The 115343-nt window shown below is 44.8% G+C and carries 100 protein-coding genes, 1 pseudogene, 1 CRISPR repeat array and 2 riboswitches (1 of these 104 running past the window's edge); of the genes and pseudogenes, 40 read left to right on the top strand and 61 right to left on the bottom strand.

Going from position 1 to position 115343, the window contains the following annotated elements:
- The 6 genes from H6G17_RS15820 to H6G17_RS15795 form a co-directional block, all read right to left on the bottom strand.
- Positions 1–77, bottom strand: partial view of an acyl-CoA dehydrogenase gene (locus H6G17_RS15820; protein WP_192158762.1) — the start only. 2386 nt of this gene lie to the left of the window's left edge; only the first 77 of its 2463 coding nucleotides appear in the window; the start codon lies at positions 75–77; the stop codon falls past the left edge of the window.
- A 72-nt stretch (positions 78–149) separates the two neighbouring features.
- Complete coding sequence (locus tag H6G17_RS15815) at positions 150–1334, bottom strand: acetyl-CoA C-acyltransferase (protein ID WP_192158730.1); 1185 nt, start codon at positions 1332–1334, stop codon at positions 150–152.
- Positions 1335–1537: 203 nt separating this feature from the next.
- The gene (locus H6G17_RS15810) at positions 1538–3802 is read right to left on the bottom strand and encodes a 3-hydroxyacyl-CoA dehydrogenase/enoyl-CoA hydratase family protein (RefSeq protein ID WP_192158728.1); all 2265 of its coding nucleotides are present in this window, start codon (positions 3800–3802) and stop codon (positions 1538–1540) included.
- 69 nt (positions 3803–3871) lie between these two features.
- The gene (locus H6G17_RS15805) at positions 3872–6061 is read right to left on the bottom strand and encodes a long-chain fatty acid--CoA ligase (RefSeq protein ID WP_192158726.1); all 2190 of its coding nucleotides are present in this window, start codon (positions 6059–6061) and stop codon (positions 3872–3874) included.
- A 585-nt stretch (positions 6062–6646) separates the two neighbouring features.
- Positions 6647–7504 carry an alpha/beta hydrolase gene (locus H6G17_RS15800; protein ID WP_192158724.1) on the bottom strand — a complete coding sequence of 286 codons (858 nt, stop codon included), beginning with the start codon at positions 7502–7504 and terminating at the stop codon, positions 6647–6649.
- A 105-nt stretch (positions 7505–7609) separates the two neighbouring features.
- The gene (locus H6G17_RS15795) at positions 7610–8776 is read right to left on the bottom strand and encodes a pyridoxal phosphate-dependent aminotransferase (RefSeq protein ID WP_192158722.1); all 1167 of its coding nucleotides are present in this window, start codon (positions 8774–8776) and stop codon (positions 7610–7612) included.
- 436 nt (positions 8777–9212) lie between these two features.
- Between H6G17_RS15795 and H6G17_RS15790 the strand changes: the two genes are divergently transcribed.
- The 4 genes from H6G17_RS15790 to H6G17_RS15775 all read left to right on the top strand — a co-directional run bounded on the left by H6G17_RS15790 (position 9213) and on the right by H6G17_RS15775 (position 13777).
- Complete coding sequence (locus H6G17_RS15790; protein ID WP_192158720.1) at positions 9213–9938, top strand: 2OG-Fe dioxygenase family protein; 726 nt, start codon at positions 9213–9215, stop codon at positions 9936–9938.
- Between the two features lie 104 nt (positions 9939–10042).
- Complete coding sequence (locus tag H6G17_RS15785) at positions 10043–11152, top strand: NAD-dependent epimerase/dehydratase family protein (protein WP_192158718.1); 1110 nt, start codon at positions 10043–10045, stop codon at positions 11150–11152.
- Positions 11153–11154: 2 nt separating this feature from the next.
- Complete coding sequence (gene kbl / locus H6G17_RS15780; protein WP_192158716.1) at positions 11155–12345, top strand: glycine C-acetyltransferase; 1191 nt, start codon at positions 11155–11157, stop codon at positions 12343–12345.
- A gap of 121 nt (positions 12346–12466) precedes the next feature.
- Positions 12467–13777 (top strand): hypothetical protein, encoded by a 1311-nt coding sequence (locus H6G17_RS15775; protein WP_192158714.1) that lies wholly within the window; start codon positions 12467–12469, stop codon positions 13775–13777.
- A 9-nt stretch (positions 13778–13786) separates the two neighbouring features.
- Here H6G17_RS15775 and H6G17_RS15770 read toward each other — a convergent pair whose 3' ends face one another.
- A complete protein-coding gene (locus H6G17_RS15770; protein WP_192158712.1) occupies positions 13787–14464 on the bottom strand; it encodes a hypothetical protein in 678 nt (225 codons plus the stop codon).
- Between the two features lie 326 nt (positions 14465–14790).
- Positions 14791–14916: a hypothetical protein gene (locus H6G17_RS34150; RefSeq protein ID WP_277876017.1), complete on the bottom strand. Its 126-nt coding sequence runs from the start codon at positions 14914–14916 to the stop codon at positions 14791–14793.
- 53 nt (positions 14917–14969) lie between these two features.
- Here H6G17_RS34150 and H6G17_RS15765 point away from each other — a divergent pair, with 53 nt between their 5' ends.
- On the top strand, positions 14970–15440 hold the full coding sequence (locus H6G17_RS15765) for a GNAT family N-acetyltransferase (RefSeq protein ID WP_192158710.1): 471 nt from the start codon (positions 14970–14972) through the stop codon (positions 15438–15440).
- A gap of 79 nt (positions 15441–15519) precedes the next feature.
- Here the strand turns inward: H6G17_RS15765 and H6G17_RS15760 are convergent, their stop codons facing one another.
- The 4 genes from H6G17_RS15760 to H6G17_RS15745 all read right to left on the bottom strand — a co-directional run bounded on the left by H6G17_RS15760 (position 15520) and on the right by H6G17_RS15745 (position 18983).
- Positions 15520–16293 carry a hypothetical protein gene (locus tag H6G17_RS15760; protein ID WP_192158708.1) on the bottom strand — a complete coding sequence of 258 codons (774 nt, stop codon included), beginning with the start codon at positions 16291–16293 and terminating at the stop codon, positions 15520–15522.
- A gap of 79 nt (positions 16294–16372) precedes the next feature.
- Positions 16373–17026 (bottom strand): methylthioribulose 1-phosphate dehydratase, encoded by a 654-nt coding sequence (gene mtnB, locus H6G17_RS15755; protein WP_192158706.1) that lies wholly within the window; start codon positions 17024–17026, stop codon positions 16373–16375.
- Positions 17027–17052: 26 nt separating this feature from the next.
- On the bottom strand, positions 17053–17607 hold the full coding sequence (locus tag H6G17_RS15750) for a cupin domain-containing protein (protein WP_192158704.1): 555 nt from the start codon (positions 17605–17607) through the stop codon (positions 17053–17055).
- 20 nt (positions 17608–17627) lie between these two features.
- Positions 17628–18983, bottom strand: coding sequence for a selenium-binding family protein (locus H6G17_RS15745; RefSeq protein ID WP_192158702.1), 1356 nt, complete (start codon positions 18981–18983; stop codon positions 17628–17630).
- A 369-nt stretch (positions 18984–19352) separates the two neighbouring features.
- Positions 19353–19488: riboswitch (cyclic di-AMP (ydaO/yuaA leader) on the top strand.
- 139 nt (positions 19489–19627) lie between these two features.
- Between H6G17_RS15745 and H6G17_RS15740 the strand changes: the two genes are divergently transcribed.
- Positions 19628–19840, top strand: a complete 213-nt coding sequence (locus H6G17_RS15740) for a hypothetical protein (RefSeq protein WP_192158700.1) — start codon at positions 19628–19630, stop codon at positions 19838–19840.
- A gap of 110 nt (positions 19841–19950) precedes the next feature.
- Here the strand turns inward: H6G17_RS15740 and H6G17_RS15735 are convergent, their stop codons facing one another.
- The 3 genes from H6G17_RS15735 to hemE form a co-directional block, all read right to left on the bottom strand.
- Positions 19951–20397: a VOC family protein gene (locus H6G17_RS15735; RefSeq protein ID WP_192158698.1), complete on the bottom strand. Its 447-nt coding sequence runs from the start codon at positions 20395–20397 to the stop codon at positions 19951–19953.
- A gap of 218 nt (positions 20398–20615) precedes the next feature.
- Positions 20616–21677 carry an NAD(P)-dependent oxidoreductase gene (locus H6G17_RS15730; RefSeq protein WP_192158696.1) on the bottom strand — a complete coding sequence of 354 codons (1062 nt, stop codon included), beginning with the start codon at positions 21675–21677 and terminating at the stop codon, positions 20616–20618.
- The gene (hemE, locus tag H6G17_RS15725; RefSeq protein WP_192158694.1) at positions 21678–22724 is read right to left on the bottom strand and encodes a uroporphyrinogen decarboxylase; all 1047 of its coding nucleotides are present in this window, start codon (positions 22722–22724) and stop codon (positions 21678–21680) included.
- 862 nt (positions 22725–23586) lie between these two features.
- On the opposite strand from hemE, the gene H6G17_RS15720 reads away from it, so the two are divergent.
- Positions 23587–23979: a hypothetical protein gene (locus H6G17_RS15720; RefSeq protein WP_192158692.1), complete on the top strand. Its 393-nt coding sequence runs from the start codon at positions 23587–23589 to the stop codon at positions 23977–23979.
- A gap of 58 nt (positions 23980–24037) precedes the next feature.
- On the opposite strand, the gene H6G17_RS15715 is transcribed toward H6G17_RS15720, so the two are convergent.
- Complete coding sequence (locus H6G17_RS15715) at positions 24038–24421, bottom strand: hypothetical protein (protein WP_206757162.1); 384 nt, start codon at positions 24419–24421, stop codon at positions 24038–24040.
- Between the two features lie 129 nt (positions 24422–24550).
- Between H6G17_RS15715 and H6G17_RS15710 the strand changes: the two genes are divergently transcribed.
- Both H6G17_RS15710 and H6G17_RS15705 read left to right on the top strand, forming a co-directional pair.
- Positions 24551–25843, top strand: coding sequence for an MFS transporter (locus H6G17_RS15710; RefSeq protein WP_192158688.1), 1293 nt, complete (start codon positions 24551–24553; stop codon positions 25841–25843).
- Positions 25844–26086: 243 nt separating this feature from the next.
- Entirely contained in the window at positions 26087–27361 is a 1275-nt protein-coding gene (locus H6G17_RS15705) for an MFS transporter (protein ID WP_192158686.1), read from the top strand.
- Here H6G17_RS15705 and H6G17_RS34145 read toward each other — a convergent pair.
- Entirely contained in the window at positions 27348–27476 is a 129-nt protein-coding gene (locus H6G17_RS34145; protein WP_277876016.1) for a hypothetical protein, read from the bottom strand. The two genes, H6G17_RS15705 and H6G17_RS34145, sit on opposite strands and share 14 nt — an antisense overlap.
- Here H6G17_RS34145 and H6G17_RS15700 point away from each other — a divergent pair.
- On the top strand, positions 27454–28110 hold the full coding sequence (locus H6G17_RS15700) for a ComF family protein (RefSeq protein WP_192158684.1): 657 nt from the start codon (positions 27454–27456) through the stop codon (positions 28108–28110). The genes H6G17_RS34145 and H6G17_RS15700 overlap by 23 nt on opposite strands.
- A gap of 12 nt (positions 28111–28122) precedes the next feature.
- On the opposite strand, the gene tatC is transcribed toward H6G17_RS15700, so the two are convergent.
- Positions 28123–28923, bottom strand: coding sequence for a twin-arginine translocase subunit TatC (tatC, locus tag H6G17_RS15695; protein WP_106168443.1), 801 nt, complete (start codon positions 28921–28923; stop codon positions 28123–28125).
- 206 nt (positions 28924–29129) lie between these two features.
- On the opposite strand from tatC, the gene H6G17_RS15690 reads away from it, so the two are divergent.
- A complete protein-coding gene (locus H6G17_RS15690; protein WP_192158682.1) occupies positions 29130–29579 on the top strand; it encodes a thioesterase family protein in 450 nt (149 codons plus the stop codon).
- A gap of 2 nt (positions 29580–29581) precedes the next feature.
- On the opposite strand, the gene H6G17_RS15685 is transcribed toward H6G17_RS15690, so the two are convergent.
- The 9 genes from H6G17_RS15685 to H6G17_RS15645 form a co-directional block, all read right to left on the bottom strand.
- A complete protein-coding gene (locus H6G17_RS15685; RefSeq protein ID WP_192158680.1) occupies positions 29582–31462 on the bottom strand; it encodes a choice-of-anchor X domain-containing protein in 1881 nt (626 codons plus the stop codon).
- A gap of 240 nt (positions 31463–31702) precedes the next feature.
- Positions 31703–33895, bottom strand: a complete 2193-nt coding sequence (locus H6G17_RS15680) for a transglycosylase SLT domain-containing protein (RefSeq protein WP_192158678.1) — start codon at positions 33893–33895, stop codon at positions 31703–31705.
- Positions 33896–33982: 87 nt separating this feature from the next.
- The gene (locus H6G17_RS15675; protein WP_192158676.1) at positions 33983–34177 is read right to left on the bottom strand and encodes a hypothetical protein; all 195 of its coding nucleotides are present in this window, start codon (positions 34175–34177) and stop codon (positions 33983–33985) included.
- 3 nt (positions 34178–34180) lie between these two features.
- Positions 34181–34915 carry a 2-phosphosulfolactate phosphatase family protein gene (locus tag H6G17_RS15670; protein WP_192158674.1) on the bottom strand — a complete coding sequence of 245 codons (735 nt, stop codon included), beginning with the start codon at positions 34913–34915 and terminating at the stop codon, positions 34181–34183.
- A gap of 222 nt (positions 34916–35137) precedes the next feature.
- Entirely contained in the window at positions 35138–35491 is a 354-nt protein-coding gene (locus H6G17_RS15665) for an MGMT family protein (RefSeq protein ID WP_192158672.1), read from the bottom strand.
- A 31-nt stretch (positions 35492–35522) separates the two neighbouring features.
- Complete coding sequence (locus H6G17_RS15660) at positions 35523–36890, bottom strand: cellulase family glycosylhydrolase (protein WP_192158670.1); 1368 nt, start codon at positions 36888–36890, stop codon at positions 35523–35525.
- Positions 36891–36972: 82 nt separating this feature from the next.
- Complete coding sequence (locus H6G17_RS15655; protein ID WP_192158668.1) at positions 36973–37797, bottom strand: hypothetical protein; 825 nt, start codon at positions 37795–37797, stop codon at positions 36973–36975.
- Positions 37782–38867, bottom strand: a complete 1086-nt coding sequence (locus H6G17_RS15650) for a hypothetical protein (protein ID WP_192158666.1) — start codon at positions 38865–38867, stop codon at positions 37782–37784. The genes H6G17_RS15655 and H6G17_RS15650 overlap by 16 nt, the downstream gene beginning before the upstream one ends.
- The gene (locus H6G17_RS15645; RefSeq protein WP_192158664.1) at positions 38864–40360 is read right to left on the bottom strand and encodes a hypothetical protein; all 1497 of its coding nucleotides are present in this window, start codon (positions 40358–40360) and stop codon (positions 38864–38866) included. Before H6G17_RS15645 ends, H6G17_RS15650 begins: the two co-directional genes overlap by 4 nt.
- 1127 nt (positions 40361–41487) lie before the next feature.
- Here H6G17_RS15645 and H6G17_RS15640 point away from each other — a divergent pair.
- The 5 genes from H6G17_RS15640 to folP all read left to right on the top strand — a co-directional run bounded on the left by H6G17_RS15640 (position 41488) and on the right by folP (position 49201).
- Positions 41488–43497, top strand: coding sequence for a cellulose biosynthesis cyclic di-GMP-binding regulatory protein BcsB (locus H6G17_RS15640; RefSeq protein ID WP_192158662.1), 2010 nt, complete (start codon positions 41488–41490; stop codon positions 43495–43497).
- Positions 43494–45791, top strand: a complete 2298-nt coding sequence (locus H6G17_RS15635) for a glycosyltransferase family 2 protein (protein ID WP_192158660.1) — start codon at positions 43494–43496, stop codon at positions 45789–45791. Before H6G17_RS15640 ends, H6G17_RS15635 begins: the two co-directional genes overlap by 4 nt.
- 54 nt (positions 45792–45845) lie before the next feature.
- Entirely contained in the window at positions 45846–47219 is a 1374-nt protein-coding gene (locus H6G17_RS15630; protein ID WP_192158657.1) for a hypothetical protein, read from the top strand.
- Between the two features lie 189 nt (positions 47220–47408).
- Positions 47409–48134 carry a triose-phosphate isomerase gene (tpiA, locus tag H6G17_RS15625; protein ID WP_192158654.1) on the top strand — a complete coding sequence of 242 codons (726 nt, stop codon included), beginning with the start codon at positions 47409–47411 and terminating at the stop codon, positions 48132–48134.
- A 194-nt stretch (positions 48135–48328) separates the two neighbouring features.
- Positions 48329–49201 carry a dihydropteroate synthase gene (gene folP / locus H6G17_RS15620; protein ID WP_192158652.1) on the top strand — a complete coding sequence of 291 codons (873 nt, stop codon included), beginning with the start codon at positions 48329–48331 and terminating at the stop codon, positions 49199–49201.
- A 148-nt stretch (positions 49202–49349) separates the two neighbouring features.
- Here the strand turns inward: folP and H6G17_RS15615 are convergent, their stop codons facing one another.
- Together H6G17_RS15615 and H6G17_RS15610 are read right to left on the bottom strand one after the other, a co-directional pair.
- Entirely contained in the window at positions 49350–50516 is a 1167-nt protein-coding gene (locus tag H6G17_RS15615; protein WP_192158649.1) for an extracellular solute-binding protein, read from the bottom strand.
- A 4-nt stretch (positions 50517–50520) separates the two neighbouring features.
- Entirely contained in the window at positions 50521–51156 is a 636-nt protein-coding gene (locus tag H6G17_RS15610) for a phycobiliprotein lyase (RefSeq protein WP_192158646.1), read from the bottom strand.
- Positions 51157–51784: 628 nt separating this feature from the next.
- Between H6G17_RS15610 and H6G17_RS15605 the strand changes: the two genes are divergently transcribed.
- Positions 51785–52156, top strand: coding sequence for a hypothetical protein (locus H6G17_RS15605; RefSeq protein WP_192158643.1), 372 nt, complete (start codon positions 51785–51787; stop codon positions 52154–52156).
- Positions 52157–52208: 52 nt separating this feature from the next.
- Here H6G17_RS15605 and cobT read toward each other — a convergent pair whose 3' ends face one another.
- The 3 genes from cobT to surE all read right to left on the bottom strand — a co-directional run bounded on the left by cobT (position 52209) and on the right by surE (position 54868).
- A complete protein-coding gene (gene cobT / locus H6G17_RS15600) occupies positions 52209–53342 on the bottom strand; it encodes a nicotinate mononucleotide-dependent phosphoribosyltransferase CobT (RefSeq protein WP_242038420.1) in 1134 nt (377 codons plus the stop codon).
- A 21-nt stretch (positions 53343–53363) separates the two neighbouring features.
- A complete protein-coding gene (locus H6G17_RS15595) occupies positions 53364–54125 on the bottom strand; it encodes a DUF2232 domain-containing protein (protein WP_199316749.1) in 762 nt (253 codons plus the stop codon).
- A gap of 62 nt (positions 54126–54187) precedes the next feature.
- On the bottom strand, positions 54188–54868 hold the full coding sequence (gene surE, locus H6G17_RS15590) for a 5'/3'-nucleotidase SurE (RefSeq protein WP_192158641.1): 681 nt from the start codon (positions 54866–54868) through the stop codon (positions 54188–54190).
- A 193-nt stretch (positions 54869–55061) separates the two neighbouring features.
- Here surE and H6G17_RS15585 point away from each other — a divergent pair, with 193 nt between their 5' ends.
- Complete coding sequence (locus H6G17_RS15585; protein WP_192158758.1) at positions 55062–56585, top strand: SagB/ThcOx family dehydrogenase; 1524 nt, start codon at positions 55062–55064, stop codon at positions 56583–56585.
- A 49-nt stretch (positions 56586–56634) separates the two neighbouring features.
- Here H6G17_RS15585 and mnmE read toward each other — a convergent pair whose 3' ends face one another.
- The 4 genes from mnmE to H6G17_RS15565 form a co-directional block, all read right to left on the bottom strand.
- A complete protein-coding gene (gene mnmE, locus H6G17_RS15580) occupies positions 56635–58014 on the bottom strand; it encodes a tRNA uridine-5-carboxymethylaminomethyl(34) synthesis GTPase MnmE (protein ID WP_192158639.1) in 1380 nt (459 codons plus the stop codon).
- Positions 58015–58110: 96 nt separating this feature from the next.
- Positions 58111–60390, bottom strand: a complete 2280-nt coding sequence (locus tag H6G17_RS15575; RefSeq protein WP_192158637.1) for an AAA family ATPase — start codon at positions 60388–60390, stop codon at positions 58111–58113.
- Between the two features lie 556 nt (positions 60391–60946).
- A complete protein-coding gene (locus tag H6G17_RS15570) occupies positions 60947–61123 on the bottom strand; it encodes a hypothetical protein (RefSeq protein ID WP_165587757.1) in 177 nt (58 codons plus the stop codon).
- Positions 61124–61280: 157 nt separating this feature from the next.
- Positions 61281–62738 (bottom strand): ATP-binding protein, encoded by a 1458-nt coding sequence (locus tag H6G17_RS15565; protein WP_192158635.1) that lies wholly within the window; start codon positions 62736–62738, stop codon positions 61281–61283.
- A 293-nt stretch (positions 62739–63031) separates the two neighbouring features.
- On the opposite strand from H6G17_RS15565, the gene H6G17_RS15560 reads away from it, so the two are divergent.
- From H6G17_RS15560 to H6G17_RS15545, 4 genes are all read left to right on the top strand, one after another.
- A complete protein-coding gene (locus H6G17_RS15560; protein ID WP_192158633.1) occupies positions 63032–64231 on the top strand; it encodes an HlyD family efflux transporter periplasmic adaptor subunit in 1200 nt (399 codons plus the stop codon).
- An 83-nt stretch (positions 64232–64314) separates the two neighbouring features.
- Positions 64315–65469 (top strand): ABC transporter permease DevC, encoded by a 1155-nt coding sequence (devC, locus tag H6G17_RS15555; protein ID WP_192158631.1) that lies wholly within the window; start codon positions 64315–64317, stop codon positions 65467–65469.
- 110 nt (positions 65470–65579) lie between these two features.
- Entirely contained in the window at positions 65580–66752 is a 1173-nt protein-coding gene (gene devC, locus H6G17_RS15550) for an ABC transporter permease DevC (protein WP_192158628.1), read from the top strand.
- Positions 66749–67495, top strand: a complete 747-nt coding sequence (locus H6G17_RS15545) for an ATP-binding cassette domain-containing protein (RefSeq protein ID WP_192158626.1) — start codon at positions 66749–66751, stop codon at positions 67493–67495. Before devC (H6G17_RS15550) ends, H6G17_RS15545 begins: the two co-directional genes overlap by 4 nt.
- A 44-nt stretch (positions 67496–67539) precedes the next feature.
- Here H6G17_RS15545 and acs read toward each other — a convergent pair whose 3' ends face one another.
- A complete protein-coding gene (gene acs, locus H6G17_RS15540; protein WP_192158624.1) occupies positions 67540–69510 on the bottom strand; it encodes an acetate--CoA ligase in 1971 nt (656 codons plus the stop codon).
- Between the two features lie 315 nt (positions 69511–69825).
- Here acs and H6G17_RS15535 point away from each other — a divergent pair, with 315 nt between their 5' ends.
- On the top strand, positions 69826–70560 hold the full coding sequence (locus H6G17_RS15535) for a TerC family protein (RefSeq protein ID WP_192158622.1): 735 nt from the start codon (positions 69826–69828) through the stop codon (positions 70558–70560).
- Positions 70561–70604: 44 nt separating this feature from the next.
- Here H6G17_RS15535 and ndk read toward each other — a convergent pair whose 3' ends face one another.
- Complete coding sequence (gene ndk, locus H6G17_RS15530) at positions 70605–71054, bottom strand: nucleoside-diphosphate kinase (RefSeq protein WP_039716236.1); 450 nt, start codon at positions 71052–71054, stop codon at positions 70605–70607.
- A 257-nt stretch (positions 71055–71311) separates the two neighbouring features.
- Here ndk and speA point away from each other — a divergent pair, with 257 nt between their 5' ends.
- Positions 71312–73321 (top strand): biosynthetic arginine decarboxylase, encoded by a 2010-nt coding sequence (gene speA, locus H6G17_RS15525; RefSeq protein WP_192158620.1) that lies wholly within the window; start codon positions 71312–71314, stop codon positions 73319–73321.
- 56 nt (positions 73322–73377) lie between these two features.
- On the opposite strand, the gene H6G17_RS15520 is transcribed toward speA, so the two are convergent.
- The 3 genes from H6G17_RS15520 to H6G17_RS15510 form a co-directional block, all read right to left on the bottom strand.
- Positions 73378–74544 carry an NDP-sugar synthase gene (locus H6G17_RS15520; protein WP_015154994.1) on the bottom strand — a complete coding sequence of 389 codons (1167 nt, stop codon included), beginning with the start codon at positions 74542–74544 and terminating at the stop codon, positions 73378–73380.
- A gap of 201 nt (positions 74545–74745) precedes the next feature.
- Complete coding sequence (locus H6G17_RS15515; protein ID WP_192158618.1) at positions 74746–75645, bottom strand: ScpA family protein; 900 nt, start codon at positions 75643–75645, stop codon at positions 74746–74748.
- Positions 75646–75831: 186 nt separating this feature from the next.
- Positions 75832–77388, bottom strand: a complete 1557-nt coding sequence (locus H6G17_RS15510) for a GTP-binding protein (RefSeq protein ID WP_192158615.1) — start codon at positions 77386–77388, stop codon at positions 75832–75834.
- 193 nt (positions 77389–77581) lie between these two features.
- Here H6G17_RS15510 and H6G17_RS15505 point away from each other — a divergent pair, with 193 nt between their 5' ends.
- The 3 genes from H6G17_RS15505 to coaBC all read left to right on the top strand — a co-directional run bounded on the left by H6G17_RS15505 (position 77582) and on the right by coaBC (position 79978).
- Positions 77582–78196 carry an alpha/beta hydrolase gene (locus H6G17_RS15505; RefSeq protein WP_106548269.1) on the top strand — a complete coding sequence of 205 codons (615 nt, stop codon included), beginning with the start codon at positions 77582–77584 and terminating at the stop codon, positions 78194–78196.
- A 242-nt stretch (positions 78197–78438) separates the two neighbouring features.
- Positions 78439–78651: a DUF2555 domain-containing protein gene (locus tag H6G17_RS15500; protein ID WP_041462484.1), complete on the top strand. Its 213-nt coding sequence runs from the start codon at positions 78439–78441 to the stop codon at positions 78649–78651.
- Between the two features lie 115 nt (positions 78652–78766).
- The gene (coaBC, locus tag H6G17_RS15495; RefSeq protein ID WP_192158613.1) at positions 78767–79978 is read left to right on the top strand and encodes a bifunctional phosphopantothenoylcysteine decarboxylase/phosphopantothenate--cysteine ligase CoaBC; all 1212 of its coding nucleotides are present in this window, start codon (positions 78767–78769) and stop codon (positions 79976–79978) included.
- 30 nt (positions 79979–80008) lie between these two features.
- On the opposite strand, the gene H6G17_RS15490 is transcribed toward coaBC, so the two are convergent.
- From H6G17_RS15490 to H6G17_RS15470, 5 genes are all read right to left on the bottom strand, one after another.
- Complete coding sequence (locus tag H6G17_RS15490; RefSeq protein ID WP_192158610.1) at positions 80009–80740, bottom strand: alpha/beta hydrolase; 732 nt, start codon at positions 80738–80740, stop codon at positions 80009–80011.
- 78 nt (positions 80741–80818) lie between these two features.
- A complete protein-coding gene (gene fldA, locus H6G17_RS15485; protein WP_192158608.1) occupies positions 80819–81328 on the bottom strand; it encodes a flavodoxin FldA in 510 nt (169 codons plus the stop codon).
- Positions 81329–81449: 121 nt separating this feature from the next.
- Entirely contained in the window at positions 81450–82973 is a 1524-nt protein-coding gene (locus H6G17_RS15480) for a chlorophyll a/b binding light-harvesting protein (RefSeq protein ID WP_192158606.1), read from the bottom strand.
- An 81-nt stretch (positions 82974–83054) separates the two neighbouring features.
- Positions 83055–84116 carry a chlorophyll a/b binding light-harvesting protein gene (locus H6G17_RS15475; RefSeq protein WP_192158604.1) on the bottom strand — a complete coding sequence of 354 codons (1062 nt, stop codon included), beginning with the start codon at positions 84114–84116 and terminating at the stop codon, positions 83055–83057.
- A 212-nt stretch (positions 84117–84328) separates the two neighbouring features.
- Positions 84329–85027: a phosphoribosyltransferase family protein gene (locus H6G17_RS15470; protein WP_192158603.1), complete on the bottom strand. Its 699-nt coding sequence runs from the start codon at positions 85025–85027 to the stop codon at positions 84329–84331.
- Between the two features lie 334 nt (positions 85028–85361).
- On the opposite strand from H6G17_RS15470, the gene H6G17_RS15465 reads away from it, so the two are divergent.
- Complete coding sequence (locus H6G17_RS15465) at positions 85362–86051, top strand: uracil-DNA glycosylase (protein WP_192158602.1); 690 nt, start codon at positions 85362–85364, stop codon at positions 86049–86051.
- 23 nt (positions 86052–86074) lie between these two features.
- Here H6G17_RS15465 and H6G17_RS15460 read toward each other — a convergent pair whose 3' ends face one another.
- The 3 genes from H6G17_RS15460 to tyrS all read right to left on the bottom strand — a co-directional run bounded on the left by H6G17_RS15460 (position 86075) and on the right by tyrS (position 88963).
- Positions 86075–86932 (bottom strand): hypothetical protein, encoded by an 858-nt coding sequence (locus H6G17_RS15460; RefSeq protein WP_206757161.1) that lies wholly within the window; start codon positions 86930–86932, stop codon positions 86075–86077.
- Entirely contained in the window at positions 86911–87621 is a 711-nt protein-coding gene (gene pyrF / locus H6G17_RS15455) for an orotidine-5'-phosphate decarboxylase (RefSeq protein WP_192158598.1), read from the bottom strand. Before pyrF ends, H6G17_RS15460 begins: the two co-directional genes overlap by 22 nt.
- 70 nt (positions 87622–87691) lie before the next feature.
- Positions 87692–88963, bottom strand: coding sequence for a tyrosine--tRNA ligase (tyrS, locus tag H6G17_RS15450; RefSeq protein ID WP_192158596.1), 1272 nt, complete (start codon positions 88961–88963; stop codon positions 87692–87694).
- 119 nt (positions 88964–89082) lie between these two features.
- Here tyrS and H6G17_RS15445 point away from each other — a divergent pair, with 119 nt between their 5' ends.
- The 3 genes from H6G17_RS15445 to H6G17_RS15435 are packed head-to-tail and all read left to right on the top strand — an operon-like array spanning position 89083 to position 91929.
- Complete coding sequence (locus H6G17_RS15445) at positions 89083–90993, top strand: PBP1A family penicillin-binding protein (RefSeq protein ID WP_192158594.1); 1911 nt, start codon at positions 89083–89085, stop codon at positions 90991–90993.
- Positions 90950–91171: a hypothetical protein gene (locus H6G17_RS15440; RefSeq protein ID WP_192158592.1), complete on the top strand. Its 222-nt coding sequence runs from the start codon at positions 90950–90952 to the stop codon at positions 91169–91171. Before H6G17_RS15445 ends, H6G17_RS15440 begins: the two co-directional genes overlap by 44 nt.
- Before the next feature lie 59 nt (positions 91172–91230).
- Positions 91231–91929, top strand: a complete 699-nt coding sequence (locus H6G17_RS15435; protein ID WP_192158590.1) for a pirin family protein — start codon at positions 91231–91233, stop codon at positions 91927–91929.
- A 120-nt stretch (positions 91930–92049) separates the two neighbouring features.
- Here H6G17_RS15435 and H6G17_RS15430 read toward each other — a convergent pair whose 3' ends face one another.
- Positions 92050–93417 (bottom strand): phosphatidylserine/phosphatidylglycerophosphate/cardiolipin synthase family protein, encoded by a 1368-nt coding sequence (locus H6G17_RS15430; RefSeq protein WP_192158588.1) that lies wholly within the window; start codon positions 93415–93417, stop codon positions 92050–92052.
- A 470-nt stretch (positions 93418–93887) separates the two neighbouring features.
- Here H6G17_RS15430 and H6G17_RS15425 point away from each other — a divergent pair, with 470 nt between their 5' ends.
- On the top strand, positions 93888–95138 hold the full coding sequence (locus tag H6G17_RS15425) for a VWA domain-containing protein (protein WP_192158586.1): 1251 nt from the start codon (positions 93888–93890) through the stop codon (positions 95136–95138).
- Between the two features lie 45 nt (positions 95139–95183).
- Here H6G17_RS15425 and H6G17_RS34660 read toward each other — a convergent pair.
- A pseudogene (locus H6G17_RS34660) lies at positions 95184–95547 on the bottom strand (3D domain-containing protein); the annotation flags it as partial.
- Between the two features lie 324 nt (positions 95548–95871).
- On the opposite strand from H6G17_RS34660, the gene H6G17_RS15415 reads away from it, so the two are divergent.
- Positions 95872–96537: a hypothetical protein gene (locus tag H6G17_RS15415; RefSeq protein ID WP_192158583.1), complete on the top strand. Its 666-nt coding sequence runs from the start codon at positions 95872–95874 to the stop codon at positions 96535–96537.
- A 254-nt stretch (positions 96538–96791) separates the two neighbouring features.
- On the opposite strand, the gene H6G17_RS15410 is transcribed toward H6G17_RS15415, so the two are convergent.
- The 3 genes from H6G17_RS15410 to H6G17_RS15400 form a co-directional block, all read right to left on the bottom strand.
- Entirely contained in the window at positions 96792–97463 is a 672-nt protein-coding gene (locus tag H6G17_RS15410) for a 2OG-Fe dioxygenase family protein (protein ID WP_192158581.1), read from the bottom strand.
- A 455-nt stretch (positions 97464–97918) separates the two neighbouring features.
- Entirely contained in the window at positions 97919–101527 is a 3609-nt protein-coding gene (gene mfd, locus H6G17_RS15405) for a transcription-repair coupling factor (protein ID WP_192158577.1), read from the bottom strand.
- Between the two features lie 44 nt (positions 101528–101571).
- Positions 101572–101835: a hypothetical protein gene (locus H6G17_RS15400; protein WP_192158575.1), complete on the bottom strand. Its 264-nt coding sequence runs from the start codon at positions 101833–101835 to the stop codon at positions 101572–101574.
- A gap of 208 nt (positions 101836–102043) precedes the next feature.
- Here H6G17_RS15400 and H6G17_RS15395 point away from each other — a divergent pair, with 208 nt between their 5' ends.
- Entirely contained in the window at positions 102044–103372 is a 1329-nt protein-coding gene (locus H6G17_RS15395; protein ID WP_192158573.1) for a hemolysin family protein, read from the top strand.
- A 231-nt stretch (positions 103373–103603) separates the two neighbouring features.
- Here the strand turns inward: H6G17_RS15395 and glgA are convergent, their stop codons facing one another.
- On the bottom strand, positions 103604–105028 hold the full coding sequence (gene glgA / locus H6G17_RS15390) for a glycogen synthase GlgA (protein WP_192158571.1): 1425 nt from the start codon (positions 105026–105028) through the stop codon (positions 103604–103606).
- A gap of 71 nt (positions 105029–105099) precedes the next feature.
- The gene (gene hemC / locus H6G17_RS15385; RefSeq protein WP_192158569.1) at positions 105100–106089 is read right to left on the bottom strand and encodes a hydroxymethylbilane synthase; all 990 of its coding nucleotides are present in this window, start codon (positions 106087–106089) and stop codon (positions 105100–105102) included.
- Between the two features lie 150 nt (positions 106090–106239).
- On the opposite strand from hemC, the gene H6G17_RS34140 reads away from it, so the two are divergent.
- The 6 genes from H6G17_RS34140 to H6G17_RS15360 all read left to right on the top strand — a co-directional run bounded on the left by H6G17_RS34140 (position 106240) and on the right by H6G17_RS15360 (position 109771).
- Complete coding sequence (locus tag H6G17_RS34140) at positions 106240–106371, top strand: hypothetical protein (RefSeq protein WP_277876015.1); 132 nt, start codon at positions 106240–106242, stop codon at positions 106369–106371.
- Positions 106346–106825, top strand: coding sequence for a Spy/CpxP family protein refolding chaperone (locus H6G17_RS15380; protein WP_192158567.1), 480 nt, complete (start codon positions 106346–106348; stop codon positions 106823–106825). The genes H6G17_RS34140 and H6G17_RS15380 overlap by 26 nt, the downstream gene beginning before the upstream one ends.
- Before the next feature lie 86 nt (positions 106826–106911).
- Positions 106912–107114, top strand: a riboswitch (cobalamin riboswitch).
- Between the two features lie 37 nt (positions 107115–107151).
- The gene (locus H6G17_RS15375; RefSeq protein ID WP_192158565.1) at positions 107152–108141 is read left to right on the top strand and encodes a sirohydrochlorin chelatase; all 990 of its coding nucleotides are present in this window, start codon (positions 107152–107154) and stop codon (positions 108139–108141) included.
- A 211-nt stretch (positions 108142–108352) separates the two neighbouring features.
- Positions 108353–108643 (top strand): regulatory protein SipA, encoded by a 291-nt coding sequence (gene sipA, locus H6G17_RS15370; RefSeq protein ID WP_192158563.1) that lies wholly within the window; start codon positions 108353–108355, stop codon positions 108641–108643.
- Between the two features lie 36 nt (positions 108644–108679).
- On the top strand, positions 108680–109237 hold the full coding sequence (locus tag H6G17_RS15365) for a peroxiredoxin (RefSeq protein WP_192158756.1): 558 nt from the start codon (positions 108680–108682) through the stop codon (positions 109235–109237).
- A 57-nt stretch (positions 109238–109294) separates the two neighbouring features.
- Complete coding sequence (locus H6G17_RS15360; RefSeq protein WP_192158560.1) at positions 109295–109771, top strand: hypothetical protein; 477 nt, start codon at positions 109295–109297, stop codon at positions 109769–109771.
- Between the two features lie 89 nt (positions 109772–109860).
- Here H6G17_RS15360 and H6G17_RS15355 read toward each other — a convergent pair whose 3' ends face one another.
- The 5 genes from H6G17_RS15355 to H6G17_RS15335 all read right to left on the bottom strand — a co-directional run bounded on the left by H6G17_RS15355 (position 109861) and on the right by H6G17_RS15335 (position 114199).
- Entirely contained in the window at positions 109861–110421 is a 561-nt protein-coding gene (locus H6G17_RS15355; protein WP_192158557.1) for a hypothetical protein, read from the bottom strand.
- Positions 110422–110647: 226 nt separating this feature from the next.
- Positions 110648–111346 (bottom strand): HpsJ family protein, encoded by a 699-nt coding sequence (locus tag H6G17_RS15350; protein ID WP_192158555.1) that lies wholly within the window; start codon positions 111344–111346, stop codon positions 110648–110650.
- Between the two features lie 141 nt (positions 111347–111487).
- Positions 111488–112171: a cyanoexosortase A system-associated protein gene (locus H6G17_RS15345; RefSeq protein ID WP_192158553.1), complete on the bottom strand. Its 684-nt coding sequence runs from the start codon at positions 112169–112171 to the stop codon at positions 111488–111490.
- On the bottom strand, positions 112168–113043 hold the full coding sequence (gene crtA / locus H6G17_RS15340; RefSeq protein ID WP_192158551.1) for a cyanoexosortase A: 876 nt from the start codon (positions 113041–113043) through the stop codon (positions 112168–112170). Before crtA ends, H6G17_RS15345 begins: the two co-directional genes overlap by 4 nt.
- Before the next feature lie 25 nt (positions 113044–113068).
- Positions 113069–114199: an aldo/keto reductase gene (locus H6G17_RS15335; protein WP_192158549.1), complete on the bottom strand. Its 1131-nt coding sequence runs from the start codon at positions 114197–114199 to the stop codon at positions 113069–113071.
- 16 nt (positions 114200–114215) lie between these two features.
- A CRISPR array of direct repeats spans positions 114216–115270; the repeat unit is 37 nt; unit sequence GTTTCAATCCCTAATAGGGTGTTAATTAAATTTCAAC.
- Between the last annotated feature and the right edge of the window lie 73 nt (positions 115271–115343).

Here is a 115343-nt window from a genome sequence, read left to right as displayed (position 1 = left end):
GGAACGCCAATGTAACCCAGTGCTAAAAATAGGAAAATTAGCGCGGGAATGACAACGACTGGATCGAGCAGGTTCATCATCATAATTCGTAATTCGTAATTCGTAATTAAAAGTGGGTTGAAGAATCTGACCTCTCAGGCGATCCTGATTCAGGAGGTTGCCAAATTCTCAAACACTGCCGCTGCTCCCATACCACCACCAACGCACATCGTCACCAGACCGTAACGAATGTTACGCCGTTTCATTTCGTGCAGCAGGGTGGCTGTCAGCTTCGCACCCGTGCAACCTAGAGGATGACCGAGAGCGATCGCGCCGCCGTTGACATTGACAATTTCCTCATTCAAACCGAGCTTGCGAATTACCGCTAAGCTTTGAGCGGCAAAGGCTTCATTCAACTCGATTAACCCGATATCTTCCAAGCTTAAACCCACTTGCTTCAGCACTTTCGGCACAGCCTCAACTGGTCCAATCCCCATAATTTCTGGGGGAACTCCGGCGACTGCAAACCCTAACATCCGTCCTAGAGGTTTTACACCGAGTTTGTTGACCCAGCGCTGACTCATTAACACCGTCGCTGCTGCTCCATCCGAAGTTTGGGATGAGTTCCCAGCTGTAACCGCTCCACCGTGGCGAAAAACAGGTTGCAATCGCGCCAATGCTTCCAGACTGGTATCGGCGCGAGGACCTTCATCAAGCTGAAAAACTTGCTCCACGACCTGTGGCTTGCCATCAATATAAAGAGTTTCGCGCACCGGAAGCGGGATAATTTCTTCAGCAAAACGACCTTGCCTAATTGCAACTAAAGCTTTCTGATGCGATCGCAGCGCAAAAACATCTTGTTCCTGGCGAGAAACTCCGTACTGCTGGGCTACGTTCTCAGCCGTAATCCCCATCGTACAGTATGCTTGTGGAGTCTCCGCCAACACTTCTGGGTTGGGAGCTAGATAGTGTCCCCCCATCGGAATCAAACTCATCGATTCGGCTCCACCAGCCACCATAATTTCCGCTTGTCCTGTGGCGATCGCTTGAGCTGCCATCGCGATCGTCTGGAGTCCAGAAGCACAAAAACGATTGACAGTACAACCTGCCACTGAATCGGGCAAACCCGCCCGCCGAGCAATAACTCGACCCAAATTGAATCCCTGTTCCGCTTCTGGAAACGCACAGCCAATAATGATGTCGTCAATATATTCTGGTGCCAGTCCTTCGACACGAGCGATCGCGCCTTTGACTGCGACCGCGCCCATGTCATCGGGGCGAACGTGGCGTAACGTACCGCGTGGCGCTTTTCCCACCGCAGTCCGAACGCTGCTGACAATATAGGCTTCTTTCATAGTTGGTAGTTGGTAATTGGTAATTGGTAGTTGGTAGTTGGTAGTTGGTAATGGGTAATGGGTAATGGGTAGTTGGTAAGAAAGTGGTGTGTGGTGCGTGAAGAAGGGGTGTAGGGTGTGTAGGATGTGGGGTGAATTCTCCCTTGTCCCCCTTGTCCCCCTTGTCCCCCTTGTCCCCCTTGTCCCCCTTGTCCCCCTTGTCCTTAATTTCTTAGCGGCTTTTTATGTTTCAACGTGTAGGCAATCCGCTCTTGGGTTTTGGGCTGGCTGAGTAGGGGTAAAAATGCTTCCCGTTCTAATTGCAGTAAGTAGTTTTCATCAACTAAAGCAGGTGCAGAAAGTTCTCCGCCAGCCATGACGTAGGCTAAACGGTTGGCTAAATAGCGATCGTATTCGCTGATGAAGCCGCCTCGGTAAAGGGTATCGGCAGCATAATCCAACATTGCTCTCCCTGGACGACCTAGCACCATAATGGCGTTGCGTTTGGGGGGTGGGGCGTAACCTGCGCGATCGCTACATAAGACTTCTTCTTTCGCAACTTCTAAACGGCGATCGCCATTCATTAAAATTCTGGCTGTCGGTGGTAGAAATCCCAGTTCTTGGGCTTCCGCAGCACTATTGGAGACTTTCGCCATGCCAATTGTTTCAAACACTCGCCGCAGAAACGGTTGGATGTGATGGGGCGCTTCTGTGGCAGCGCGATCGGCTGCCCATGTCACCGATCGCATAATGCCACCAGCCCCAGGAATTAGACCTACACTCAGTTCCACCAAGCCGATATAAGTTTCTGCTGCTGCCACGACTTGCGGACACGCCATGACTAACTCACAGCCACCACCCAACACGCGCCCCTGAATTGCCGCAACAATTGGTTTGGGAAAGTAATGAATCCGTTGTAGCAGAGTTTGAAATTTGACAATCAGATCGGCGATCGCTCCTAATCCCGACTGTGCCATCATTGCCATTTCTGCCAGATTTGCTCCACCTGAGAAATGAGCGCTGCTGTTACCAATGACCAATCCTCGGTAATCGCCATTTTCGATGAGATCCAGCATCTCAGCTAAACCGTCAACCACTTGCAAACTCAAAGTATTGCCCTTCGAGCGAAACTCATACAAAACCACCCCATCGCCCATGTCCAGCAATGCGGCTTCGGGATTTTGCCATATTAGCGGGAGTCGGGAGTCGGAAATCAAATTTTCACTTTTGACTTTTGACTTTTGACTTTTGACTTCTGCCCATTCCGGCACGGGCATTCTAGCCGCTTTCATATCTGCCAGTACGGTTTCAAATCCCAATACATCCCAAATTTCAAAAGGACCGAGTTCCCAGCCAAAGCCCCATCGCATTGCTTTGTCAATGTCGGTAGGACTGTCGGCAATTTCGAGAATGCGGCAGGCAGCATAACTTAATGTTTTAAGGATAGACTCGCGGAAGAAAGCACCCGTACGATCGCGATCTCGATACAATGCTCGCAGGCGATCGCCTAAATTGGGAATCTTACCAATTGCCTCAATATCACCCAAATTTAGAGGTTTAGCTGGTTCGTAAGCGAGTGTTTCTGGATTTAATGACAGAATTTGTCGGTCTTGCTTTTTGTAAAAGCCTTGACCTGTTTTCGCCCCTAACGTTCCCGTCTCTACGAGTTTGCGTAATAGTTCCGGCACGCGGAAGACTGCTCTGCTTTCATCATGGGGAATAGCTGGATAGAGATTGCTGGCGACATACATCAACGTATCTAGTCCGACTAAATCCGCCGTGCGGAATGTGGCTGATTTTGGTCTACCTGCAATTGTTCCCGTTAGAGTATCGATTTCCTCAATCGTGTATCCCTGCGTTAATGCCTGCAACCCGAGCATGGTGACATACATCCCAATTCGGTTAGCAATAAAGTTAGGAGTATCCTTTGCGACTACAACTCCTTTACCTAAATGCACTTCTCCGAACCACTTCATCCTTTCTAGTACTTGTAGATCGGTGTCAGTTGTCGGAATGACTTCGAGTAATTTGAGATAGCGGGGCGGATTGAAAAAATGACTACCTAAAAACCTTTGACGAAAGGATTCAGAACGTCCTTGGGCGATCGCGTCGATTGGTAAACCGCTGGTATTGGTGGATACGATTGTATCCGAGCGAATTACGCTCTCTAGGCGTTCCATCAGCTTTTGCTTAATATCTAGATTTTCTACCACTGCCTCAATAACCCAATCGACTGTGGCAACTGAGTCAAAATGCTCGTCAAAATTACCCAAAATGACACGACGGGCTGTCTTTTCTGTAAAAAATATAGGTGGAGATAGCTTCAGAGCTTTTTTAAATGATGTTTCAACTAATTCATTTTTATTGCTCCCCTTGCCAGGAATATCTAATAAATATACGGTTAAACCTGCATTGGCGAGGTGAGCGGCAATCTGGCTTCCCATCACTCCCGCACCAAGAACGGCGGCGGTTCGGAACGGCTTAAACATAGTTTTAAAACCTCAGTTATCAGTTATCAGTGGTAATTGGTAATGAAGTGATGCGTAGTGTGCGATCGATTAATTCCGAATTCCGAATTCCGAATTCCGAATTCTCTCTACTCCCTGGCTTAAGGATTGAGCATATGCAGGACAGGTGGATGAAGGTACGGGGGGACATGGGTTGAGTTGTTCGTGACGCTGTGTCTCTCGTCGTTTGGAATCTTCTTGACCATATAAAGCATTAATTTCTTGAGCAAACATTTCAGCGATCCTGGCGCGTTTTACTTCTCCACTGGGGGTCAGCATTCCGTTCTCGACGCTGAGTGTAGCGTTGATGAGCTGAAAGCGTTTAACTAAAGACCAGTAAGGCAAATGGCAATTAGCTTCATCTACTAAAGCCTGGTAGAGGGCGAGAATACAGGGATGGTTCAATAATTCTGCATCTGGTAGGTCGAGTCCCAAGATTTGAGCTTGTTGGCGCAGGTTGTTGAAATCGGGAAAAATTAGCATGACACAGAATTTACGTTCTGCCCCCACTGCAACGGCTTTTGCTACCAGAGAAGATTGTTCTAACTTGTGTTCTAATGGCTGTGGCGTGACATATTTACCTGTTGAAAGCTTGAAGTGGCTTTTCTTTAATCCAACGATTTTCAGAAAACCATCGGCAGTAAACTCTCCTATGTCGCCTGTATGAAACCAACCCTCAGAGTCGATCGCCTGCTGGGTAGCTTCGGGGTTTTTATAGTAGCCTTGCGTCACGTAAGGTCCCCTGACTAAAATTTCACCATCAGAGGCGATCGCAATTTCTATCCCTGGCAGCGGTACTCCTACTGTTCCAGCTCGGTTGAAGCTACCCCGATTGCAAGCAACTGCCGAACTCGTTTCTGTCAATCCATAGCCTTGTAGAATCGTGACTCTGGCAGCAGCAAACAGGTTGGCAATCTCGGCTTTCAAAGCTGCACCACCGCAGATCGCATATTTGAGATGACCGCCAAACACCGAGCGCCATCTAGCAAATACTAGTCGGTCTGCTAGTTTCAGCATCCAGTCGTATTTGCCGCTCGGTGAGTGTCCCAATTTGTACTGTTGGGCAAGGGCGATCGCCCAATCGATCAGACGTTGAGTTTGTTCTGTTTGTAATGATTTCCAAGCGCTGAGAGAGGCTTGCCAACGCGGTAACTTGAATTGAGTTGGGGGAAGCCATCGCAGAGAGGATAAACGGAATTTTTGCTGGGGAGTCTCTTGTTTCTTCTGAAACATCTGTGCGGCAAAAGTCCGAAAGCGGGGCAGCAAGTCGTATTTGACACTCTTCACTGTCTCTGGTTGTGGAGTCTGACTACCTGTTTCTAAAATTCGCTGATAAATTTTTTCCAGCAACAGAGGCACGGTAGCAAATATTGTTGGTTGTATCTCTTTAAGATGTTTCATCACTCGGTTAGAAGTGGTGAAGTAAACGCTATGTCCGTAATTCATGTGACCGTAGAAAAAGACACGGGCAAAAACATGAGTCAAGGGTAGAAATGAAAGTACGACCTCCTTTGCACCCAGTTCTAAATCGGGAATTCCACTGAACATTGCTAGGGCATTAGCTGAGAGGTTTTCGTGAGTCAGCATCACTCCTTGAGGCTTACCAGTGGCTCCAGGGATATAAATGATGGTGGCTAAGTCGTTGGCTGTTAGCGATGCGCGTAGCTGTTGTTGCCTCTCATCTGACATCTGAGCTTGTCCTCGCTGCCGTATCTCTGCTAAGGAAAAGATTTGGATTGCTTGAGGATGCTTGAATTGTCCTTGCCAATCGAGGGGAACATCGGCAACGATCGCGATTTGTAGATCGGGCGTGCTGCTTAAGTAAGGTATGATGTGGTCGAGTAAGTCGAGGTTAGAAACAATTAGTCCTTTGGCTTCGCTGTGTTGCGTAATAAAAACAATATTTTCTAACGTTTGGGTGAGATCGATCGGTACGTCAATCAGTTGAGCTAGCAAGCAGCCCATGTCAACTATGCAAAAGTTAACATCGCTATGCGTCAGGAGGGCAACGCGATCGCCCTTCTCTAACCCTAAGTTCGACAAACCGAGTGCTACTTCTTCAGCCGCAGTCCGAAAGGCTCGCTCGGATAAGGACTGCCAACCTTGTTCCGTCCACCAATTTAAAGCATGGAAATTGGGAGCGCGATCGCAGGCTTCATCTAATAATGAAGGCAATGTGCGTCCCAACAACACATTCCCAGAGTTGGGAGGGGCTGTGTAAATTTTGTTAGACCACAACATTTTCGCCAAGAAGAGCTGAAATCTCTTCCCCTCGATAAAGTTTTTCTGTTTTTTTTATTAATTGGCTTTTACAGTAAGATGGGCATTGCCCACCCTACACTTACTGAAGCCCACCGCTGCGATCGCTAACAATATTTGCGATCGAGCGCCCGAGCTAATAGTTTTTTTTATTGAGTTTTGTTTTTAGAAAACAGAGTCAGATGCAGTATTTGTTTTGGATGCCGAATTCTCACACCTGAGTTAGATATTTTCCCTGTTTCTCCTTTCTAATTAATATGAATTAACGACACAACACGTAACTAAAGATGTTAAACCATCATATCTAACCCTTCAGGGATCGAACGATATGTCAAAAGAATTGCTCGATCTCAGTTTAACTCATTACTTCACGAAGCTGCTATTTTATCTATCTTTAGTAACAAATCAAACTAACAACAGGAATTTTTACTCACTAATCATTGAGTTCCAAGCCTCTGAATTCATTTTAAAAGAGCCAAATATACACTTCACTGTCCATTGTTAATTTATTGAAATAAAGAAAAACTGGTAACATTATTTAATCCTTTTACGCACCACTCTCTTACCTCACGCTGCTTGACTGTCATCAATTTCCTGCAAATGCTGCTCCAACCAGTTACCGATGTCTACAAGTACTTCTTGATAATTCGTATCGGCATAAAGATCGTGATAACTGCCAGGATACTCGTAGCATTTCTTGTCGGGATAAGTGACCCGTTCGCAGAACAGCCAACTACTTTCAGGATGAGTTACTTGGTCTGCACTGCCATGTAGCAGCAGTAAAGGAATTTGCAGCTCAGAGGCATGATTTTCGATCCAATCCACGGCAGCAAAGAATTCTGTTGCAAGTCTGGCACTACCGTATTCGTGACGTAAGGGGTCTTGACTATAAGCAGAAATAACATTTGGATTGCGCGAACTAGCATGATGATTCAAGCCAACCTTAAGACTCAAGCGTGGATAGACGCGGGAAAAGACTCGCCCGATCGCCAGTTTGAGGCGCGAAACTCCAACTTTTCCCAAAGCTGGTGCAGTGACGATCGCACCCCGCAGTCCCTGCGGCGATCGCAAAGCATAATCCAAAATAATCGCACCTCCCAAGCTATGCCCCCAGACAAAACAAGAGCAATTGGGTTCTTGCTGCCAAATTTGCTGCAAAAAGGCGCTTAAATCTTCTCGAAATTCAGTCCATCGATTAATATGTCCCCTTTGTCCTGGCGAGTGTCCGTGACCTCGTAAATCAAAGGCATAGATTACATAACCTAGAGACACTAAGTACTCTACAGCAGGTAAAAATAGACCGCTATGCGCTCCCAAGCCATGCACGATCGCCACCACAGCCCGCGATCGATCTTGGGGATGCCAGCTTTGGTAATAGAGCCTTAATCCACCAGCGCCCTTGAAGGTTCCTGCAATGTTTTTCATCCTGATTCTCCCCAAATGTTTTTCTACAACAGGGTGAACTCAGAAGTCAGAAATTACCGTGCATCCATTTTAATTGTATACAACTGACGAAGAAGACTGAATGCCTCACTTGAGCTGAGCGATCGCTGTTTGGATACGGTTGAGAGCTTCGCGAATATTTTCCAATGAGTTAGCGTAGGATAACCTTAAATATCCCTCACCAAATCTGCCAAAAGCAGAACCAGAAAGTACGGCAACTCCGGCTTCTGCTAGTAAGTAATCTGCGAGTGCATCACAGTTGAGAGGAAGTTGTTTGACATTAGGAAATACGTAGAATGCTCCTGTAGGTTTAACGCACTGAATACCCGCGATCGCATTCAAACCATCGACAATAAAATCTCTTCGCTGTCTGAATTCGTCCACCATCTGTTCTACAAACTCTTGCGTCCCTGTCAATGCTTCAATTCCAGCAATTTGAGTAAACGAACAGGTGCAGGAATTAGAATTGATCGTTAATTGCTCCAGCTTTTGAGCTAATAGTTGGGGAGCCACACCATAACCCAAGCGCCACCCCGTCATCGCGTAAGTCTTAGAGTAACCATCTAGCAGAATCGTCCGCTCTTTCATTCCAGGCAAACTCATAATGCTGTGGTGTGTTTGTTCGTAAAGGATGCGCGAATAGATTTCGTCCGAGAGGATATAAAAATTATGTCTTTCTGCTAAATTGGCGATCGCCTGTAAATCTTCAAGTTGCAGCACTCCTCCGGTAGGATTTTGGGGAGAATTGAGAATTAATAGTCGCGTACGCGGAGAAATTGCTTGTTCTAAATCCTCAATCCGAAAGCGAAAGCCAACTTCTTCGCGTAAGGCTAGAGGAATTGCCTTTCCTCCGACGAAGTTAATCACTGATTCGTAAACGGGAAAACCTGGATCGGGATATATGACCTCATCACCTGCATTCACCAGCGCCAGAATAGTGAAAAAAATTATCGGCTTAGCGCCTGGTGTCACTACCACTTCATCGGGATGCACCTTAACGCCTCTTGTATGTGTCACATATTGAGCGATCGCTTGCCGTAACTGAGGTAATCCAGCAGCAGGAGCATAGCCAGTGTAGCCATCTTGCATGGCTTGAAATGCAGCCTGACAGATATTCATCGGTGTCTGAAAGTCTGGCTGTCCGATTTCTAGATGAATTACGTTACGTCCTTGAGCTTCCAACCGTTGTGCTTTGGCAAGGACTTCAAAAGCAGATTCCGTCCCCAGGCGGCTCATTCGTTCGGCAAAATTCATATTAATTCATTTTCCAAATCACAACTGACAACTGACATTCTTGTATAAATTTTTATTAAAAAAATACTTATTAAGAATGTTAGATATCAACCAAAAGTTATAGGGATCGACAATAGCCGAAAAATATAACTACAATTAAATTAGTAGACTCGATCGAACGCTAGGGGTCTTCCCTAACAATAGAATGAAACCTTAACTTCCATTTTATAGAGTCTCTTTGCTAATACATACTCTGTCATAGATGTATTAATGAAGCTTCTATAAAGGAATGAAAAGGCTAGATCGAGTTTACATGATAAACCTATAAATTTATTGTTAATTTTTGCTGCTATTGGTAGCAAAATTTGATGTGGCACAACCCAATGCTAACTACTAAATTTAGATGTAGCAGATTGAATAATCCTGCTATCCTCAATTGAATGTGAGGAAGTTTACTATGCTGAATTTATCAAAACCACAAGAATTTAATTGTCTAGCCAGCTACGTTTTAGAAATGGTGAACGCTGTTAAGCTAGAGCAATTAAAACCATTTTTCGATTTTTTACCAGCCGATCCATATTTAGCAGGCAACTATCGTTTTAGAAACCTTTCTCACTTTCAAATAGCTGGCGATCGCCTGATAAAATTACCCCACAGGCAGCTATTTCAATCGAAAGCATATAACCCAATTTTGGGAGATGTAATTAGAGAGTATCCAGAACTTGACGATCGCCTAGTTGCGTCAGTAGATTTTCAAAAAATTGTGTGGGAATTTTTCCAGTTTTGCCAGCTCTGTACTAACTTCAATGAAGTTGCAGTGCATCAAATTAGAACGACAGCTTCTTCCCAGCAACTCGGCAATCCTGCGCCTGAAGGAATTCATCGCGATGGAGTCGAACTCGTCGGCATTTTCTCTGTCAATAGAACCGGAATTGAAGGGGGAGAAACGCACCTTTATCCAGAGAAAGATGGTCGTCCCGCTTTCAGTAAAATTCTCAATCCTGGCGAATTCTTAGTCTTTAGAGATAGTCAATACTTCCACTACACCTCGCCAGTCAAAGCGACTACATCTGAACTGGGAGTGAGAGATGTTTTCGTCCTCACATGTCCTGGGTTATTTCCTCCTGAGCAGGGAGTAGGGGAGAAGAGAGTTGAGGGAGCTGAGGGAGCGCAAGGTTGCTGAGGGAGCGCAAGGTTGCTGAGGGAGAGTCGCAAAGAGACCTCTCGCCTCTCGCAAGAGCGCCTTTCACCAATTACCAATTACCAATTACCACTGGTAACTGTCATATGATGAACAATATTTTAGTCACTGGCTCTAGAGGTCAACTGGGAAGCGACCTTGTTGTTGCCCTACAAAGACGCTATGGGACAACACACGTCATGGAAAGCGGGCGATCGCCACGCTCAGAGGAAAGCAAGTTATTTCCTTATAAAGTGTTAGATGTCACAGATGCTCGGCGGTTGGAAAAAATTATCAAGCGGCATCAAATCGATACAATCTACCACTTGGCAGGACTACTATCAGCAAAGGGCGAACAGGAACCCGATCTCTGTTGGGACGTTAATATTAACGGGCTAAAAAATGTTCTGGAAGTAGCAAAATCCGCTCGACTCAGAGTTTTTTATCCTAGTTCTATTGCCGTATTTGGAGCGCATACGCCGAAGTTAGACACGCCTCAGATTACGGTGACAGAGCCATCTACAATGTACGGAATTACCAAGGTGACGGGCGAACTACTTTGTCAGTACTACGCGCAACGGTTTCGCGTGGACGTGCGATCTTTACGTTTACCGGGCATTATTAGCTACAATGCCCCACCAGGAGGCGGGACAACAGACTTTGCCGTAGAAATCTTCCATGCTGCCCTCCAGCAGAAAACTTACACCTGTTTCCTTCGCCCAGAGACTCGCTTGCCCATGATGTATGCTTTAGATGCGGTCAGAGCGATTCTGGAACTGATGGAAGCAGATTTATCAGCCATCAAAGTTCGTACTAGCTACAATGTGGCAGCAGTCAGCTTCTCGGTAGCAGAACTCGTAGCTGAAATTCAAAAGCACTTACCTGAGTTTACCTGCGAATACAAACCCGATTTTCGGCAGGCGATCGCTGATTCTTGGGTTTGTACAGTTGACGACTCCAAAGCACGAGCCGATTGGGGTTGGCAGCATACCTATGACTTACCTGCAATCGTCAGCGATATGTTGGCGAAGCTGGAGTCATTAAAAAGGGAGCAGGGAGCAGGGAGCAGAGGAGCAGGGGGGCAGAGGGGCAGGGGAGCAGGGGAGCAGGGGAGCAGAGGAGAATCAAAAACTCACGAATCACGTACCACGCACTACGCACCACTTATTCCCGACTCCCGACTCCCAACTCCCAACTCCCTACATTCGGTGATGTAGCTATGTTGACCACAGCGGCGGCTTCTGTTTTTCAATCCCTGCTCGATGAAATTCATCAATCCGGTCTGCGCAAAGAAGAACGAGCGATCGCATCCCCTCAAGATGCTAAAATCCAACTTCAAGATGGTCGGATGGTACTGAACTTCTGCGCTAATAATTACCTGGGATTAGCTAACCATCCTGACATTATTGCCGCAGCCCAGGAAGGAATTGCTAAATATGGTTTTGGCTTGTCATCGGTGCGCTTTATCTGTGGCACACAAACCATACATAAAGAGCTGGAAGCAAAGATTTCTGCATTTCTCGGTACTGAAGATACGATTTTGTACGGTTCCTGTTTTGATGCCAATGCCGGACTATTTGAAACACTACTTGATGAAGAGTGTGCGGTCATTAGCGATGCGCTCAACCACGCTAGTATTATTGACGGAGTTCGGCTGTGTAAAGCTAAACGCTATCGGTTTGCCCATAGCAATATGGAAGAATTAGAGCAAACGCTGCGAGCTACCCAATCGCTGAAAATCCGCTTAATTGCCACGGATGGGGTCTTCAGCATGGATGGCGATATCGCTAAGCTAGACCAAATCTGCAATTTAGCCGAACAGTATGATGCGCTGGTCATGGTAGATGATAGTCATGCTACTGGGATTTTGGGAGCAACAGGACGCGGCTCGATCGAACATCGTGGTGTCATAGGTCGTACAGATATCATCACCAGTACGTTAGGAAAAGCCCTGGGTGGAGCTTCTGGAGGCTTTACATCAGGTCGTAAAGTCATTATCGACTTGCTTAGGCAGCGATCGCGCCCCTATTTATTTTCCAACACCCTTGCTCCGGCGATCGCCTACACCAGCATTAAGGTATTGGATTTACTCAACCAAACCTCAGAATTACGCGAAAGACTGCTGGAGAATGCCAGCTACTTTCGGACTTCCATCGGCGATCGCGGTTTTGAAATTAAACCTGGGATTCACCCGATCGTACCAATTATGCTGTACGACGCGAAACTCGCACAAGCTGTGGCGCGAGATCTGCTTGATGAGGGGATTTATGTCATTAGCTTTAGCTATCCTGTAGTTCCCCAAGGTCATGCTCGAATTCGGGTTCAAGTTTCCGCCACTCACACGCAAGAACAATTAGAGCAATGTGTAGAGGCGTTTGCTCGCGTGGGGAAAAAGTATGGGGTTGTTTAACAGTAACCAGTGACCAGCGACCAGTTCCAGTAGGATTTATTTTCAAAACTCACCTTGCAAATCTATGTTAGTGTTTTGACTTTTGACTTCTGACTTCTGCCTATTGAAGAGGAAAATTACTATGATTGAGGATATCCAAAAAAGATTAAAAATTCCAACTGCACGACTAGAAGCAATTAATGATATTTTATTGAATCCAAATATGGAGGCGATCGCCAATTTCCTCAATATCGTGTCTAAATATGGGACTCCAGAAGAGATTAATGCTAAGGCAAAACAAGCTGCGTCTCTGACCGCATTGCTAGAGCGCGTTCGACAAACTCGACTCGAATATTTGACCGATCTACAATGGCTGCAACAGCAAGCAGATGAGGGCGCATTTGTCAGCATTGTCGATTATCGACAGAATGTGATAGGAAACAAGGCAAAGAATTTGACTTTTGACGACAAATATGCGGTGACATTAGAAATTAGTGCCTGTCAATATTTTCCTTGGATAATTGCCGCAGCTCGACGCGCGATCGCCCAACAATCCCTCATGCCGGGACGTTTCATTCAAGTCCGCCAGATGAAGGAACAAGAAACCGATGGTGACTTGCCCGCCATTGCCGCAGCTATGCAAATTATTGGCGCGAGTTTTGTCGTCACTCTCGATACTAAAGGAACTGATGGCTCGAACGTCCATCTCGGTGGAGCGGAAACGATCGCGGGTTACTTTGGTGGTGTTGGACAGCCCAACGATCGCGCTTTGCTATGGCTGGATGAGTACTTGTATTACTACACTAACTATGGCATTCGCCAAGTTCTCAATCTCAATCCTGGGACAGTGCTACTAGGCTATCTTTTGCATCGACTTGGGGTTGATATCGAGTTCAAGATCTCTGTATTTATGGGCAATGACAATCCCTATGCAGCTTTGTGGACTTTACTTGGAGCCAAGTTATTTTCTAGAGATGATGGCAGCTCTCCATTAATTGGATTTAATTGGAGTAACTCAGTCAACAACGAAACAATTGAAATTACCAGCCAGTTGCGTCATGCTTTGGACTTCGAGCAATTGATTCGCTTCGAGCATCACATCACTGAAACTTGGAAAGGCATCGTGCGACAGCCTTACAACCGCACAGATGAGTTGATGGAGCTGGCTTCGTGCGTGCCGAATATTTCCGCCAAGCATGAGGGAGGCGATCCAGACATTGAGCGGATGCGGCAGCACCCATCGGATATTTTCGATTATTTCCGTGACAAGCAGGAGATTATTGCCTCTGGAGATTGGGAACATCTTACCCTGAATTTTTTGGACAAGTTTGATGCCTTGAATAAAACGGCACAAGCTCTTACAGAACAGGGTCTATCCGTTCTAGCAGCTGGAAATCTCCACCTGCTAGAACGCAAACATTTGTCAACTTTACAAGTTACGACTTACGACTAATAACTCCCATTACCGATTTCGAGACAAGACAAAATCCTCATCTAGCGTCAGGTCTAAATCTCGGTTGGGATTGACAACAACCACTTCCACTTCTTTACGCTTGCGACCTCTAAGGAGCGTTTCTCCCAACACTCCAGCTCCCGCACCTCCTAAGATTGCACCTAAATCGATATCTCCAAAAATTTCAGATGCTACGGCTCCGACTGCTGCGCCAACAACCGCACCGCGAACGAAGTCAGGATTGGTTTTGCGATCGATTGTCTGCTTTCTTCTCACGACAGCTGATGTTGCCTCAATCGGATATTTTCGTTTTTGACTACCAATGACGACTGATTCAGCTACGAATTGCGAACCACCATCAGCAGGTCTGAGTCTACCGTTAATTTGGCTGCCTGCGGGAATCACGACATTTCCGCGCTCCGAGCGAACGCTTGTTGCTGTAGTTAGCGTCAGTCTGACTGATTCTTTAGGCGTAACCAGCACTCTATCTGACTTTTTGTATCGCACTGGAATGACCGTGCCAACTGGCACGATTGACTGAGATGATTGCGCAATTAAGAGTTTACTAGAGTTCGATTGGGGTGCTGCAACCGGAGTCGCAGCGATCGCAGGTACTATTGTGGCAGAAGCCATTCCCAGTGCCATCAGTGCCGCAACTTTGGCTTGCCAGGAATTAGAAATGAACATATAAAGTCTTTCTCCTAATTTATCGAATTAGAGATTTTACATCTTAATGACGTAAAACCAAATAAATTGTTCTTTAAGTTTATGCTCCTTAGTGGTGAAAACATGGAACTTGCAGACACAGCTCTTAATTTTACGCTTTGATGCTTCTGTTTTAATTTTATTCAAGCTTTGATTCAAGTGAATTTCAGTCCGGTATTTCACCAGCACGAGTTTTATCGAATTCTACCTTAGTGTAGAAGTCAATTTCTGATAGATTTACTAGCTCGTTTCCTTAATTTCTAAGCGTTAGCAATACTTCTCAATCCAAAAATAGTAAGGATTACTTGTTAATTCATTTGGTCTAAAATTGCTAAACAAGAACTAGTAAATAGTACAGACTGAGTGCGATCGCGTAAATGTAATTGATTCAAAACACTCGTGATGCGATCTTTCATCGTGCGCTTGGAAATCAACAGCGCTTGAGCGTCCCTGTTACAATGAAGCGTACAGATGGGGTAGTTTCATCATGACAGTTACTCTTGATAGTAGCGGTGTTAATATTCGCCCAGCTACTACGCAAGATGTTGAGGCGATCGCGATTTTGTCTCACCAACTTGGCTATCTTGTTTCGACTATTGCCATAGAGCAGCGCCTGTACCAAATTTTATCAGATAGCAATCATATTATCTACGTAGCCACAGGTTTAGACGATCGAGCGATCGCCTGGATTCACGCTTACACTTATCACTCGCTGCTGACAGATTTTCATGCTAAAATTGGCGGTTTAGTTGTAGCGCCAAGCGATCGCGGTGCTGGTATTGGGAGAAAATTGCTAGATCGAGTTGAAAGCTGGGCAAAGACACGCGGATGTCAAAGTATATTAGTTCGATCTAATATTGTCCGTTCAGCAGCTCATCATTTCTACCAAAAATGCGGCTACAGCCAAGTCAAAACGTCTTTGGTATTCCACAAAGTTTTGTTATATGACGATCTGTAGGGGTGGGTTCGCCCAAAGTCTCTATTTTCACACCGAGATCTTGCTAAACCCACCCTTGCCAAAACGTACAGCAGCAAGTTTAATTATCTTCACGCCTGCGATAATCAGAGTCCCTATTGCGACGATAATCAGAATCGCGGTAATCATCATTTCCAGAACGCGAGGCAACAAAGTCTTCCTCTAATCTCAAATCTAAATCTGTATCTGGTCTGATGACAACAACTTCAACTTCTTTTTGTTTGCGACCTCTCAATAAGACTTCTCCCAATACACCTACACCTGCACCAGCTAAGACTTCACCTAGATCGATTCCACCAAAAATTTCACCCAAAACCGCACCAGCAGCAGCCCCAATCACCGCGCCTCTAAGGATATCGGGATTTGATTTTTCATCAATGATTTCCGTGTCGGTAATCTCCCGCGACGTTGCTTCAATTGGATAACCGCGATCGCGACCTTCTAAAACTAAATTTTGCGCAACAAATTGAGTTCCGCGATCGGCAGGTCTGAGTTCGCCTTCAATCCGACTACCAGCGGGAATTGCGATTCTACCGCTTTCAGACTCGACATCTTCAGCCACAGTCAATGTTATGTCCGCTGTTTCTTCTGGAGAGACAATAATTTTTTTTCCTCTATCATAAGTTACCGGAATTATCGTTCCTCTAGGGACAACACCACCAGAAGATCCGCGATACTCATCGTCGCGAGAGTCAGGAAAGAGTTGGGCAATTTCAAAAGAGGGAGAATTGGCGATCGCTGGAGTAGAAATCAAAAGCGGTACAAACGCTGTTACGGTCATTCCCATCGCCATTAAAAAAGCAGTTTTTGACTGCCAGCGATTGAACAATAGCATTGACTTTCTCCTATAAAGTAGACTCAGGTTATAAGTTATGAAGAAAAGAGCGCTCTATTGTTCCCGTGACCTCCCATTTTCAAAAAATTCCAGCTTGGCGCGCTGCTACCATGTATCGAAAAATGTATTCTATCAACTCAACATAATTACGCGCTGAGGTGAGGGAATCTGCCCAGACAGTCACGCCATGATTGCGGATTAACAAAGCTGAGATTTGCGGTAATTGAGTGCTGAAGCGATCGCTAATTTCTGCGGCAATTTGAGGAACTTCTAAATAATTTTCAAATATGGGAATTGCCACCTGGGGGTTTTCTTCCCATACACCCAAGCCTTTAACCATTTCCAGGGGTGGTAGTGGCAAATTATCTTTCTCAGTAAAATGAGAAACTAAATTTGCTTCAATTGAGTGGACGTGATAGCAAGCTTGAGCCGCTGGAAACAAGCTATAAATTACTTGATGAATTATCGTTTCTGCCGAGGGTTTAATATTAGCAGATGCTCTTTCTAAGATTGTACCATCGAGGGCAACGCGAACGAAATCGCTAGTTGATAGCTCTCCTTTTGCCTTCCCACTTGCTGTAATCCAAAAACTATCGTCAGCATGACGAGCGGAAAGATTTCCTGCCGTTCCTACCATCCAATCTTGACGGTAGAAATAACGAGCAGCATCGATCAATTCAAATTGCGGAGCGGTAGTTTTGCTATTAGTTACTGAAGGTTGATAATTAAGCATGAATCAGATGTATTAAATATGATAAATTACGCGATCGCACTTTGACGAAACCGAATCTCTTTGCCCGTATATTGAGGAATCCAACCTGTTGTATCGATAAAATATCGTACTGCTTTGACTCGCCGGGCTGGTGTTAAATAAAACCAATGCTCGGTTCCGGCGGGGACGTTAATATACTCTTCTGGTTGTACTGTGAGTTCTACTTGGCTACCATCAGGACGCACGAAACCAAATATCCCTTCACCATCGACAATATACCTAACTTCATCATCGGCGTGAGTGTGAATGAGATCGAATTTTGCTAGCATCTCATCTAAGTTTGGAATTCCAGGATGTAATGCAATTAAATCGCGAGATTGATAACCATCTGTCTGTTTGAGTTGCTCAAAATAAGTATCTAAAGCCGCGAGAACACGTTCTTTTTCCTCCGAATTTAAGCTTTCTTGGACTAACAATTGCCGCAATTGTGAATCTTCTCCCACACTCCAGTAATTGAGTTGAATATTTAGGGAAGCTAACTCGCGGCTAATATCACCAAGTTGAGTGTATATCGTACCGTCTTCTAATTTGAGGATTGCCATAGTCAGTTATCAGTTTAATGCTAAATCCAAATATCTGAAGTACAATCTCCGCCAGGATATCGCATTTCATGGGCGCGGGCTGCACCGTTTGGTTCTTGACCGAAATCTATGTAAAAGTTTTCATTAATTTTCAATCCTCCATTTTCCGTGTCGCAATCAATTTGCAACATATAAGACCCCTGTTTAGCCAAATCTGGATAGAATTGATTATCCCAAGTACTGAATAGAGAGTTAGTGACGTACAACCGCTTGCCATCTAAACTTAATTGCAGCATTTGGGGACCACCTTGCAATTTCTGCTCCTGGACTTCGCTACCTTTTCCTAATAAACCACCATACCAAACTTGCCCAGTCAATTGAGGCTGATAAGGATTGCTAATGTCATACTGACGAATATCTCCATGCAACCAGTTGGAAAAATAGAGATAGCGATCGTCCATTGACAGCAAAATATCGGTAATCAAAGAAGGCACGGGAATTTCCCAGTCTTGAACCTCTACGGATGGAACATCAATAACTTTCTCAACTGTCCATTGTCCATTCGATTTGTGCCAGTGCCAAATATTACTACTTAAGGCTGCACCAACATAGCCGTGTGTACTATCTGGGTTGTGATGAAAACGGACTTCTAAAGGAATTAAACCTTCTACACCTAAGTCAAAACTTTGAATAATTTCGTGTTTTTTCCAGTCCCAAAAATGCAATTGCTGACCGTAATTTCCGGCTGCGACATCGTTGAGGTCAAAACTAGGATAATACGTTTTAGGCGCGCCCCATTCGCTACTTACCATAATGTTATGGCGCGGCTGATACCAAAAGTCATAATTAAACTTCATCGTCGTGGCTTGTTGTTCCCAGCGTCCGACAATATCAAAGTTTTCATCGAGTAGCAAAAAGCCGCCAGGTGCATTCCCTTGACTATCACCTAGCATTGAAATCATGACATGTCCATCTGCTAAACAGTGGACTGTATGAGGGGCTGTTAAATTTGTTTTCGCTTTGATTTCTTCTGCTTCAATGACTTTATAAATTTGAGGCGATCGCGCCTCTTTTGTATCTACAATATAAATCCGGCTCGATCGCTGTCCAGGTACGATCGTAAAGCGACGAGATTTACTCGCGTCACCGTGACACGAACTACATGCATTCCAACCAAAATGATGTAACTCATCGCCTAAATAAGGCATGGGTAAGCGATGAATTACCTGAGAATATGTCGGAGAGTCAGGATCGACATCAATCGTCGCTAAATAATCTGGTGCTTCAATTCCCGTACCCGTATAAAGGGCGATCGCATACAATATCTTTTCTCTCTCTGCTTGCATCGCCACTTGGGGAGATGCATAGCCAGGACCGCAGCAAGCATGATTGGTCATTAGTCATTCGTCATTGGTGAGTGGCTGGTGACTAGTGACTAGTGGCTGGCGACTGGTGGCTAGCTTCTGAATATCTAGTTACTACTCACGCGATGTGCATTTTAATCTATCGCCCCCGATTTGGCGGGGGTTGGGCGATCGCAAGACTATACTACCTTGCACGAGATCCCCTCTAGCTCCCCAATCAAAGGAGAGAAACTGTTAGATACTAATTAAACTAGCATTAACTGCTAGGAATACCGTAATATTTTGGATTTTTTACAAATAGTTAATATACAATTCTTGATAATCTAGCTAGAAATACTTCACGGTTTGTAACTTTTATTGACAGAACGTAGGGAGCGTGGTTTAGGATGTAGTTAACCAGATTAAATAAGTCAGCCTAATCCAATCATAATTGGAGCGGAGGAACCGAATTCTGGGGCTTATCTCTGAGACAAACAGAGAGGGACATCTCTCAGTCCTAGCCCGTCAGCTAACTTCGTAGGCGTTGAGAGGAGACTGTAAAGATCGAAGATTTTCTAGATCGCATTCAGTGTCCTTGGCTGGTTTAAACCCGCTACGTTCTACCTGTACTTGGCGCTGAGGAAGCTTTTCCTATGGTAGCCAGAAGCAGGGAAGCTAGCCTACTAAGGAGAAATACCATGTTAAGAATTGGGGATTTTGTGCAACACAAGCAAACAGATCTAACTGGTGTTGTCATCGGTTACGGACATCAGATAATTGATGACATTTATTTGCCAACATTAGTGGTACATTTAGATCGAAGCAAAAGTTTCAGCCGCAAAGGTATTATGGAAGATCTATCTTCCAAGTGGTTGCCTGTGGAAACAAGAATGCATACTCATGCCGCATAGAGCTGAAAACTAGATTTTTGTTTCTGAGATTTTCGTGTCTGTTGTATTTTCCTGAGTTGTGAAGTGTAGGACTACCTGAGTCTGAATTGTCAGATTCAGGTTTTTTTTGCTCATACTGGATCGCACCGGATTTCTACCATAAATCCATCTGGATCGTAGCAGTAAACACCTCTACCTGTAGGGCGGCTGACGGGACCGTGGGCGATCGCAATTTGATTATCTTTCAATACTTCCACGGCGCGATCGAACAATTGCGGATCGATATCGAAGGCAAGATGATAGGCACGGGTAAAACTCCGTTCGGGATCGGGATCTGGTGGTGTTAACTCCGGTTCCCAGAACAAATCTAAAACCGTTCCATCTGGGGTGACGAAGTTAGCAACTTTGCCTTGCGCTACCAAATCGAGTAGAGTAGAGGGGATTTCATCGCCTGTCAGTTCGTGCAATCCCAGAATATGACAGTAAAAGTGGCGCGATGCTTGCATGTCTTTGACATTTAAGGCGATGTGGTGGACTCGCCGCAGGTTACCAGGTGCAAGGGTGCTGGGAGTAGTCATGATGAAGTCAGTCCTCGTAGGGGCGGGTTTTTGAAGATTCCTATACTAGGATAAATAGTTTTGCGGTTAAACCCGCCCGTACAGAAATGATGAAATCAGTCATCGTAGAGGCGGGTTTTTAGTAGGGTGCGTTGATTAACGCACCCTACAGGCTTACTTCGTTTTTTGTAGAGAGTTAGCAGAGTTCAAAGCCAAAGCAGAAACAATCAGTAACATACCTACAGATTCCGTAAGTCCCGGTTGTCTAGATTTTTACCACGAACCCCATGAATTCTTAAAGCATCGCTGAGAGTGGGACAATAATTAGGTAAGCCAAAGCTGCTAGGATTAATGACATTTTGATGAGTAAAATGGCGATATTGCAAACAAAATCTATCCCACTCTGCCATTTGAATGCGGAATAAAACTATAAATAAATTGGTCAAAGATGAATACAGAGGAATGCGGAAATAAATCTTTTTATTGAGATAAGTACAAATTTCTTCAATGGCTTGGTTAGCAGTTAATAGCTCTTGTCCGAGAACGTAGTGAATTGGTAGTTGGTAATTGGTAATTGATAATTGGTAATTGGTAGCTGCTTCCTTGTCCCTTTGTCCTTCTTCCCTACTCCCTGCTCCCCGCTCCCTGCTCCCTTTAATCAAATATTTGACGACTTGGGCAACATCTCGTCCGTGAATAAAATGGAAGCTGCCTTCTGTTTTGAAGAAACGGGCGATGTTAATCCACTTGACAACATCGGGTAAGCCAGCAGATAGGTGAGAGTATGGTTTCTGAGCGTCACCCCCTAGAACTAAGGTAGGAAATAGAACGGTAATTTTAGGGGCGATCGCTAATTCTGGTAATCTACTTAAAGTTTCGTATTTAGAACGGATATAATCTATGCCAAGTGACCCTGCTTCTTTTAACAAGTTATTTTGACGATCCAAAACGCTAGCTGTAGAAAAGTAAATGACCTGCTGACATTTTTCTGGATCGAGTAAATTTAATAGTTGAATTGTTTTATTAACGTTAATTTCAAAAGTATCTTTGCCACCCCAAACAGTAGCTACTAATACAGCAATATCAATTGTTTTCAGTAGATCGGCAAACTGTTCGATGTTAGCTAAATCGCCCTGTAATACTTTTACACCAGGGCGAGTAGTAATATCTATTTGTAATTTCTGAGGATTTCTAACTAGTAAATACAGTTCGAGATCGGTTTTCTGAACCAGGATTTCAGATAAATAGTGACCGATACATCCACTTGCACCAGTCACCAAAACTCGTTTTGAGGTTGTCATTTAATATTTAAGATTTTTAGCAGTTTCAAAGAAGAATCTGACATTATCTTCTGGAGTGTCGGGTAAGACACCGTGACCCAGATTGAGAATATGTCCTCTCGTACCTGCTTTTTTCACCGTATCGTAAATGCGATCGCGGATAAATTCATGAGAACCAAATAACACCCCAGGATCGAGATTTCCTTGCACGCCAATTTGATTCCCCAGTCTCGCCCGTGCGTCTGCCATATCTACAGTCCAGTCTACGCTGATTAGATCTGCTTTAGCTAGCGCCATTCTTTCTAATAAACCTGCACTTTCAGCTACCAAAAGAATCAGGGGTGTATCGGGATGGGTTTGTTTAACTTGTTGAAATACTCGCTGTTGATAGGGTAAAGCGAAAGTTTCGTAATCTTGAGGTGAAAGTTGACCTGCCCAAGAATCAAACATTTGTATGACTTGAGCGCCGCAGTCAATTTGGTAGCGAACGTAAATGGCGATCGCATCTGCTAGTTTTTCTAGTAGCTGGTGCAATACTGTCGGGTTAGAAAATGCCATACCCTTAATAATGGAATAGGTTTTAGAACCTTTTCCTTCAACTGCATAGGCTGCAAGCGTCCATGGCGCACCGACAAAGCCTAAAACTGTAGCTTTATTCCCGACTTCGGCTCGAAGTGCCTGTAATATCTCTTTAATAAAAGGTAAGGATTCTGCTGGTTCTAACTGACGCAAAGATTCAATTTGCGCTTGAGTCCGAATCGGCGAGTGAATGATTGGTCCCTTGCCTTCCGCAATGTCCATATCAATTCCCAAACCAGGCAACGGCGTGACAATATCGGAAAATAAAATTACGCCATCTGGTTGAAAAGCTCTCCAGGGTTGCAAAGAAACCTCAATCGCTACTTCGGGAATTTCAGAACGCTCCCGAAATGATGGGTACTTCTCGCGTAAATCTCGATACGCCTTCATATAGCGACCTGCCTGCCGCATCATCCATACTGGCGGGCGGTCTACTTCTTCTCCACGAGCAGCCCGTAGCAAGTGGGGAACCTGGGTTGCAACAACCATTCTTGCGCCTTGTAATCTTTCTGCAATTCTTTAGCGTATCATTTCACCATGCCATATTTACACCGGATTCTCGCGTAATACTATATGACAGTGGAATGTAAACTAATCACCATGCCATATTTACACCGGATTCTCGCGTAATCCAGTGGAATCTAAACTAGAGACTCTTAACCGCTGTCGAGCGCCATGCCATTTCTACCCGAGTAACGCACCAAAAACTGAGAGTGATGCGTTACGCAATCGTGCCTACGTAGATTTCAAAAATTAAATATGAGTCCTATAGATGACACGGTATAGCGTCGAGGTACTTTTTCGTAGAGTAGCATTAACCGCCAGACGCAGTACAAGTTAATAGCAGATTGGATGCGATCGCTATCCAAAAACCTTGTTAGAATTTACAAAAATATAATTTGTTTAATTTAAGTTAAACGATTTAATTAATCTTGATGTTGTCGATATTGTCGAGCTTTTGTAACATAGAAGATGAGCTATCTTTAGTTAGTTAGATAAGTATTTTTTGTTACCGTCGATCGCACAAACACAATTATATATTTGTATTTGCTGGATATATTGAGTAAAAATTAATGCAATCCAGTTAATAAGATCTGGCGATGGGCAAAATAAATAATTTGCTAGCGTCATAAAATTAGTTGACAAGCAAAAAGCAAGAACCAGTAATTAAGAATCAAAAGAATTGCCCTACCTCCGAAAATATACTTCTTTAGATAGATCGGACAAATAGACAAGCAAAACTCTCAGTAGAGATACTGAACTCTATTATTCGCTATACCTGTAAATATAGTATCCGTGGTCTTGCTACTAAAGAAGACAGTATTTTTGAATGCCGATCGAGGGAAGAAATATGTATAATAAGGCTGACTTTTTAAAACAGTACGTAGCGCAAACACAAATTGTACGGGAAGTAAAGCTGAGCGAACAAACTGTAAATGAAACAAAATCACCTCAGTTTAATACTTCCGATCTGCTCATGCTTTTAGGTCCGATTGGCTTTATTATGGGCTGGACAATTTTGTTTTTAATGCTATCTAAAATTGGAGTTGCGGCGCGAGATGAACTCTTGTTTACAATCAAGCGCTTTCAAAAAGTACCCTGTCGAAACTGTCAATATTTTACCAACAATCCTTATCTCAAGTGTGCTGTCAATCCTTGTGCCGTTTTAACAGAAGAAGCACTGAAATGCTCTGACTATAGACCAGCGGAAAAGGTTGAAGAATTAGACGACGAAGACTATTAGAAAAAGGCAAAAGACAGAGGACATAGGATTAACTTTTAGCTTTTGACTTTTAATTTAGTTAATATTTGCCATAATCGCGTTGCAAATCGAACAGAACTTTCTCGGCATACCACTGAATAGTTCTACCAGGATTCCGGTCTTTCGCTGCACTGAGGAGTCTATTTGCGGCTTGGCGATCGCCATGTAACAGTAGCAAGAGTTTTTTTTGTAGCGGGCGGGAAACCTGTTCTATCCTAATGGCAGTATCGCGATCTCCACTTCCTTCGCTATCATATGGTTTTTGGCGGCGAGGTGATGAAAATGGGGTAGTTCTGCCATGCTTTTTTGGCTGTATCCATCTGAGTCGGCGGCGAGATTGTTGAGAACGATAATAAGCAAACATTAATCCGAATATGATTGCAAATACAATTACTACACCTAGTAATACAAAAAGTTTCTGCATAGATATGACGGTAATAGCGAGTAAACTGAATTCGTGCTGCGAGTAGACAGCTATGAATATTCTGTATTGATAGTTCCCAATTTGTTACAAAATTTACTTCTATATGTCGTATCAATACTTAAAGCTTCAATGAATTTTTTTCAGAAAAATAACTTTTCGTCTCTGTTGCCGTCGCTGAACTCTCAAGTTTGGATTTTGGCAAGCGGTCGTTTCCTCTCAAATGTAGGTACGGGGTTTACCCTGTTTTACGCGCCAATTTTTTTCGTCAACCAAGTCGGCTTATCTGCCATTGCAGTCGGTTGGGCGTTGGGTAGTGCTTCTATTTCTGGAGTTGTGGGACGAATTTTGGGGGGAGCATTTTCAGATTCGCAGTTTTGGGGTCGTCGTCGCACTCTCTTACTATCAGCAGCGATCGCGGCGATCGCCTGTTTTGTCCTCGCCATTACTCCAGATTTCACCACTTTAGTTATCGGCAACTTACTATTGGGACTGGGACAAGGCTTGTATTGGCCCGCAACTGAAGCTGTTGTTGCCGATGTCACATCCACCGACCAACGCCGCGAAGCTTACGCCGTGACTCGCTTAGCCGACAATCTCGGGTTAGGGATGGGAATTGTATTTGGTGGAGTTTTGATTGGGACGACAGGAGCTTATCGAGCGCTATTTATTTTAGATGGGTTATCGTTTCTAATTTTCTTAGCCGTTGTCTATTTTGCAATCGCCGAAACTCGACCGCAGGAGAATCAAACTGGAACGTTTGCGCCTGGGAGTTGGCAAATAGCCTTGAGCGATCGCAGTTTGTTAGTGTTTGCGATCGTCAATATTATTTTTACAACTTACATCGCCCAGCTACACAGCACTCTACCCCTTTATCTGAAAAATTTTGTTCCAGTTGGCAGTAGAGGTCAAGGATTTACTGAAACTACAATCAGCATTTTATTCGGCTGGCATATGGCTATGGCGATCGTGACTCAGTTACCTGTGGCACGCGCTTTAAAACGTTTTACTCATCCTCAAGCTTTAACAATCTCTGCCTTGATGTGGACTTTAGGCTTTTTCTGTATTTGGATAACAGGAACAGTTGCTAGTGGTCAAATCACTTGGGCAATTTTAGCTTTAAGTCTACTGGCGATCGCCACTGTTGCTTACACTCCCTCTGCTTCCGCATTGATTACAGAACTCGCACCTCCAGCTCAAATTGGGATCTACTTTTCCATCAACTCTCTATGCTGGGCAGGCGGGTATTTCATCGGACCACCCTTGGGTGGATGGGCATTAGACCAGTCAGCCGCGATCGCAGATAGTTTTTGGTTAGGTTCAGCCCTTAGCGTGGCGATCGTCGTGGGAATTTTACAGTATTTACGCCGCTTATTAGGGAGCAGGGAGCAGGGACGAGCAGGGAGCAGGGGAGCAGAGGGGTAAAGGGAGTAACTACCAATTATCAATTACCTATTCCCACTGATAACAGATAATTACAATCAGGGGAAATACGCAAGGCAAAAGTTAATTTGGAAGAATAAAATTAATTGCCTTCCAGTTAAGTCTTGAAGAGGCTGCGATCGCAGCCGATTGATGTATTTGTGAAAGACAAATGCAAAAATTTTTCATGCCTAGATCGGTAGGTATTTGTTTACCTGTCCGCAGCTTTGCTGTTTTTCGTCAGAAATGAAGTTTATAATTAAGTATCAATTTACTTCCTGGTTGCCACAGCTTAATTCACAAGTTTGGATACTAGGAATCGGTCGTTGTATTTCCCAATTAGGTATTGGTTTTACCTTATTTTATACAACCATATTTTTTGTCAATCAGTTAGGATTTTCTGCCACTAGTGTTGGTTTAGCTTTAGGAGGCGCATCAGTTGCAGGCATATTGGGTCGGTTGGTGGCAAGTTCTTTATGCGACTCGTCTGTGTGTGGTCGCCGTCGAACTCTATTACTTTCTGCCACGTTAAGTGCGATCGCCGCAGCCATCTTAGCAGCAACCAATAGCTTTGCACTCTTAGTTATCGGGAATTTACTGTTGGGGTTTGGACAGGGTTTGTACTGGCCCACTATTGATACTGTCATCACCGATTTAATTTCTCCCTCACAATGCCAAGATACTTTTGCCGTGATGCGAGTCATGGACTATGTAGGTTTAGGTGTAGGAATTCTTCTAGGTGGGGAGATAGTCGGTTTAACAGGCGCATATAGAGCGTTGTTTTTGTGCAACGCTGTAGGATTTGTTGTTTTCTTCATGCTGGTCTATACAAAAGTTACAGAAACTTACCAACCGCAGAAATCAAGTTCTCGAATTAAAGGCAATTGGTCAGCAGCATTGAGCGATCGCTGTCTTTTGGTCTACGCGATCGCTAATACGATGGCGGTTGTATATGCCTCGCAGTTTCAAGCCGTGCTACCTCTATACTGGAAAAACTTCGCCGTCGCAGATAGTACGGTCGAGCAAGGATTTTCAGTCACCACAATTAGCATCCTGTTTGGCTGGCACGTTCTTTTAGCGATTGTGTGTCAATTGCCAATTACCCGTGCTTTGAAGCGCTGGAGTCCCCCTCATGCAATGATCTTTTCTACCTTAATGTGGGCATTAGGTTTTGTTGTCATTTGGGTGACAGGTATTGCTCCATCGGTTCGCCTTGGCTGGGCGATCTTAGCAACAGAAATTTTTGCGATCGCTGCCGTGTCTTTAACTCCCGCTGCGGTATCAATCGTAAACAGCTTAGCTCCCTCCTCACAACGCAGCGTTTATTTCGCGATCAACTCCCTCTGTGGTTCGCTCGGGTACATCATCGGTCCTCCTTTAGGAACGTGGGTATTAGATCGATCGCCTCAGATGGCAGATAGATATTGGTTGTTTTTAGCTGCGAGTACAGTATTCACGATCGGCATTTTGCAATACCTGCATCGTTTGTTGCAACAGCGAACAGTTGTCAATTATCAGTAACTAGTAGCTGGTGGCTGGTGGAACCAGAATTGCTCCCCCTGCTCCTCTGCTTCGTTCCTTGCACCGAAACGCTCCCTACTCCCTGCTCCCTCATGTGGACTGATGTAATTAGCATATTTCTCAAGTCAAATTGCCCTTTATGTCAGCGTCCGACTGGGAAAGTATTCTGTGTTGATTGCACGAGACAACTACAACGCTGTCAACTAAGCGATCGCCATGTCCGTTCTACAACAGAAATCCCAGTATTTGCTTGGGGAATCTATGGAGGAGCGCTCAAACGGGCGATCGCGGCTCTAAAGTACGAGAAAAAATCTCAAATCGCTCAACCGTTGGGGTTCTGGCTGGCTGATGCTTGGTTAAATCTTCCATCGACTTCAAGCCAGCTAATTGTCGTTCCGATTCCACTGCACGCAACTAAGTTAAGCGATCGCGGTTTCAACCAAGCAGAGTTATTAGCGCGGAGTTTTTGTCAGATGACGGGGCTAAAATTGCGATCGCAGGGATTGGAGCGCACGCGCCAAACTGTACGCCAGTTTGAATTACCTGGAAAAGAGCGAGAGCAAAATGTAGCTGGAGCTTTTCAATTAGGAGTGGATTTTCGCCGCCGTCCTGTCAGTCCGGTTTTGATCTTAGACGATATCTATACTACTGGTGCGACAGCTCTCTCAGCCGCACAGACTTTGCGCCAAGAAGGGATTAAAGTTTTTGGAGTCGTGGCGATCGCTGCTACCTTGAAAGGAAAGGGCTAAAAATCACAAATCTTATTTGCCCAAAACTTTAACTATACCAATACCACCAAAGTAGAGCGCCAGCACCGCACCCGCGAGCAGAGATTGAGTTATCGGATCGGTAGAGGGTGTTAATACTGCTCCCAAGACTACCGCACCTAGCAAGACAAAGCGCCATCCCGACAGCATTTTGGCAGAAGATACAATACCCAATATACCGAGTAAGGCTTGGATAATGGGAATTTGAAACGCTAAACCGATGCTGAACATGAACAGCAAGACAAATTCAAAGTAGCGATCGATCGACCATAGTTGTTCTACTACATCTGCTCCGTAGCTGATGAAGAAATTTAATGCAGCTGGAATTAGTACCAGGTAAGCAAAGGCTAATCCGGCTCCAAACAGCACGGTAGAACCTAAAACAATTGGTGCAATTAAGCGGCGTTCGCGGCGTGTCAATCCTGGTAAAACAAACTGGACGATCTGGTAGAGGATGAATGGACTGGCTACCAGTAAACCGCTGTAGCCTGCGACTTTGATCGAAACAAAAAAGTATTCGCCTGGAGCCAGTTGTAGAAACTTAACTCCCTGTGCTGGCACTTCTAATAATCTAACAATCGGTTTGACGGCTATGAAACAGCCAATAACCCCTACGACTACAGCAATTAGGGCATAGAAAATCCGCTGCCGCAACTCCTCTAGATGCTCGAACAGGGACATTTCCACTTCGTCAGGCAGTTCGTTCAGATAAGAATCTTGCTCTTGAACCGCTGGCTCGATGTCATTATTTACATCTGCCTGAGATGCAGTGTCAACTTCAGAGGGTGGTGTCATTACTCAAGCCATTTCCATATCTGATGAATATTGTATCTGTAATGAAGGGAGCAGGGAGTAGGGAGATCTAGCTTTTGCCTCCTCTTTATCTTGCCTCATCGAAAAATTGTCCTGTTGTCACTGGCTGGTGACTACGATATCTTGTCACTAGTGAGTTAAGAAGATTTTGGTCGCGCAAAGACGCAGAGGCGCAAAGAATAAAAGAAATGAAGAAGATTTATTTGGATTTAGAGATTTACACTTATCAGATCGATTTTGTCGGTCATGTGAATAATTCTGTTTATCAGCAGTGGATGGAAATTGGAAGGACTAAGTTGTTAGAAGCGGTAGGAATGCCAATTCACGCGATCGCAGAACGTGGTTTTGTGCCAATCTTAGTTCAAACCAATATTACTTATAAAAATCCTCTTTATTTGGGCGATCGCGTGCGCTTAGAGTTATGGCTTTCCGAACTCAGAGCTGCATCTGCTACACTAGATTTTCGCTTTTTTAATGGTGATAATACGCTGGTAGCAGAAGCACAGCAAAAAGGACTATTCATCGATCGAGAAACTAAGCGTCCGCGTCGATTGCAAACTGAGGAACGAGAATTATTTAGTCCTTATGTAGTTTCTGAATTTAGCGCTAATTCTAATCGAGAAACAGCAAGAGTTTAGCTCTATTTATCTTCTGGCGAAACCTTGACTTCTGCACTAGTTTGAGTTAGGTTGCCAGCACTGTCTCTAGCAGCATAGGTAATCGTATAAATTTTCGGTTGTCCGTTTTTAGATTTTGCTCTTAGAAAAACTCGTCCATCTGGCTTAATTTCAATGTCTTCTGAAATTAAGCGATCGCCTCTGACAATTTGTCCATCGTTGGTTGTAATTGAGCCGATTCTATGTGATGGATTCGGATCGATATTGTCGCTTACCTGTGCGTTAACTTTTATTTCTACTAGGCGATCGTCTGCTGATTTAAGAATAGTAGGTTCTACGCTAAAACTAATTTTCGGTGGTTCTCGATCTGGGATAAATCCTTCAAATTGAGCTGCTGTAAAGTTAGGAATAGGAAAATCGTCATCGGTATTTAAAGACTTACCGCCACCGTACACGATAAAACCTTGAATAATGTATGGTGAAGGAAGTTTTTTGTCGCCAATGGCTGCACCATTAAATCTGAGTTTTAGTAGCGCATCTCCAGCAGCAAACGAACCTTCTCCTGCTGCCAGATCGATAACAGTACGATCTTTTGTTGCGAGTGAGGCACTCCACTTATAAAAACCACTATAAAGAAAATCTACAGGTATTGTAACGTCAAGATAATCGAATTTACCGTTATTATTAATATCTATTCCTACAGGTTTAGCACTACCATTTAAGACAATTGCTCCCCGTTGGAATTGTACTATTTTGTAAGCTTTAGTTTTACCTAAGTTGACAACTCGATCTTTGAGAGCGTAGGCATCTCCTTCTAAAAATACTTCACTCACCTGGTAAGGGGCATCAACTTGCAAATATTTCTTAATATCTTCGGTATCAAATTCGATTTCAGGACTGACATTACCAATTGGTAACTTAACTCTAGTATTTTGAAAGAATGATTCGCCATTGTTAGCCTTGAGAGTCACTTTAATAAAGTATTCTCCAGCTTCTAAAACTCGAATAGCAGGGGATATAATAATGCGATCGAAGAATCCATCGCCATTAATATCGATACCGCGATCGCTAAACGATTTCAACAGTCTAGCAGTTCTACGAATAACTTTAAAATCTGTAGAAACGTAGCGCTGAAATAAATTACCTTTTGAGGTTTTACCTTCTACAATTGCACTTACTTGAAACTCTCCAGGTTCCCTAGCTTTGAGGGATGTGGTAAATATACCATCATTAGCAGCGCGATCGCCGTTTAAGCCATCGTCGCGGAATTGAAGAAGTTGCTTTTGTAGCGTTCGATCTCCCAGTCTTTGAATTACAGCATTAATTGCAATCTTTTGAATCGGATTTCTATTTTCTAAAGTAGCTAATTCTAATTTAATATTGTTATTTAACCAATTTTTTTCTCTAGCACCTTGTATACCCGCAAAAATAGTACTATCTGTTAATAAGGTAAATGTAATATCTTGTTGTGCGTCGGTAGAAACTTTTTGTTGAATGATATATTTCCATTTCCCAGGTAGAGGGTTAAAGAGTTTAAATATTTGTAAGATTGCCGATTCTGAATTTGGAGAAAATGAAAAAAAGATACTTTGAAATTTTGAACTATTCTGAGTACGCTTAGAAAAGCGATCGCTGTTGGGAGAAATCAATTCAATTTCAGTATTTTTCGAGATGTTGCCAAACAGCAAATTTATTTCACGCGCATCGTCTACAATTACAGTACCTTCAATACTATGAGTTGGAGCTTTCAGAATGTAATTTTTTCGTTCTTGCTCTTGCATTCTGCTAAAATCAATAAGCTGCTGCGGATTTTCAGTTTGCGCGCTAGCAGGCAAAGAGATAATTACAGTAAATACTAGTAATGCACCAATAAATTGAGATGTCTTTTTCGTAAGTTTACTCATGCCAAAATTAGCCTAGATTTGCGATCGCCTAGAGCAAACTTATCCTCGAACCTATTTTCACTCCAACAGTAATTTCACTAGATTACTTTCTGGTGTGCGATCGCAATCGGCATACCCTAGATAAGACTAATGTTTTATTAAACTGCGTAAAAATGTATATCTATTATCAAATATTTTGAAAAGTTAAATTTAAGATTTAAGCTCGGTAAGTCCTCTTTTTTAAGGAGGATTTAGGAGGATTTAATTACTTGCTACATCAATTGACATCGACGGATGCACGTCAGAATATTTAGTAACTAATTGAGAAACTTGCGGATTATATAATCTTAGATAATTCCAATAGTTACCAAAGACTTGTCGCACGTATCCTTGAGTTTCTCCAAAGGGAATCAATTCGACAAATTCATCGGGATCTTGAGTGTTGAAACGCTTCAGCCATTTTTCTACATTGTTCCAGCCAGCATTATAACTTGCGATCGCCAACAGCGAGGAATTATCAAATCGATTGTGGGTGTAATCCATATACCAGGTTCCTAGTTGGATGTTATCCTGGGGATTTTCTAAATCATACTTAGGTACGTTAATCTTTTCTGCTATATATTGAGCCGTACCAGGCATTACTTGCATTAATCCTACTGCTCCAGCTACAGAACGAATTGTCGGTTCAAAACGTGATTCTTGACGAATTAAAGCCGTGACTAAAAGCGGATTGAGCTGATGTTGTTGCGCCCAAGTTTGAATTAATGGTAAGTAAGGAAAAGGATAACGTGCTTGCCAATAGCCTAGCTGTTTACTCAAATTTTGATATTCTGCTTTTTCTAAGGGAATATCTCTGTCTTCTAAAGTGGAAATTTCATTAATACCAATTAAGTTTTCTCCCTTCGCCAAATACATTAAACCATTAGTAAATTGTTCGGCTATGGTTGGTTTTTCGGGATTGCTATATTCAACTTGCCATAATGCTAAAGCCTCAGCATCTTGTCCTAATTGATAGAGTTCTTTCAAAGCAGGAGAACCAGCAGGTGGAATAACACGTTGAGGTGATGAAAATTCGGGATTCATCTGACGCACGGTGTTAAAATTACCCACATCTAAACCTAAAAGTGTAGCCGATCGCCACGCATAATAAGATTGAGGAAACTTACTCAAAACGGACTCAAAAGCAGTTTTGGCATTTTCGCTTTTACCTAATTTCTGCGCCCATTTTCCTACCCAAAAACCCGCTCTAGGTGCGAGAATACTTTCGGGGTTCCGTAGGGGAATAACTTCCGCCCATCGCGTGGCTGCTTGATAATCTTTTTTAGCAGCTTTTTCTTGGGCAACTTGCCAGCGATATTCGGCGGCGGCTTTCGAGTCACCGTATTTATCTAATAAGAATTGTCGAACTTTGGCAGCAGATTGTTTGCTATTCAGGTTGTCGAGTAAATTCGCTTTTGCTACTAGTGCTTCTCCTGCTTGTTTGGGAAAACGATTGACAATTCGATCCAAATAAGCAATTGCTTCTGCTGGTTTGGATATCCGCGCCAATCGCATCAGCGCCATTCCAGATTCTTCTGCGTTGGGATAAGCAGCTACTAGTTGTTTGTAAACAGAAATAGCTTCTGTTTGTTTGGTACTCAATTGCAATCCTCTGCCCCAGCGATAAACATTGCGGGGGATACGAGGCGATTTAGCGTAGGCGACAGCAGCTTTACCATATTCTCGATTCTCCCAGTAAGCTTGGGCGACTATTTGCCAATGTTGGGGTTTGAGTTGCGTCGCCGACTGACTAACTAAGCGATCTAAAACAGGGACGATCTCCGGCTTCTGGTAGTCATATTGTGCCAAAAGTAACTGCAATCGCGGCTGCTGGGGGTTTTGTTGCAGTAGCAAACGGGCAATTTCTAAACTGCGGGGATGGCTGGGAAATAAGGCGATCGCTTCTTGCCAATATTGCGGTTCGTTTTTTCCTAGTACGAACAAGGCTTCTGCCGCTACCGGACTTTTAGAATGGCGCTGGAGTAAGTCTTGCCAAGCGGCTTGAGTTCTTACCTTATCTCCCGTCAAAGAATACGCTTGGGCGCGTTTGAGGGCGATATGAGCCGCTAGTTCGGGATAATCTTTTTCTAAATCTTGCAAAATCGCGATCGCTTTGTCCCCTTGCCGTTGTATGATAAAGTCGCTCGCTAGGAGGTAACGGGCGCGGCTGCGATCGCGAGAGGTAGATTGTTGAGCAATTTCTTGTAATTGAGCTGCCCTCTGGCTGGGAGAAAGAGAAACCAGGGATAAAACTCCTGATTTGGGAAGATCTAAGCCGTTTTTTCCTTGCGGTTTCAGCAGAGCAATTCCGTTTTCTCGATAGTTATTGTAGTTAGCAACTATTAGCGGTACGCCCAGTAGAGCAATAAATAAGCATACCCCAGCGGCAAAAGCATAAGATCGTCGCTGCAACATAAAGATTAAGTTTAGTTAGCCTGAACTTTAGATTAAATCTCTGCCAATCTAGCATTCCTAATTGGCAACTGGCTGCTGCGATCGCTTTTAATTTTTCTGAAAAACAGGGAGTCGGGAGTCGGGAGTCGGGAGTTGGGGGAACAAATATGTTGCAGTACCTCGCAAATCTTCAGAAACTCGCCAATTCGTCAAGCATTCAACTTGCCAACCAAAATGATTAGCCGCCCGCCACAAAGCCTGTGTGTCTGCTGTGTGACGTGGAGATAGAATCAGCGTTGGCATCAATTACAACTTGACTAAAACCCCAGGTTCCTTTTGGATCGGAACCACGTTTAATATATCGGTCTGAGAGCAGTATTTCAGATCTTCGTGACAGTCTAGGCGTAACAATCGCCTACCGTGGCTGGCGTGGTGCATTAGCTCTAATAACTTATCTTGCCATTGGGTAAATAGCGCAGTCGCGCAGATGACTTCATCGTTACCCGCTATTTCTTCGATTGGCAAGCTAGTCTTCTCCCATAAACTATGAGCGATCGCTCCCGCACAAACTGTATCCTCTAATGAAAAACTGCCTTCCCAACCAGAACCGACAATCCAGACTGTTTCTGGTCGTTTTTCTAATACGTACTTTACTACTGCTGCCCGATTGATCAAAGCTGCTGCCATTACAGTTGGAGCATTCTCGATCTTTTGTAGGGCGCGAGTCCCATTTGTTGTACTAATAAATAATCGTCTACCTTCAACTTTTTCTGGGGTGCAGTCGAGGGGAGAATTGCCCATGTCAAAGCCTGCAACTTTTCCCCCGCCTCGTTCTCCTGCCCGCAGTCGTTTTTCTGGCGACCATTTATCGCTGACGTGCATGAGTTGTTCTAGATCGCTAAATACTTGAACGGCTTCGCCACCAGCGGCTAGGACTGTTGCTATGGTAGACGTGGCTCTGAGTACGTCTACGGCGATCGCACAATCTGGGTTGCAGTCTCCAGGTACTAGTTCTGGAGTGTGATAGACGTATAGCTTCACGGGGGAGCGCCCTATAACTTTAAATTTAATTCAAACTTCCGCAATCTTACCAAAGATTGTTTAACAATTATCTTTGATTTTGGTGCTTGCTAAGTTTGAATGAGAAAGGCGATCGCGAACGGTTTATGCTGCACAAGTACTATTTCTAGCTTTTCCTTTCAATTGCAATACGTGGTGTCTTTTGTACTATTCAAAAATTCAAATACTTACGATTATAAATTTCTATAGATCGAGGGAATTTAAGATAGTTCCATGCAACATGTCTCTAGAAGGATGCCACAGATATTCTTTGAGATTGATTTTTCCAGCTGAGTTGAATTTTACTCCTTCTTGCTCTAGCAACGATTTTTGCAAGTAGTCTGCACCATGTCGCAGAGGTGAATAGGAGATTTCGCCTTTTGCATTAATCACTCGCTGCCAGGGAATATCAGAGTTTTTATCTACGCGATAAAGAGCATAGCCGACTAAACGAGCTTTACCATAGCGATTTGCTAAGTCTGCTATTTGTCCGTAGGTGGCTACTTTTCCTCTAGGAATTTGGCGCACTATGTTGTAGATGGTATTGTAGGTAGACACTAATAGCAATCCGTGATGAGCGTCAACTGTTCTATCGTGGAAATACGTCAATAATTTGATTCAGGTTCATGGCGTAAAATTCATCACGATGTGTTATTCCTACTAATTCCCACAAAAACACACCTTTTGCGCCCAATGTAAAAGCCTGTTCTGCCCAATTTCGATATATTTGAATTCTTTCTTTTTGTAATGCTGTAGCTGGGAGAGGAGAACGATCTGTCTCTGACTGACAGCGACACCAGCCCATTTCTCCCAAATACCAAGGTTTATTACCAAATACAGTAGCGCGAGATTTTATCCATTCTTCTCCCATTTTTACGTAACTTTCGGGAGTCTGGGGGCGATCTGGTTGTAGTAAATAATCCCAACCACGGCGATCGCGGAATTGTCTACCACACTCGTTAGGCTGATTAAATTCTACTGCTTCATGGGTATACATGTGGATGCTTCCCATTGTCAAAGTACTATTTGGCGCAAACAGATTAGTTTTTAGATCGATTCCTTCATAATACTGGCTTTCGTTTTTGAGATAAATTAATTCCAAGTCTATAGGAGAATTCAACCAACCCTCTTCACCTGTAGTAATATTAACTTTTGGCAAACTTCTTTTCACAAAACTAGCTTGGCGATTCAACCACTGAGCCACTATTTGATGAGAATATAAATTGTTTTCAATCTTTTGATTCCCCATGCTGTAGCGATTCTTGCCCCGTGGTTCATTCATAATATCGAGAATTGCCACTTGAGAATATTTCTGACAAACTTGAAGTACGGGTTGAATGTGAGTTTGGAATAATTTTTCAATTACTGGACTCGTATAAAAATCAAGGCTGTATTTCAAATAATATTCTTCATCTTTGCGATTGCAATAAGCGTCAAACCATTCTTCTCGATCTATTTTGTTTACCCATTCTAAATATCTCAGAATACCACCGTATTCGATCCAATAGTTAGCCAAAACAGGTACGAGATAAAATTCCATTTCGGCTAATGACTGCATCATCGCGTCTAAAACCTCTAGCACTCGACGATCCATTTGTTGAGCTGTCGTCCACAACATGGCATCAAAATGAAACGGTCGATTGACTCCCTTTTTTACAGTTTGTCTTTTGTCTGAGGGATAGTTATTACCAGCAAGAAACCGAATTGCATTAATTTTACTGCGATCGCGTAATCTAGCTAATCCCAGTTCGTCTTGGAGGTATTTGCGGATAGTTTGACGTAGATTAGCTTGAGGATTTTCCTTTACTTTCCGATAGCTTTCTGTCAAGAGATAGAAAGCATTAATTCCATAGAAAGGTTCGGAAACTGCACTGTTAGCAGGTAGTAAATGAGTGGCGATCGCTCCCATCGCTGCATACGATCCAGCTTGAATTAATTGCCTTCTAGTTAGATTCATATGAAAGTGAGTAGTGGTAATTGGTAATTGGTAATTGGTTGCGCACCACGCACCACTCTTCTCTGCTCCCTGCTCCCTTTCTTCATGGTGATTTTGGTTCTGTAGGGGGCGCAGGTGTTTCTGATTCTGCCTTTTTTCCAGCTCCGAATGTATACCAAATTTGAGCTTCAAAACTGCCACCAAATTCAGTTAGGTTTTTAAAACCACCTACAGACAAAGTTAAATTGTCATTCGCACCCCAACGCATCTGTCCGCCAATTTTGGAAAAATCTTCGTTATCTGATTCTCGCAAGCGATAAATTCCGTAAAATTGCGTTGCGAGGGCGAACCGCCGCAATACATCGACGCTGAGTTCTCCAGTGAGACGCAACTCATCGCTAGACGAGCCGAAATAATCGCGATAGCCGACTTCTACAGTTCCATAACCAAAACGCTGTTTGCCAACTTGAAAACCTCGGCTGACGGGTAAACTCACTTCTACGCCAACATCTTGATTCCCCGCACCGGAGGGATCGTCGTCAGCATCATAACCTAAAGGTAGGATGATATTAGCTTGTAAGGCTGTTGCCCAGTAGGGATCGCGATTGAAGCGCCAGCGAATACCAGTTTCTTGAGGTGCAAAGCCTGAGTTTTCATCTCCACCTCTGTCGTCATTTTTCGACCAAGCAAAGGGTGATTTGAAAATAAAGGTCAAATTGTCTTGTAAACCATGTTCTAGATAAAACTGAATTTCTTGTTTGTGAAAAGTGTCGGTATCGAAATTGCTATAGCTGAGGGAAGTGAAGTTGAAGTTTTTTGGTTGAGTAAATCCCCCTGCTAAACTTGGCAATGATTCTGCGATCGCCCATACTCCGCTGAGTAACACTATAGCGATCGCTCCTTTGAGGTGCTTTACCCTAAAGCCCATTCTCCCTCCTGTATGACTCCTTTAAAAGTCTTAGCGGCATCTAGGGCATTATAGGGATTATTCTTGTACAAACCGTAGTGCATTAAAGAAAACTTATCTAGTCCCATGTTAGAAACTGTTTTTAACCAACTCGGTTGTGCCATGATCGCAAAGTCTCGCGTCACCGTATCGGCACGACCCCCATTTGGATGAAATTCTTTGATTGAAGGCTCGTAGTGCGACACCATCAAGGATTTGCGGTATTTGGAAAAAATTTCGCAACACTGGCGAATTTGTTCGGGGTTGCCTGGGTCGGGACGCTGAATTTCTGGGTTAAATTCCCCTGCTGGTCTGGGTCGCATCGATTGAAAAGCAACACCATCCATTTGCTGCATCATCTGGGCAAAAGGGGGAATCATGCTTCTACCGCTACCCTTGTTAGGAAAATCAAACGTCACAATCCATCCACCCCAACTGGGAGCTACCCAAGCACTAGGCAACTGACGCTTAATAATTGCCCTCGCCTGCAAAAGATTTTGCATCAGTTTTTGGTAGTATTTTTCGGTTTGGGCGTTATACGTATCTGCGGGTACGCGCCAGTAGGAAAATTCAGTTGCTAGCGTCCAGTAGGTTTGTCTGCCTTTAGGATTGGCTTTGCGAATGTATCCAGCCAATTCTTCCAAGTCTTCTAAGTATTGCTGGGAAATGTGATAGTCTCCCGTAGGTAGTTTAGTATCATCTTCCCAGGTAATGACTTGCAAGCTGTAACCAGCAGAAAACCAAGCTGATAGCAACCCTTGACGATGCCAAATTCGCCAGAAACTCAAATCGCCTTGTTTACGGTTAACACAGTTGAGCCATCCAGTGAGAAAATCAGGCGACCAAGCTTGAACTAATTCTCGCACGGCGGGGTTTGCTTTAATCTCTCCTATGAGTTGAGCTGGATCTGCTCCAACACCAAGATGCCAGCGGCTAGCGTTGCCTGCTTGCAATACTGGTTCTTTGCCAGCAAAACGGCGATCGCAAAATGTGAGCAGCATCGAAGTGGCAAACAAACCTTGCAAATATTGACGACGAGAATAGCGGTTCATGGTGGGCTAAGGCGTTGCAGAAGCTTATAATGTGGGTTGCCAAATACCTCCTGAAAACCTGGCAGTGTAGTTTCAGTTAGTTGAGGCCAATAAGATAAAATCCGGTCTTGCTCGCTACCGCGAGTCTGCGCCCCTGGAATCAAAATATAATCTGTCAGCAAATCTGGCTGTTGTAAAGCCAAGAAAAACTCGTTTTGATAGGGCAAAATAAAGTAGCTAGCATCATTGAGCATGTAAATAACTGGAAAGTTAACTGCATCGTCAAGTAATACCTTTTGACCTGGTAAAAGTTTTTCGTATAACACCTGAGCAATTTGTCTTTGTGCCTGTTTTTGTTGCAGCCATTGTTGTACTGGAATTGTGGTCAAATGTTCTTGACGAAAGATCTGTCGCCAGAAAATAGCTTCTTCTGGTATGACCCGATCTTGTTGTAAGAAAGACACACCGATCGCTAAATTGGCAGCTAAAGCTGCTGTCAGCAAGGAACGCTGCCAGAATTGAGTTGGGGTTTGGAGTTGGACGATCGCTGGTAGAATTCCTAAAAAAACTCCAAAGCGGCTGACCTCTGCCATAAAGGTTCCCTGAAAAAATCCAGCTACTAAAAGCATGACTGGCAATAGTAAAATTGCTGCAAATAACAGCTTTTGTTTCGATTTCCAGATCGTCCAACCCGCGATCGCTAAATATACAGGCACGACTTGTACCAGCCAAGCGAAGCTTTGCCACCAACTATTCAAAAAATCTTCTTGTTGCAAGAAGATTTTAGTTTCTGCTAATCTCATCCCGCTGTAATGGCTGTTGAGAAAATAGTAGGCATCTTCAGTAAACATCCAGTTCATATACAACCATGTCGCAATCAGGACGAGGCTCATGAATAGGGTGACTAAGATTGCTGTTACTTTAAAATCCCAAGCTTCGGTAGGAAATAACAGCAGAACGATTAAGGCGACTGCGGGTAAAATTAGCCACGCTTCGTAACGCAGTAGCATTAGGGGCGCTAATCCCAGTCCTAACAGAACTAAGAGTAAGGTAGTCGGTAGCGATGGTATTTCTTGCCCTTTCGCCAACATCCACAGCACTGCCATCAGCAGCATCAAGAAAATCGTTACGGCAACCCAAACTGGACTTCGCAGTAGCATTAAGCTAAAAGCGGGGTTCAAGACAATTAAGACAGTCCAAACGCTACGCCAAATCGAAGGAACAGCAATATTGCCCATCTGCCACACAATTAACCCAACTGCGATCGCCCCTAGCAAGGCTTGCAAGGTAATCGCCGAGCCAACAATCAACGTGGAATAGACCAGTAACGGCGGAAAAATGGACACGATCGCCCGATATCGGGGTTCAGCTCCATTGAGGGCTTGCAGTGCTTTTGCTCCCAGAAACTCTGTGTCGTAGTTAGAAAAGCCACTCATATCTAGCCAAGCCAAAATCAGACCCAGCCCGATCAGAGCGATTGCCCCTGCACTTAGCCCTTTCAAAAGATTAGGCATGTCGGAATTGACCAAAGATAGTTCATTTATTTACGTTAATCGGTCGCGGCTATCTCGCGTCCAATTCATTCGATCGTGCTAATGAAACTATTGGTTCTTGTTGCAACTCGTGCAGCAAGCGGAGAGCAGGGAGATACAATCGGAGCGGGCTTCTACTTACCTTGAATTCCCAGCTATCAGATTGGAAATTCTGGTGGCAGGACTCAGACCTTCCCTTCTCATGATTTCTCTGTTCGTGCAGGAGGCAGCAGGATCGATCCCTCTGCTATTGACTTGCCACCTACTTTTTTCTCGATATACTCGATCTAACTGTTGCCATTTGCTCCAGCTTGCATGTATTAAGTAGTTATGTTTTTTCATCTGCTGCACGTTCATGCATATACTCTACGTATATATGGACTCAGGCAAAGTTTCTAACTAGAAATACGACATAGTTTGTTGCCCATATCTTGGAGTCACTGTTTTTATTTATACCATACCTTGAGTAGTTATTTATACTTTGTTGAGCGAATATTTATAGCTCGATCTAGGCTAAAGGTGAAGCGGTCGCTCGGTCTTAAAACTGGAAAACTGGAAACAAAATCGGAACTATAATTGTCAGTGATGTTTTTACGATCGACCAATTAAAAGTTATATAGCAATCTACCTTGTTATCTCATATCTATGTTGCCTGTTAGATTTTGACAAGCAGGAGTCAGGAGTCAGAAGAATTAATTGAAGACTTTGTTAGGCAAACCCACAGATAGACAAACCCACATTTATGCAGACCCATAGCCTACGCTCAGACTATTATGCGTACCCTGTCGTACAGATTCAAGGAAGGCGATCGCTCGGTCGAGGCAAACGCCGTGAGATTGTTATATTTGGGTAGTTGCTTTGACTGCCTATTTATTATTTAATAGCTGAATTGCTTGTTACTCGGTTGCAAACCCGTATTATAAGCCACTTGTCCAACTTATTAGAATTATTTTTATATAACTTTATGTCGATTGAGACAAGCCATTATGAGTAGTGTTTCTTAACTGGTAAAACATACAAAAAATCAACAGGCGATCGTGCCAACCGATCGAAAATTAGCGAAAATTAAAAATTTTGTGAGAGATTGTGCGACCGATAGGAGAAAAGTCTTGAATAGGAAAAATAGCCGCACTGCGATCGAATTAGGGCTAAGCGCGATCGCTTCTTTGTGCTTGTGTATAGGAGTTTCTCCTGCCGTGCTAGCCCAATCAGCAGAAGTCATTTCCCTAAAAACGCTCGGTTATAATCGTTCCATCGTCCTGAGCGGAGTAAATCCAGAAGTTGAAATTAGCGTTCCCGCGCCCAGGGGTGGACTTGACCCTAGTAAGAGTTTCATGGAGCTAAAGCTGGAACCCTCATCGGTACTCAATGAGAATTCGTCCGTGCGGTTGCTCGTCTATGGCGAACCGATGAAGGTCGTTTCTGTCAAATCGCTGCTAGCAAATCCAGTTGTCAAGCTACCTATACCACCCCTGCCTGCAGGAGAATCGTATATTAATGTATCGATCCAGCCCTATTTATTCATCACCAACGATACTCGCCGAGATATACCTACAGGTAATCTATTTTTAAAAGTCAACAAAGATAGCTTTTTTCAAATTACGCCACAGTATACCGATAATAGTATTGATGGCTTCTTCAAGTCTTTTTACAAACAAATCGATCTCGTCGTTCCCAACCAGCTGAATCGCGATCGCGCCGAAGTTGCCTTGTGGCTGTACAGCGTTTTAGCCTACCAGTTTCGCGAATATCAAATTCCGATCTTTTGGCGTTGGGGTACAGCTCCCGCTACACCTAGTTCAGCGCAAGTCGTGTTACACAACGATCCAAACGGTCCTGATGTCGAGCGGCGGGGTTCTGTATTGCGGGTGCGGGCAAATCCCAGAGCCGTACAGTCTCTAGCCGCAGATTTCTATCAGCCAGCTTTAGTAGGGCGGGGTTTAACGCTAGAGAGCGTCGATACCTTTAGACCGAGAACCAATATCCAAAGCCGTTCGTTTCAAGAACTTGGCGTTCGCAACAGCGTTATCCGCATGTCTGCGGGAACGCAATCATTGCCCCTACAATTCGACTTAGCTCAACTGGGGGGAAGACCGCAAAACCTAGATCTCGTCCTGAATGCCACTTTTACCCCTACCTACGGACAGCAGGGAGAGCGCCTCACCGCGCAAGTTTACCTTAACAATACCTTAATCCAGTCTTACAATCTTCAAGATAAGACCGTTCTAAAAACAACTCTGGCTTTGCCGACTAACCTACTACAGCGGACGAATAATCTAGAGGTGATGTTTGCCTACGCTCCCAACGAAGGCGGTGGAGCAAACAAACCCACGGGCGAAGCGATCGTTCAACTCGATCGGGAATCGTTTTTGAGTTGGAGCGGCTACCAAGGTCCAACGGGGACTTTGAGCGATCTGCCCCATGTGTTTTTGCAACCAGGGCAGTTAGTTATCGATACTTCTAGACCCTCATTACTAGCCGCAACAGCTTATATGTTGGGAGCGATTAGTCGCTTGGGACAGCAACCAGTGTTTCCCCAACTAGTAGATGCGGCATCTGTTCGAGATTGGTCGAATTTACCCAAAGATCAACTCGACAGACCCCCAACCTGGAGACTCATGGCGATCGCGCCTCAAACACACGCTCTCCCAGCACCAGTACGGTTAAATGAAGGCACGTTTGAAATTTTCAACCCCGTCAATCAAAAGCTGTTACTGCAAGCTCAACCTACAGATCCGTTTGGCATTCTGCAATATTTTAACTATCAAAATACACCGACCCTGTGGTTGAGTTGGTGGGGGCTAGAACCAGCAATGGCGGAACAGTTAGGGCAAGCTTTGGGCGACCCGCGCACTTTGTTAGCCAGCCAGTTAGATGGTAACGTCGTCACCGCTACCGACTCGCGACGAGTCCAAATTTGGGATTTGGGCGATCGCACTCTGCAAGTTAACTACCCAGGGGCGAGAAGCTGGCAAATTTTCTGGCAGCGTTACGTTAACCCTTTAATTGTAGTCGGTTTGATCTTGGGGGGATTCGTTGCTTGGCGAATTTATCAGCGTGTCGGACGATCGCCTAGTGCTACAGCCGCTAATCCAGTTGAAAAAGCTAAAAAACTATGAGGGATTTTCAACCCCAAATTGAGGCTAAACTTCTAGAGTCGGGTTGTCTGACCTCGGAACAATTACAAGAGGCGATCGATTTACAAGCAAAAATTTCTTGTTCTTTAGGTAAAGCCTTATGGAGCTTGAATTTCCTGACACAGGCAGAGTTTTTGCACTCGATCGGCACTGTGAGCGGACACATTTTACTAACAGATTGGTTAGTCGTCTCTGGCAGCGTCCTAGACTTTAGCATTGCCAAAACTTTTGAGCCAGCGTACTTACGGGAGTTAGGTTTTTTTCCCTGCGCTTGGCAGGACAGCAATACCCTAGTAGTAGCCGTAGAAGAACCAAATAATATCGCGATTAGCCAAGCGCTTCGCAGCCATTGGTCGCGAGTTAAAATTTACGAAGTTCTCGCCACCGAAAACCAAATTTTCAGCTTGGTATTTGAGGAAAACCTTGCGGCGGAACTGCTTGACAAGGGTAGATTGACGGTAGCGCAATGGCAAGAAGCCCAAGCGATTCAACAGCGTACCGGATCGCCATTAGGGGAAATTCTGCCGCGCTTGAATTATTTGCGACCGATTGACTATGTAGAAGTCCTTTCTCAACTCACGGGTTTGAGCATTTTTTCTCGCTTAGCTGGGGCGGGAATTAGGCAAATCGACTTAAAACTCATGCAACGCTTTGATCCGCAAGTGATGATGGGCGATCGCTTCATCCCCTTGGCTTGGGTGAAGCCACACGCCCTCATGGTTTTGGTGCATGACCCCTTCGATTTAGTTGTAGAAGCTGCGATCTACGCTCAATTTCCCGGGGTGGAACTGGTTAAAGTGTTGGGGACGGAAAACGATATCACGCGAATGCTCGATACCTGTTATCGTCAAGAATTCAGCCGCCGTGCCATTTACCAACTCATGGCGCGATCGCCTAAAGACTCTGCGGCAAGGGTTTTTACCCCCGCTCAAATTGCTGTTGGCTATATCTTATTTGCCATAGTTTTATGGGGTTTGGCGTTTGACTGGTGGCATACGCTAGCATTTTTAATCGCCGCCTTGAATATTTTCTTTGGCGGTGCGGTGATGTTCAAATTGATTTTGAGTTTAATTGGAGCCGCCGATCGCACTCACCAAATTACTAAAGTAGAAGTGAATTCGCTCGACGAGCAAACTTTGCCAACCTATACTGTTTTAGTTCCAGTTTATAACGAACCAGAGGTGACACCAATTTTAATTGATGCCCTCAGTAAACTCGACTATCCGCATGAAAAGCTCGATGTTCTACTCTTGTTAGAAGAAAAGGATTTAGCCACAATTAACGCCGCCCAAGCTGCTAACCCGCCACGCTATATTCGTTTTATTTACATTCCCGATAGCCATCCAAAAACCAAGCCGAAAGCTTGTAACTACGGTCTTTCCTTTGCCAGAGGAGAATATTTAACTATTTACGATGCTGAAGATATTCCCGATCCCGACCAACTAAAAAAAGCAATTTATGCCTTTAGAAATGGTTCGCCGGATTTAGTTTGCGTCCAAGCTGCACTCAATTACTATAACCGCGATGAAAATTTTTTGACGCGGATGTTTACCTTGGAATATTCCTATTGGTTTGACTATCTATTACCAGGATTAGAAACTTTAGGGCTACCGATCCCCCTGGGAGGAACGAGCAATCATTTTCGTACCGATCGCCTGCGTGAATTAGGCGGTTGGGACCCTTTCAACGTCACCGAAGATGCAGATCTCGGAATTCGTGCCAGCAAGCGGGGATATACGGTAGGGGTGATTAACTCCACGACTTATGAGGAAGCCAACTGCGAATTTAAAAACTGGATTCGGCAGCGATCGCGCTGGATTAAAGGCTACATGCAAACATGGTTAGTCCACAATCGCGCCCCCCTTAAATCGCTACGGAAACTAGGCTTAAAAAGCTGGCTTGCCTACCAATTTTTAATTGGAGGCACGGTGCTGATTTTTCTAATTAGTCCGATCTTGTGGGTATTGTTGATTTACTGGCTTGCCACCCGTGCTTATTGGTTAGAAAATTTAATTCCTGGGTGGGTTTTATATATTTCTTTATTTAATCTTAGTATTAGCAATGCTTTAGGTATATATTTGAATATGATTGCAGTATTTCGGCGACGCTACTATAAACTTTTATTGTATGCGTTGCTCAATCCTTTATATTGGCAGTTCCATTCCATAGCCGCTTATCTGGCTTTATGGCAATTGTTCGCCAAACCTTATTATTGGGAAAAAACTATTCATGGACTTAGTAAATTTACCAAAACATATTTACAATTCTCCGAGTAATCGGCTCGCCCAATCTTTGCCAAAATCAGAGGAAGGCGATCGCGCTAGCTGACTATGATAAAACATAAAAAGGTTAATAAAATTGGTTTAAATAAGGTTTGGAAATCGGGAGTTGGAAGTCGGGAGTCGGGAGTCGAAAATAATTTTTCTGCCTCAGCTTCCTCAGCTCTCTTCTCCGCATTGTCTCCTTGTCGTCCCCTCTTGACGGGGATAATTGGATCTTTGCTAACAATACTTTCAGGTTGTGCTTTCCAGTCGCCTGAAGTCGTTATCAACAATACAAAAACAGTAGAAGACATCACTCAAACTGCTACGTCAACCACTGCTGCTATCCCCAGAACGGTAAAGACAACTCCAGTAGATAGGCAAGTCCTCCAACAGCTAGAAGGGCGACTTTACCAACAGTTGCAAGTGCTGATGGCAAAAGCACAAGGAGCAAGACCTGATGGCTATGTCTATACAGTAGACTTGAGCCAAATCCTCTACTATGCAGCTGGAAAAAAAGACTCTAGACTGTATCTTCCCTTGCGGGATTTTGCAACTCGTAACTTGATAATCGATAAAAAATCAGACCCTTACACGAAAGGGTTTGTGCTTTGGCGTTATCGCGATGGTGCGCCTGCTGATGCATCGGGAACGACAGAAGCTTTACGCCTGGCAGAAAGTTTGTGGCTGGGTAGCCAAACATTAGGAGATGAAACAGATCGCCAACTGGCAATGTCGATTTTGCAAGGATATACCCGTCACGCTCAAATAGACCACGATAAATGGTTAATCCGCAACTATTTTAACTTGCAAACCCGCGCCTTTGCCAATAACTCCTTTCTCGTCGGCTACGACCCAGATTTATTGAAAATTGTCGCTCAAGTGACGGGCGATCGCGAGTTAAAGTCAGTGGCGCAAAAATCCTACGCTACAATTCGCGAAGCAGCAACCCCTTCAGGATTGTTGTATGACATCATTCAACCAGAAGTGTTGACCCTAGTACCAGAACTCAAACAACTAGCGATTTTCTCTCCCAATGATGTCGTGAAGCTAGCGAATACTTGTACTGTAGCAGAGAGAGCCGTGGAGGAAGCGCCAGAAGTCGGACAGCGAGTCATCCGCTTTGCCTTAGCACGAATGCCCAACCTCAATACATATTATTACGGGCGCAATGGAGAACCAGTTATTCCACAAAAAGCGGAAATTCCTACATATGCTTGCTTGGTTAGGTTATCGGCAAAATTGAAGGAAGAAAAAGCCATGTATGCCTTCCTCAACCCTTTTGTCAACCATGCAGAGTTTATGGCACAAAACATCAACCAGTTTAGCCTTTACACCGTAGGTGAAGCGCTATTGGCTCTCCAGTCAGTCTCTCAGTTTAATCCACCTGGAAGTCGCGATCGGCTCCAAAGTTCGAGCGTTTCTATGAGAGATAGGGTATAGGGGAGGAAAAGGGAGACAAGGAAGACAAGGGGGACAAGGGGGACAAGGAAGCAGGGGAGCAGAGGGGCAACTACCAACTACCAATTCTCCATACCCTACACCCTGTCCGCTGAGAACTGGTCACTGGTCACTGGTCACTGTAAACTGGTGTAAACGATTTGTAGTGTCATTAGGAAAGATCGATCGCCCGTGCGGAAAATAGTTATTGCTGGCAACTGGAAAATGTTCAAGACCCAGGCAGAATCCCAAGAGTTTTTACTAGGATTTTTGCCGTACCTGGTGGAAACTCCTCCAGAAAGAGAAGTGGTGTTGTGCGTTCCTTTTACGGACTTAAGCATCATGTCGAAGAATATGCACGGTACGAGAGTACAGCTAGGAGCGCAAAACGTCCATTGGGAAGCGTCAGGGGCTTATACGGGTGAAATCTCTGCTCCCATGCTGCTAGAAGTTGGCGTGCGTTATGTTGTTATCGGACATAGCGAACGACGGCAATTTTTTGGCGAAACCGATGAAACGGTAAATTTACGGCTGAAAGCAGCTCAAAGTTTCGGTCTGAACCCAATTTTATGTGTAGGTGAATCGAAGCAACAACGGGATGCGGGAGAAACTGAATCCCTGATTTCTATGCAGCTGCAAAAAGATTTAGTGGATATCGACCAGCACAACTTGATCGTTGCCTACGAACCAATTTGGGCAATTGGTACGGGAGATACTTGTGAAGCCAAGGAAGCCAATCGCGTTATTGGTTTAATTCGCAGTCAGTTGAGCAATCCTGATGTACCGATTCAATACGGTGGTTCTGTGAAACCCAACAACATCGACGAAATTATGGCACAGCCAGAAATTGATGGTGCGTTGGTTGGGGGTGCGAGTCTGGAACCTGATGGTTTTGCGCGGATTGTCAATTACAAATAGTGTCGTACCGTAGGGGCGGGTTTTTTGAGGATGACTGTACCATACAAACATTTTTGCGGTTAAACCCGCCCTGACCTAACGTTTGGGTTGTAATTGACCAGATTAATGTCGCGCAAAGACGCAAAGGCGCAAAGATTTAAGAAGGATTTTTGCAGTTTGTAGGGGGGATCCTTCTCAAAAATTTTTAAGTGAAAATGGTTGTCCAAAGTTCTTTGGTTATTCGCGATCGCTCTTTTGCGTGGGGCAAACGTACCTATATTATGGGGGTGCTGAATGTCACGCCTGACAGTTTTAGCGATGGGGGTGAGTTCGATCGCCCTAGCGCCGCTTTAGAACAAGCGCAGCGCCTCGTAGCAGCGGGTGCAGATATTATTGATATTGGCGGGCAGTCAACCCGACCAGGGGCGATAGAAGTTTCTGTAGCAGAAGAATTAGAGCGGGTACTATCGGTGGTGCAATTGTTGCGTCCTGCAATTTCCGTGCCGATCTCTGTAGACACGACTAGAGCGGCTGTGGCTAGGGCGGCGATCGCCTCTGGAGCGGATATAGTGAATGATATTTCTGGGGGAGTGTTTGACCCAGAAATGCTGGCTACGGTGGCAAAACTGGGCGTACCAATTGTACTTATGCACATGCGCGGTACGCCGCAAACAATGCAACAACTGACGGATTATGAGGATTTAATTAGGGAAATCTATCAGGTTCTTGAAAGTCGCGTTGCAAAGGCGATCGCCTCTGGGATCGATCCAGATCGAATTATTATCGATCCCGGGATTGGTTTTGCCAAGAAATACCATCAAAGTATCGAAATTCTGCGTCGTTTGTCAGAATTTCGCGCTCTGAATTGTCCCATATTAGTTGGAGCATCGCGGAAAAGTTTCATCGGTCATATTTTAGAGCAACCCGACCCGAAAGCACGAGTCTGGGGAACGGCAGCAGCTTGTTGCGGGGCGATCGCTAACGGTGCAGATATTGTGCGCGTCCACGATGTCAAAGAAATGCATGATGTTTGTCGTGTGGCTGATGTTTTGTTTAGGAGTGAGGAGTGGCTAGTGGCTAGTGGCTAGTGGCTAGAACTGCTCCCCTGCACCTGAAGCTCTCTTCTCCGACTCCCGACTCCTGTACGGGCGGGTTTAGCAAACATTTTGACTGCTAGAACTAGACATTTCGGGTCAAAACCCGCCCCTACCGACTCCCGACTTTTGATTTTTGACTTTACAACTTCTCTCTCATTCCCTTCCACAAAGCTTGATACTGCTGAATTGCATCTGGAGTTAGGAGGCGCAAAAATTCGCTTTTGTCCAGAATCTTCTCATTTAGTACTAGGAGAGGGCGTAGTTCTGCTTGAATGTTGTCGGGATCGATCTGGAGGGGAATTGGTGAATTTGTCCTACCGAAGAGGAGAATTTGTCGAGCAATCTGGGGTTGCCAGCAAAAATCAATCCATTGATATTCTAAAGCGCGATCGCTGTTTGCCTGTATCGGATTTGCCCAGAGATCTGCCCACAGTGAAGTTCCAGACTGCGGAATTATCGCCGCAATCTGACGGTGGCGTTGCATCACAGGTATGATGTCGTTTGACCAGCCTACAGCTAACCACGTATCTCCCAAAATTAATGGCTGCAAATAGGTATCCGAACTATAAAGTTTGACCTGCGGCTGGAGGCGATTCAACTGGACGGTTAAATCTGGGACTTGGCTCGGGTTTTCCGTGTTATACGATTTGCCGAGGTATTTCAGGGTTAAGCCGATAACTTCCCGGGGATGGTTCGGTAGGGAAATGCGATCGCGCAGTTCTTCTCGCCATAAGTCTCCCCAGTCTTGCGGTTTCCAGTTTAAAGACTGGAATTTATCTCGATTGTAAGCAATGACGGTATAACCCCAACGGTAGGGAGCAGCCCAAACATTGCCTTTTGCGTCAAATTGTCCTGCTTTGTTACGCCTAACTAATTCTTGCCATCGATTCGGTAGCTGCGACCATTGAGATAGTTGTGTCGGATCTAAAGGTTGAATTAGATTTTGCCTAATTGCTGCTGCAAGCCAGTAGTCGCCCACAGTTACTAAGTTAGCAGGGTTGGGATTTTGAGGTTTAAGCCATGAAGGTAGGGGAAGTTGCGATCGCCAATCTTCCTCTATTGGCTTTTGATTGTTTTGCTGCCAAGATTGCAGGCGATCGAATAAGCTACTCAGTTGTTCCACTGAGGCGAATTCTAGACTAGCAGTCTGCTGCATCTTTGTCCGAAATTTCTGCAAAACTTGATTGGGAAGCGAACCTTTGAGTAATTGCACGCGCAGTTTGGCTCGTTCTTGGGTATTACACCCTGCGAGTAACTGACCGAGCAATAGCGTTCCCGTACCGAATAAAAACGACCTACGATCCATTTCCTTAAGCTGGTTGCTTCCGTTCCACCCCGAAACCAACCAAATCGATAATACTAGGTGGTTCTTCTATATTGGCAGGGCGTTGGTAGGTAATGATGGTTCGCAAGCGTAAATCGGGGGTGACAATACGCATCTGATCCACTGCTACAGAACGCTTGTAGTAGGTTGTCATTTCTAGAGTTTGGCGCGTGGGTTGGTAAGTGAAACGTCCGGCGATCGCGCCTGCTTCGGAATAGCCTTCATCTCGTAAATAAAAACCCCGAATCGTTTCTGTTGTCGAATCAACTGCGGCGGCTGTTGGTGGAGGAATTTCCTGGATTACCGTATCTGAGGTAACGCAGGTATCGGGTACGAATAAAGCTTGCAGGCTCATTGATAGAGTTTCCCCAGTTTCCGAACGAGTGTTAAAGGCGATCGCAAATCCTGGTAATGAACTATTTGCGTCAACTCTTGCTAGATCGACTTTAATTCCATTTAAGGCAGAAATAGAGAGAATTTGCTGTTTTTGCGCTAATTCTAGGGTAGATACATCATATTCGGTATACGACTTTTCTACCTGCCCTGCTAGTAGATAATGATAAGTTCGTTCGATTTTCCATTTGCCCACGCAAACAGTAAAAAACTCTTGAAAATTTAGCATTTTTTTCTCGGTATGATGCGTGACCTTCTCAATCTCTTCCCTTGGATAGAAGATTTATGCTTGTGACTAAACTAGTGCTTCTAAGTTAATACATTGAGTACAGTGAGTGCTGGCTCTAGATGAATTGTGAATTTTTTCTTGGTCGATTATATAGATCGCTACGCCAACAAAAGCCTGAAATATTGTAGTTTATAAGTAATGTTACTGAGTGGAGCGGTTAAGATCGCGCGATCGCCAATCTAGTTCAAGCGGGCAGGAAACAGAGGTAGAAGGAAAAAATACTTACGTTAACTGTAGATTTACTTCGCTCGCGCTGCACTAATCTTTCTACCCAGAGAAAACCTCGAACTTTTAGCTCTCTAGAATATTGACAAATTGAGGCTGAAATTGAGAAAAATTTAGCATTACAGCGATCGCCCTCCCTAAATCCTCTTTTATGCTTAAACTAAATACATACTAGCGAGAATAACACTGCGAATTAGTATTTATTTTTGTGTAAATATTCTGAGAAAGCTATCGCTTTAAAAGCAATTTTGTCAAAAGTTAAATGATTGATAAGTAGAGTAAACTTTGTCCAATTGTTGCATAGCATATAAGAATCAGTAAAGGCAGGCATAGAGGGTAGTCAATGGAACCACTTCAAAAGCAAGTCTCGATCTTGAGTAATAAAGTCGATACCCTTTATCAGGTAGTCGATCGACTCAACAGTCAAGTCTCTTCCGCTCTCACAGAGTGTCGTTTAACTCCAGCATCAGCGCCAACAGATGTGATGGGAGAAGCTAATGGACGCTATGGAAATAACAGCTATAGCGCTTCCAAATTAGTGATGGAACACAAAGACGTGCTATTAGATAGCAACGAGTTAGATACCCATCTCCACAGTGGCGAAAAGGAGTTAGCGCCCGAAATTCAAATTCAGCGGCTCACAGCACAACTAACCGCAGCCTACAATCGGATAGCTGCCTTAGAGGAACAATTGCTAGCACGGAGAATTCACTAATTGAGTCAATAGTAAGTAGTGAGTAGTGACTTACAACTGAACTACTTACGACTTAGTAATTCATTCTTGCCATTAATGCTTCGATCGCTTGTAGGAGTTGAGTCTGACTCCAGCCAGCTGTGAGAGAGGAGGCGATCGCGCAACCACCTGCGCCCATACCTTCTTTTACGTAACCTTGCTCGTAAGCGCGAAGTTGAGTATATCTGGAAGTTACAAAACTCAGCTCAGTTGACAAAAGCGTTACAGTATCTATACTGGCAGCGAGTTCAACTGTTTTCCCTGTCGGATCTTCCGCTACCCAGCGAGTCGTTCCTACAACAATAGCTTCAGAATGCCACTTGAGATGATATGCCTTGACTACAGATTGCATTAAGGCATAAACAGCTAGCATTTGCGTACCACCAGCTAAGATAACTCCTTTTGTGCGACTAGCAGCGATCGCCATTCCAGCGACAACAATTTGCATCGGGTCTCCCACCGCTGCTATGAGTACGCCAGGATCTGCTACAGGTAGCCGTTCCCACAGTCCAGCACGCTGCAACCCTGCTTGGACTAACTCCCATTTTTGGTTATGGTTGCAAATCGGATGACTGCTATTTACCTTACCAGCAGCATCAACACCCAAACCAGTTAAAATAGCGAGTGCCGTCGTGGTTCCACCCACGACACACTCGCCAATAATTAGGTAGTTGTGGGAACTTCTACCAAGACGTTCTCCCCAAACTAAACCTTGTTCCAGTAAATGTTTTACCGTTGCTAGTGGCAATGCGTTCCCTTGACTCAAACACTTAGCAGGAGTCCCGCCCAAATCGATTGTCGGTACGGTTGGCGGTTTGGGTAGCCCAGCATTAAATAAATAGAGAGGAATATTCAATTTCTCCACAACAGCACGAGAGATTGCCACAGGAGAAGCCCCCGCAGGCAAGGGAGGTAAGGCGTTTTGCGGCTGCGGCTGGGGACCGCGGGCTAAAAATTCAGCATCCGCGATCGCTGTATATTGTCGATCTTCAGGAGTCAGACCAGCTGCCGAGATCCCGGGGATTAAGCCTGTTGCTGTAAACCCCAAAACACAAGCAAAGGCGGGAGAACCACCCCGATACCGTTCTATCCACGCCTGTCCCCGTGCTATTTGAGTATAAATTCGGATTGTCACATTCTTTTCCATGCATATGTAGAGACGTTCCATGGAACGTCTCTACATTATCGATTACTCATAGTCCATTAAAACCTGTACCCAACGGGGCGGACGGGGAATTGGATTGCCAAGGCGATCGAGGAGTAACCAAGCAACGAGGTGAACGACAAATAAATAAACTAAATTGCTGACTAAAACCAGTGCTAGCGCTAAGACTTGAATCACCAGCATACTCGGTTGTAGCAACAGTCCTAGCTTGTCAAAAATCCACTCTGCCAACTCCGTGACTTCTACAATTAGATAAACCCAGAGATCGCGACCAGACCAAATCGACATTAACCAAAAGCGAAAGAAGAAACCGATCGCGCCTAAAAGAGTTCCTAAAGCAACTGAGACGATCCAGGGCGATCGCCGCCGCCAAGCAGCGCCTAATAATACTCCCATCACCCCATAGGGCATAACATACAGCAAACTGGGAATTGGACCCATCAACACTGCTAGCAGCAACCCAGAAACTCCAGCCGCCATCCATCCCGCCCTCGCACTCCATCGTAAATAGACGATCGCTACAGGGATCGCAAAGAAAATCCGCAGCAGGGGACCGAGGGGAAAATAAAAATTAATGAAATAGATCAAGCTGGCTGTACTCGCAAGAAAAGCTGTTTCCACCATTGCCAGTGGTGGGGCAGATTTCCCAGGCGATCGCTCCGATTGCTGTGAAGTCGTAAGATCGCTAGATGGGTTTTCCTGAAATGAATGGGGATCGCTCATGTACGTGTCTGAAACTTCTTCCAGTCTAATCGAATGGGTAATGGGTTCAGTCTTAAGTGTCACGCAAAGACGCAAAGGCGCTAAGAATGCTTTGCGTCTTTGCGTCTTTGCGCGAGATCAAACTCTTAGAGCCTCAATAGGGTTACGGCGATTTTGCCGGAAAAACAAACATCGACATCTGTACCAGGAGCGCGATCGCGTTGGGCATATTCCCCTGCATAATAAAAGCGATCGCCTTCAATCCGATAATTGACTGGGAGCGGTTGAGTTGAAGGTTCGCAAAACACCACTTCTGGATCGGGATCTCCTGGTAGTAAGTGCGGCAAATTTACGTTCCAAAACGTGCCTGGTTCTGGCGGACGATCGAGTAGCTCGGCTAAGACTTTCGCCGTCCACCTTGCCGCAGTATCCCAATCTACACTGCGTTTGCCTTTGCGGTAGTGGGAAACTGCCACCCCAGGAATTCCTTGAAATGCTGCTTCTCTGACGGCTGCAACAGTTCCAGAAATGTAGACATCAGCCCCCATGTTACCCCCAGCATTGATCCCAGAAAGCACGAACTTGACATCTTGACAGATATATGTAGTAGCTATGCGGGTACAATCGGCTGGAGTTCCGGCGATCGCATACTCGTTTTCGCTGCGACGATGAACGTGGATTGCTTGAGTTGTGGTGACTTGATGTCCGCAGCCAGATAAATGATCTCTGGGTGCAGCGACGATGACTTTGTACCCAGCCACGGCTTTTTGCAATGCCCGAATTCCTGGCGCGTCAATTCCATCGTCGTTAGTTAAAATTAAAGTCATAGCCTAAAGTTATAATTTATACTTATGTTTGCGAATAATAGCCAGCGATCGCCTAGTATAGCTGCATCATAGCTATGTTAGATGAAAGCGATCGCTACGATTTTGAGCAGTCACTAAACTAAAATGCAGGAATGAATGCGATCGCCTCTTGGAGTGCAAAGATTGAAAAAAGGAAAACTTCTGCCAGATGGCTATGCCAGAACAGTACGGATCGATCGCCCAATACTACCACGAACGCACGAAATACGACCCTGAGACGATTGCTGCTAAAGGTCAGGGGTTAGATTGGTCGAAGCAACCGTCGCCATTTAAAGAGTATAAGATCGGTACGGTTTTCGATCTCAAACCATACTTACAAGCAGAGGCAGAGGCTTCAGCAGTCATTCCAGGGATTGCTTGGTGGCAGCGATTGTCTCATTTTTTACTATATAGCTACGGGATAACCGCCAAAGTTCCAACTATGATGGGGCAGCCGCTCTATCTCCGCTCTGCCCCCTCTGCTGGTGGGTTATATCCAGCCGAAGTTTATCTGATTTCTCGCGGTACGTCACTCATTCCAGCCGGACTTTACAACTATCACCCGCTGACTCATTCTCTCACTCAGTTTTGGGAAAGTGACGTTTGGGGCGACCTGCAAGCAGCCTGTTTTCAACATCCAGCTCTAGAAAGTAGCGAAATTGCATTGATTGCCACAGCTATATTCTACCGTTCGGCTTGGCGCTACCAAGATCGCGCCTATCGTCGCATATTTTTAGATACAGGACACCTGCTAGGTAATATTGAACTGGCTGGTGCTTTGACTAACTTCCGTCCCTACTTAGTTGGTGGATTTATTGATGCATCTGTCAACCAAATATTATATCTTGACCCAGAACAAGAAGGAGCGATCGCAGTCGTTCCATTAATAGATTTGGCAGTACAACAATTACCTCTCAGTTGCACGGCTTTACCATCTGCTACCCAAGTTGAGTATCCCGAAATTCCCGATGGCGAACTACTGGCTTACTGCCATCGAGCAACGCAAATAGACGAAGCACCAGTAGTGAAAAGCCAGGAACAACAGGAAGTCGCCAATTTAGAAGATAAATATAACTTTCCTTTTTGTCTGAAAGTTTCAACTAGAACTAACCCGATAGATTGGGGAATAAATTTAGTCGGGTTGGAGACGACAATACTCGAACGTCGCTCCACTCGTGCTTATACTGGTGCTGAACTCACAATAGATGAGTTAAGGGTCTTATTGGATTTCACCTATCAACCTCAGCATTATGTCGATCGAGGATTTGATGGCGATCCAGACTATTTCGACTTAAGCTTAATTGAAACATTTATTGCCGTATCTGGAGTCACGGGCTTAGAAGAAGGTTGCTACTACTACGCACCAAAAGCCCAAGAATTGCGGCAAATTCGATTTAAAAACTTTCGACGCGAATTGCACTTCCTCTGCTTAGGACAAGAACTCGGTCGGGATGCAGCCGCCGTCCTCTTTCACACCGCAGATCTGAAAAAAGCTGTAGCACGCTATGGCGATCGCGTTTATCGCTACCTACACATGGATGCAGGACATTTAGGACAAAAACTGAATTTAGCCGCTATTCGTCTCAACTTAGGTGTAAGCGGTATCGGTGGCTTTTTTGACGATCGCGTTAACGAAGTTCTTGGGATTCCGACTGACGAAGCCGTACTTTACATTACGACGCTGGGAAGACCGAGATGAAAAAGTCAAAAGTTAAAAGTTAAAAGTCAAAAATGAAGAATTCTTATATTCATTTTCCAATACAAAATCGACTGAAAATTCGATCTAGGACTGACTCCGTGACTTCTTCTCCAGTAATTTCTCCTAGTGCTTGAATTGCGCCGCGTAAGTCAATCGTCCAAAAATCGAGGGGTAACTGCTGTTCGATCGCCTCTCGTACTTGTTCTAAGCAAGTTTGCGCTCTGATTAGCGCGGCGGCTTGGCGCTGGTTAATTGCTAAATCTAGATTGGCAGAATCTACCTTTCCCGATCGTACCTTTGCCAAAATTGCTTGCTCTAAAGCATCTATCCCGCGATCGCAAGCAGCAGCCGTTGTCACTACTTGACTAATTTCGGCTGGATAATTCACTGTTTCAACCGCCGCCAGATCGATTTTGTTAATAACTAAAATTAACGGACGGTGTTTTACCTGAAGGTAAATTTCCTCATCCGCCTGAGTCCATCCCGCCGCCGCATCAATTGTCAATAAAACTAAATCGGCGGCTTGAGCGCTAGAAAGCGATCGCTCGACTCCCATTTTCTCGACTCGATCTTCTGTGGCGCGAATTCCTGCCGTATCTAATACCTGAATCGGAATTCCTCCCACGACGAGTTGAGACTCGACCACATCGCGAGTCGTACCGGGTAAATCGGTGACAATAGCGCGATCGCTACGACTCCAAGCATTCAACAAACTCGATTTTCCCACATTCGGACGACCGACAATCGCCACTTTTAATCCCGTGCGTAATAATTCGCCTTGATGGGCTGTAGCCAGAATTTTGCTGACTTCTACCCCAATTTGGGCTAGTTCTGCTCGAACTAGTGTTTCATCTAATGGTGGTAGATCCTCCTCAAAGTCAATTCTTGCCTCAATTTCTGCTAAGACATCTAAACATTTCGTTCGTAATTGGCGAATTGGGTGAGCTAATTTTCCCTGTATACCTGCTAAAGCTGTCTGCGCTGCTTGCGGCGATCGCGCCCCGACCAAATCGGCTATACTTTCGGCTTGGGTTAAGTCTAAGCGTCCGTTTAAAAATGCTCTAAGTGTAAATTCTCCTGGCTGCGCTAGTTTAGCGCCTCCTACCAAACACAACTGCAATACCTGCTGTACTGCCATAATTCCACCATGACAGTGAAACTCGACGACATCCTCTCGGGTATAGGAACGTGGAGCCTGCATGATTAGCAATAACGCCTCATCCACGAGTTGCTGTGTTTGGGGATGGCGAATGTAGCCGTAGAGAATGCGGTGGCTTTCCCAGGCTTGTTTTCCAGGGGCGTAAAATAGATGATGAGCGATCGCGATCGCTTCATTTCCCGAGACCCTGACAATGCCTACACTACCTTGTTGCGGTACTACCGCAGTGGCAATGGCAGCAATAGTAGACGATGCGATCGAATCAGACATTTATCGCCGTAACACGCAACAGACAACATATGTAGGGGCGCACAGCTATGCGCCCCTACAAATTTATTGTAATCAAACGACTTCTGATTTCGCGCACTAATAGTAGGCGCTCTTGTAGGTCGTTGTCACTCCGTTAGCAACCGCACCAATGACAGGGCTACCGACAATTTTTAAGCTTTCTAATGCCTTTGCCAGCGCCGAACGGTGTGCTTTGCCCATACCTACGACTAAAATACTCGCATCTATATGGGCAGAGAGGAGATTGCTATCTGCTAGTCCTAAGAGTGGCGACGTATCGTATACGATCAGATCGAAAGCAGATTCAAATTGTTTTGCTAAGCTTTGCATCTTGTGAGATGAGAGCAAATGGGCAGGATTGGGTGGAATTTGTCCGGCTGTCAAAACATACAAACTCTCGACTTCTAACGATGTCTTGCTGACTGATAATTCGGCGCGATCGCTATTTTTGATTGCGACTGGTTCGCAATTGACTCGATGCAACACATCTTGGAAATTGATGTCATTCACGATTACATTACTTAAGCCAACGGTGTTACTTAAACCCAAGCGTTTGTGAATGTTAGGATTTCGTAGATCTGCATCTACTAGTAGCACTCTCTGCCCCATCATGGCGGCTGTTTGAGCTAAATGGAGTGCCACGGTAGATTTCCCTTCTTCCGCAGCAGCAGAAATGACAGCCAAAGACCGGATCGGCTTATCGAAACCCAAAAAGCGAATATTCGTGTACAAAGAGCGCAAAGATTCCCAAAACTGAGCCATAGTTTGCTGTTGAGTTTGTGGCTTTTGTTGGCTCGATTTTGCGATTGGATTGATAGATTTTACGAGTTCGGTAACACCAGCCTTAACCGAACTAGCGTCTTTCTTCAGCGGAATTTCTCCAAGTAGTGGCAATCGGGTTAAATCTTTCACATCTTCAGGCGTATGAATCACATTGCTGAATTTTTCGATCAGCAATGCCACTGCAATACCCGTCAATAAACCCATGACTGCCCCCAACATTAAATTACGTTTCAGGCTCAACGAAGAAGTTTCAGGGTCAGTAGGAGGAGTGATCAGTTGCCAAGGTACTTGTTTCTGTGCCAAATCGATGCGTAATGCTTCGCGCTTAGTTAAAAACTGATTTAAGTTTTCGGAAGCAATTTTTAATTGCCCTACGAGATCGTCATTCTGGCGTGCCAAGGCGGGAAATTGCTTGACCTGCTGTCTTAATACAATATCGGCTTGAGTCAGCGCTTTATTTTCTGCCTCTAAGGTTTGAATCTGGTTAGCCGCCTCTAAAAGTTGCTGTGTTTGTTGCTGGCGAATAGTATTGGTAGAGGCAAAGGCTGGCAGCTGTCTTGATACTTGTATATTCTTGCCTAAGATGGCTCTTCTTTCCTGTTCTACCAAGGGAAGTAAATTTTGTTCCTGCGATCGCAGTGCCTGAACTGTAGGACTATCTTCCCGATATTGCGCTGCTGTAACGGCAATCCTGGTTTGGATCTGTTGCAGTTGGTTTAACAATGCTTGATAGCGAGGCGCTTCACTCAAGGCTGTGACGACTGCTGCTTCTGGCGATCGCATTTGTAATTGCTGCTGCAACGCATTGTAGAGGGCGCGAGTTCTGGCTAATTGAGTCTGCGTTTCGCGCCGTTGCAGGGTTATTTGATTCAGTCGATCGGTTAGCTGTCTACCTTGTCCTTCAGTATCGATTAAGTCATATTTTTGCCGAAATGTTTGGAGTCTTTCTTGTAAAGATTCAACTTGCTGCCGTAATTTTGGTAACTGTTCCTCGATAAATTGAAGTCCCATTCGTACGTCAGACCGACGCTCTTCTAAGCTATAAACTAGATAAGCTTTAGAAAGAAGATCCATTACGTATTTAATCTTTTCTGGATTTGGATCTCGGTAAGTCACTGAAATAATATTAGTATTTGGCAGTCGTTCAAACTTGAGCTTGGTCAGATCGGTATTTGGATACTGCGTTAATACTTGCTGGGCAACAGGAGTCATGATTTTTGGACTCTGTAATACCTTAATTTCAGTTTCATTAATAGTTCTTTGTTCAGCTTTGATTTCGTTGAGAGGAGATATCGATAGTTTATTCTCAGCAGTTATAGGTTCGAGCAGTAAATCAAACTTGCCTTCATAGACTGGTTTACTTAGTAAACCATAAACTACTGCCGCTGCTGCAACTGTGGTTGCTACACTCGCAACTACAAGCATTCTTCTTTGAACTGCGGCAATTAGCTTTCCTATGTTTAAACCACCTTCATCACCTTCTTCTCGCTGTGCTTTAGATGCCAAAGGTAGAGCCTGACTTTGAGGACTATTGCTCTCAGTTAACAATTTCTGAAGATGGGGTTTAGTCTCCATTCTGGGTTTCCACTTATTGTTTACTCATAATGCACTCGTAGTTTTAAGTTTGAATAAACTTTATTCTATGAGGGCGTACAGTGATATATATAGATATTTACTATCAGAAAATCTCGCTAATATTTGATGAAAACCATTTATTAACGCGAACGTTTAGCAAACTAACCTATATTGGTTGGTCTTCTTTTATACTACACATTGATTGGGAATTTACGGAACTTTTATATTTTGTCCCGTGATTATAAACATTAAGTAAAATTTCGGATAAGCAGCTTGAATTTCTTACGAGTTTCTTGCACTAGACGGGGTTTCATCTAGTAAGAAAGTAAATCGAGAATAATTACAAAAAATAATGAGGCGACCCGCACAACTCGTAAATATAAGCTACAGGTACAGGATCTTAAAAAAGTATGGCTTAAATTCGCTCGAAAAAATTATAAAAGCGATCGAGGTCATGCCAAATTTTTACGACTTTCACAGTTAAGAGATTATCTGCACGTACTTTCACCGATCGCAAAAATACGGAAGCGATCGCTGCTATGCGATCGAGACAAGATTATCGAAACGAGTTATGGTTGCTGCACTGTGGAATGAGAATGCCACGATCTGTGAGTTGGTTCATGGTAGCTTGAACTTTAGCTATGGGTAACTCAAGCTTATAAGCAACTAATACCGCACTACAGAAAGGATGGCGTTGGAGTACGTTGAAGACGTTCTGCTCTAGGTCGCTCATGAATCTTGTCCTCCAAGCTGTTCTTGTCTCAAAAATAGGACGAGAAAGTGAATAAGCTGTGAAGTCGGGAGATAATCAGAAAAATTTTCCAGTGGTTTGTCGATCGCATACCGAATGCACGCTGAGAATACAAATTACAATTTTTCTAACGCTTGATTTACGCATCACCCCTCGCGGGTAGAGTGACGGTAAAAATCGTACCTTGTCCGAGAGTACTTTCGGCAGTAACTTGTCCTTGGTGGTTGGCAACAATCGCAGCCGCAATTGCTAAACCCAATCCCGAACCTGTTGATGCTTGTACTGCTTGTGATGCTGTCGCGTGAGTACGAGCAGGATCGACGCGATAAAAGCGATCGAATAAGTGAGGTAAAGCAGTTTCGGGAATACCAATACCAGTGTCTTTAACTTTGACTTGAAGGCGAGAAGAGAGGAGCGAATGGTAGGGGCGCGCAGCGGTGCGCCCGTACAGAAGGGGCGGGGAAAAAAGTTCTTTGTTAGTAGAGATATGTTGTAGCTCGACCCGAATTTCACCACCTTCTGGGGTGTAATGTATAGCATTACCAATCAAGTTTGTAAATAATCGTGCTAGTTGATTCCAGTCCCCCTGGAGGGTAAACCAATCGTCTTCGGTTTCTGTCTCCGTTGGTGCAGTTAAATCTAGGAAAATTTTGATCTTCTTCTCTGCTGCGGCGAATTGCTGTTCTTCTACGACTTCCATTAAGAGTGCGTCTAAGGGACAGGTAGAAAATTGTGGCTGAACGATCCCGCTATCTTGACGTGCTAGAAATAATAAGTCATCCACGAGACGACCGAGGCGTTTAGTTAATCGTTCTACTACTTTTAATTGTTGTCCATATTTTAAAGATCCTGCGCCTTGTCCCCCAGCTGAATCTAATTCTGCTAAAGCCACTTGAACGTTAGTTTGAATTAAAGCGATCGGGCTTCTCAATTCATGGGAAGCATCAGCAGTAAATTGTTTCAAACGTTGATAAGAATCTTTGACGGGTTCCATTGCTTTGCCCGAAAGAAACCAACCACAAAACGCTACGGAAACGAGCATCAATCCAATACCCAAAATTAAATCGAAAGCGAGTTGCTGGCTCGGTTTAGTGACTTCAAACCAAGGATGACTAACGCGCAGATATCCTAAAACTTGTCGCCCGATTTGAATTCTTTCTGTGACTTGTCTGAGGAGGAGCGAGGAATGAGGAGTGAGGAATGAGGGGGTGTTTTCTCTGTCTTGATGGTGACTAATTTGAACGGTTTCACCCGTGCGGTTGGGATGTAGGGGAATATCTAAAGGTGCGGTAAAGGTTGACCAGAGTAGTTCCCCAGTGGGGCTAAACCATTCTAAATCGATGCGATCGTCATCGACTGTATCGGCATTATCTCGAAAAGAAGCTTCAATATTTAACCGTTGTCCGCTTTCTGGGGAAATTGGTTCGATGACCAGCGATCGCCCAACAACTTCTACGACATGATTTAAGGTATCGTCAATCCGTTCGATCAGGGTATTGCGGACGTACCAATACATCCCACTGGCAAATAGGAGCAGTAGGATAGCAGTAACGGCTGTATACCAAAGTGCTAATCGGCGACGAGTGGTTTGGAACATAAATAGGGAGTAGGGAGTAGGAGGAAGAGAGCAGGGGGGCAGAGGGGCAGAGGGGCAGAGGGGCAGAGGGGCAGAGGGGCAGAGGAGTAACTACCAACTACCAACTATCCATTACCCATTACCAACTACTCACTAATGAGAAATGACAAATTATAAACTACGAGCTAGAAATAATGGACTACGAAGTATTCCGGTAGTAGCATGACGATTAGCTCGATAAGAGAGGTTGTTGTCACTGTTGAGGTAGTAAAGAGGGAACGCTAAAACAAATTACATCGGCGGATGTCGAGATTATGATTTTCAAGGAGTTAAAGCCCAGACGGGGTTGGATTATAGGTGTGACTGCGGGGGCGATCGCGATCGGTTTAATTGGTGTCGGAGTTACTCAGTTAAGAAATTCTGACCGAGCTAAACCAACAGCATCTCAGACTCCTGCACCTCTACCTCAAAAGGTAACAGTTGTTGCACTCGGACGACTAGAACCGGAAGGGGAAGCAATTCGCGTCAGTGGTCCTAATGGCGAACGAATTGGCAAATTATTAGTCTCACGCGGCGACTTTGTCAAGGTAGGGGCAATTATTGCTTATTTAGAAAGTTACGATGAGAGGCTGGCGGAAAGAAATTATGCTGCTAGTCAATTAGCTGAAGCGCAGGAGAGGTTAAAAGCATCAACTGCATACGCTCAAGCCCAAATCCAAGAAGCTCAAACGCGAATTCAACAGGTCGATCGCCCCGGAACTTTTGAGGTAGAGGCGCAAAGAGCAACTGTTAGGCAGATAGAAGCAGAGTTAGCATTAGCACAAACTGACTTACAACGCAACCAAAACCTTTATCAAGAGGGAGCGATCGCCAAGCAAGAATTAGATCGGCAAGTCAGTCAGACGCGCAGTTTACAGGAACAACTCAACAACGCCAAAGCATCCTTGATTCGGTTGGAAAATACCGTGAAAGCGAATTTGGGTAATGCAGCGGCTCAACTGAAGTCAGAGCAAGCAAATCTACCATTAACGCAAGTCCAAGCGGCAGCGCGATCGGCAGCACAAAATCTGGAATTAGCCGAAGCACGGTTGCAGCGGACAATTATTCGCGCTCCCAGAACTGGGAGAATTCTACGGGTTTTTGCCTATCCTGGGGAGGCGATCGCCGACGATGGAATTGTGGAAATGGGAGATACGCGCCGGATGTATGCCGTGGCTGAGGTGTATGAATCTGATGTGGGGTTGGTAAAAGTCGGGCAGAAGGCGACTATTACTAGTCGTAATGGTGCTTTTGCTAAACCAATAACTGGAAAAGTCTCGGAAATTGGCTGGCAGATTTTTAAAAATAACGTTCTCGATGACGATCCGGCTGCCAATGCCGATGCACGGGTGGTAGAAGTGAGAGTACTTTTGGACGATCGCCAAACAGTAGCAGCTCTAACCAATTTACAGGTAGACGTGAAAATTGATGTGAAATCGCCGATCCCCCCAACCCCCCTTAACAAGGGAGGCTAGTTTGGTTCTCTTTTGTGTTAGTCCAACAGCAAAATCTGACTTAAATATTTTGACTTTTAACTTTTGACTTGCTTAGACGTGAAATGAGAACTCCGATCGCCTGGTTGAATTTGGTACACGAAAAGACGCGGTTAGTTGTCGCGATCGCCGGAGTTGCTTTTGCGGTCATTCTCGTATTTATGAACTTGGGTTTTTTGGGTTCTCTGGCAAAATCTGCCAGCCAAATGTACGAGCAAATTAATGCTGATATCTATCTGCGATCGCCTTTAGCTTTAGAAATCAGCAGTACCAAACCCTTTGCAATCGAGCGGATCTATCAAGCACGAGGAGCTAACGGCGTAGAGAGAGCTATGCCACTTTATTTAGGTTATCTCCAATGGCGCAACCCCGAAACTCGCCTGAGTCGGGCAATATTTGCCTTCGGAATCAACCCCAACGATCCTGTATTTTTAATTCCCGAATTAGACTCCCCTGCAAATCGAGCTGCGCTTCTACGTCCAGATACCGTCTTGTACGATCGCCTTTCCCGTCCCGAATACGGAATGCAAACAATTGGCACGACAACCGAAGCGAGATCGAGAGGAATTGGTAGAAAAGTCACAATTGGCGGTCAATACACCTTCGGCGGCGGATTTGCTGCTGATGGAACGTTAATTATGAGCGATCAAAACTTTCGCCGCTATTTCGATCCCTTTCCGCTCAACCGCGTCAGTTTAGGACTGGTGAAACTGCGGTCGAATTCAGATATTGATGCAGTTGTCAAGGAATTACGGCAAATTTTGCCCAAAGATGTAGAAGTCATTACGAAAGCAGAAATCATCGATCGCGATCGCGCCTACTGGATTGGCGCAACTTCGACTGGCTTTATTTTTGGTATGGGGGTGATTGTCTCCTGTATTGTCGGTGTCGTCATCGTCTATCAAATTCTCTATACCGATGTTTCCAGCCACTTACGGCAATACGCCACCCTCAAAGCAATGGGTTATCGCAGCCGAGTTTTATGCGCGATCGTCATTCAAGAAGCAATTATTCTTGCCCTTCTAGGTTACATTCCAGGCTTCGCCATCTCCCTCGGTCTATACGATCTCACCCTCAGAGCCACCAGTGGAGGTCTACCAATTGCAATGGAACTCGAACGCGCTATTCTCGTGCTGCTACTAACGATCCTCATGTGTACCCTCTCCGGCTTGGTCTCCTTGCAAAAAGTCATCAACGCCGATCCTGCCGAAGTCTTTTAATCAGTTATCAGTGGTAGTTGGTAGTTAGTAATTGGTAGTTGGTAAGAGCGTAGTGTGGGATTATTTAATTCCGAATTCCGAATTCCGAACTCCCTAGCCCTTAGTTAGTCATGCTTCCCCCTCGTCACACTCCCTTAGCTTGGTTCAATTTGACTCATGAAAAGCGCCGCTTGCTGACCGCAGTTGCAGGGGTGTCTTTTGCCGTGTTGTTGATGTTTATCTTTCAAGGGTTTGAAAATGCTTTGTACGACAGTCAAGTACAACTGCTAAAACGGCTCAATGGAGAAATTCTGATTGTCAATCGGCTCAAGTACAATATGTTCGTACCGGAGCAATTTGCCCGCCGACGACTTTATCAAGCACGGACTTTTGAAGGTGTAGTTGCTGCCTATCCTTTTTACACGACTACAGGCGATTGGAAAAATCCTCAAACGAAAACCATCAGACCATTGCGAGTCATTGCTTTCAATCCTGATGACCCTGTATTGCCTCTGCCTGGAATTTTACAAAATCGGGAGGCGTTGAAACTACCTTGGACGGCACTTATTGACGACCAATCGCGATCGGAAGTGGGACCGATCGCGATTGGTACAGTCACCGAGTTGTCAGAACAGCAAATTCGGTTGGTGGGTACTTTTAGTTTGGGAACGGACTTTGCTTCTGGAAATGGCAATGTTGTTATTAGCGACCAAAATTTTTTGCGCTATTTTGCTAACTTGGCTCCAGAGGAAGACAGCCGCACGCTCAATACTGTCGATATCGGACTATTGAAAGTGGCGGAAAATGCCGATGTGGATGCGATCGCATCTGCACTGCGCCAGCAACTACCGCAAGATGTCGCCGTGTGGACGAAAGCCGAGTTCGTGCAAAAAGAATTAAGCTACTGGCAAGAAAATACAGCAATTGGCTTTGTGTTTTCGCTGCTAACAACGATGGGGTTTTTCGTTGGGATTATTTTGGTTTATCAAATTTTGTATACGGATGTAGCAGAACATTGGGCAGAATATGCCACGCTCAAAGCGATCGGTTATTCTAATTTTCACCTGCTAGGAATTGTGTTGCAAGAATCGGTGATTCTCGTGTTTTTTGGCTTTGTCCCAGGATTTTTTATCAGTTTGGGACTGTATAGTTTAACAGCTAGTTCTACAGGTTTGTTAATGCAAATGACTTGGGAACGAGCAATTAATATTCTGATTGCTACCTTTATTATGTGTTTGATTTCGGGCGCGATCGCCGTGCGTAAAGTTCAAGCGACAGATCCGGCGGAGGTCTTTGGTTCGTGACTACTGTTGTAGCAACTGCCGTGCAAATTCGCCAGCTCAATTATTATTTTGGGCAGGGCGATTTACGTACTCAGGTATTGTCCGACATCAATCTCGATCTACCCAAGGGACAAATCGTGATTATGACTGGTCCATCGGGTTCGGGCAAAACAACGCTTTTGAGTTTAATTGGAGCTTTGCGATCGGCTCATGAAGGGAATTTATTAGTATTAGAAAAAGAATTAGTCGGACTCAACAAATCTCAATTGGTAGAAATACGACGGAATATTGGCTTTATCTTCCAAGCACACAATCTATTTGAATCTCTGACTGCTTCGCAAAATGTAGAAATGGCTGTGGAATTGACAAATAACTGGCGAGAAAAGCGCAAATTAGCAGTAGAGATGTTGAGTCAATTGGGTTTAGCTAACCGCGTCGATTATAAACCCAATGCCCTATCGGGAGGACAAAAACAAAGAGTCGCGATCGCCCGTGCTTTAGTCAATCAACCGCAACTAATTTTAGCAGACGAACCCACTGCTGCCTTAGATAAAAAATCGGGGCGCGAAGTCGTGACATTAATGCAACAACTGGCAAAAGAGCAGGGATGTACGATTTTAATTGTCACCCACGACAATAGTATTTTAGATGTAGCCGATCGCATTATCAACTTAGTCGAAGGTCGCCTGGAATCAGACGAAAATTTAGAGAATTTTGTCTCTAGCCGCGATCCGAAAAGCCTCGATCAGAGGATGTTTAGTTGATGCAGGAGTCGTAGGAGCGGGTTTTCAAACCCGCCCGTACTTTCCTAAGCGCCTTCCCTTAACTTATCCAACACGCTGCGATCTTCGAGAGTAGAAGTATCCCCAGAAACTTCTTCACCTGCGGCTAGAGAACGGAGTAACCGCCGCATAATTTTCCCCGAACGGGTTTTGGGTAAAGCGTCGGTAAAGCGAATTTCGCCAGGACGGGCGATCGCCCCAATTTCACTGACGACGTGCTGTTTGAGTTCTTTGTTCAACGCCTCACTGGGTGTTATCGTCCCTTCTAGGGTGACAAAGGCAACGATTTCTTCTCCTTTCACCTCATCTGGCTTACTCACGACGGCGGCTTCAGCTACCGCTGGATGAGACACCAAGGCTGATTCAACTTCCATCGTCCCCAAACGGTGTCCGGCTACGTTAATTACGTCATCGACGCGACCCATCACCCAGTAATAACCATTTTCATCCCGTCTCGCCCCGTCTCCAGCAAAATAGATGTACTGTCCATCTTTGGGGGGGATGTGTTCCCAATAGGTGCGGCGGAAGCGATCGGGATCGTTGTAGACTGTCCGCATCATTCCAGGCCAAGGGTGACGCACGACTAAATAGCCACCGTTATAATCGCCAACGGAGTTGCCTTCTAAATCTACGACATCAGCTAAGATGCCAGGGAAAGGACGAGTTGCCGAACCAGGTTTGGTAGGAATTGCCCCTGGTAAGGGTGTAATCATGATACCCCCAGTTTCCGTTTGCCACCAAGTATCGACAATCGGACAGCGATCGCCGCCAATAACTCGCTGATACCACATCCAAGCTTCAGGATTGATCGGTTCGCCTACCGTTCCCAGCAAGCGTAGGGAAGAAAGATTTCTGGCTTTGGGCAAGTCTTCGCCCATTCTAATAAAGGCGCGAATCGCTGTAGGTGCGGTGTAGAAAATATTCACGCCGTATTTTTCAATTACGTCCCACATACACCCAGGATTGGAGGGACGCGGCGCACCTTCATACATTAGCGTAGTTGCACCGTTGGACAAGGGACCGTAGACGATGTAACTATGTCCGGTAATCCAACCTACATCAGCCGTACACCAGTAGACATCAGTATCTTGTAGGTCAAAAATCCATTTGGTTGTCATGTGGGTGTAGAGATTGTAACCTGCGGTTGTATGGACGACACCCTTGGGTTTACCCGTACTACCAGAAGTGTAGAGGACAAACAGCATATCTTCGCTGTCCATCGGTTCGGCGGGACAATCTGCCGATACGCCTTTTTCTAGATCGTGCCACCAACGATCGCGCCCTGCTTCCATGTGAACTTGTTGTTCGGTACGCTTGACAACGAGGACGTTTTCGACTGTGGGGACGGCATTGTCGGCTAAAGCTTTATCAACTTGATCTTTAAGGGGAACGATCGCATCTTTACGCCAACCGCCATCGGCTGTGACGACTAACTTAGCTTGAGCGTCATTCAGGCGATCGCGCAAGGCTTCGGCGCTGAAACCACCAAAGACGACGCTGTGAGGTGCGCCAATTCTGGCACAGGCTAACATGGCGATCGCGGCTTCGGGGATCATTGGCATATAGATCCCGACAAGATCGCCTTTTTTTACCCCCAACTGTTTGAGAACATTGGCAAATTTACAGACTTCCCGATGTAGTTGCGCGTAGGTGAGGGTGCGAGAATCGCCTGGTTCGCCTTCCCAGATCAAAGCAGCTTTGTTCTTACGCCAAGTGGTAAGGTGGCGATCGAGGCAATTGTAAGAAATATTTATTTTGCCACCGACAAACCATTTCGCAAACGGCGGTTGCCAATCTAACACTGTGTCCCATTTTTGGAACCAATGCAATTCTTTTTCCGCTAGTTCTGCCCAAAATTGCTGTGGATTGGCTTTGGCTTTGTTATAGAGTTCTTCATATTCGTCGAAACTTTTGATGTGAGCTTTTTGAGAAAATTCTGCCGGAGGTTGGAATAAACGCTTTTCTTGCAGAATTGATTCAATCGTGATTTGTGACATAGCGATCGCTGTAATCGTTATTGCTACTAAAAACCATTCTGAATGCAGATTTGCCCGAAATTGTTTTGATTTTCGTTAAGATGGGCAACTACCCGTATTCGACAATTGTAGTCAGATAGCTCCATCACTATTTGCGATCGTGAAAGTTGCAGATAGAACAAAGCTTGCTGTAAATTATCCTGATGAGAACGCGATTTCAGGCGATCGCAACGCCTAGCCTACTCTCCCTCTCTCCCGCTCAACAGGTTAAGCTGAATGGAAGAGTCATATTTTGACAAGCTGTATCTGTAGGGTCTTCAGGTTTAAAAACTGTTAATGATAGACGAAATACTAAATTCCCCGTATCACGCCAGCATTGAAACTGCCGCAGTCTTAACCATATTGATCTTTTTAGAGGCGGTACTTTCGGCAGATAATGCGATCGCCCTCGCGGCGATCGCTCAAGGACTGGAAAATAAAAAACTCGAACGTCAAGCGCTCAATCTCGGCTTAGTAGTTGCCTTCGTGCTGCGGATTGCCTTAATCTTGACAGCAACTTGGGTACAGCAATACTGGCAGTTCGAGCTATTAGGTGCGCTTTATCTACTGTGGCTAGTATTTCAACACTTTACCTCAGCAGAAGACGAAGACCACCTGCACCACGGACCTCGATTTCAAGCGCTTTGGCAAGCTATCCCCATCATTGCCTTCACAGATTTAGCATTTTCTCTCGATAGCGTCACTACAGCGATCGCAGTTTCTCAAGAACGCTGGCTGGTACTGACGGGGGCTACTGTTGGTATTATCACTCTGCGATTTATGGCAGGCTTATTCATCCGCTGGTTAGATGAATTCACCCATTTAGAAGATGCCGGATACGTTACCGTCGCCTTGGTAGGATTGCGGTTGATGCTGCGGGTAGCTAACGACGCTCTAGTACCCCCAGAATGGTTAATGATAACCGCGATCGCGCTGTTATTTCTCTGGGGCTTTTCCAAGCGCAATGTTGAGGACTCTCCTGAAGCGATCGTACCCACAGAAAATAAAGAAAAGGCTGAAGTACCGAAGTAGAGAATCGGTTGTAGAGACGTTACATGTAACGTCTCTACAACTCCCTACTCCTTAATCCACGGAGTCAAGCTAGGTTCCCAACTCGCTAGTTCTTCTTCCTTAAACCAGAGGCTAACTTCCTGTTGGGCGGTCTCCGGTGCATCGGAACCATGAATGATGTTACGCCCAATGTTAACGCCATAGTCGCCCCGAATTGTTCCTGGTTCTGCTGTTAGGGGGTTAGTAGCACCGATCATCTTCCGCGCTGAAGCAATAACTCCATCGCCTTCCCAAACCATCGCCACAACCGGACCAGAGGTGATAAACTCGACTAAACCTTGGAAAAAAGGTCTTTCTCGGTGAACGCCATAATGCTGTTCGGCAAGTTCGCGGCTAACTTTCATAAACTTCATCCCAACCAGGGTAAAGCCTTTAGCTTCAAAACGACGAATAATTTCACCGACTAAACTTCGTTGTACGCCATCGGGCTTAATTGCTAAAAATGTGCGTTCCACAGCTATCTCCCTTCAAGTTGTCATTGGTCATTACTCATTTGCAACCCACCAATGACTAGTGACAAGTAACAAATATCAAAATTAGATTATCTTAAATCGGCGAACAGTTATCAGTTATTAGTTACTTACGACTTACAACTTACGACTTACGACTTACGACTTACAACTTACGACTTACCAATGACCTTAATTTGAATAAGTTACACTGGCTATGCGTGGGGCTGTACAGAGGTTAGAAAGACGAGGTGAGAATAGAGATGGGAGCAGATCCAACTGTAGAAGAAATGGAGCCAGCAACGGTTGCAGAAACCAAAACCGAGCTAAAAAACGGCAAGCAGAAGACGTTGAACGTTGCTCCAGGTAAGTTATCGCGTTCGTGGACGATTGAAGACAGCGAAGCGCTCTACCGGATTCAAGGGTGGGGCGAACCATATTTTTCGATTAATGCCGCTGGTCATATTACAGTTTCTCCCAAAGGCGATCGCGGTGGGTCGTTGGATTTGTACGAGTTGGTTAATGCTTTAAAACAGCGAAATTTGGGACTACCTCTGTTAATTCGCTTTTCCGATATTTTAGAAGACCGGATCGAGCGGTTGAATGCTTGTTTTGCCAAGGCGATCGCCCGTTACAACTATCCTGGTGTCTATCGTGGCGTATTTCCGGTCAAATGCAACCAACAACGCCACCTAATTGAAGATTTGGTGCGATTTGGCAAACCGCACCAGTTCGGCTTGGAAGCTGGCTCTAAACCAGAGTTAATGATTGCTTTGGCGTTGCTAGATACTCCGGGGGCGCTGATTGTTTGTAATGGCTACAAGGATAAGGAATATATCGAAATTGCCATGCTAGCCAGCCGTTTAGGACAAACACCAATCGTCGTCCTAGAGCAAGTTGAAGAAGTCGATTTGGCAATTGAAGCAAGTCGCCAGTTGGGAATTCAGCCTATTTTGGGCGTGCGGGCAAAACTTAGTACCCAAGGAATGGGACGCTGGGGAACTTCTACAGGCGATCGCGCTAAATTTGGTTTGACTATCCCCGAAATCATTCAAGCGGTAGAAAAGTTACGCGCCGCCAATCTCCTCGGTTCGCTGCAATTACTCCACTTCCATATCGGTTCCCAAATCTCCGCGATTAATGTCATCAAAGACGCGATTCAAGAAGCCAGCCGGATTTATGTAGAGTTGGCGATGCTGGGAGCAAACATGAAGTATTTGGATGTAGGTGGCGGCTTGGGTGTAGACTACGACGGCTCCCAAACTAACTTCTACGCCTCCAAAAACTACAACATGCAAAACTATGCCAATGACATCGTGGCAGAGTTGAAATATGCCTGTGCGGAACGGCAAGTTTCAGTTCCGACCCTGATCAGTGAAAGCGGACGAGCGGTTGCTTCCCATCAGTCGGTTTTGATCTTTGATGTCGTCAGTACTTCCGATGTTCCTTTCGGTACGCCAGAACCACCCAAGGAGGACGAACCGCCAATCGTCCACCACCTTTGGGAAACTTACCAATCGATTACTAACGAAAATTATCAAGAGGCGTATCACGATGCGGTGCAGTTTAAAGATGAAGCCATCAGCCGCTTTAACTTGGGAATTATGCGCCTGACAGAAAGAGCTAGGGTAGAGCGGATTTACTGGGCTTGCTGCGAGAAGCTAATGGCTATAACCCGCCACGAGGAATACGTACCCGACGATTTGGAAGAGTTAGAAAAGATCATGGCTTCCATCTACTACGTCAATCTTTCCGTATTCCAATCAGCGCCGGATTGCTGGGCGATCGATCAGCTTTTCCCGATCATGCCGATCCACCGTTTAGACGAAGAACCCGATCGCCGAGGCATTTTAGCAGATTTGACCTGCGATAGTGACGGCAAGATCGATCGCTTTATCGACTTGCGAGATGTGAAGTCCGTGCTAGAAATGCATTCCTACAAACCAGGAGAACCCTACTATCTGGGCATGTTCCTCAATGGTGCGTATCAAGAGATCATGGGTAATTTACATAACTTGTTTGGAGATACTAACGCCGTCCACATTCAACTAACGCCCAAAGGCTATCAGATCGAACATGTTGTTAAAGGCGACACCATGACCGAAGTTTTGGGATACGTACAGTACGACGCTGAAGATCTGGTAGAAAGTATCCGCCAGCGCAGCGAACAAGCCATGCTGGAAAAACAAATTACCTTGCAAGAATCCCAGCGTCTCCTCCAAACCTACGAACAGAGTCTCAGCCGATATACGTATTTGTCTTCGCCAACGTAAGTTGTAGGGGTGAAACATCTGTAGGGGCGCACAGCTGTGCGCCCCTACATGCATTATTAACTAGCCTCAATTCCTAGTAGTTCAGCGATCGCCTGTCTTTCAATTGCAGGCTGGGATGGCGTTTCGACGCGGGTATCCGTAATCAACCAGTCTAAGGCAGCAGCTTGGACATCAATCATGGCTCCCGTTTTATCGACGCAATAGCGCCCGTAGACGAGCTTATCTACGAGGCGGACTCCCGGACCTAAACGCGAGTACTCGAAAATGACGCTATTGTCAACTGTAGCGCCGCCACAGATATAGCAGTTGGGACCGATCATGGTAGGACCAACTATTTTCGCACCATCTTCAATCCGCGTCATTCCACCGATATACACGGGACCCGTAATATCTACTTTGTCCCAGTTGACAGCAACGCTCAGACCAGTGTAAATCCCAGGACGAACTTCATGTCCTGGAATTTGGACGTTTTTAATTTCACCTTGGAGTACGCCGCGAATGGCTTGCCAGTAATCGGGAACCTTACCGATATCCACCCATTCAAAATCCATCACCAAGCCATAAAAAGGTGCATTTTTTTCTACAAGTTTGGGAAATAGCTGACTACCAATATCAAAATTTTCTCCAGGTGGAATGTAATTAAATATTTCTGGCTCAAATATATAAATTCCCGTACTAATGTTAGTACTCAGAGCTTCTTCAACTTTTGGCTTTTCTTGGAAGGTTCTGACTCGTCCGTCTTCATCTGTCACCACGATCCCGTAACTAGGGACTTCTTCGCGGGGAACGGATTTCATGATGACTGTAGCAATAGAGCCTTTCTCTCTATGCCATTTCACTGCTGCCGTTAAGTCTAAGTCAATTAGCGCGTCGCCGCACAGTACAACAAAGGTATCGTCAAAAAACGGCGTGAAGTCCTGAATTCGCCGCATTCCTCCCGCAGATCCTACCGCTTCTCCAACGAGAACGCCATCGACAATTTTTCCTTCAAAGGAATAAGCAAGCTGTACGCCAAAGCGCTGTCCGTCGCGGAAGTAGTTTTCGATTTCGTTAGCTAGGTGGCTGACGTTGACCATGATTTGGTCAAAACCGTGTTGGCGCAATAGTTCAAGGAGAAACTCCATCACTGGCTTTTGCAGGATGGGAATGAGCGGTTTGGGGATGGTGTAGGTAATGGGGCGGACTCTCGTACCCTTACCCGCTGCCAGAATCATGGCTTTCATTAGAAGCTACTCCTCAACATGAGACAAACTGTAAGCGATTGATGCAAAATCTACTCTTGATTAAAAACAAATGCGATCGTTTGATTGCATTTTCGATCCTCGTTTAATTCTCTACCGAAATCATCCCGAAAACTACACAGCGTAGTTGCCTGCCCAGTAGATCATACTAAATACTTTTTGCCAAGCGCGATTGCCCCCCTTTTAAACAGAACATACAGTGGTTTTGGAGTCAGTATCGCCGATCGCCAATGGTTCGGAACCGCCCAAAGTCCTAATTTTAATTTCTTGATAAAACTCTTCTTGCGATAATTCCACCTTAGATTGGGCTGAGAGTAGCAGCAACGCCCAAAAGACGCTGACTTTTTCGTGTTTTTGCGATGAGTGGCAACCGCGATCGCTCAGTAATTCGCTATGAGACATAGTAGCTGCAATAGATGTGGCGACTTGTTTCGTTTGCGTCCATAAATCTACTAACTGTTCTAAATTTAGCCAATTTTGTTCTAAAGTAAAAAATTGTGCCGAGTAGCGAGATAAAAACTCTTCCAGTTCTCGCGCTACTTGAGTCAGATTTTCCTGGTGAGCTAGTTCTAAGGGCTTGCGAGCATCTGCGCGTGACTGAGATACAGAACGGCGGCTGCGGCTAGTTTTGGCTGTCAGATTGCCTTCAGACTGCAACTGAGTCGCAATTAGCTGCAAATGCTCGATCAAATCTTGGAGGGTTACAGGGCGTTTTTGGGGAGGTACGGCAACCGGACGACGATGTAATTGCTGTTCTAGAGGCAAACGTAACCGCGTAGCAAACTCCCCTTCCCCTACCAGCAATAACTCTTCTGTATCCAGTTCTAACTCGTCAGGGGGAGAGTCTAGTCCGGTAAGAGTATTAGCTTTAAATAAGACTAGCAGCGATGCCAGTAAAAAAGCCTGTCCCGATTGAGATAAATTTGATTCGTACGAGCCTGGTGTTATTTCTTGGGCAGCTAGCAACGCATTCAAGTAGCGATCGATCGCTTCAATGACTCTGACATCCCAAGGATCGATTTCTCCTCTCTGTGCCAGCTCAATTAACAGCGCAATTCCTTCAAAAATTTCAGCAGCATTCATGCTTGACCTAAAAGAACGTCATTGGTCATTAGTCATTGGTCATTAGTCATTGGTTAAGTCGCAAGTGACGAATGACGACAAAAGACATAGCTTAATCTAAGTCTTACCGCAAGATCTTGAAGGGGAAATTCGAGATTGGTAAAATAACTCAACAAAAATTAAAGGAGTTAGGCACTTAATGAGTTCTCATTGCCACTCTTCCTCATTTTCTGTAACTTGAGATCGACTCGTTAAAGGTTGAATCACCCGCGCGATCGCCTGCTGAACGAACTCGCGAATAAATTCATCGCGGCGACTTAATTGAAACTGTTGCTGTACGACTTCAGCAATTCCGCCATCACCCCAATCGCGATCGCGGCGGAAATATTCAATGAAACTTCTGCCAGCAATCCGAGTTAAATAAGCCGCAGTCACGGCTTGAATTGCCCTGCCAATCAGAAAAGTCGGTACAGTGAGTTGTAAAGCAGCACTGAGCAACTGAAATGCCCCTTTTACAATTCCCAAACTTGCCAAAATTTTACCCAAAGATAAAGCTAGTTCTTTTCCCCGTTCGATATTTAACTCACAACCGTAAACGCTGCCAATTTCTACCACCATTTGGGCATTAACAGCCGCAGTTGCGAGTAAGTCGGCTACTGGTATCGGCGTAACCAACACCACACCCGCCACGATCCATTGATATCTTTCGACAACTTTCTCGGCTTGTTGTCGCTGTTGGCTATCGATCAGCTGACGTGCTTCTTCCCCCAGACGATGAGACTGTAGGAGAATATTATCGGCAATCAATTCTTCTCCCTCTTGCCGCAAAATCGCCGCCATGCGACGTAGTAAGGGAGTGACTTCAATATCTGGCTGAAAGATTTCCCCTTCTGGCAATGTCACGGGTTGAGGGTTAGCCGCGATCGCCACAACATCGTTGGCTGCAATTAAATCTTTAACCCGTTCGCGCAACCGGGCAAGAATTTGTTCTTTGTCCTCATCCGCATACAAATCTGTTTTGTTGAGAACGAGGAGCGATCGCTTACCAATTTCAATCAACGCCCGTAAAGGTACGTATTCCGATTGCCGCAGATCGTTATCAACCACGAATAACAGTAAATTTGCCTCAGTTGCTAACTGACGGGCTACCTGTTCTCGTTCCGTTCCCGCCACGCCCGCCTCTTGAATCCCTGGAGTATCGGTAATCAAAATTTTGCGTTCTAAACCTTTTAAGCGCAAAGTATAGGTTTGTCCTACCGTCGTCGTTCCCATCGGTGCAGCAATTTGTCCGACAATGCGCCCGAAAATGGCATTTACCAGCGAAGTTTTACCAGCCGAACCCGTACCGAAGACGACAACTTGAAGATTTCCCCGCGCTAGATTTGCTTCAATTTCTTGCGATCGCTCGATTAAAGCTTGTCGCGTCACCTCATCTTGAATTTGGGTAACTTGCTGTTTTACTGCTGAGAGATTTTCGGCAGCAGCTTCCGTCTTTTGCGGTGGGATCTGCGTTTGTTGCGCCTGTCGTTGCTGTTTTCTCCGTTGCGATCGCCTTTCTCCCCTTTGAATGACGAGTATGTAGTAGACAATTGCCCCAATCAACGCCAACATCAACCCAATAATTAAGGCAATGAGGAAATTGCACAGTAGCGGCGAATATCTGCATACCTCGGCAATCTGTGCCACAGAACTCACCAACCACAGAACTAACCCCAAGGCAATAGCAATGCCAGCAATAATGGCGATCGGGCGCAGTCGTTTCATCAATTAGGATAAGAAAAATTAATTACTCCGATCTTAATCTGGTAGTTGGTAGTTGGTAATTGGTAGTTGGTAATGGGTAGAGTTGCTCCCTTGTCTCCCTTGTCCCTCCCTGTGCTCCCTGTGCTCCCTGCTCCCTGCTCCCTACTCCCTCATTTAAGATATATTAAGAAAGCTGAACGGTGGGAGTAAAGCTTTGAGTTTAGAAGCGATCGCAGTTGCGCCAACATCGGGGACGAAACCAGCAGGATTGGTTGTGGTACTGCACGGCTGGGGGGCAAATGCTAAAGATTTAGCCTCTCTCGTACCTTTATTAAACTTAAACAAATATCAATTTTTATTTCCCAACGCCCCTTTTCCTCATCCTTATACTTCTGTAGGTAGGATGTGGTACGACCTTTCTAGCCAAGAGTATCAAGGCATCCATGAGAGTAGGCAGATTTTGAAAGATTGGCTGCTTTCCCTTGAAGCTTCTACTGGCGTACCCCTGTCAAGAACGATCTTAAGTGGATTTTCTCAGGGCGCAGCAATGACTTTGGATGTAGGATTAGGCTTACCTCTGGCGGGTTTAATTGCCTTAAGCGGGTATATGCATCCTCTGTCCCAATCCTTAGATGAAGTCCCGCCAGTACTCATTGTGCATGGTAAGCAAGACACCGTTGTACCACTCAAAGCAGCCCAATACGCTAGAGATAATTTAATTGCCTTGGGGGTTGCCGTGCAGTACCAAGAATTTGACATGGGACACGAAATTCGCCCAGAAGTACTACCACTGATTCAGCAGTTTGTCTCCGATCTTAGTGGAGAGTGAGTCGTGAGTTGTGAGTGCGTCCAACTACCAACTACCACGCACCAAAAAGAAATTACTTAACAAGTATTAAAATTACGATCGCAATCCGTTAACTTGCGGAGATTCACTCTTGATAAAGTGAGTAGTATATAGAGGGGGCTAGAAAAGAATTCGGAATTCGGAATTCGGAATTTGGAATTATCTGGTAACTGGTAACTGGTAACTGGTAACTGGTCACTGATTCTGGGGAGGATCGCAGCATGATGAAGACTTCAAGTATTTCTCGGCAAAATATTGCTGCTATGTCAGCAATAGACGTGTCAGAACTGGCAACTCGTTTAGAACAAGACAACTACACGCATGTTTTTGACGGCTTGCAGGATTGGCATTTACTCAGGGCGATCGCTTTTCAACGTCCAGAATTAGTGGAACCATATATTCATCTTCTCGATTTGGAACCATACGACGAATCGTGAAGAATTCGGAATTCGGAATCCGGAATTAATGGTAGGGGCGGATTTTTTGCAAAACCGAGGCGATCGCATGTAAATTGTGCGGTTAAATCCGCCCGTACAGGAGTCGTAAGTTGAGATGAATCTAAAGTCGCCTCGGCGAGTGTTGGTTGGAATTGGCGGAGGGATTGCGGCTTATAAGGTTTGCGAAGTTATTTCTACGCTGTTTAAATCTGGATTAGAAGTAAGAGTTATCCTAACCGATTCTGCTCGACAATTTATTACTCCACTGACGGTATCAACTTTATCTCGCCATCCAGCTTATACTGATGCGGACTTTTGGCAACCTACCCATCAGCGTCCTTTACACATCGCTTTGGGGGAGTGGGCGGAAATTATGCTAATTGCACCCCTGACAGCAAATACGCTGGCGAAATTAGCCTATGGTATGGCTGACAACTTGCTAACAAATACAGTATTAGCTTCTACTTGCCCCATATTACTAGCCCCAGCCATGAATACGGAGATGTGGCAACAAGTCGCAGTACAGCGCAACTGGCAGCAATTATTGACAGATAAGCGATTTTATGGAATGTCTACAGGATATGGGTTACTAGCCTGCGATCGGGTTGGTGCGGGGCGAATGGCGGAACCAGCAGAAATTGTGACTCATATTCAGTCTTTTTTATGTACGTCTGGCAAGCGAGACTTGCTAGGGAAACGAGTTCTAATTAGCGCGGGTGGAACGCGAGAATATCTCGATCCGGTGCGGTTTATTGGTAATCCCGCCACGGGCAAAATGGGCATTGCTTTGGCACAAGCAGCTTTCCATCGGGGGGCAGATGTAACTCTAGTACATGGTATTGTCAACGCAGAAATACCGTCAGGAGTGCGATCGCTACCTGTTGTCAGTGCGGCAGAAATGGAGAAGGCTATGTTAGAGTGCTTTCCTACTGCTGATATTACAGTGATGGCGGCGGCTGTAGCAGATGTGAAACCTGCAAACTATAGTCGCGAAAAGTTACCCAAGCGATCGCTACCCGAAAGTTTGCCTCTCGCACCCGTGACAGATATTCTCGCCCAGTTAGGACATTGCAAACAGCCTCAACAAATTTTAATTGGCTTTGCTGCCCAAACGGGAGATATAGTCACTCCAGCCTTGGAAAAATTACACCGCAAAAAATTAGATGCGATCGTTGCCAATCCGATCGATCTACCCGATAGTGGATTTGGCAGCGACAACAATCAAGCGATTTTTTTAAACAAAGCAGGCGATCGAATTGCGATCGCCTCTGGGACTAAGTTAGAAATGGCACATCGGATTTTCGACGTGGTGAGTGGTGAGTGGTGAGTGGTGAGTCAAATACTTTTAACTTTTGACTTATCCTGGATTAACTACTACCTTTAGCTGATTTAATAAACTTAAAGATTGCCAGAAGCTAAGAATATGTTTTCCTACTTGTTGCGATTGAAAGAAGTGAAAAAAGTGTCCGCCGTCAGGATGAAGGTGGAAGCGATCGCTTGCTTTGAATAAAGGTTGCCATTTACGGAGTTCGGTAGCTTCTACAATTGGATCGTCTAGACTTCCACAAACCATTAATGGTACTGACACGCCATTGTGAGGGAAATTAGCTTTTTGCCAAAGAGAATGGGGTGAAAGCGAACTATCGAGATCTTTTTCTAAAATCTTTACTAATCCCTCAATTGTGCGATCGTCATAACACCCAAATAAATTATAAGCCATTGTAGATAAAACTTTTTTCCGATTTAGAGCTTGTAAGTGAGTGTAATAGTGAACCTGCCAATCAATAGCAACATCTGCACCTACACCTAAAAGAGTCAAAGAAGCAATCTTTTCAGGATATTGACGTGCATACAAGAATCCTAATAAGCCACTCGTGCTATGTCCAATTAAGTGAACGGGATGGGTTGTCTTTTGTAAATAGTCGTTTAACAATTCTATGGCAATATCGAGCGAACTAGCTTCGTCTTGAGTTTGCGAATATTCCCAACGAGCGATTGAAACTCGTTTAGATAAATAATTTAACAAAGGCTGTTCAAAACAGCGCAAACTAGAACTAGTATTCAACCACAAATAATGGGGAAATGACATGAAAAATTCCTTCAGAGTTGAGATGACTGGTAGGGTGCGTTCATCAACGCACCCCACAAATTTCTGTTAACTATTAAACTACATGCCAAACTCTTTCTTGAGTTGCGCTACCCAAGCTTTTACTCGTTCGTCAGTTAAATCAGATTGATTATCTTCATCGATCGCCAAACCAACAAACTTCCCGTCCTTCACAGCTTTAGATTCATTAAAGTCGTAACCATCTGTAGACCAATATCCAACAGTTGTCCCACCTAATTCTGCAATTTTTTCTTCTAGAATTCCCATTGCGTCTTGAAAGTTATCGGCATAACCGATCTGATCGCCAGTCCCAAAATAAGCTACCTTCTTACCACTGAAATCAATGCCGTCTAAATCGGGGAAAAAACCATCCCAATCGCTTTGGAGTTCGCCAATGTTCCAAGTAGGGCAAGCAACAATCAAATTAGTATACTCCTCAAAATCGCTTTCATCCACATCAGCGATATTATGCAAATTTACTACATCCTCACCAAATTCTTTTTGAAGTGATTCGACAACCATTTCGGTTTTTCCCGTTGTGGAACCATAAAAAATACCGACTTTTGCCATTCTATTCTCCTGAAATTATTTTGTTTGACATGAAATCTGTTGGGAAAATCGGGAGTCGGGAGTCGGGGAAGAAACTATAATTTAAAATCCAAAATTCCCCAATTTCCCTAGCCCCTAGTCTTTAGCTTCCAATCATAGGAATCGCCCGAAATAAATTCAGGTTAGTTAAGAGCAAATAAGCAAAGATTGCTCCACCAATTCCACCAATGAAGAATCCAGTCGAAAACTGACTCCAGTTATCTACAGCTTGTAGAGACTCTGGTACGTTTGGTACTGTGACTGCAAAATTTGGGCGTGGAACTGTAACCAAGCTTTTTTCCTGTGAGGTACTACCGTAAATTGAGAACCCAATCGTCAGGATGACAATTAAACTACCTGCGGCTAGTAAACCGAGCAAATTACTGGCGCGACTATCGTTTAAGGAACCCAGCGAGCCTAGTATGGTAAAAGGACCGACTAACCAATAACCATGAGCCATCCCAATTTCTAACCCTCGCGAAAGAGGTGTAATACCAGGGCGATAAATTGGTAGGTATTTCAGAAAGTTCAGTGTCAGGTCGTTAGCCTCAACCGAGGAAAAGCGATCGCCCGATCGAGGGTTTGATAACGGTGGCTGGATCAAGTCGCCTTTTTTCAAATCGAATCCAGCGGCGATCGCGCGGGAACGGAGGGCGTGCCAAATGTGACCGAGGAGAAATATGACGGCTAGAACGAAATGGAAAGCAACCAACCAACCACGGCTAGAAACAATCCCAGGAGAACTTTCCAAAGTGCGAATCGGACCGTAAAAAACTTCGGGGTATGCGGTATTGTTCACCGAGGCAAAGTACGCCGCAAAAAAGCCCATATAGGCTATAGCACCAATACTATAGGCAAGATACGCTTCACCTGAGTAAATTAAAACTCGACGCGCCCAGGCAAACGGCTTAGTCAAGATGTGAAAAATGCCACCACCAATTAGCATTCCACCAACCCAGATGTGACCGCCAACGATATCTTCTAAGTTATTGACAGCCGCCATTCCTTCCGAACCCCAAACACCGAACAAGTAGCCAAAAATGCGGACTGGGTTCAGCGTGGGATGATTAATAACCCTCACATCTCCGCCGCCAGCTACCCAAGGGTCGAACAATCCACCCCAAAACATTGCCTTGGCGACGAGCAGTAAAGCACCTAAACCTAAAAGCATCAGGTGGATGCCTAAGATCGTCGTCATTTTATCTGTATCTTTCCAGTCATAACCGAAAAAGCCAGCCAAGGTGGGGTTATCTTCTAACACCTCTGGTCCCAGTAAAGAGTGGTAAATCCCACCCGCTGCCAGAATCACCGAAGGGATCAGATGCAAAACGCTGATGACAAAGTAGGGATAGGTACTAGTCACTTGCCCGCCAGCACCAACACCAAAGCCGAGAGTTGCTAAATGAGGTAGCAGGATTAACCCTTGTTCGTACATTGGTAAACTTGGGTTGTAACGAGATAACTCGAACAAAGTCATTCCGCCAGCCCACAACAGGATTAATGCAGAGTGGGCAATATGAGCGCCCAACAATTTGCCCGATAGATTGGTGAGACGAAAGTTACCAGCCCACCAGCCAACTTCAGGAATTTGGTTTCTGTATGGACTATCAGAAATTACTGCTGTCATTTATGCCTTCCTTGAGAAATATTTGCATCTTTTCGATCGCCGGCTCAAATTTAAGTTGAAATAATTTGCATTAAGCTAGCTTCAGGCGATCGGTTTGGGAAGGATTGCTGCCTCGCTCACTCTCCCTTTACGGAAATCCAGCCCACGCGATCGCAGTGCGTGCCAGATATGCCCTTGTAGGAAAAAGAAAGCTAACCAGAAGTGAGTGTTAGCTAACCAAGTTCGAGAAGTCACGAACTCAGGATCGGGTGATGAAAAGTAAGGTACAAAATTCTGCCGAATCGTGAGTGCAGGACCGTAAAATACTTCAGGATAAACGGTAGTGTTGACTGAGACGAAGAGAGTCGCGATAAAGCCCATGAGCGCTAAAGCACCCAAACTGTAAGAAAGATAAGCTTCTCCCGACCAAACAAATAAAGGGTGCGTCCATTGAAACGGTTTGGTTGCAATATGAAACAATCCGCCCAAAATTAATATTCCACCAACCCAAATGTGACCGCCAACAACATCTTCCAGGTTGTCAACGCCAGCGATCCAGAAATTGCCTACTGCACCGAACAAGTAACCGTAAATTCTGGCTGGATTGAGTGTCGGGTTAGTCACGACGCGCACATTTTCCACTGCTGGGTCGTACAAACCGCCGAAGTACATTGCTTTGGCGACCAATAAGAACGCACCTATCCCCAGCAATACCAGGTGAATGCCAAGAATTGTCGTCATTTTGCCTGTATCTGCCCAATCGTAGCCAAAGAAACGAAATCGATGTTCTAGAGTGGCTGGACCGCGCAGGGCATGAAAAATCCCACCATAACCCAAAAATGCAGATGAAATTAGATGGATCGAGCCGATCGCAAAATAAGGGAAAGTGCTTGTCACCTCGCCGCTAGCACCCACGCCCCAACCCTGAGCTGCTAGGTGAGGTAGTAGAATTAAACCCTGCTCGTACATGGGTTTGGCTGGATTAAAGTGAGCCAACTCAAATAAAGTCATTGCTCCCGCCCAGAACACAATTAGCCCTGCATGGGCTACGTGAGCGCCCAGAAGTTTTCCTGATAAATTGGTCAGGCGAAAGTTCCCCGCCCACCAGGGAACTTCGGTAGCGTTTTGCTCTACCGATAACGGACTCTTAGCAACAGTTGTCACCGTGCCTCCTATTGAGAAAAATATTCAACAATCTGAGAGAACAGATTACAACATGAATCTAGTTATTGACAATAGTTTTTATTAAAATTTTTGAGGGAGTCGTTATTAGGGAGCAAGGAGCGCACGAGCAGGGAGTAGGGACAAGGGAGACAAGGAAGCAATTCTGGTTCCACCAGCCATTAGCCACTCTTCCGAGTTGCGACTTACGACTCCTAACGCCCTAACCACAACTTCTGTTGTTGCAGGCAAGCAAGGGCGATTCTTGTTTCTACTTGAGGAAATTCTTCGTAAAAGCGGCTGACACTCAGAAAAGATTTGGGCGTGTGCAGAACGACGATCCGATCGCCCCATTGTTCTAGCCAAGGTAGCAAGGTTTGAGGTGCGACGGGAGTGCAGAGCCAAACTGCTATGTGATTTTGCGATCGCAGCGTTTGGGCGGCTACTGCCATTGTCATTCCAGTGGCAACGCCATCATCGACTAAGATCGCGATCGTATCTCGCGTTTGTTGGGCGATCGCGCTATGTTGGGAGCGACCAGAATTGAGGACTGCCATCTGCAATTTTGCCTTGCTCAGGGCTGCTTCCAGCGCTATTTTTCCCGGTGGTGAATTTTGGAGAGCAATTGATGTTTGTCCTGCCCACATGACATTACCATCTGCTGTAACTGCTCCAATCGCTAGTTCTGGATTTTGGGGATGACCGATCTTTTTTGCCACCACAATATCTATCGGACAACGCAGCCGCCGCGCTACTGGCACTGCTACAGGCAATCCTCCCCGTGGTAGAGCATAGACAATCGGATAAGGGGCAACGTTAGAAACAGCCGCAATTTTGTCCAGAAGACGATGAATTTCTGGTGCTAGTTGTTCTCCAGCAGCAACGCGATCGCGAAACAATATAGCAGTTGACATACTTTCGGCTGAGGACGGCATACTGCTTATATCTTCAAGGATGTTTCCGCAGTTTAACTGTGTTCTACAGGCTTTTTTCCAATCGGCTAGCAAATGCAACAAGATTTATTTTTTCAGTAATAGTTTTCTCATTTTCAGTCTTAGTCGGGAGTCAGGAGTTGTAGGGGCGGGTTTAGTCAATAAATCGGCAACTGAAGCAGTCAATCTTTGGTCAAAACCCGCCCGTACAGGAGTCGGGAGTTGTAGGGGAGATAAGTAGATAGAAAGAGGGTTAAAGTAGTCACAATTTCGCTACAATTGGAAGGTTTGCTAGCGCAGCTACAATTTTTATTCCATGTCTAGCGAAGACCAACTCAACTTATTTGCAACTTCAGATATCGTCGAACCAGTCGCACCGCCGCAACTGGATCTGATTCCCACAAATGCTAAAATTCCCATTCCCCCAGGAACATACCCCAGCCTAGTTGAATTGGCACAGCACTGCAATCAGTGCCAGCGCTGCGAACTAGGAGCAACGCGCCATCATGCCGTAGTTGGGCGAGGTCATCCCCAAGCCCCGATTATGATTATTGGCGAGGCACCAGGGCAAAACGAAGATGAGACAGGGTTGCCCTTTGTGGGGAAAGCCGGACAACTTTTAGAGAAAATTCTAGATTCTGTAAAATTAAATACAGACAAAGATATATATATCTGCAATATCAATAAATGCCGACCACCAGGAAATCGTACCCCCACGACTGATGAAGTAGAGGCTTGCAAGCCTTATTTGTTAGAACAAATTCGCCTAATCGAGCCAAAAATTATTCTTTTAACTGGCGCAACAGCACTCAAAGGATTGTTAGGCGAAAAAAGAGCGATATCTAAAATTCGTGGTACGTGGTTGGAGTGGCAAGGACGCTTGTGTATGCCCATCTTCCATCCTGCTTATTTGTTACGCAACCAATCTCGCGAAAAAGGTAGTCCTAAGTGGTTGATGTGGCAGGATATTCAAGAAGTGAGAAAAAAACTGGATGAGATTTGCTAGTAGGGTACGTTATTTAATGCACCCTACTCCTTCGCATCTCGCGCCCGACTTCTGGCTCGACAATCACGCAACCAAGTTTCAATTGCCTGGGCAATAATACCATCACTCGTTTCCTCTGGTGGCGTGGGGGGTCTTTTGCTAGCGCGATCGCCAATTCGAGTAAACATACTAGCCAAACGCCATCCATCTTCAGTTTTGGCGAAAAAAGCCCAGTGAAACCCCTGCAATTCTACGGCGCGATCCTTTAAATACTGTCGCTCCAAGGTAGTAAAAAAGATCTGCTGTACGTCTTCACCGTCCGCCTGTGGCGATTTAGGCTGGTAAACACCAGGATCGGTAGTTAAAGGTTCAAACTCTGGCTGTCCTGCTACCAATACGTATGTGTAAAGATCGGTACTGCGGTTTAACTTACGAGCGCGTTGACTAGTACGATTGGCATATCCAGGTAAATCTCGTAGGAGTTGGTCGGTCAGAGTTTTAATATCTTGCGTGAAACAGCGGGAGTCGGGAGTCGTAGGGGCGGGTTTAGCAAACAGATTGACAGCCTCAACCGGAAATCTTCGTTCCAAACCCGCCCGTACAGGAGAGTCGGGAGTCGGATAAATCTTAGTAGGGGCGGGTTTACCCAAGATATTTGTTATTAGTGAAGTATCTTGGTAAACCCGCCCGTACAACAGTTGATAGGAGCGCACGTTTGTTATTAGTGAAGTATCTTGCCGCCCGTACAACAGTTGATAGGAGCGCACGGCTGTGCGTCCGGCTGGGGTAATCGAGACAGCAGGAAGTGGGGATAAAAAGGCAACAAAAATCGAGATAAACTGTAAAATCCTCACTCCCCCAGTTCCCTCAGCTCTCTTCATCACCCCGCCAACTCCTGACAAATACGCTCCCAAGCCTCCTCTGGATTGGCAGCAGCAGTAATTGGACGACCAATGACAAGATAATCTGCCCCTGCTTGAATTGCCTGCGTGGGGGTAAGCGATCGCGTTTGATCGCCTTTTGCTGCCCAGCTCGGACGCACCCCAGGACACACTAAGAGAAAACCATCGCCGCAAATCCGCCGCAACTGTTCTACCTCTTGCGGCGAACAAACAGCCCCATCTAAACCTGCTTCCCGAGCTAATGAAGCCATTTCTAAGGCATATTCCGGTAATTCCAGGGGAATTTTTAACTCAAAGGCAAGCTGACGGGCAGAAAGGCTCGTTAAAACAGTAATCGCAATTAATTTTGGTGGTGCTACACCCGCCGTCTTTGCTCCCTCCTGTGCCGCTTGTTGAGCCAGTGACAAAGCATCTTTACCAGCAGTCGCATGAATCGTCAGTAAATCGACTCCATACCCTGCTGCTGCTCGACATGCCCCAGCTACCGTATTCGGGATATCGTGAAACTTAAGGTCTAGGAATATCCGCTTTTGCCGCTGTTTCAACGTACTGAGAATACCACCGCCACAGCTAACAAATAATTCTAACCCTACCTTCCAAAAGCTGACCTGCGGCAACCGATCCACAAGCGCGATCGCAAGAGCTTCTGTTGGTACGTCTAGGGGAACGATAATTCGGTCTGTATGCATGGGTGTTGGGTTTAGAGACAAGGGAGACAAGGAGGACAAGGGAGAACGATCGCCAACTACCAACTACCCATTACCCATTACCATTTACTAATTTGACAAATTTATTTTTGCCAACTTGTAAGACTTTACCATCCAATTCATCTGGAGAATTGAAGATTAGGTCTACTTGGTTGAGGCGATCGCCATCCAGTTTAACTGCTCCGCCTTGAACTTGCCTGCGGGCTTCTGAACTAGTCGGACACAAACCACTGGCGCTGACAATGTAAAACAATTTTGCTGGAAATTTGATTTGAGATAGCGAAAATTCTGGTACGGCTGAAGTATCGGCTGTATTGCCTTGTACCAGTGACATTGCTGCTTTTTGAGCGTTTTGAGCAGCTTCTTTGCCGTGATATTGACTGACAACCTCTAAAGCAAGCAGCTTCTGGCGATCGCGGGGAGTTTCCGGCAAACTGTCTAAGGGTAAATTTGTCAATAGCTCGAAATAATCTTTGAGCAAATGGTCTGGCGTTTTTTCCAGCTTAGAATACATCAATAGGGGGTCTTCTAGCAGTCCCACTTGATTTCCCAGCGACTTAGACATTTTCTGGTTGCCATCCGTGCCAATCAAAATTGGTAACAGCACGCCAAACTGTGGCTTTTGTCCGAAATGTCTTTGCAAATCTCGCCCTACAGCAATGTTAAATTTTTGGTCTGTCCCACCCAACTCTACATCTGCTTCTAGCGCTACAGAATCGTATCCCTGTACCAGGGGATAGAGAAATTCGTGGATGTAAATGGGATTTTCTTTCTCGTAACGTTCGGCAAACCCTTCTTTTGCCAACATTTGCCCGACAGTCATCGTAGACAACAATTCTAGAATTTTGGTCAAATCGAGTTTTGACAACCATTCTGAGTTGTAACGAACTTCCAGCTTGTCGGGAGCAAAATCTAAAATTGGACGTACCTGATCTAAATAATTCTTAGCATTCTCGGCAACTTCTGCCGCACTCAATTGACGGCGAACTTCCGATCTGCCAGTCGGGTCGCCAATTCTAGCCGTGAAATCGCCAATCAGCAAAACCGCTTTATGTCCGGCATCCTGAAACGCTCTGAGCTTGCGGACTGGAATACTATGACCTAAATGAATCTCCGCGCCAGTGGGATCGATCCCGAACTTGATACGCAAGGGTCGATTTGTCGTTTTTAACAATTTTTCCAGACTTTCTTCAGGATTGCTAGAATCAGGCTGGTCTGGAAAGATTTCGCTGACACCACGTCGCAGCCAATTTGGATCGGGTGTCGCGGTGGCTAATTGAGAGCTTGGCTCTTGCCTTGGGGATGATAAATTCGTTACACTCACTCGCAACCTTCTCAATCGCTTAATTGACAGACTACTATAGTGACAAAATTATCCGCTGATTTGGCGATCGCGATCGCAGACAAATCTCTTGGCTATTAAGTTGAGGAAATTAAACCGCTGTGTCTTCTAGCATTGCCCGAGAAAAACCGAGATATTCATCACCTGGCTGGAAATTTCTAAAAGAAGTCAGTCAGGTGACAGGCGGAACCCTTCTAGCAGTCATTATGTTGACTAGTGCCATTGTAGCTGGAGGGCTAGTCGGCTTAGCAATTAGCTTCCGCAACTTACCCGATGTCAGAGTTCTGCGTAACTATATTCCTTCTGAAACATCTTACTTTTATGACATAAACGGCAAAGTTCTTGCTAGCATTCACGGCGAAGCCAATCGCGAAGTCATACCTTTAAATAAAATCTCTCCAGAATTAAAACGAGCAGTCCTGGCGATCGAAGACAGTCATTTTTATTCCCATAACGGCATAAATATTAGTAGCGTCGGGCGTGCCTCAATCGTCAACTGGCAACGCGGGGCAGTTGCAGAAGGCGGCTCGACACTGACGATGCAGCTGGTTAAAAATATTTTTCTGACGCAGCAGCGCCGATTTAGCCGCAAAGTTGCCGAAGCAGTCTTAGCCATTCGTTTAGAACAAATTCTCAGCAAAGACCAAATTTTAGAAATGTACCTCAATCAAGTGTATTGGGGACACAACACCTATGGTGTAGAAACAGCAGCCCAAAGCTATTTCGGCAAGTCAGCCGCAGATTTAAATTTGGCGGAAGCGGCGATGATGGCAGGAATCATTCAAGCACCGCAAAACTACAGCCCATTTGTCAGCATGAAAACGGCGAAACAACGCCAAGAAACTGTTTTGAACCGAATGCGTAGCTTGGGCTGGATTACGGCAGAGGAAGATGAGAAGGCGAGAGAAACGAAAATTACCCTGGGGAAAGTTCGCTCGTTCCAACGTAGTAGTATGCCCTTCGTCACCAATACTGCGGCTCAAGAGTTAGAACGGGAATACGGACTAGAAGCCGTGCAAAAAGGCGGGCTGCGGGTGCAAACTACCATTGATTCCAGAATGCAGCAGATCGCCGAAGAAACCGTAGCAAAATGGCATAAAACCATTCGCTCTCAGGGAGTCCGCGCCGACCAGATGGCTTTGGTATCAGTCGATCCGCGCACTCAATTTATTAAAGCATTGGTAGGTGGGGTAGATTATCAAAAAAGCGAATTTAACCGAGCGACTCAAGCCCGCCGCCAACCAGGATCTTCTTTTAAGCCGTTTGTCTATTACACGGCATTTGCTTCAGGAAAATTTACGCCCAACAGCGTTATCAACGACACTCCGGTCAGTTACCGCATCCCTGGGGGAATTTGGACTCCGAAAAATTACGATGACTCTTTCAACGGTCCCATGCCAGTGCGGCGATCGCTCGAAGTGTCGCGTAACATCCCCGCCGTGAAGCTAGGTAGTGCTGTGGGTTTGAATAAGGTGGTCGAGACGTGCCGTATCTTAGGCATCAACAGCCCGATGGAACCAGTCCCATCTTTACCATTAGGAGCGATCGGTGTCACGCCTTTGGAAATGGCAAGCGCCTACGCGACAATTGCTAATTACGGTTGGCAGTCCAAACCAACTATTATTGCCCGCGTCACCGATAGTAGTGGTAACGTTATCCTCGATAACTCGCCCAAACCCCAACTCGTTTTAGAACCTTGGGCAGCCGCTACCTTAACAGATGTGATGAAAGGGGTAATTACTAGCGGGACGGGAACCGCCGCCCAAATCGGTCGCCCCGCCGCAGGTAAGACGGGAACTACTTCCTCAGAAAGGGATATTTGGTTTGTTGGTTTCGTGCCTCAACTATCCACAGCGGTTTGGGTAGGCAACGACAACTACCGTCCTGTAGGTAAAGGTGCAACAGGTGGCGTATTCGTTGCCCCGATCTGGCGATCGTTCATGTCACAAGCCTTGAAAAATACTCCAGTTGAGAATTTCCGTCCTCCTTCTCAGTTCGATCGACCTAAATGACGAAGCTGAGGGAGACAAGGGGGACAAGGAAGCAGGGGAGCAGGGGAGCTTCAGGTGCAACTACCAACTACCAACTACCAACTACCAGTCCCCTACACCCCACACCCTTTCATCACGCATCACTTTCTTTGTAGGGAAAGCCGTACATGGCGGTGGTTCTCTTTTTTTGGCTAATTAGTTTAATATTAAATTAATCGATATTGAATCAATTGGCAAAACCAAGTTGGGGGAAGAGATATGATTACACTCAGACAAAGCCAAGAACGGGGACATGCAAATCATGGGTGGTTAGATAGCTATCACACCTTTTCATTTGCAAACTACTACGACCCCTCTCACATGGGATTTCGATCGCTACGAGTAATTAACGAAGATCGAGTCCAGCCAGGAAGAGGGTTTGGGACTCATGGACATCGGGACATGGAAATTCTCACCTACGTTCTTGAAGGCGCACTCGAACATAAAGATAGTATTGGTAATGGGGAGATCGTCCGACCTGGAGAAGTACAACGGATGAGTGCTGGAACGGGAATTATGCACAGCGAATTCAATTCTTCTGCTACCGAACCAGTTCACCTGTTGCAAATTTGGATTCTGCCCGATCGCCAAAGCTTGGAACCGAGTTACGAACAAAAAGCATTTTCAGTTGCAGAAAGACAGGGAAAATTGCGCTTAATAGCAGCTAAAGATGGACGCAATGGTGCTGTGACAATTCATCAAGACGTGGATTTGTATTCAGCCATATTGCAACCGCAAGATCGGGTCACTTATCAATTGCAACCAAATCGTTATGCATGGTTGCAAGTAGCGCGGGGTGCAGTGACGCTTAACGGTCATCATTTAATGGCTGGAGATGGAGTAGCAACCAGCGCCGCTGAATTGTTAGAAATTAGCAGCGATCGCGACGCGGAAATATTACTTTTTGACTTGGCGTAGTTGCGGCGGGAGATAGAAGGGACAAGGGAGACAAGGAGGACAAGGGGGCGCAACTACCAACTACCAACTACCAATTCCCTACACCCTTCTTTCTTTCTTCACTGATAACTGATAACTGATTTAACGACACACTTTTGCATGAGGCATACTCGCTTTTCCTAATATTGCCGTGCGGTAAAGGCGATCGAATTCTCGTTCGTAGTGGGCTGCAACTGTGGGACGATCGATGATAATTAAGGTTTCATCATTAGAATAATTTGCCGCTTCCGACCAATTGTGGCTACCTGTAATGACTTGTCTGCTATCTAATATTGCCATTTTACTGTGTACGCCGCGATCGCCTATTGTTGCTTTGGGAAAACCAACTGTATTAATGGGACGATGCCAAGGTTTGATATGATTAACACCCTTTTTATGACGAGGCAGACATAATCCCATTGCATCGTAGGCTTTAGAGTAAGATTGTCGATAAAAATCTGGGTCTATCAGGATTTTTATATCTTCTACTCCTGTATCTCGTACTGTTGCTAAACTATCGCTAATTTCTCGATCTGAAAATACGAAAACGGCAACATGTACACTTTTTTTCACATTTTTGATGTAGTAAGAAATCGTACCATTACTAGTCATAGCAAGGTTTTCAGTGCGAGCAGCAGGTGAAAAACTCAGCGTCACGTGACCCGTTCCAACTAAAAATGTTAAAGGCTGTCTGCGTGGTTTATGAGATTTAAATAATCCCTGCCACATATAATTAAACTCATCTGTTAAAGCTTGAGCAATTTGAGGATTGTTGGGAATGACGACCATATTATTTGGATTACCTCGACTTGCCGGAACCTGAAAATCTCCATGCAAATCGGAAGTTGTAAAGTTACCGCTAGATATAATTGTAGTTTTATTATCTACAACTAAAAACTTATGATGCATTAACCCACTGCCTCTAGTTTTACCATTAGCAGTATTGGAGTCGTCTTTAATTTCAATGCCATGCGATCGCAACAAAGCTAAGGCATCGATTGGATATCGTTTTAGTTCTTCGTAAGCTCGGCGATCGTGTCGCTTCATACGAGCAATTTCCGCTGAAGTATAATCTGCTAAAGTTTTATTATATTGACTATCAATTATTAGTCTGACTTTTACACCTGCTTTCTGTTTAGCAACGAGTGCTTTTGCAACCAAAGGAAGTCGAAATTCCATCACTGCTAAATCTATTGACGATTGAGCTTGAGATATGGCATCGATCGCTTGTTGTTCTAGATTGTCCCCTAAACGCATAAAATGCCGATAAGGGTCTTGATAAGAAGCGGCTTGATTTTGATTAAAATAAACTTGAATAGCAGAGTCTTGAGGAAGCGGTTGAGTAATTTCTAAGTGTGTTTTGGGTTTGAATATTTGAAATAAAACAAACCCAAAAACTAATAACAATACAAATAAAGCTATTTTGACTGTTCGTAAATGCTGGGGGCGAGTTAAGCGTTTCTGTCTCATTCCTAAAAGTCGCGTTTTCTAGACATTTTTTGCAGTTTTGAGAAATGTGTCGTCACAAGTAACTGGAAGGACTGACTCATGATGATACGAACTTATAATTCCCAATTTCCGAGAATTGTTATCTTCATACCATTTCTCTAAAATTATCTTCTAGACGCTCTTCTATAGCCCCCCTTTTTAAGGGAGTTAGAGGATCGAAAAACTCAGTTACCTCCTCGCCAGATCCCCCTAGTCCTCTTTGGGAAACGGGGAAACCAAAGAAAGTTGCACGTCGTGTCTTTCACTAAAATTTGGTTTTAGAAAAGCTTCTATAGCCCCCCTTAAAAAGGGGGGTTGGGGGAATCTCGCCAGTCGCAGTCAAAAAGTAAAATGATAAAAATAAACAAACTTAGGGCGATCGCCATAGTAAACTTGCAACAGGACTTGCAATATAAGTATCAAAAAATATAAGTAGTAAGTCAAAGATAGACATGAACATCAAAACAGTTTGCGCTTCACTACTTTTAGTATTAATCCCTTTATCGCTTGCCATCAGCGGTTGCGATGCTGAAGAAAATAATTCTGCCAATAATTCTGATGTAACTTCTACTACTCAAACTACAGAAATCAAGACAAACTTAACACGATCGGATCGATCTACCGAACTCGATCCGTATGCAGCAGAAGCCTACTATCAGCAGCTATTGGCACAATATGGGGAAAATTATCAAGAGTGTTTAGAGCCTGTATCAGTTAATCTCGATGCGGTTACGAACTCAAATGCTTCTAAGGTAAATCCCACAGAAAAAATTACTAAAATGAAGCAGCAGAATAAAATATTTGTGTTAGACGCTTCTGATTCTATGCGAGTGTTTACAGGTAGCGGTACTACGAAATTCGACATTGCTAAAGCTGCGATCGCTCGTTTTGTCAGTACATTTCCTTCTACAACTCAAGTTGGAGTTAATCTATTTGGCGATCGCAGCGCCGATGCAACAACAGATCCGACTACTGTATGTGCTGCTAGCGAAACTATGTATTCCCTAGTACAGCTGAGCAGCTTAATTTTAGCACCAGCCAACGAACCCACCTCAGAGGCTGAATTTCAACCAATTTATAAACCAATAACGGCAAGTCTATCAAGATTAAACGATATTCTCAGCGATCGCGATGGGACTAGCAATCAAAATATTATTTATTTAATTACTGATGGGACAGACAATTGTAATGGTGATGCTGTAGCAGTTGCCAGAGAACTACACAATTCTCCGGCAAAAATTACGGTAAATACGATCGGCTTAGATGAAAACGAAACCACGCAGCAGCAGTTGCAAGCCATAGCTGAAGCTGGCGGAGGTGAGTACTTTCTAGTACGCGATGCCAATGAATTCAATACTGCTTTTGAACGGACACAAGAGAAAATTGAGGCAGAAAAATATACAACAATTCAACTAACAGAAAATCGACCTCAACCTCCTACAAGTTCTAATCCTAGCATCAATCAGATTACAGCCTGTACTACAGTTAAAATGAATCGCGAGCTAGGTCAAATTATTAGTCAGGTTAATCGTTTATCTGCACTGCAAGGAACAAATCTTAAGTATAATAATCATGTTTTAGCCCGTTTGAAAGAAAGGCAAGAGCGGATTACAACATGGCGCGATCGCTTATTAACTAATACTGGCAATCCTCAAATAGATTTAAATTTATTTCGGCAGGAATTGGCACAGGCGACGCAATAATTTGTCATTTGTGAGTGGCTAGCTCTCATCGCCACTGCTCGCTACTTATTTCAATAACAAATAATAAAGTTGTCCGTTACTGACTGTAACTCCAGCACGCTTTGCCGCTAGATCGCCTGTTCCCATAAAGTAATCGACTCTACCCGCTCCTTTGATGGCGCTACCCGTGTCTTGATTGAGGACGTAGCGGCTAACAGTACGCTGTTCTAGCTGTCCTTGTCGATCGAAATGGAATTTGAGTATGAATCAGCGCTAAAGCACCAGGCGGCGTAAGTGACTTATCTGTGGCGATCGATCGCTCGGCTGTGACTGGTACTCCCAGGTATCCGTGAGGTGCAGCGTTGTTTGTGGGTTGAAAAAAGACAAAAGTACGGTATCGGGGTAGATATGTATTTAATTCTGCCGGGTGGTGAATACTGCGATCGCATTTAAATTTTTCAGTTATTTCATCGTTGTAATTCTGCATGAAGAACTCAAATACCAACATTGTAAAAAGGTGTCAGAATAATCTATTCGTCCGATAGTAGCCCGTACAAGGAAGTTAGCGTTAGATTATATAACGATACTTATACTAAGACAGTTGTACTAACCCAAACTTTAAGACAGATAGAATCTAACTATGGCTGCATTTGATGTAGAGCATTCAATCGATACCAACATGGAACTATCATCAATATCTACCTCTTCTGAAGTAGATATTCTCCGCGAACAAGTAGAGATTCTCCGCGAATAGATGGAGTCTTTACATCGGATGGTAGAACATCTAGGAGCAGAGTTACTTGATAAGCAGCAACAAATAGAAGCTCTAGAGCAAGAATTAGAACAAACAAACAAAGAATTGTGCCGCGCACTCGCCCCACAGCAACAAGAGATTACCCCAGCAAAAGATTACCAAGGGAAAGCACTCGATCGGCAAGTTTTAGTCAGCGAGTCTTTAGTTGCACTATTCAATGCTACTTCTGGTCGCGCCATCCCAGCACAGAAACTGGAGGTAGAAGAGGCGATCGCCAACACAGCTACTCTACCGAACATGATAGCTCAGCAAATCTTAAATGATTCAAAAGAATTAAGAACTCATTCACAGAAACTTAGCTTTCAATTCAACGAGCTAGGATTTCAGTTTATTGGTAATAAAGCTAATTTCATGCAACTTCAAGAGAAAGTAGCTCGGAAATTAACAGAATTGCCGCAGCAATTTGGCAAGGAAACGATTATGTCTCAGCGTTTGCGAGCAAATCAAACAAAAGCTGAAGTCAATGTAAGGCAACTTCAAGAACATGTGGAGCAAACCAAGGAATTGTTAACTCAACCCAAGGGTTATGTAAAATTAGTAAAGTCGATATCAGCCAGTTATTATAACTCAATAAAATCCGCGAAACTCGATTTAAGCTTAGCTTAAATCGAGTTTCGCCTTAACTTGGTAGTTATCTTAAGAAGTACTATAGAAATCCTAAATGATTCGTAAATTTTGGGTATTGCTTGTTAACGGTTGACTGTCAACCGTTAACCATCATAACGATGTGTTTATAACTCAAGTTGGATTGCTATCTTATCTGCTGGAATCCCTTTGCCTCGATCTTTAACTTGAAATAGGACGTAGGGTGTAGGTTGTGGTAGGGGCGCACATCTGTGCGCCCCTACAAGTAACAACGACTACGACAGCAGACTCGGACAAGTTAATACAAACACGTCTCTCGTTCCATCGGTCTCATCATTTAGCGGTTTAACGGGAGTCGTATAATGGAAAAATTCGCGATCGTTAAGTAACAAAAGTTCTCCAGGGTTGAGAGTTTTATTAAACACAGGACTTTCCTTTTTAGATCTGTATAAGTGCGTCTCTCCCCCTTGGACATTATTACGTCCGATAGAAAAGATCGCAATCAGATCTGTCCCATCACGGTGAATTCCCTCTGGTGCTGGATTGCCAAAATTGGTTGCCGAACAAGTCGTTCTAATTTGATGCACGCCAATTTCTCGAGAGTCAGAATACAATTTACAAGCATCATTAAAAGCAAACAGCAATCTTGTAAAATCTTCATGCACTACCAGAGCATCATCAATTTCATGAAATTCTCTTTGAATATCTCCGACTACAGGATTATATTCTTTGCTTTGAAATAAGCGACCGTGAGGTAATTTCACCACTTTTCCGTCTGTGATGCTAAAACGGGATAAACGGCGGCGGCGATAGTTACCCTTAATGTATGGATCTACTGGCAAATCTTGGAAAAAACGCTGCAACTCTTCTAAGTTGATAAAATTTGCCTTTTGTAATGTAAATAATAAGTCGTAGCCTAGTTTTTTTGAATTTAGTATTTTTTGCATAGAAAACTAATCCTTTATTTTCGATCCCCGATCGTTTTTGCTTATAGAAACAATCCCTATTTATAGTATAATTTGGATTTTTCAAACTGCTGTTAACTTCATTACAAAAAGTTTCAATTTATTAACAAAATGGCAAAATTGTCTCAAAAAATACTAAATTTTCTTCGAGCCATATTTTGTAAGTAAAAATACTAAAATCGTGTCTAAATACTGCGTAAGCGTTGCTGAATGAAGTTATCGCTTGCCAAAGTACAGATAAGAAATTTCCCTACTCTAAAACCATTGGATATCTTTATACAGTGGGTTACTAACCAATATGCACGTATGGTAATTTAGGTGGGGGAAATCAAAGCGTAGGACGGGTTTTTCATCTAGATCTTCGTATATGTCAGAGTTATGCGATAAACCCGCCGCTACAAATTACCAATTACCAATTACCAATTACCCATTACCCATTAAACCATTACCGTTTCTGGAACTGCACCTTGCATCTTGCTCAAAGCATCAATTAAAGTTTGCAATTGTTGTTCCGTTTTAAGGACTGCTAAACCGCGCACGGTGACTTTACCAGGCGAGTAAACAAAGCGCGATCGCAAACTATCAGGTAAGTTAGCAATCATCAAATTCCAAGCTGGTTCTTCCATCGCAGTTTCTAAAACAACGTGCTGTTTACCTTCGGGTTTGATGCGACTAAATCCTAATTTTCTCGCTAGTTGTTTTAATTCCATGACGCGCAATAATTGAGTTGCCCCAGTGGGAATTCCCCCGTAGCGATCGCTCCAATCTGCGGCAAGTTGGATTAACTCTTCCTTAGTTTTCGCCGCTGCTACAGCCCGATATGCACTCATCTTCTGGTCTAAATCGGTAATGTAATCTGTGGGAATAAACGCTGTCAAATTCAAATCGATTTGCGTATCTTCCACTTGGGGAATTTCCTGACCGCGAATTTCGCGCAAGGCTTCCTCTAACATTTCCATATATAAATCGAAACCAATTGCATCCATTTGACCGGATTGTTCTACGCCTAACAAATTTCCCACACCGCGAATTTCCATATCGCGCATTGCCAAGTGATAGCCAGAACCGAGTTGAGTGAATTCTTGAATTGCCCGCAAACGCTGCCTTGCGGTATCGGATAGCGCCCGTTGTTTGGGATAAAATAACCAGGCATGAGCCTGAATTCCCGCCCGTCCGACACGCCCCCGCAACTGGTAGAGTTGGGATAAACCGAAGCGGTGAGCATCTTCAATTAGAATTGTATTTACACGCGGGATATCTAAGCCCGATTCAATAATTGTCGTGCAAACCAAAATATCGGCTTCCCCATTACTAAAGGAAAGCATTGTTGATTCTAATTGGTTTTCATCTAATTGTCCGTGTCCAACTGCAATTCTCGCCCCGCCAACAATTTCTCTTAAAGTCGCTGCTGTCTCTTCAATTCCTTCGACACGCGGAACGACATAAAAAACTTGTCCGCCGCGATCGAGTTCTTGACGAATGGCGCTACGAATTGATTCAGTATCGTAAGGTGCGAGGTGAGTTTTGATCGGTCGGCGGGAGGGAGGCGGCGTAGTAATCAAACTCATCTCCCGAATTCCCGACAATGACATATACAAGGTGCGGGGAATGGGAGTCGCAGAAAGAGTTAGTACGTCTAACTGAGTTTTCAAGGCTTTAATTTTTTCTTTCTGGTTTACCCCAAATCTTTGTTCTTCGTCGATTATCAATAGTCCCAAATCGCGGAAGCTGACACCTTTACCCAGTAGTTGGTGCGTCCCGACCACAATATCTAATTCACCCGTCGCCAATCGCTTGAGTAGATCTTTTCGTTCCTCGGCACTCCGAAAGCGGTTGAGTAAGCCGACGTTTACCGGATAAGGGGCAAAGCGTTCTTTTAACGTGTGATAGTGCTGTTGCGTCAGAATGGTGGTAGGGGCAAGGAAAGCAACTTGCTTACCTGCGGTGACGGCTTTGAAAACAGCGCGAATTGCCACTTCAGTCTTACCAAAACCCACATCGCCACAGACTAAACGATCCATCGGGCGATCGCTTTCCATGTCGCGCTTGACATCTTGAGTCGCTTTGAGTTGGTCTGTTGTCGGTTGATAGGGGAAAGAATCTTCTAATTCTACCTGCCAAGGAGAATCAATTGGATAAGCATAACCCGATTGTTGCGATCGCTGAGCATATAATTGCAGCAGATCCACCGCCAGTTTTTTGATTGCTTTTCTGGCACGGTTTTTCGTGTTTGCCCACGCCTTACTCGACATTTTGTTCAGTTCTGGCGGCTTGCTGTCGGTGGCGCGAAACCTAGACAACGAACCGAGTTGATCGGCGGCGACGCGCAACAAACCATCGGCATATTGCACGACCAAATATTCTCGCGTTTCGCGATCGATCGTCAGACTTTCCAGCCGCAAAAACTTGCCAATCCCGTGGTTTCTGTGGACGACAAAATCCCCCGGACGCAACTTATTCGGATCGACTTGCTTCGAGGCGGCGCGGCGGCGCTTGCGAATGTAGCTAGGGGTAGCGAGGCTGTGCTGACCGTAGAATTCGCGGTCAGTCACCACCATCAGACGAAATGTAGGCAGAATAAAACCTTCTAATTCTGCTACCCCCGAATATTTCAACGCCACAGGTGTACGCTGAAGTTGCAATTTATCGATCGCCTGGTAATCGCGAGGATTGGGGATAAATTGGGCGGGACAATCGTGTTCTTGCAATAGGGAGACAGAACGGGATGGTTGAGCCGAAACCAGCCAAGTTGAAAAACCGCGATCGCGTTCTTGTCGAATTGTCTCTGCTAACTTCCCAAACGCATGAGGCGTGACGGGAATCGAACGACTGGCAAGATTGAGGGGAGTCACATAAGCAGAATTAGCTGAGGGACTTTCTTCAACTGCTAATTCCGATAAATATAATTCTTGAAATCCTTGGGCTGTTGCTAAAGAGTCTTCAAATGTTCTGTGAACTCTTGGTAATTGGTAATTGGTAGTTGGTAAGTCAACTCCGAATTCGGAATTCCGAATTCCCAATTGTTGCCACTGTTCCTCTGCATTCTCCACCCAGCGATCGCTGTGCGCTTGACATAGTTCTAGTTCGTCAATGGTGATAATCGTATCTTTGGGTAAATAGTCAAGCAGGGATGCGGGTTGGGGGAAAGCTAAACCCAGAAAGCGGCGGCTACCTTCTGGGTCATTTCCTGCGTCGAATAGTTCTCGTTCTTCTGGGGAAAGGTAGGTTTTAACAATTTCTGTTTGTTCCTCCGTTAGTGCTGCTTTAACGATGGGAGCAAAATTGGTTGGTGTAAGCACGACTTGTGATATCTTGTCAAGTGCCGTGCCACCCACAGAACTGCGTTGAGTCGCTGGGTCGAACTCGCGAATTTGTTCGATTTCATCGCCAAACCACTCCAAACGCACGGGCAATTCGGAAGAGACGGGAAACACGTCAACGATATCGCCGCGCCTGCTCCATTGTCCTTCGGTTTCTACCGTGGGTACGCGATCGTAACCCATTGCTGCAAGGCGATCGCCAAAGTCACCCAAATCGAATTCCATCCCCTTACTAATCGTCAGACAATAGGGTTGAAACACGTCTGCTGGTGGTAAGTGGGGTTGTAAAGCTCTTTCTGTGGCGACAATTGCCATTCTTGGTAATTGGTAATTGGTAATTGGTAATTGGTTAGGGTTTCTCCCATTACCCATTACCGATGACCCATTACCCTCTAATAAGTCTGCCAACACCTGCATCTGTCCCCAAGTCATTTCGGTTTCGGGGTCGAAGGGTTCGTAGGGCGATGCTTCTGAGGTTGGGTAAAAATGGACTCGATCCCAACCCATCGATTCGAGTTGAGCTGTCCAGCGTCCGGCTTCTTCCAGAGTGGCGCAGATAACGAGTAGGTGACGCTGTTGTGCTTGTGCTAAAGCCGAAGCTACCAACCCTTTAGGCAAGCGCGAAACGCCATTAAGAGAACAGACCTGCTGGCGATTGAGTTTAGATATGAGTTCGGTTGACAGTGGCGATCGCCCTAAGGCACGCACGATAGAAGAAAAAGCCATAAGTTATTAGCTACAGCAGACGGAAAATTGCAACGGGATAGATGCTATTTCTCCATTCTAAAATTCTCAACAATAATAGGGGGAAGGGTAATCGGTAGTTGGTAGTTGGTAGTTGGTAAGAGAGTGGTGCGTGTTGATGCGGGTGTAGGGGAGCCAGCGCCGTGCGGGAGATCGGTGCGTTGCGGGGATGGCGCGTCGCGGACTTCGTCGCCCTCCGTTGTAGCAACCGACCGTAGGGTGTCCCCGAGTCCCGCGACTGGCGTTGTGAGGTGTGAGGTGTAGTGGATTGTTAACTGGTCACTGGTCACTGGTCACTGCTCGTGTGCTCCCTGCTCCCTGCTCCCTACCTAAGTATAGTTGCTTATACTACCTCTCCATCCAATTGAGATTCTATGAAAAATTGTTGCATCATGACTTGGAAGCGAGAAACTGGAGATGAAAAGATCTCCGATACTGGATAATAGGTAGCCAACATTCAGCACCGCTTGCCCTGAGTAGCAGCAACAATTAAAACTAATGTCCTCCATTTCTCTTGAAGTTCTGACGATTCTCCTACTGATATTTGCCAATGGCATCTTTGTGATGTCGGAACTCGCGATCGTCTCGGCAAGGAAGGTAAGGCTACAAAGTCTGGCTAACCAGGGGGATAAAAAAGCTCGTGTCGCTCTAGACCTGGCGAATGCTCCCAATCAGTTTCTAGCTAGCGTACAAATTGGCATTACGCTACTAGCAATTTTATCTGGTGCTTTTGCAGAATCGGCTGTAGCAACTAGGCTGGCTCCACTGGTGAGTTTAGTACCTGGACTTGCGGCATACAACAGCGCGATCGCCTCTGTAAGTGCTGTTTTACTCGTTACTTATTTAACGCTAATTATTGGGGAACTCGTACCTAAACAATTAGCGCTCAATTACCCAGAAAAGATTGCAACTGTTGTTGCCATGCCGTTGCGGTTTTTGGCAAGGCTTGCTTCTCCTGTAGTTTATCTGCTCAGTGCCTCAACCGATCTTGTCGTGCGGTTGATGGGAATTAGACCTTCTAACGATCCGCAAGTGACAGAAGAAGAAATTCGCGTTTTGATCGAGCAGGGTACGGAAGCAGGAACTTTTGAAGCTGCCGAACAGGATATGGTAGAACGGGTATTTCGGTTGGGCGATCGCCCCGTTAGTGCTTTGATGACACCACGTCCTGATATTGTTTGGCTGGACTTGGAGGACACCCCTGAAGAAAATCGCCAAAAAATTCTCGATAGCTGTCATTCCCGCTTTCCAGTTTGTCAGGAGGGTTTAGATAACGTTCTGGGAATTAGTCACGTTACCGATATGTTGGAGCGTTGTTTGTCCGGTCAAGCCCTCGACCTTACCGTATCGTTGCGACAACCCATATTTGTTCCCGAAAGTACTAGGGGATTAAAAATCTTAGAATTATTTAAGCAAACGGGCATTCACATGGCATTGGTGGTAGACGAATACGGCGTGATCCAGGGCTTGGTGACGCTGAATGACATCATGGTGGAGATTGTCGGTGATGTCCCCAATGCAGGTGACTTAGAAGAACCAATGGCAGTGCAACGGGAAGATGGTTCTTGGTTGTTGGATGGGATGTTACCTGTAGATGAATTTTTTGAAATTTTTGATATTGAAGGAATTCCCAAAGAACATAGAGGTAGTTATCAAACTTTAGGCGGTTTTGTGATTACTCATCTCGGTCGCATTCCTGCTGCTACAGATAGTTTTGCATGGGAATTATTGCAGTTTGAAGTGATGGATATGGATGGTAATCGAGTAGATAAAGTGTTAGTTACTCCGATGGAAGGTAGAGGGGTAAAGCCAGAGAAGGAAGAGTAGGTAATTGGTAGTAGGTGGTTGGTGGTCGGTAATAGCTTTTATAGTAGGGTGGGCATTGCCCACCACCGATCTATGTAAACATATCACCTGCGATCGCTGACGCTTTTACTATTTTGGTCAGGATGAATCGATTAATACATGACATCGGCGGGGCGGGTTTATTGAGATTGTAAGCTGTGAGGAAATATTTCTAGTGAACCCGCCCCTACAATGAATGTTTATTCCAATCAATTATTTGGGAATTAATTCTTCTGTTTGCGGTTGGAGTGTTTCTACTTCCTCAGTAGTGCCGTACATTGAGTTATACATTTTCACGTATTCTTTTGCCGACTGATACCAACTGAAGTCTTGCTGCATTCCCCGCTGTTGTATGGCTTGCCAGTTTGGTTTGTAGTGAAAACCTTCCCAAGCACGCACCATACAAGTATAAAGGTCTAAGGGTTCGTAGCGATCGAAACAATAACCCGTACCGACATTATTTTCAGGGTCGTGATGAATAACAGTATCAACTAAGCCACCAGTCCGACGCACAATCGGCACGCAACCGTAACGCAACGCCATCATTTGACTGATACCGCAGGGTTCAAATCGACTTGGCATCAAGAAGGCATCGCTACCAGCATAAATCCGACGGGCAAGGGCATCATTGTAGAGTAAATACGTTGCCATCCGCCCGGGAAAACGCGATGCCATCTGCCACAATTGAGTTTCATAATAGCGATCGCCCGTGCCTAAAATAATAATTTGGGCATCGGTATACGAGAGAAATCGATCCAAAATTTGGATTGCTAAATCGATTCCTTTTTGTTCTACCAGCCGCGTCACCATTCCCACTAAAAAGGCTTTGGAGTTTACCTCTAACCCCACTTCTTCTTGAATGGCAACTTTATTTGGCTTCCGCTGCTCTAGGGTCTCAGTTGTGAAAGTTTTAGCAATATATTTATCGTTTTCTGGATTGTAGACATCAACATCAATGCCGTTAACAATACCCCATAATTTACCGCTAATAAAAGACATTAAACCTTCGAGAGTTTCGCCATAAGCCGCCGTTTGAATCTGTTTGGCATAAGTTGGAGAAACTGTATTCACGCGATCGGCAAATTGTACCGCCGCTGCCATTGTATTATGTCCTTGCATGTACCAAGGACACCACGTAATTTTCTCTAAATACCAACGCCAGGGACCTTGATAAGCCAAGTTATGAATCGTAAATACGCTGGTAATATCTGGAGATTGGTGCATCCAAACGGGGATCATCCCTGTATGCCAATCGTGACAGTGGATAATATCGGGTTTCCAATAGTTCCAGCAAAATTCTGCTGCGCCGTTAGAAAACAAGGTGAAACGCCAGTGTTCGTCTTCCCCAGAATAAATACGACGGGGTGCAAATGCTTGATGCCCGAATAAATACAAGGGAACATCCGTTCCAGGCAGCACGGCTTCGTAAACCTTAAAATCCTGAAACATGGCAGCTCCAGACCAGATTGGATCTTGGGGAATCTCCATTTTGTCTGGTAGAAAGCCATAATAGGGCAGAAAAATTCGCACGTCATGCCCCATTTCTCTGAGAATTTTCGGTAACGCTCCGACGACATCGCCCATTCCGCCAACTTTGGCGACTGGCGCTGCTTCTGCGGCAACAAACAAAATTCGCATGTTTAGTGAGTAGTGAGTGGTGAGTAGATTGGTAAAGATCGCTCTGTATAGAGACATTACATGTAACGTCTCTACAATACCTGTCCGCGTTGAATTTGCGCGAAGATTTCGGCTAGTATCTCTTGCGCTCCTTGTTGACGAAGGCGTTGGGCTAATTCGATGCCAAGCTTTTCTGCCTCCGTGGGCGCACCAGTTACGGTATCTTTAATCAATCTTTGCCCGTCTAAACTAGCTACCATACCCGTGAGAGTTAGCACATCTCCCTCTAGGCTAGTGTTAACGCCGATAGGCACTTGACAGCCACCTTCTAATTCCCGCAGAAAGGCACGTTCGGCAAGAGCGCGATCGCGTGTGGGTATGTCTTCAATCGCCTTAATTAAAGATAAGACTTCTTCGTCACCCGCACGACATTCTATTCCCAAAGCGCCTTGTCCGACAGCGTGCAAGGAGATTTCTGCTGGAATGACCCGATCGACGCGATCGCCTAATCCTAGTCTTTGTAGCCCCGCTACTGCCAATACTAGGGCATCATATTCTCCAGCATCGAGTTTTTGCAGGCGTGTAATTACGTTACCACGCACATCTTTAAATGCTAGGTGGGGGAAGTGATAGCGTAGTTGTGCCAGTCTGCGTAAAGAGGAAGTCCCGATGACGGCTCCTTCTGGCAATGTATCGAATTGTTTATCTTTATACTTAGAATGTAAAACTAAAGCATCCGCCGGATTTTCTCTTTCTGTGACCGCTCCCAACATCAACCCTTCCGGTAAGCGAGTCGGCAAGTCTTTCAGGGAATGTACGGCAAAATCAATTTCCTGATTGAGCATCCCCACTTCTAACTCTTTAGTAAATAACCCTTTATCACCAATCTTGGCAAGGGCAACGTCGAGAATTTTATCTCCTTGAGTAGACATGGTGTGGACTTCAAAAGTGCGATCTGGAAAAGCTTTTTGCAGTTGTTCTTGCACCCAATAAGTTTGAACTAAAGCCAACTGGCTCTTGCGCGAACCAATGCGAATTGTGCGGGCAGGGCTGGAGACCGTGGGTGAGGCGTTGGAGGACATACTAAAGCAGCATTTATAGCTTAAATCTGAGTCACTCGATCTAGACTACCGCAGGACTGCACCCAATGGAGTCAGTTGTCAGTTGTCAGTTGTCAGTGTAGAGACGATACATGTATCGTCTCTACAAAATTCTCCTCGCTCCTCACCATCATGACTAAAGTAATAGTTATATTCGTTACTTTCTCTACAGGCGATCGCGGTTTTTCGATTTTTATGATGGTGATATCAAATCTTAGAAACGCCAGAGAACGCTACCATGCAATTCATCACCAGACAATTTAAACATATTCCTGTGTTAGCCAGCGCGATCGCCTTGAGTATTGCCACCGTACCGCTAGCAGCTCAAGCTGAACCTATCGCACCTGGATCGCAAACTTCCGCGTCACAAACAATCGCCCAAGCTCAAGATAAAATTCCACCTCGATTTGAAAAACTGGGGTTAACTCAGGAACAAAGAGATAAAATTGCCGAAATCCGCCGCAATACCCGCGCTCAAATCGAAGCAGTCATGACACCAGCACAGAGGGAACAACTCAAAACCGTTAGAGAAAGCAGACAACGCCGCCGCGAAGCGTTAGCTTCTCTCAACCTAACTCCAGAGCAGAAAAATAGAATGCAACAAATTCGTCAATCTGCCAAATCTCAGTTTGACGCAGTATTAACCCCAGAACAGCAACAACAACTACAGCAAATGAGACAAGAACGAGGCTGGAAGGGACGAAGAGGCGATCGCTAAGGAATTCGGAATTCGGAATTAATAAACCTTTTGCTACGCACTGGTCACTGATAACCCCTCCCCCAGTATTTTTGTTGTAGGTCAAATCAGTTAAGATATCTAGGCACAAGTGAACTGTAATAGCATAGGGAAACATCGGTGTAAGTCCGAGGCTGTGCCGCAGCTGTAAATGATTTTGTCGCTTGTCATTTGTCACTAGTCATTTGTTGCTCTAACTGCAAATGACTGATAACAGATGAACGATGACGAATAGTAAGCCAGAATGCCTGTGCTGTTATCCGCTCACGCTATTTCCTGCGTCGCACGGGAAAGGAGCTAGAATCTCAATGCTTAGCGATCGCCATTTAACTCCGTTGGAAGATATCTCTTTGCAATTACCACCTCTGCCGCTACAGCGTCCTCTATTACTGATCGGTCATGGAACTAGAGATGAAGCTGGACGGCAAAGCTTGCTAGATTTTGCCTCTGCATACCAAGCTTTAGATACCTCTAGACCAGTTCTACCCTGCTTTCTGGAACTGACAGAACCAACAATTCAGGAAGGGGTAGATCGATGCGTAGAGAAGGGTTTTACAGAAATTTCCGTGCTGCCAATTTTACTGTTTGCCGCACGGCATAACAAATTTGATGTAACGAACGAACTCGATCGCGCTAGAGCCAGACATCCGCAGCTTAAATTTTACTACGGACGGCATTTTGGCATTACGCCCGGAATTCTCGATTTGTGGCGATCGCGTCTGGCAGACATAGACCATCCTCAAATTGAGCGTGCAGATACCGTATTATTATTTGTCGGTCGCGGTTCTAGCGATCCTGATGCCAATGGCGATGCTTGCAAGCTCGCCCGCATTCTCTGGGAAGGTAGCGGCTATTCTACTGTAGAAACCTGCTTTATCGGCATCACGCACCCGCGCTTAGAAGCAGGTTTCCAACGCGCTTTACTCTATCAACCCAAACGGATTGTTATTCTACCTCACTTTCTCTTTACGGGTACGCTAGTTAAAAAGATTTTTGATGTCGCAGCTCAACAGCAACAAAAGTATCCCCAAATTGAAATCGCCTGTTTGCCAGAAATAGGACTGCATCCGCTCCTATTTAGCATTCTCAGAGAAAGAGAAATCGAAACTCATTTAGGTCAAGTCCAGATGAATTGCGAGATGTGCAAATTCCGCCTAGCAGCTGTAGCAGGTGACACGCATTCTCATAGCCACACCCACGACAACCATCACCATCATCACCACGACCATCACCACCCGCCTGTAGATCCTTACGCTAATGCGGTAGACTATCATCAAAAAATCTGGCAAGTTCCATAATGGATTTGGTAATAGGTAATGGGTAATGATGGTTGGTTATTAGTACAGTAGGGTGTGCGATCGCGTCGCGTAACGCACTTACGCATATTTCAGAAGTCAAAGTATGAGTGCCTATAGTCATTAGTCATCCGTCATTTGTCATTTGTGAATAACTAGTGACTCATGACCAACGACCAATTACCAATTACCAATTACCAATTACCAATTACCAATGACGAAAGAATTCACCATAGGCGAAACAGTCCGAGTTGTCGCCTTGCCACCTTACATTAAAACAGCCGAGCCGATGCCGATGCTGCGTCCTCCCGATACAATTCGTCTGCGGGAAGAAGGGATAGTTACAGATCGCCGTCCTGGGGGATATTGGGTCGTCCGGTTCGATCGCGGTACTTTTCTGCTCGATAGCCAATATATTGAGAGCATCACATCAGAACCAGAATCACCACCTGCATCTCATGTGGAACCATCTTTACCTGCGGATGCCGATCGCAGCGAGGACTAATGTAAACTTATGTTAACTGGACTTGCAGTTGACATCATGATATTTCGTCGAACTTTTTTAACCTCTGTTTTTGCGTGTTGCCTGTCTATTTTGGTTTGGTGTCATTTTGCTACCCCAGCCTTAGCGCTTGGGGGTAAACTACCACCAGTGAACCAACCCGCACCACAATTTACCCTACCTACCAATACGGGAGATGGAGAAGTTTCCCTTTCCGACTTGCGCGGTCAGTGGGTCGTACTTTATTTTTATCCCAAGGACTTTACAGCAGGCTGTACCCTAGAAGCCAAACGCTTTCAACAAGACTTACCCAAGTACATTGACAAAAATGCTCAGATTATTGGCGTGAGTGCTGATTCTATCGATTCCCATGCCGAATTCTGCGATTCAGAAGGGTTAAAATTTCCTCTGCTTGCAGATACCACAGGGGAAGTGAGTAAAGCATACGGTTCGTGGATTGGTGTTGTTTCGATGCGCCATAGTTTTCTCATCGACCCAGATGGGATTTTACGCGAAACTTTTGTGAAGGTAAATCCTGCCATTCACAGCATGGAAGTTCTAGCACGGTTAGAGGAATTACAAAAAAACACTGCCTAAAAGCTAAAGTGTAGAGACGTGCCATGTCATGTCTCTACTTAGTTTTCAGCGTGTCTTATGGACTTCGAGCCGAAATACCAGCCGATTAGACGGAAAGTCAGGTATCAAGTCAGCGATCGCGAATCGATTGAAATTACCGATCGCAAACCTTTAGAAATATTACGAGATACGGAAGGATTAATCCGCCGTCAAGCTGTAGCCGCGATCGTCCCAGTTGTATCGCAGCCATTAGCAGCTAAAATTGAATCGGCTTCAGAGGTTGCGGAAGACTCGTTAAGCGTGTTAGCAGAAATCGATCTCGATGCGATTAGCGATGTGGAGTTACAGCCAGCCAGAATCTTAGTTGGCTTGAGTTTTGTTGGTTTTGGCGCACTGGCGATCGCTTTACTAACCTTGTTTATTTACACCCTTCATCCTCAACTTACCCACCAGCAGCAAATTCACCAATACTGGTATCCTTACGTCTTTTTTGTCTCTTTAGGCGTGACAGGGTTGCTAACGCTAGGGCGAGAAATAATGCGTTTTACCAAATAGGGAGTAGGGAGTAGGGAGCAGGGGGGAAAAAAACACCATGTACCACCCACCACTCACCACCCGATTACCAATTACCCGCTAATTAAGAATTATCGCATCATCCCAAACTGACTTCCGCCACGAATCATCGATTTGCTGTTGGCATCAAGATCGATCTGACATTGAGTTGGAATAGCACTGAAGTCACAAGTGTAAGTGGCTAGAAGTTGCTTTTGCTCGTTGAAAACTCTCAGATTATAGCCGCGATCCATAGCATCAGTACCAAAATGATGCACGAACTCGTATTGTTGAATATAGTCTAAAGAATTCCAATTTTGCCGTTTTACTTGCAAGTCGATGCGTCCTGAATCGCCATTTTGTTGAGCGGGATAAGCCAGCCAATGACTCAGCAAATCCCCACCAAACTGCTCTTTTGCCCACCACAGACTGGGAGTTGTCACAGTGTCTTGAACAGTGTCTTGAGATGCAGTATTTGGCGCGATCGCGCGATCGTTATGGTCAATTGTCGCTCGCGTTAAACCCAGTTCTAGCAGAGCTTGAGAAGGCTGAGCCGTAACTATTTGTAACGTTGAGTTTGAGTTTGGCAATGGCGCGATCGCCCCCAAGCTTATTCCTACTAAAATTCCTGATAATTTCCAGAATGAATTCATCACCCTTGCTGCTGGCTGCTACTTTAACTTGTATCTCGACTTTATTAACATAATTTCTGCTTAGTGGCAAGGAAATTTATTATTGGAAAAAGTGAGTGGGAAGCTAGGAGTTAGCAGTGATGGTAGTTGGTAGTTGGTAGTTGGTGAAAGGCGCTCTTGCGCTCTTGCGAGAGGCAAGAGACTTGTGACTTGTGACTTATAGCTCCCTCAGCTCCCGAGAGCTTCCTCAGCTCTCTTCTCCCCCCTGCTCCCAGCTCGTCCCTGCTCCCTGCTCCCTTTGACTTCGATTGACAATTTTGCGGGTTTTCTGCCAAATAACTAGAAAGAAAGTTCCAGAGATGAGCGCTCCTAAAGATATTTTGATTGTATTTTTGATTTGCGCTCCAAGATTATTTTCGCGGCTAGCTGCTTGGGCTTGAAGCGATCGCTCGTTCTGAGATAAGCTAGCTAGCAATTGTTGTTTAACTACCTCTAGATTTCCTATTTCTGGCGGAGTTGCTTGAGGATTAATGCGGCTTAAAATTGCGGCTATGTCTGCTGATGTTTGGGCTTGATTTATCTGTTCTTTTAATTGCTGAAGTTGTGCCGATCTTGTGGCAATTTGAGTTGAATTTTGTTGGTCAATTCTGACAATAGCGTTAATTGATAATGGTAAGAGCAAAAAATATAAAATTCCTCCTAATAAACTGAGCCAGGACAAAAATTTAAAGAACCGAAATTGAGATTCTCCAATTAAAACAAAAATCAGCGCTAAAATTGGTACGGGTGCGCGTTCTACAAGTTGATTTGCTAGCTGAAACTCCCACACGGGATTAGTAAAATTGAAAGGAATCAGAATTGCTAGCAGATCTAATAAAAATAAAGATAATAAAGTATAGCCTGCTAAACGAAATAACGGTTCGAGATGACTGTGCGATTGTGCCACAAGATGGATGACCTGTTGTACTGTTTTCTTTGAGACAAAGGAGAGGGGGACAAGGGAGACAAGGGAGAGGGGGAAGAAGGGGAGCAATTCTAGTCACTAGACACCAACCACTAGTCACTCTTTACTGATAACTGTTAACTGTTAAATTGGAGGAAAGCGAGAACTCCACCACTTATACGAAGAAAACCAAGCCTGTTCTAAGGTAGAGTAAGCTTCGGACGTAGGCTGTTTTAAAGGTAAAGATAAATGAGTCCAAATGCAACGGTTATCTCTTAATTCTTGTCTCCCCAATAACCATAATGCAATGCGTGGAAATTGAAAATCGTAGCGCAAGCGATTTGCGTCAAATTGGGAAGGAGTGAACGTATTCCCACCACGAGAATTAATACATGCATTTAAATATGCTCTTTGTTGATGTACGAAAACTGCGTAATAACCTAATTGTGGATTGCGGCGAATTTGCAGTGGAGATTGATTGGTTGGAAATGATAGATTAAGATTGTCTGCGATCGCTTGTTGTCCATCTCCTACAGTATTTAATTCATAGCGCACATCAACATTGAGTAACAAATCGTTTTGTTTATATTGATAGCGTCTACCTGGAAATGCTACCTTACCATATGGTTCTTGTTCTACAATTCGATCTGGTAGCGGTTGACTTGCGACTTGTTGCCACTGTGGAAGAGGAACTGTAGCAGGAAATGTAAAAGGAGTAACTTTTCGCTTACCAATGTTTGAATCGAGTAACACTCGACTAGATACAAACAATACATTGACAAATGTGAAAATTAATAGCGGTGTTCGCCAGCGCTGCCAAAGCTTCATAGTTCAGAAAGTTCTCTCTTGTCTGAATGTTCGGAAAGCGATCTTTTACTAGTTAAATAACAGAATCCTCCAAATAATAAAGTAGAAGTTAGAAAAAAGACTTGCGAACCCGTACCGACGTGCCAGTATTTAAATGTAGCTTCGGTTGTGTAAGCGTGTAAAATGGCTAAAATAGCGACTCTTACTCCATTGACAACAAAAGCGATCGCAACTGCGGCTAAAGGAACGAGGATTTTTTGAATTGTTTGAGTCGGAAACATGATTAAGAACAATACAGATAGTTTTAATAAAGGAAATATACTTTCCCAACCAGAACAGCCAGCGGCTACCTCTACAGCTTTGCCATTAGCTAGAACAATATTGACTCCCTCGCGATAAAACTCTACTCCTAGATAAGTCAAAATCAAAGAGGCAAAATTCGCCGTGTATAGAGCTAGAATGCCAATTCGATTAATTAGCAGCTCTACAGGAATCGAAAAAGCAAAAATAATGATTATCTCTTGCCAATATTGATGTAATCTATTTGCTCCAGAAGCAAGTAAAACCAATCCTATAGCAGCGATAAAGGGAATAAAATGAAATAAATTGTCGAAACTAGTCATCCATAGACTTCTGAGGAGAACAAAGCCTAGAAGACTAAAGCCGAGGAAGCTGGAAACAATATCGCTTTGCAAAATTAATTTATGACGTTTCTCCCATAACAAAGTTGCCACAGCGAACCAACAAAGAAGACTGAGAATAAATTGATTTGAATCGGCATTACTCCGCCAAATTAAACTTGCATGAATAGTCGCTATACCACCCGCGATCGCCATTAACCAAAATTGCGGTTGTTGTAGCGATCGCCATCCATCTTGCGAAAAAACTTTCATAAAATTACCAATTACCAATTACTAATCATCCCCATAACCTACGTCTAGGAGATCCATTCAAGCGATCGTGAGTATCAGATAATAATTGCGGAATATCTAATTTTTCGGGACAGCGCGGTAAACAATCACCGCATTGAGTACATTTATTTGCTTTCATGCCAGGAAACCAGTGTCCGGCATTTTCAAACATTTGATAACGATATTTGCCGTACTCTTGCATATTGTAAGCAATAGTCAGATTTCGCAGGCGCAAAACTTCGGGAATATTTATCTTTTCAGGACAAGGCAAACATTTGTAGCATTGACTACAGCGATCGCTTGCTAAAGTTGTGGCAGCATGAGTTTCTAAACGCTGTAAAACTGCAATTTCTGCATCAGTTAGGGGTGTGTCACAATCAGCGACTTGTAAAGGGACGTTTAACTCTTCTGGGGTGGCTGCACCGATGCTGAGGGTAGTAATACGGCGATCGCTCAGTAAAAAGCGATAGTTTAGTTCTAATGGGGAAAAAGGCTGGCACAAGTCTTTAAGTGTCTCTGGTGGAGTGTATAAGAGTCCTCCCTTATCCGCAGGAGAAATAATAAATACACCCATATCTTTACTATGGGCGAGTTCTATTGCTGGGGCATGACGTTGAAAAAAATAGTAATAATGTAGGTTGACAAATTCAAATAGATCGGTGGCGATCGCTGCTAATATCACATCTAAAGATGCGTGAGTGGAAAAACCAACGTGTCTTACCCGTCCATCAGCAACAGCTTCCCTTACTGCTTGCATACAACCATGCGATCGTCGTACGAGATCGAGATGTTCCCAATTGTTAATTCCGTGAATTGCCAAGCAATCTAAATAATCGACTCCAATACGTTCTAAAGATTCATCAATATAACAACGTATCGACTCTGCATCTGTCGTAGGGGGAATTTTGGTGGTGATATGAAGCTGGGAACGAGGGACGGGCAAACCTTTTTTAAGTGCTGCACCCAGATATAATTCGCTGTCACCATAGCCTCTAGCTGTTTCGATGTGATTGATCCCTAGTGCAACTGCGCGATCGATTGTTTTATAGGCATTTTCCTCCGAAGCCAAGTAACGCATCGCTCCTAACGAAAACGCCGAAAGATTGAGATTCGTCTTGCCAAATCGTCGGTAGTGCATTGGTTCAGTCTGTACTAGGTTCAATCCCTAATGGGAGACAATTAAATTTCAACCATAGCGCAGTAGGCGATCTTATTCCAGCACTTCCAAAAAAAAAGTCAATTCCTAATAGGGAGAGCGTTAAATTTCAACATGCACGGTGTAGCCTGTTCTTTTGGTTTCATTGCGGTTTCAATCCCTAATAGGGAGGCAATTAAATTTCAACGCGATCTTGGTATCTGCAATTAATCGTGTTTCAATCCCTAATAGGGCGTTAATTGAATTTCAACAATCAGCTCAGCCTCTTCTCTAATCTGCAACCCGGTTTCAATCCCTAATAGGGTGTTAATTAAATTTCAACATAAATTCGAGTTATGTCTTAAAGGTAACGTGGTAATTTGTTTCAATCCCTAATAGGGTGTTAATTAAATTTCAACATCGGCGGGTTGCACAAAAAAGAGGTTCTCAAACTCCAGTTTCAATCCCTAATAGGGTGTTAATTAAATTTCAACCTTTGGTCGCAGCTGCTGCTAAGGAACTTGCCTTAGTTTCAATCCCTAATAGGGTGTTAATTAAATTTCAACGCAATGGGAAGTTTGTTAACCGCAGAGGATTTAGGTTTCAATCCCTAATAGGGTGTTAATTAAATTTCAACGAGTAGCACAATCGTCGGGGAATTAATTGATACTGTGTTTCAATCCCTAATAGGGTGTTAATTAAATTTCAACATAAATACGGCTCCACCCTTGCCCCTACCATTCCAGCGTAGTTTCAATCCCTAATAGGGTGTTAATTAAATTTCAACTCCGATTGCCGTGCTTTATTGGTTTGCCCTAAAGTTTCAATCCCTAATAGGGTGTTAATTAAATTTCAACTAGTTTCGTAATTCCCGCTTTTGCCGTTAAATGCAAGGTTTCAATCCCTAATAGGGTGTTAATTAAATTTCAACTGCGATCGCACCTACCACTTAATAGGAGATAAGTTTCAATCCCTAATAGGGTGTTAATTAAATTTCAACATTGGGTGATGGTTCCTTTGACCGCTCCAGTAAATATGTTTCAATCCAGAAATGTTGAATCCTGAGACAAATCTTCATATAATTTTTGATACTTCTCTGTGAAAAGAGAATCGGTCAACATTTCACGATCTTCTCCATCCAATGAAC

The sequence above is a fragment of the Chroococcidiopsis sp. [FACHB-1243] genome (assembly GCF_014696895.1).
GTDB lineage: Bacteria > Cyanobacteriota > Cyanobacteriia > Cyanobacteriales > Chroococcidiopsidaceae > Chroococcidiopsis.
The sequence above is the reverse complement of the archived record's forward strand: the minus strand, read 5'-3'. Positions and strand labels throughout refer to the sequence as shown.

Excerpts from the sequence above, each read along its gene's own strand:
- H6G17_RS15515 (WP_192158618.1), bottom strand. The coding sequence starts at position 75,645 with ATGAATGCTGCTGAAATTTTTGAAGGAATTGCGCTGTTAATTGAGCTG.
- hemC (WP_192158569.1), bottom strand. The coding sequence starts at position 106,089 with ATGTCCTCCAACGCCTCACCCACGGTCTCCAGCCCTGCCCGCACAATT.
- H6G17_RS15480 (WP_192158606.1), bottom strand. The coding sequence starts at position 82,973 with ATGACAGCAGTAATTTCTGATAGTCCATACAGAAACCAAATTCCTGAA.
- surE (WP_192158641.1), bottom strand. The coding sequence starts at position 54,868 with ATGACTTTAATTTTAACTAACGACGATGGAATTGACGCGCCAGGAATT.
- H6G17_RS15805 (WP_192158726.1), bottom strand. The coding sequence starts at position 6,061 with ATGTTGTGGTCTAACAAAATTTACACAGCCCCTCCCAACTCTGGGAAT.
- H6G17_RS15700 (WP_192158684.1), top strand. The coding sequence starts at position 27,454 with ATGTGGACTGATGTAATTAGCATATTTCTCAAGTCAAATTGCCCTTTA.
- H6G17_RS15380 (WP_192158567.1), top strand. The coding sequence starts at position 106,346 with ATGCAATTCATCACCAGACAATTTAAACATATTCCTGTGTTAGCCAGC.
- cobT (WP_242038420.1), bottom strand. The coding sequence starts at position 53,342 with ATGGAACGTCTCTACATATGCATGGAAAAGAATGTGACAATCCGAATT.
- pyrF (WP_192158598.1), bottom strand. The coding sequence starts at position 87,621 with ATGCATACAGACCGAATTATCGTTCCCCTAGACGTACCAACAGAAGCT.
- H6G17_RS15770 (WP_192158712.1), bottom strand. The coding sequence starts at position 14,464 with ATGTTCATTTCTAATTCCTGGCAAGCCAAAGTTGCGGCACTGATGGCA.
- H6G17_RS15535 (WP_192158622.1), top strand. The coding sequence starts at position 69,826 with ATGATAGACGAAATACTAAATTCCCCGTATCACGCCAGCATTGAAACT.
- H6G17_RS15510 (WP_192158615.1), bottom strand. The coding sequence starts at position 77,388 with ATGAAACGACTGCGCCCGATCGCCATTATTGCTGGCATTGCTATTGCC.
- H6G17_RS15720 (WP_192158692.1), top strand. The coding sequence starts at position 23,587 with ATGTATAATAAGGCTGACTTTTTAAAACAGTACGTAGCGCAAACACAA.
- H6G17_RS15560 (WP_192158633.1), top strand. The coding sequence starts at position 63,032 with ATGATTTTCAAGGAGTTAAAGCCCAGACGGGGTTGGATTATAGGTGTG.
- H6G17_RS15765 (WP_192158710.1), top strand. The coding sequence starts at position 14,970 with ATGACAGTTACTCTTGATAGTAGCGGTGTTAATATTCGCCCAGCTACT.
- H6G17_RS15465 (WP_192158602.1), top strand. The coding sequence starts at position 85,362 with ATGTCTAGCGAAGACCAACTCAACTTATTTGCAACTTCAGATATCGTC.
- H6G17_RS15705 (WP_192158686.1), top strand. The coding sequence starts at position 26,087 with ATGAAGTTTATAATTAAGTATCAATTTACTTCCTGGTTGCCACAGCTT.
- H6G17_RS15750 (WP_192158704.1), bottom strand. The coding sequence starts at position 17,607 with ATGGCAATCCTCAAATTAGAAGACGGTACGATATACACTCAACTTGGT.
- H6G17_RS15610 (WP_192158646.1), bottom strand. The coding sequence starts at position 51,156 with ATGCTAAATTTTCAAGAGTTTTTTACTGTTTGCGTGGGCAAATGGAAA.
- devC (WP_192158631.1), top strand. The coding sequence starts at position 64,315 with ATGAGAACTCCGATCGCCTGGTTGAATTTGGTACACGAAAAGACGCGG.
- mtnB (WP_192158706.1), bottom strand. The coding sequence starts at position 17,026 with ATGCTTAATTATCAACCTTCAGTAACTAATAGCAAAACTACCGCTCCG.
- H6G17_RS15335 (WP_192158549.1), bottom strand. The coding sequence starts at position 114,199 with ATGCACTACCGACGATTTGGCAAGACGAATCTCAATCTTTCGGCGTTT.
- H6G17_RS15425 (WP_192158586.1), top strand. The coding sequence starts at position 93,888 with ATGAACATCAAAACAGTTTGCGCTTCACTACTTTTAGTATTAATCCCT.
- H6G17_RS15810 (WP_192158728.1), bottom strand. The coding sequence starts at position 3,802 with ATGTTTAAGCCGTTCCGAACCGCCGCCGTTCTTGGTGCGGGAGTGATG.
- H6G17_RS15715 (WP_206757162.1), bottom strand. The coding sequence starts at position 24,421 with ATGCAGAAACTTTTTGTATTACTAGGTGTAGTAATTGTATTTGCAATC.
- H6G17_RS15660 (WP_192158670.1), bottom strand. The coding sequence starts at position 36,890 with ATGAATCTAACTAGAAGGCAATTAATTCAAGCTGGATCGTATGCAGCG.
- H6G17_RS15710 (WP_192158688.1), top strand. The coding sequence starts at position 24,551 with ATGAATTTTTTTCAGAAAAATAACTTTTCGTCTCTGTTGCCGTCGCTG.
- H6G17_RS15815 (WP_192158730.1), bottom strand. The coding sequence starts at position 1,334 with ATGAAAGAAGCCTATATTGTCAGCAGCGTTCGGACTGCGGTGGGAAAA.
- H6G17_RS34145 (WP_277876016.1), bottom strand. The coding sequence starts at position 27,476 with ATGCTAATTACATCAGTCCACATGAGGGAGCAGGGAGTAGGGAGCGTT.
- H6G17_RS15520 (WP_015154994.1), bottom strand. The coding sequence starts at position 74,544 with ATGAAAGCCATGATTCTGGCAGCGGGTAAGGGTACGAGAGTCCGCCCC.
- H6G17_RS15675 (WP_192158676.1), bottom strand. The coding sequence starts at position 34,177 with ATGCCAACGCTGATTCTATCTCCACGTCACACAGCAGACACACAGGCT.
- glgA (WP_192158571.1), bottom strand. The coding sequence starts at position 105,028 with ATGCGAATTTTGTTTGTTGCCGCAGAAGCAGCGCCAGTCGCCAAAGTT.
- H6G17_RS15365 (WP_192158756.1), top strand. The coding sequence starts at position 108,680 with ATGATATTTCGTCGAACTTTTTTAACCTCTGTTTTTGCGTGTTGCCTG.
- H6G17_RS34140 (WP_277876015.1), top strand. The coding sequence starts at position 106,240 with ATGACTAAAGTAATAGTTATATTCGTTACTTTCTCTACAGGCGATCGC.
- sipA (WP_192158563.1), top strand. The coding sequence starts at position 108,353 with ATGACGAAAGAATTCACCATAGGCGAAACAGTCCGAGTTGTCGCCTTG.
- H6G17_RS15645 (WP_192158664.1), bottom strand. The coding sequence starts at position 40,360 with ATGCCTAATCTTTTGAAAGGGCTAAGTGCAGGGGCAATCGCTCTGATC.
- H6G17_RS15690 (WP_192158682.1), top strand. The coding sequence starts at position 29,130 with ATGAAGAAGATTTATTTGGATTTAGAGATTTACACTTATCAGATCGAT.
- fldA (WP_192158608.1), bottom strand. The coding sequence starts at position 81,328 with ATGGCAAAAGTCGGTATTTTTTATGGTTCCACAACGGGAAAAACCGAA.
- H6G17_RS15415 (WP_192158583.1), top strand. The coding sequence starts at position 95,872 with ATGGAGTCTTTACATCGGATGGTAGAACATCTAGGAGCAGAGTTACTT.
- H6G17_RS15745 (WP_192158702.1), bottom strand. The coding sequence starts at position 18,983 with ATGACCAATCATGCTTGCTGCGGTCCTGGCTATGCATCTCCCCAAGTG.
- H6G17_RS15345 (WP_192158553.1), bottom strand. The coding sequence starts at position 112,171 with ATGAAGCTTTGGCAGCGCTGGCGAACACCGCTATTAATTTTCACATTT.
- H6G17_RS15355 (WP_192158557.1), bottom strand. The coding sequence starts at position 110,421 with ATGAATTCATTCTGGAAATTATCAGGAATTTTAGTAGGAATAAGCTTG.
- H6G17_RS15685 (WP_192158680.1), bottom strand. The coding sequence starts at position 31,462 with ATGAGTAAACTTACGAAAAAGACATCTCAATTTATTGGTGCATTACTA.
- H6G17_RS15575 (WP_192158637.1), bottom strand. The coding sequence starts at position 60,390 with ATGGAGACTAAACCCCATCTTCAGAAATTGTTAACTGAGAGCAATAGT.
- H6G17_RS15775 (WP_192158714.1), top strand. The coding sequence starts at position 12,467 with ATGATTGAGGATATCCAAAAAAGATTAAAAATTCCAACTGCACGACTA.
- H6G17_RS15375 (WP_192158565.1), top strand. The coding sequence starts at position 107,152 with ATGCTTAGCGATCGCCATTTAACTCCGTTGGAAGATATCTCTTTGCAA.
- H6G17_RS15790 (WP_192158720.1), top strand. The coding sequence starts at position 9,213 with ATGCTGAATTTATCAAAACCACAAGAATTTAATTGTCTAGCCAGCTAC.
- H6G17_RS15730 (WP_192158696.1), bottom strand. The coding sequence starts at position 21,677 with ATGACAACCTCAAAACGAGTTTTGGTGACTGGTGCAAGTGGATGTATC.
- H6G17_RS15635 (WP_192158660.1), top strand. The coding sequence starts at position 43,494 with ATGAGGGATTTTCAACCCCAAATTGAGGCTAAACTTCTAGAGTCGGGT.
- H6G17_RS15570 (WP_165587757.1), bottom strand. The coding sequence starts at position 61,123 with ATGAGCGACCTAGAGCAGAACGTCTTCAACGTACTCCAACGCCATCCT.
- folP (WP_192158652.1), top strand. The coding sequence starts at position 48,329 with ATGGTTGTCCAAAGTTCTTTGGTTATTCGCGATCGCTCTTTTGCGTGG.
- speA (WP_192158620.1), top strand. The coding sequence starts at position 71,312 with ATGGGAGCAGATCCAACTGTAGAAGAAATGGAGCCAGCAACGGTTGCA.
- kbl (WP_192158716.1), top strand. The coding sequence starts at position 11,155 with ATGTTGACCACAGCGGCGGCTTCTGTTTTTCAATCCCTGCTCGATGAA.
- H6G17_RS15395 (WP_192158573.1), top strand. The coding sequence starts at position 102,044 with ATGTCCTCCATTTCTCTTGAAGTTCTGACGATTCTCCTACTGATATTT.
- crtA (WP_192158551.1), bottom strand. The coding sequence starts at position 113,043 with ATGAAAGTTTTTTCGCAAGATGGATGGCGATCGCTACAACAACCGCAA.
- H6G17_RS15760 (WP_192158708.1), bottom strand. The coding sequence starts at position 16,293 with ATGCTATTGTTCAATCGCTGGCAGTCAAAAACTGCTTTTTTAATGGCG.
- mnmE (WP_192158639.1), bottom strand. The coding sequence starts at position 58,014 with ATGTCTGATTCGATCGCATCGTCTACTATTGCTGCCATTGCCACTGCG.
- devC (WP_192158628.1), top strand. The coding sequence starts at position 65,580 with ATGCTTCCCCCTCGTCACACTCCCTTAGCTTGGTTCAATTTGACTCAT.
- H6G17_RS15735 (WP_192158698.1), bottom strand. The coding sequence starts at position 20,397 with ATGACTACTCCCAGCACCCTTGCACCTGGTAACCTGCGGCGAGTCCAC.
- H6G17_RS15490 (WP_192158610.1), bottom strand. The coding sequence starts at position 80,740 with ATGTCATTTCCCCATTATTTGTGGTTGAATACTAGTTCTAGTTTGCGC.
- H6G17_RS15410 (WP_192158581.1), bottom strand. The coding sequence starts at position 97,463 with ATGCAAAAAATACTAAATTCAAAAAAACTAGGCTACGACTTATTATTT.
- tatC (WP_106168443.1), bottom strand. The coding sequence starts at position 28,923 with ATGACACCACCCTCTGAAGTTGACACTGCATCTCAGGCAGATGTAAAT.
- H6G17_RS15800 (WP_192158724.1), bottom strand. The coding sequence starts at position 7,504 with ATGAAAAACATTGCAGGAACCTTCAAGGGCGCTGGTGGATTAAGGCTC.
- H6G17_RS15435 (WP_192158590.1), top strand. The coding sequence starts at position 91,231 with ATGATTACACTCAGACAAAGCCAAGAACGGGGACATGCAAATCATGGG.
- H6G17_RS15470 (WP_192158603.1), bottom strand. The coding sequence starts at position 85,027 with ATGTCAACTGCTATATTGTTTCGCGATCGCGTTGCTGCTGGAGAACAA.
- H6G17_RS15740 (WP_192158700.1), top strand. The coding sequence starts at position 19,628 with ATGTTAAGAATTGGGGATTTTGTGCAACACAAGCAAACAGATCTAACT.
- H6G17_RS15655 (WP_192158668.1), bottom strand. The coding sequence starts at position 37,797 with ATGGGCTTTAGGGTAAAGCACCTCAAAGGAGCGATCGCTATAGTGTTA.
- H6G17_RS15605 (WP_192158643.1), top strand. The coding sequence starts at position 51,785 with ATGGAACCACTTCAAAAGCAAGTCTCGATCTTGAGTAATAAAGTCGAT.
- H6G17_RS15795 (WP_192158722.1), bottom strand. The coding sequence starts at position 8,776 with ATGAATTTTGCCGAACGAATGAGCCGCCTGGGGACGGAATCTGCTTTT.
- H6G17_RS15650 (WP_192158666.1), bottom strand. The coding sequence starts at position 38,867 with ATGAACCGCTATTCTCGTCGTCAATATTTGCAAGGTTTGTTTGCCACT.
- coaBC (WP_192158613.1), top strand. The coding sequence starts at position 78,767 with ATGAATCTAAAGTCGCCTCGGCGAGTGTTGGTTGGAATTGGCGGAGGG.
- H6G17_RS15500 (WP_041462484.1), top strand. The coding sequence starts at position 78,439 with ATGAAGACTTCAAGTATTTCTCGGCAAAATATTGCTGCTATGTCAGCA.
- H6G17_RS15585 (WP_192158758.1), top strand. The coding sequence starts at position 55,062 with ATGCCAGAACAGTACGGATCGATCGCCCAATACTACCACGAACGCACG.
- H6G17_RS15360 (WP_192158560.1), top strand. The coding sequence starts at position 109,295 with ATGGACTTCGAGCCGAAATACCAGCCGATTAGACGGAAAGTCAGGTAT.
- H6G17_RS15785 (WP_192158718.1), top strand. The coding sequence starts at position 10,043 with ATGATGAACAATATTTTAGTCACTGGCTCTAGAGGTCAACTGGGAAGC.
- acs (WP_192158624.1), bottom strand. The coding sequence starts at position 69,510 with ATGTCACAAATCACGATTGAATCAATTCTGCAAGAAAAGCGTTTATTC.
- hemE (WP_192158694.1), bottom strand. The coding sequence starts at position 22,724 with ATGGTTGTTGCAACCCAGGTTCCCCACTTGCTACGGGCTGCTCGTGGA.
- mfd (WP_192158577.1), bottom strand. The coding sequence starts at position 101,527 with ATGGCTTTTTCTTCTATCGTGCGTGCCTTAGGGCGATCGCCACTGTCA.
- H6G17_RS15630 (WP_192158657.1), top strand. The coding sequence starts at position 45,846 with ATGATAAAACATAAAAAGGTTAATAAAATTGGTTTAAATAAGGTTTGG.
- H6G17_RS15680 (WP_192158678.1), bottom strand. The coding sequence starts at position 33,895 with ATGTTGCAGCGACGATCTTATGCTTTTGCCGCTGGGGTATGCTTATTT.
- H6G17_RS15615 (WP_192158649.1), bottom strand. The coding sequence starts at position 50,516 with ATGGATCGTAGGTCGTTTTTATTCGGTACGGGAACGCTATTGCTCGGT.
- H6G17_RS15430 (WP_192158588.1), bottom strand. The coding sequence starts at position 93,417 with ATGAGACAGAAACGCTTAACTCGCCCCCAGCATTTACGAACAGTCAAA.
- H6G17_RS15565 (WP_192158635.1), bottom strand. The coding sequence starts at position 62,738 with ATGTTCCAAACCACTCGTCGCCGATTAGCACTTTGGTATACAGCCGTT.